Origin of the sequence: Klebsiella quasipneumoniae subsp. quasipneumoniae (assembly GCF_020525925.1) — a bacterium.
Classification (GTDB): domain Bacteria; phylum Pseudomonadota; class Gammaproteobacteria; order Enterobacterales; family Enterobacteriaceae; genus Klebsiella; species Klebsiella quasipneumoniae.
Map to the genome: position 1 here is coordinate 3,508,419 of NZ_CP084876.1, position 114,886 is coordinate 3,623,304.

A 114,886-nucleotide genomic window follows, 5' to 3' on the forward strand; every position below is an offset into this window, starting at 1 on the left:
TGCCGGCATACACCGCCGGCACTTCGACGTTCTGCGCGGCGGTCAAATGCGACAGCAGGTGATAGCGTTGAAAGATAAAACCAAAGTGTTCCCGCCGCAGACGGGCCAGCGCATCGCCATCCAGCTGCGCAATATCGGTTCCCGCCACCCGATAGGTGCCGCTGGTGGGTTTATCAAGGCAGCCAAGGATGTTCATCAGTGTTGATTTACCCGAGCCGGAGGCGCCCACGATCGCCACCATCTCCCCGGCATGGATACTGAGGGTGATCCCCTTGAGGACCTCAACGCTGCCGTCGCCGGAAGGATAGCTGCGACGAATATCACGCAGCTCGAGCAGGGCCGTCATTTTGCCGCCCCGCTCGCGCTCTCGCCGACGATCACCTCATCCCCCTCTTCAAGTCCCTGCACCACCGCGACGTCGGTATCATTGCGCGCGCCAATGACAATCTCACGCTCTTTGACCTCGCCGGTACGCAACAGCCGGACGTGGTAGCGGTTATCACCGACCGCATCGCCCAGGGCGCTCAGCGGGATGGTGATCACGTTCTTTACCTCGGCCAGTTGAATATGCACCTGCGCGGTCATGTCGAGGCGCAGGATCCCCTGCGGGTTCGGGACCTCGAAGCGGGCATAATAGAAGATGGCGTCGTTGACTTTTTCCGGCGTCGGCAGAATGTCCTTCAGCTTGCCTTCATAGCGGGTTAACGGGTCGCCCAGCACGGTAAACCACGCCTTTTGCCCCGGTCTGAGATGGATGACATCCGCTTCGGAGACCTGCGCTTTAACCAGCATGGTGCTGAGGTCCGCCAGGGTCAGAATGTTCGGCGCCTGCTGGGCAGCGATCACCGTCTGTCCCTGCAGGGTGGTAATTTGCGTCACTTCGCCAGCCATCGGCGCCAGGATCCGCGTGTAGTCGAGGTTGGTCTTCGCGGTGTCGAGCGTCGCCTGGTTGCGCTTAATTTGCGCTTCAATGGTGCCGATTTGCGCCTGTTTCACCGCCAGGTCGGTGGCCGCGGTATCGAGGTCCTGTCGCGAGACCAGCTGGCGCTGCGCCAGCTGCTGCTGACGGGCCAGGGTCACCTGCGCCAGCTTACTCTCCGCGCGCGCCTGATTGAGCTGGGCGCGCAGTTCCATCAACGTCGCTTCCACCTCTTTGATCTGGTTTTGCGCCTGCTCAGGATCGATAACCCCCAGCAGTTGGTCCTTTTTGACCTTATCGCCGATATTCACGTGCAGCGTCTTCAGCTGTCCGCTGACCTGGGCGCCGACGTCAACTTTTCGCAAGGCATCCAGCTTGCCGGTAGCCAGCACGCTCTGCTGGAGGTCGCCTTTGCGCACCACCAGTGTCTGGTAGTGCGGCAGCGGCGCGTTGAGGATCCGCCATCCCCAGACAGCCAGACCCAGCACCACGATCGCCAACAGCCACCAGACGGTCCTGCGTTTTCCCTTCAATTTCATATTCCGATTCCTGCTGTTTCCCTGCCGATCCAGGCGGTGATTCTATCGAAACCCGTTGGCAACAGAACATCCATTTTTCGCGCCAATGACGTTTTGTTTAGCTGCCGGAGAGCTTTGCGCCGCCGAGCCCCTCGACGGCGAAGAGATTAATCGGCGCGACCGCGGGCCAGCCACAGTACCCGCGAGAACATTTTTTTCAGCAGCGTCGGCACTGCGTCCACCCCACGGCGGCCGGCTTCCATTGCCACCTCAATCGCCAGGTCCGGCTTGGATGAACGATGAATGGCCTTGGTGATCACCCGCCGCATATTCATGGGCACATTATCCGGGATCTGCGCCACCCGGTGGTAAACGTCATCAAATCCCTGACGATACATAAAGTGTTCCATATCCAGCGCCGGCAGAGTGGTCAGATGGTCGCGCTCCAGCTCGCGATCGTTATTCAGCAGGCCGCGTACGGTCGCGGCATATTTTTTCCCTGCCTCATCGCCGTCCACCAGCACGTGCCACTGGATCCCCATCCGGCGGGCGAATTTGATCAACGGCTTCAGGCCCGACTGGGCGAATTCAATGACTTTCACCCCTTCAGCATCAAAATGATGGCCGCACTGGCGGGCCAGTTCGTTGATAACCCAGGTTTCCGTCTCCCCCTCTACCAGCAGCCAACAGCGGGCGAAGAGCGATGAGGCGCGATTGAAGCGGATATGAAAGGCAATGCGCCGACTCTCTTCGGCATTCATTCCGCCGGGCCCCAACCGCCATGCCGACACCCGCGCCGATTCACGCACCAGCCGGCACACATGCTCGACGGGCGTTAGCGACAGCAGCTCGCCGGAGTTCGTCGTCGTCACCCGCTGCAGCGGCAGCAAATTGAGCAAATGCCAGGCCACCGACAGCATAATAGGATGCAGCCGGGTTTCCGGGTCCTCAATCAACAAGAGCGGCCGCGCATCGCGATCGAGGCGCACCGTCCCTTTCGCCTGCAGCAGGGTGGCGAACAGCCCCAGCAGGATCACCCGATGGCTGCGCCCGCCGGGCTTGTCGATCATCCGGTTGATAATATCCAGATAACGCCAGCTACGCTGTTCATCATGGGAACGCCGCCGCATCAGGCGATGTCGCGTCTGGGCGCTGCTTTGCTCGGCAAAATAATGCTCCAGCAGCTGCACCATGGCCGACAACCCCTCGCGGATCTGACCGTCGGATAAATTTTGCGGGTGGCTGACCAGTTCGCGGGACAGAAAATCCAGCTGGCGGGCGGTGATCTCTATCTGCGGCGAGTGCGGTACCGTTCCGTTATGAATGCGCCGCATAAAGCGCGCGTCGCGCAGACGCAGCACCGGCATCAAACGCACCAGGTGTCTGGCCAGCTCATCGATATCCTCCAGCGCCAGCGCTTCGCCTTCGCCATCGATAAAACTGCGCAGGGTCATCACGCTGTCATCATCGGCGAGTTCGCCTTCCAGGCGGTAGAACACCCGGTGATACCCGTCATCACAGGGCACCCAACAGCGCTGAAGCGGACGGAAACGCCGCACCCGATGGCGTCCCGGCTCCGTTTCGCGGAAGGTCAGAATAATATGCAAATGGTGCTCGCGCCCCTGGATGTCGCCCGCGGGGAACCAAAAGTCATCGCGAACAAAGTGATAAAGATCGAACTCTGGCGACAAAAGCAGGGTCAGCGCATCAAGCAGACTGGACTTCCCCCACGCGTTTTCCCCGATCAGGACGTTATTTTGCTCAAGCATCAACGACAGACGATTGATACCGCGAAAACCGACGATTTCTACGCGCTCAAGAAGCATATCCCCTCCGCTACACCACCACTCTCCTTCAGTAATCAACAGTATAGCGAGGGCGGCGGCAAGATGACACTCCGCTTAGTCACCTCGCGCATCCTATTCAGGAGGTTAAATATATTCATAAAATTACACACTTACCGCCTATTAACCGCTGTTGATTATTCATCAAACAAAATAGTTTTATTTCAGACGTTATGTTCTACACTATTGATAATCTTGGATGGATATAGGAATAGTTAAACTGGCAAACGCAATCCCTTCACCTTGCCCTAAATCAAATAATATCAATATATTTAACTGGCTCTGGGATGACGATTATCTCTAGAATAACTCCGCTTTATTTTTATCGTCGTCCCTTATCACGATAAATAAAGAACGGCACGGTCCGCTCGTGCGCGTATACATTTAAATTGAGGTGGTTATGTTCAGAAAATTAGCAGCCGAATGCTTCGGCACCTTCTAGCTTGTATTTGGCGGCTGCGGTAGCGCCGTCCTTGCCGCAGCATTTCCCGAGCTGGGTATCGGTTTTGCCGGCGTGGCGCTGGCATTTGGTTTAACCGTATTAACCATGGCGTATGCGGTTGGCCATATTTCCGGCGGTCATTTCAACCCGGCGGTGACCTTAGGCCTGTGGGCCGGCGGTCGTTTCCCGGCGAAAGAGGTCATTGGCTATATTATCGCCCAGGTGGTCGGCGGAATTATTGCCGCCGCGGTGCTGTACGTAGTGGCCAGCGGTAAAGCCGGCTTTGATGCCGCCGCCAGCGGTTTTGCCTCCAACGGCTATGGCGAACACTCCCCGGGCGGCTTCTCTATGCTGTCGGCTATCGTTATTGAAATCGTACTGACCTGCGGCTTCCTGCTGGTTATCCATGGCGCTACCGACAAACACGCGCCTGCGGGCTTCGCGCCGATCGCTATCGGCCTGGCGCTGACCCTCATCCATTTGATCAGCATTCCGGTCACCAACACCTCGGTCAACCCGGCGCGCAGCACCGCGGTGGCGATTTTCCAGGGCGGTTGGGCGCTGCAGCAGCTGTGGCTGTTCTGGGTCATGCCGATCGTCGGCGGGATCCTCGGCGGCGTGCTGTACCGCACTCTGCTGGAAAAACGCGATTAATCTTTTCTAAAGCCCGGGTCCCCGGGCTTTTTCTTTCTGGCGACAGCTTTACTCGGCCCGGCTATTTGGATAGTGTCATGAGCGCTATTCTCATCATGCAAGGGTTGCATCGTTCATGTTCTCGGGACTGTTCATCATTCTGTTGCCGCTGGTCGTCGGCTATTTACTGCCTCTTCGTCGCTCCTCCGCGTTAAAACTGATTAACCGGATGCTGAGCTGGATTGTCTATGTGATCCTCTTTTTTATGGGTATCAGCCTGGCGTTTCTCGACAATCTGGCCAGCAATCTGCTGGCGATATTGCATTACGCCGCGGTGAGCGTGGTCATCATTTTACTGTGTAATATTACCGCTCTGCTGTGGCTGGAAAGAAAAATGCCCTGGCGCAGTCTGCATCGTCAGGAGAAATTACCCTCGCGCCTGGCCATGGCCCTGGAATCACTCCAGCTGTGCGGTGTGGTGGTGCTCGGTTTCTTGCTTGGCCTGACCGGCCTGTCTTTTTTACAACACGCCACCGAAGCCAGCGAATATACGCTGATCTTTCTCCTGTTCCTCGTCGGTATTCAATTACGCAATAATGGAATGAGTCTGCGACAAATAGTCCTCAACCGGCGGGGAATGATCGTCGCCGTGGTGGTCACGGCCAGTTCATTACTCGGCGGCATCCTCAACGCCTTTATTCTGGATTTGCCGCTAAAGACCGGTCTGGCGATGGCCAGCGGCTTCGGCTGGTATTCACTCTCCGGTATTTTACTGACCGAATCCTTTGGCCCGGTGATCGGCAGCGCGGCGTTCTTTAACGACCTGTGCCGCGAGCTGCTGGCCATCATGTTAATTCCGGGCCTGATTCGCCGTAGCCGCTCCACGGCGCTGGGGCTGTGCGGCGCCACCTCCATGGACTTCACCTTACCGGTGCTGCAGCGTTCCGGCGGCGTGGAGATCGTCCCTGCCGCCATCGTGCACGGTTTTCTGCTGAGCCTGCTGGTCCCGATCCTGATCGCCTTTTTTGCCGCCTGAGCAGGCGCTGGCGGCAGACTTCCTGCCGCCAATTTTGCGCTAAATCAATCTCCCTTTAAGTTGTATCAGAAATACCTTTTCTCCTCACGCGCTCGGGCATAACCTTAAACATGTATATCAAATATAACTTTAAAGGTGTGACCATGTTTTGTGTGCAATGTGAACAAACCATTCGTACCCCGGCCGGCAACGGCTGCTCATACGCGCAGGGGATGTGCGGTAAAACAGCGGAAACCTCCGATCTACAGGATCTGCTGATTGCGTCACTGCAAGGCCTCTCCGCCTGGGCGCTCAAGGCCCGCGAATATGGCATTATCGACCACGACGTCGATAGCTTTGCGCCGCGCGCTTTTTTCTCTACGCTGACTAACGTTAACTTCGACTCCCCGCGTATCGTTGGCTATGCGCGCCAGGCTATCGCCATGCGTGAAGCGCTTAAAGCGCAGTGCCTGAACATTGATGCCCACGCGACGGTTAACAATCCGATGGCCGCTCTGCAACTGGCTAGCGACGATCTGGGCGACCTGCAGCGTCAGGCGGCGGAATTTACCCCGAACAAAGACAAAGCGGCCATCGGCGACAACATTCTCGGCCTGCGCCTGCTGTGCCTGTACGGCCTGAAAGGCGCTGCGGCTTATATGGAGCACGCGCACGTTCTCGGCCAGTACGACAACGACATCTACGCCCAGTACCATAAAATCATGGCATGGCTGGGTACCTGGCCTGCCGATATGAACGCGCTGCTGGAGTGCTCAATGGAGATCGGCCAGATGAACTTCAAAGTCATGAGCATTCTGGACGCCGGTGAGACCAGCAAATACGGTCATCCGACCCCAACCCAGGTCAACGTTAAAGCGACCGAGGGCAAGTGCATCCTGATCTCCGGCCATGACCTGAAAGATCTCTATAACCTGCTGGAGCAGACCGAAGGCACCGGCGTTAACGTCTATACCCACGGGGAAATGCTGCCGGCGCACGGCTATCCGGAGCTGCGTAAATTCAAACACCTGATTGGGAACTACGGCAGCGGCTGGCAGAACCAGCAGGTGGAGTTCGCCCGCTTCCCGGGCCCCATCGTCATGACCTCTAACTGCATCATCGACCCCACCGTCGGCGCCTACGACGATCGTATCTGGACCCGCAGCATCGTCGGCTGGCCGGGCGTGAACCACCTGGAAGGTGAAGACTTCGCGCCGGTTATCGCCCAGGCGCAGCAGATGGCTGGCTTCCCGTACAGCGAGATCCCGCATCTGATCACCGTCGGCTTTGGCCGTCAGACCCTGCTCGGCGCGGCGGACACACTGATCGATCTGGTCAGCCGGGAAAAACTGCGTCACATTTTCCTCGTCGGCGGCTGCGATGGCGCCCGCGGGGAACGTAACTATTTCACCGATTTTGCCACCAGCGTACCGGACGACTGCCTGATCCTGACCCTGGCCTGCGGTAAATACCGCTTCAATAAACTCGATTTCGGCGATATTGAAGGCCTGCCGCGTCTGGTCGATGCCGGGCAGTGCAACGATGCCTACTCGGCGATTATTCTGGCGGTGACCCTGGCGGAAAAACTGGGCTGCGGCGTCAACGATCTGCCGCTGTCACTGGTGCTCTCCTGGTTCGAGCAGAAAGCGATCGTCATCCTGCTGACGCTGCTGTCTCTCGGCGTGAAAAACATTGTCACCGGCCCGACGGCGCCTGGCTTCTTCACTCCGGATCTGCTGGCTATCCTCAATGAGAAGTTTGGTCTGCGTTCCGTGACCACCGTGGAACAAGATATGCAGCAGCTGCTGAGCGCGTAAGGAGTCCCTGATGACCATGCCAACCTCACAATGCCCGTGGCGAATGCAGGTGCATCACATCCATCAGGAAACGCCGGATGTGTGGACCGTTTCATTGCTCTGCCATGACTATTATCCGTACCGTGCCGGGCAGTACGCCCTGGTCAGCGTGCGTCATTCGGCAGAGACCCTGCGCGCTTACACTATTTCGTCCACGCCGGGCGTCAGCGAATATATTACGTTGACCGTTCGCCGTATTGACGATGGCGCGGGCTCACAGTGGCTCACCCGCGACGTAAAGCGCGGCGACTATATCTGGCTGTCCGACGCGATGGGGGATTTCACCTGCGAGGATAAGGCGGATGATAAGTTCCTGCTGCTGGCCGCTGGCTGCGGCGTCACGCCGATCATGTCGATGCGCCGCTGGCTGGCGAAGTACCGTCCGCAGGCCGACGTGCAGGTGATCTATAGCGTTCGTTCGCCGGAGGATGTGATCTTTGCCGAAGAGTGGCGCAACTATCCGGTTACCCTGGTGGCGGAGCACCACGCGACGCACGGTTTTGTCGCCGGCCGTCTGACCCCGGAACTACTGCAGAGCGTACCGGATATCGCCAGCCGCACCGTGATGACCTGCGGGCCAGCGCCGTATATGGAGAAAGTTGAACAGGACGTTGCCGCCCTGGGTGTTACCCGCTTCTTTAAGGAGAAGTTCTTCACCCCGGTGGCGGAGGCCGCCACCGGGGTGAAATTCACCAAACTGCAGCCGGCGCGAGAATTTTACGCGCCGGTGGGCACCACCCTGCTCGATGCGCTGGAGAGCAATCAGGTGCCGGTGACCGTCGCCTGCCGCGCCGGCGTCTGCGGCTGCTGCAAAACCAGAGTCGTTTCCGGGGAGTATAGCGTCACCAGCACCATGACGCTGACCGACGGCGAAATCGCCGACGGCTATGTGCTGGCCTGCTCCTGTCACCCGCTGGGCGATCTGGTTCTGGCCTGACCTTAAAAGGCCGGATGATGCTATGCTTATCCGGCCTCTGTTTCTGCTTTACGTCGTACGCAGTTGTTCCGCCTTTCGGCGCATGGCTATCGCCAGGCCGACTGACCGGCCAGCGAGTAACGCCCGGCGCCCAAAAGCGCAATCGCCAGCGCGCCAACAAAGAAATAGACCAGATTCTCAATCGCCCACGCGCCCACCGCATCAAGCGCAAACGTCTTGCCGAGACCGACCATCAGCCACGCCACTACCATGGTGAAAGCCAACACCAGCGCCGCTGGGCGCGTCAGGATGCCGACAATCAACAAACAGGGGGCAACCACTTCCCCCACCAGCACACCGTAGGCGATAAACCCCGGCAACCCCTTCGCCACCAGCATCCCGCTAATGCTGTCCACGCCATCCAGCAGCTTGTGCAAACCGTGAAACAGCATTAACCCGCCGACGGCGAGTCGTAACAAGAGTTTACCGGCATCTTCATGCGACAGCGTTCTGTTTACTGTGTTTAACAATCCATTAACCATTTGATGTGCTTCCTGTTTTACACCCCGTGAGACCCCAGAGTATGCCCAATACTTCAGCAATAAAACCAGCGAAAAATTGAGGGAAATCGGCAACGTACGCTGCAGTTTCATCTAAGCTTGAAGGCGTTATCAAAAAAAGGAGATGGAGATCATGAAACAAACCGTGGCCGCATACATTGCCAAAACGCTGGAACAGGCCGGCGTGAAACGTATCTGGGGCGTCACCGGCGATTCCCTCAATGGATTGAGCGATAGCCTGAACCGCATGGGCACCATCGACTGGATGGCCACCCGGCACGAAGAGGTCGCCGCTTTCGCCGCCGGCGCGGAGGCGCAACTGACCGGCGAACTGGCGGTCTGCGCCGGTTCCTGCGGACCGGGTAACCTGCACCTGATCAACGGTCTGTTTGACTGTCACCGCAACCATGTCCCGGTGCTGGCCATTGCCGCCCACATCCCTTCCAGCGAGATTGGCAGCGGCTATTTCCAGGAGACCCATCCCCAGGAGCTGTTCCGCGAATGCAGCCACTACTGCGAGCTGGTCTCCACCCCGGAGCAGATCCCGCAGGTGCTGGCGGTGGCGATGCGTAAGGCGGTGATTAACCGCGGCGTTTCGGTGGTGGTTCTGCCCGGCGACGTGGCGCTGAAAGCCGCCCCGGAGAGCGCCAGCAGCCACTGGTACCATGCGCCGTTGCCGACGGTCTCCCCGGCCGACGAGGAGCTGCGCAAGCTGGCGCAGCTTATCCGCTACTCCAGCAATATCGCGCTCATGTGCGGTAGCGGCTGCGCCGGCGCCCACCAGGAGCTGGTGGAGTTCGCAGCAAAAATTAAAGCCCCCATCGTCCATGCGCTGCGCGGTAAAGAGCATGTGGAGTATGACAACCCGTATGATGTGGGCATGACCGGGCTGATTGGCTTCTCTTCTGGCTTCCACACCATGATGAATGCCGACACCCTGATCCTGCTCGGCACCCAGTTCCCCTATCGCGCCTTCTATCCGACCGACGCCAAAATTATTCAGATCGACATTAACCCCGGCAGCATCGGCGCGCACAGTAAGGTTGATATGGCGCTGGTGGGCGACATCAAATCAACGTTAAAGGCGCTGCTGCCGCTGCTGGAAGAGAAAACCGATCGCCGCTTCCTCGATAAGGCGCTGGAGCACTATCGCGACGCGCGAAAAGGACTCGACGATCTGGCGAAGCCCAGCGAGAAGGCGATCCACCCGCAATATCTGGCGCAGCAGATCAGCCATTTTGCCGATGAAGACGCCATTTTCACCTGCGATGTCGGCACCCCGACCGTCTGGGCGGCACGCTATCTCAAGATGAACGGCAAACGCCGCCTGCTGGGTTCATTCAACCACGGCTCCATGGCCAACGCCATGCCGCAGGCCATTGGCGCCAAGGCCACCGCGCCGGAGCGTCAGGTGGTGGCCATGTGCGGCGACGGCGGGTTTAGCATGCTGATGGGGGATTTTCTGTCGCTGGCGCAGATGAAGCTGCCGGTGAAAATTATCATCTTTAACAACAGCGTGCTGGGTTTCGTGGCGATGGAGATGAAGGCCGGGGGCTATCTCACCGACGGCACAGAGCTGCACGACACCAACTTCGCCCGCATCGCGGAAGCCTGCGGTATTAAAGGTATTCGCGTTGAGAAAGCCGCCGAGGTGGATGAAGCGCTGCAGACCGCCTTCCGCACCGACGGTCCGGTGCTGGTCGACGTCGTGGTCGCCAAAGAGGAGCTGGCGATCCCGCCGCAGATCAAGCTGGAGCAGGCGAAAGGCTTTAGCCTGTATATGCTGCGGGCGATCATCAGCGGGCGCGGCGATGAAGTCATCGAACTGGCGAAAACCAACTGGCTCAGGTAAAACAGAAGCAATACTCTGAACCAGAACAAGGAAAAGCCGTGATCGATCTGCGCAGTGATACCGTTACCCGTCCCGGGCGCGCCATGTTGGAAGCCATGATGGCCGCCCCGGTCGGGGACGATGTGTATGGCGACGACCCTACCGTCAATGAACTTCAGCGCTACGCCGCCGACCTGGCCGGCAAAGAGGCGGCGCTGTATCTGCCCACCGGCACCCAGGCCAACCTCGTCGGCCTGCTCAGCCACTGCCAGCGCGGCGAAGAGTATATCGTCGGCCAGGGGGCGCATAACTATCTGTACGAAGCCGGCGGGGCGGCGGTTCTCGGCAGTATTCAGCCGCAGCCGATTGACGCCGCGGCGGACGGCTCGCTGCCGCTGGATAAAGTCGCAGCGAAAATCAAACCTGACGATATCCATTTTGCCCCGACCCGCCTGCTGAGCCTGGAAAACACCCATAACGGTAAGGTGCTGCCGCGCGACTATCTCCAGGAAGCCTGGGCGTTTACCCGCCAGCGCGATCTGGCGCTGCACGTCGACGGCGCGCGCATCTTTAACGCCGTGGTCGCCTACGGCTGTGAGCTGCGCGATATCGCCCAGTACTGCGACTCCTTCACCATCTGCCTGTCAAAGGGGCTTGGCGCCCCGGTTGGCTCGCTGCTGGTCGGCAGTGAAGCGTATATTCGCCGCGCCGTTCGCTGGCGGAAAATGGTCGGCGGCGGGATGCGCCAGGCGGGCATTCTGGCCGCCGCCGGGCTGTACGCGCTGAAAAATAACGTGCAGCGCCTGCAGGAGGATCATGATAACGCCGCGTGGATGGCGGATCAGCTGCGCGCCATCGGCGCCGACGTCACCCGTCACGATACCAACATGCTGTTCGTTCGCGTCGGTGATGAACAGGCCCGGGCGCTCGGCGAGTTTATGCAGGCGCGCGGCGTGCTGATCAACGCCTCGCCCATCGTCCGTCTGGTCACTCACCTGGATGTCAATCGTCAGCAGTTGAGCGAAGTGGTCGCCCACTGGCAGGCTTTTTTACAACGCTAAGGAGTCAGGCGTGTCGCAATCGGTTTTGGTGCTCGGCGCCAGCGGCTATATTGGTCAGCATTTAGTCCGCGAATTAAGCGCACGGGGTTATCCGGTGCTGGCGGCGGCGCGCCATACCGACCGACTGCAAAAACTCGCTTTGCCCGGCGTCACCTGCCGGTCAGTCGATCTCAATCAGCCGCAGGCTCTGCCTGCGCTGCTCACAGGTATCGATACCCTTTACTATCTGGTACACGGCATGGGCGAAGGCGGCGATTTTATCGCCCATGAGCGTCGGGTGGCGACGCATGTTCGCGATGCCCTGCGCCAGACGCCGGTGCGTCAGATTATCTTTCTCAGCTCGCTGCAGGCTCCAGCGCAGGAGCAGTCCGACCATCTGCGCGCTCGTCAGGTCACCGGCGATCTCCTGCGCGAGTCGGGCGTGCCGGTAACCGAGCTGCGGGCCGGAATTATCGTCGGCGCCGGCTCCGCCGCCTTCGAGGTGATGCGCGACATGGTCTATAACCTGCCGGTGCTGACCCCCCCGCGCTGGGTGCGTTCGCGTACCACCCCTGTCGCGCTGGAAAACCTGCTCGTTGACCTCGTTGAGCTACTGAATCACCCTTCCGACGCGCACCGCGTCTTCGAAGCCGCCGGTCCGGAGGTGTTAAGCTATCAGCAGCAGTTCATTCGCTTTATGGCCGTCAGCGGCAAACACCGCCCGCTCATTCCGATTCCCCTGCCGACGCGCTGGATCTCGGTGTGGTTCCTCAATGTCATCACCTCGGTGCCGCCGACCATCGCCAAAGCGCTAATTCAGGGGTTGAAGCACGATCTGATCGCCGATGACCGGACGCTGCGGACGCTGATCCCGCAAACGCTGATCCCCTTCGATCAGGCGGTTCGCCGCACCCTGAAAGAAGAAGAGCAGCTGGTAAACTCCAGCGACTGGGGCTACGACGCCCAGGCTTTCGCCCGCTGGCGACCGGAGTATGGCTATTATCCGAAACAGGCAGGCTGCACCATCACCACTCAGGCGAGCCGCAAAGCCCTGTGGCAGGTCGTTAACCAAATCGGCGGTAAAGAGGGATATTTTTTCGGCAATCTGCTGTGGAAAACCCGCGGCGCGATGGATCTGCTGGTCGGCCACCGGCTGGCCAAAGGGCGACCGCAGCGCGACTATCTGCAGACCGGCGATACGGTCGACAGCTGGAAGGTGATTATCGTGGAGGAAGAAAAACAGCTCACTCTGCTGTTCGGCATGAAAGCGCCGGGACTGGGCCGGTTAAGCTTTACCATTAACGATAAAGGCGATCGTCGTGAACTGGACGTCCGCGCCTGGTGGCACCCGCACGGTATGCCGGGCCTGGTCTACTGGCTGCTGATGATCCCGGCGCACCTGTTTATTTTCCGCGGTATGGCGCAACGCATCGCCCGGTTGGCCGAACAAATCTCAGGCAGAGTCGAAGGATAAGCATTATTCTTTCATGATTCTCATTGCATAGTCGGGAGAATCACGGAAAAATGCGCACGAAATTCTTTTCTGGGACAGTAGAGTAATATGAAGGTACTGGTTACCGGTGCGACCAGCGGATTAGGCCGCAACGCAGTGGAATATCTGCGCAACAAGGGCATCAGCGTGCGAGCGACCGGGCGCAACGAAGCGATGGGTAAGCTTCTGAGCAAAATGGGGGCGGAATTCATCCCGGCAGATTTAACCGAGCTGGTCTCTTCGCAGGCTAAAGTGATGCTCGCCGGTATCGATACCCTGTGGCACTGCTCAAGTTTCACCTCGCCCTGGGGCACGCAACAGGCTTTCGATCTCGCTAACGTCCGCGCCACCCGCCGCCTCGGCGAATGGTCGGTAGCATGGGGCGTACGCAATTTCGTCCATATCTCTTCGCCCTCGCTCTATTTTGATTATCACCACCATCGCGATATTCAGGAAGATTTCCGCCCGCACCGCTTCGCCAATGAGTTTGCCCGCAGCAAGGCGGCCAGCGAAGAGGTGATCAACCTGCTGGCGCAGGCCAACCCACACACCCGTTTTACCATTTTGCGCCCGCAGAGCCTGTTCGGGCCGCACGATAAAGTCTTTATTCCCCGGCTGGCGCAAATGATGCAGCACTACGGCAGCGTCCTGTTGCCGCGGGGCGGCAGCGCGCTGGTCGATATGACCTATTATGAAAATGCCGTCCACGCGATGTGGCTGGCGAGCCAGCCTGCCTGCGATCATCTTCCCTCCGCCCGCGCGTGGAATATCAGCAATGGCGAACCGCGCACCCTGCGCAGCATCGTGCAGAAACTGATCGATGAGCTGGGCATCAAATGCCGGATCCGTTCAGTTCCCTACCCGATGCTGGATATTATCGCCCGCAGCATGGAGCGTTTTGGCGATAAAACGGCCAAAGAGCCGGCCTTTACCCACTACGGCGTCTCTAAACTTAATTTTGATTTTACGCTCGATATCACGCGCGCGCAGGATGAGCTGGGCTATCAGCCGGTGGTGACGCTGGACGACGGGATTGTGCGTACCGCCGCCTGGTTACGCGACCACGGTAAACTTCACCGCTAACCCTGGCCATATTTCTCTAACAGCGCCTCGGCTATCGCTTCGGTTTGCGCATCCGCTACGCCATCCCAGCGCTGGGGGCGGAAGTGCATCTGGAAGGCGATAATTACCCGTTTCTTCTGCGCGGGAGTCATCTCCGGCGTGACCTGATAGCCGTAGCGCGCCAGCAAATCCAGCACCTCCTCAGGGTCCACTGGCTCACTGGGCGGCCGCCCGTTCAGATAAAAAGCCACCCGCTGCTCGTCCGGCCAGGCGCCAATCCCCTGCTGCGCCAGCTGTTGCCAGGGGAACAACGGCCCCGGATCGTCTTTGCGCTGCGGGGCGATATCGGCATGGGCCACCACGTTCTGCGGCGCGATGTGGTAGCGGGTGATAATATCGCGCGCCAGCGGGATCAGGGCCGCGATCTGTTCCGGGTGAAAGGGGGTAAAGCTTTTACCTCCCGCGGTCTTCTGCCAGCCGCGGTTTTCCAGTTCAATACCGATGGAAGTATCGTTGATGCGCGTGCTGCCGCGCCAGTAGCTTACACCGGCGTGCCAGGCCAGATCCTCTTCCGGCACCAGCTGCCAGATCCGCGGTTTATTATGGTGGCGCGGCGGCTGTTCAGGAATTAAATAGTGGGAGCTGACCTCTTTATCGGTCAGGGTCGCCAGAGAAGTATCAAAGTTGTCTGCCGTATAGTGGATCACCAGCACTTTTATTCGCGGATAGGCCGCCTGCGCCGGATGGCGGATGTCCAGCTGGTATCCATCGCGATCGATAATCCCTTTTTCGCCGGCACAGCCGCTTAGCAGTAACGCCAGCAGCGCGATCAGCGCAATCCGTGTCATTCTTTCATCCTTGCCCGGCAGCGTCTCCGGGTTAATAAGACCATCGATTTCGTCCTTTATTTTTCGCCTGGTACAGCGCGCTGTCCGCCCGGGCGATCAGCGTCTCCATCGGAACCGTGCCGTCGGAGGCGACGACCCCCATACTGACGGTCACCACCGAGGCCACCGCCGAAGCCTCATGGGGGATCGCCGCCTCGCTAATTTTCTGCTGAATGCGCTCGGCAATGGAGGTGGCTCGCGCTAAGGAAACCCCCGGCAGCGCGATGACAAACTCTTCGCCGCCGTAGCGGGCGACCAGATCGCCCTCTGCCCGTACCGCCATTTTAAGCACCTGGGCGACAGTCGATAAGCAATCGTCGCCAGCCTGATGGCCATAGTGGTCGTTGTAACGCTTAAAGTAATCGACGTCGATCATCATCAGCGCCAACGGCGTTTTTTGCTGCCAAATCTCCGCCAGATAGGCATTCAGCGCCCGGCGATTCGCGGTCCCGGTTAATGCATCCTGGTTGGCAATACTTTCCAGCCGCTGAATAAGCCGCATATTTTCCTGATGCGTCTTCCAGGCCTCATCATACCAGCGCTTAAGAATACGCCTGCCATAGAGTAAAATCGCCGTAAAAATGCCCCACAGGATCAAAAAGCGGACCTCAGTGTGAGGGTGGTTCTGTATACCCGCCAGCAAGGCGGTTCCCCATAGCGGAAGCATAAAAGCGATAATGCCGGGCCAATGGTGATACAGCGCGGCGAGGCCGGTGGTCATTAATATCACCAGCAGCGGCCAGGCGAAGGGCAGTGTCCAGAAAAAGATAAAACAGTAATTACTCAGGGACCAGCACAGGCTGAGTGCCAGCTGCAGGCCGGTGATAATACTCAACGTATAGCGCCCCTGCGCCAGGCGCGGCGTGACGGCAATAATGGCTAAAATTACCGAAATAATAATAACCGCGATCAGCGCGACTTCGACATAAGGAATAACCGCCTGGTGCGTTAACAGCTTCTTATCAAAATGAGTAAAGATAAAATTGCGGAAGAAAACCATTAACGCAAAAGCGATATTGACAAAGGCCAGCCAGGGCATACTCATGGATAGCGCATGGCGCTGGACATTATCTCTGGTGGCCCACAGCTCGGTTCGCAGCTGGCGGACGCCCTCTTGCTTATTTGTTAACATCTTATCTCCCTGGTGACCTGCATGACCATGGGCGCAGACCCTGCTTTGCTTTATGATAAACCATGTTTCCGGGAATGTCTGTCAACGCTGCCCCCCTTTCTGCCCCGGCGCCTTAAGCTGATTTTCTGCTAACGTCAGATGAAAAGGGTCTGGTCCTCTCCCTATGTGTATCCGGCAAAAAAAAGCAAGCATTATCAATGCAAAATACGTCATCTTTTCTTTAAAAAAGAGTTAACTAACCGTCATAAAATTGCAGTATTCCACTTGAAAAAAAAATGGTGTTAGTACAATCTGAAACCGCTCATTGGTGAGATAAAACAAGAGCATGATGATAGCAAGATAAACAATGGAGTCTAAAAATATGAAATATGCAGCTTTAGTGGCAGGTGCAGCATTGTTTTTAACGGCGAACGCCTTCTCTGCAGAAATTTTAACGAAAGAAGCCTTCGATAAGGTCCATACGCAATATACTAAAATCGGTACCATTTCTTCTACCGGTCAGACTGCACCCAGCGATGCCCGTGAAGAACTGATTAAAAAGGCCGATGAGAAAGGCGCAGACGTTATCGTGCTCTCTTCCGGTAATACCGATAAAAAACTGCACATCTCCGCTAACATCTATAAGAAGAAGTAATTAATCTTATATTTCAAGAAACATTATCATATTGCCCGGGTAATGTTTCTTGTTTGCCCAAAAAGTCTGTTTATTTTTAAACGGCCCCCAGATTTTCCTGCCTTAATATCATACAGCGATCTTCCCTGTCGATGTCCTGCCCTAAGGCCGTAGTCACATCAAGGTCTTAGCTCTTTGCGTCAAGTACAATCCGCACGCTATACGCTATGCTTTAACGGAAACTGAAAACGTAGTTCGCTTATAAGGAAATCATCATGCGCTACAAACTTCTTGCAGCACTTCTCCCTTGCGCGCTGGCGCTCAGCGCCTGTACGACCGTCACCCCGGCCTATAAAGATAATGGCACCCGCAGCGGCCCCTGTGTCGAAGGCGGCCCTGACGACGTAGCGCAAAAATTCTACGACACCCAGCTCCAGAACCGTACGCAGGATCCGGCGGCGCTGCGCCCCTATCTCAGCGACGGCCTGGCGAAGTTACTCAATGACGCCCGTCAGGATCCGGCCAACAGCAAACTGCTGCAGGCTAACCTGTTCTCGAGCAGCAGCACCCCGGCGGACAGCGCCGTCGTCGCCAGCGCCTCAACCATCCCTAATCGCGATGCGCGCAACATTCCGCTGCGCGTGGAGCTAAAGCAGGGAACCCAGAGCTGGAAAGACGAAGTGCTGATGATCCAGGAAGGCCAGTGCTGGGCCGTCGATGACGTTCGCTATCTCGGCAACAACAGCCACGCGCCGGCCGGGACGTTGCGACAGAGTCTGGAGAAACGTTAGTTCCGGAGTTGAAGCGACGTCGCTGAAACGATAACCCCGGTAAAATGTCGGTATTCGCCCCGAGAATGCCGACATTTACTCCCCCCTCACCCACCAGGCAATATTTTGTGCTAACTTTAAAGCTAAACGTGGTTTAGATTTAACTTTTAACGCATAAATATTGCATAACTATTCTGCCAAAGGTAGTATTTGCGGCCTCAATAGCTATTCGTATCAGACTGCCCAGATGAGTATTAAACTAAACGGCATTAATTGCTTCTACGGCGCGCACCAGGCGCTGTTCGACATCACGCTGGATTGCCCGCAGGGGGAAACGCTGGTGCTGCTCGGCCCCAGCGGTGCCGGGAAGAGCTCGCTGCTGCGCGTACTCAACCTGCTGGAGATGCCGCGTTCCGGTTCATTAGCCATCGCCGGTAACCATTTCGACTTCACCAGAGCGCCGTCCGATAAAGCGATTCGCGAACTGCGGCAGAACGTCGGCATGGTCTTTCAGCAGTACAACCTGTGGCCGCACCTGACGGTACAGCAGAACCTGATCGAGGCCCCCTGTCGCGTACTGGGGTTAAGCAAGGATCAGGCGCTGGCTCGCGCAGAGAAGTTGCTGGAGCGCCTGCGTCTGAAGCCCTACAGCGATCGTTACCCGCTGCATTTATCCGGCGGTCAGCAGCAGCGTGTGGCGATCGCCCGCGCGCTGATGATGGAGCCGCAGGTTCTGCTGTTCGATGAGCCTACCGCGGCGCTCGACCCGGAAATCACCGCCCAGATCGTTAGTATCATCCGCGAGCTGGCTGAAACCGGCATCACCCAGGTTATCGTCACCCATGAAGTTGAAGTGGCGCGCAAGACGGCAAGCCGGGTGGTGTATATGGAAAATGGCCATATCGTCGAGCAAGGGGATGCCTCCTGCTTCACGCATCCGCAAACTGACGCGTTTAAAAACTATCTTTCACACTGATGTTTTTCGGGGAAATGACGATGAAAAAAGTACTGATTGCCGCCCTGCTCGCAGGCATGAGCCTCTCCGCTTCCGCCGCGCAAACCATTCGTTTCGCCACCGAGGCCTCCTACCCTCCGTTTGAGCTGGTGGATGCCAACAACCAGATCGTCGGTTTCGATGTGGATCTGGCTAACGCGCTGTGTAAAGAGATCGACGCCACCTGTACCTTTACCAACCAGGCCTTTGACAGCCTGATCCCGGGCCTGAAATTCCGCCGTTTCGACGCGGTCATGGCCGGGATGGACATCACGCCTGAGCGTGAAAAGCAGGTCCTGTTCTCCACCCCGTATTATGACAACTCGGCGCTGTTCGTCGGTCAGCAGGGCAAGTTCACCAGCATTGACCAGCTGAAGGGCAAAAAAGTGGGCGTACAGAACGGCACCACCCACCAGAAATTTATCACGGATAAACATCCGGAAATCACCACCGTGCCTTACGACAGCTACCAGAATGCGAAGCTGGATCTGCAGAACGGTCGTATTGACGCGGTCTTCGGTGATACCGCCGTGGTCACCGAATGGCTGAAGAGCAATCCGAAGCTGGCGGCCGTGGGCGATAAAGTGACCGACAAAGCCTATTTCGGCACCGGGCTGGGCATTGCCGTGCGTCAGGGCAACACCGACCTGCAGCAGAAATTTAACGCTGCGCTGGAAAAAGTGAAGAAAGACGGCACTTACCAGACCATCTATAACAAATGGTTCCAGAAGTAAGACTGAATGAACGAAATTTTTCCATTAGCAAGCGCCGCCGGGATGACCGTCGGCCTTGCCGTTTGCGCGCTCGCCATCGGCCTCGTCCTGGCGATGCTCTTCGCGGTACTGGAGTCAGTGAAATGGCGCCCGGTAGCCTGGCTTGCAACCGGCATTGTGACCATTCTGCGCGGCCTACCGGAAATTCTGGTGGTGCTGTTTATCTATTTCGGCTCGTCCCAGCTGCTGCTGACGCTCTCTGACGGTTTCACCATCCCGCTCGGGTTCACGCAGATCCCGGTGCAGATGCAGATTGAGAACTTTGACGTCAGTCCGTTCCTCTGCGGGGCGATCGCCCTGTCGCTGCTGTATGCCGCCTACGCCTCGCAAACGCTGCGCGGCGCGCTGAAAGCCGTTCCGCAGGGTCAGTGGGAGTCCGGCCAGGCGCTGGGGCTGTCGAAAGCGGCCATTTTCTTCCGCCTGGTGATGCCGCAGATGTGGCGGCATGCCCTGCCCGGTCTCGGCAACCAGTGGCTGGTGCTGCTGAAGGACACCGCGCTGGTGAGCCTGATCAGCGTCAACGATCTGATGCTGCAGACCAAAAGCATCGCCACCCGCACTCAGGAGCCCTTTAACTGGTATATCATTGCCGCAGCAATCTATCTCGTCATCACCCTGTTGAGTCAATACATTCTTAAGCGGATTGACCAGCGTGCGACGCGCTTCGAACGGAGACCAGGCTGATGCTCGACTACTTACCCGAACTGCTGAAAGGCCTGCATACCAGCCTGACGCTGACCGTGGCGTCGATTATCGTGGCGCTGATCCTGTCGCTGATCTTTACCATTATCCTGACGCTGAAGACGCCGGGGCTGGTGTGGATAGTGCGCGGCTACATCACCCTGTTTACCGGTACGCCGCTGCTGGTGCAGATCTTCCTGATCTACTATGGCCCCGGGCAGTTTCCTTCGCTGCAGGAATATCCATGGCTGTGGCATCTTATCTCCGAGCCGTGGCTGTGCGCCCTGATCGCCCTGTCGCTTAACAGCGCCGCCTATACCACCCAGCTGTTTTACGGCGCCATCCGGGCGATCCCCGACGGGCAATGGCAGTCGTGCAGCGCGCTGGGGATGAGTAAAAAGGATACCCTGGCGATCCTGCTGCCGTACGCCTTTAAACGCGCGCTGTCGTCCTACTCCAACGAAGTGGTGCTGGTGTTCAAAAGTACCTCTCTGGCCTACACCATCACCCTGATGGAAGTGATGGGTCACGGCCAGCTGCTGTACGGACGGACCTACGACGTGATGGTGTTCGGCGCCGCCGGGATTATTTATCTCATCGTCAACGGGTTGCTGACCCTGTTGATGCGCCTGGTGGAGCGCAAAGCGCTAGCTTTCGAACGGCGTAACTAGCGCCTGGCGTATTTGCATAATAAGCGAACAACAAGACGGACAAGTCTAATACCTGTCCGTCTTTTTTTATATCAAATAAAATAGTTAATCATTTTTATTGAATACAAATTCATTTAATGGCATTGTCACCCTATGCCGCAGACACGGCGAATAATCATAAGATTGACAGACGGGAGTTCCACGATGAAAAAGTTAGTTCTGGCTGCACTGCTCACCACGTTCACCTTCGGCGCCGCCGCCGCGGAGAAAATCAGCTTCGGCGTGTCCGCGACCTATCCGCCGTTTGAATCGATGGACGCGAATAACCAGATTGTCGGCTTTGATATCGATCTGGCCCATGCGCTGTGCAAACAAATGCAGGCAGAATGCACCTTTACCAACCACGCGTTTGACAGCCTGATCCCGGCGCTGAAGTTTAAGAAGTATGACGCGGTGATTTCCGGAATGGATATTACGCCGGAACGCAGCAAGCAGGTGGCCTTCACCGACCCGTACTACGCCAACTCCGCGCTGGTGATCGCCAAAAAAGACGCGTTCCACTCGTTCGATGATTTGAAAGGCAAACGGATCGGCATGGAAAACGGCACCACCCACCAGAAATATCTGCAGGATAAACATCCTGAGGTGAAGACCGTCGCCTATGACAGCTACCAGAACGCGATTATCGACCTGAAAAATGGCCGTATCGACGGCGTGTTCGGCGACACGGCGGTGGTCAACGAGTGGCTGAAAACCAACCCACAGCTGGGGGCAGCCACGCCGAAAGTAACCGATCCGCAATACTTCGGCACCGGCCTTGGGATTGCCGTGCGCCCGGATAACAAGGCGCTGCTGGAGAAACTGAACGCCGCGCTGAAGGCGATTAAAGCCGACGGTACCTACCAGAAAATCAGCAACCAGTGGTTCCCGGAGTAACTTTTTTGCCGGGTGGCGCTGCGCTTACCCGGCCGTCCCCGTAGCCGGGTAAGGCGTAGCCGCCACCCGGCAATTTCTCAAAGTGGCACGAAGAACCTGAACCGCGCCCCGCTTACCGACTCCACCAGCCGGATCCCGCCCCCGTGCAGCTCCAGCATCCGTTTCACAATCAGCAGCCCTAACCCACCGCGATCCTCCCGCGACGCCTGGGTAGACAACGCCGACGGCCGCTGGAACAGATCATCACGCAGCGCGGCATCGACGCCCGTTCCGTTGTCTGCCACTTCAACCTGGAGCTGTTGATTCTCCTGCCAGACCGCCAGACGGATCTCCCCGCCGACGGGAGTATGCCGCATCGCGTTATCGAGCAGGTTGGTCACCACCCTCTCAATCATCGACACATCGGCGTTGATCAGCGGCAACGGCCCCGGCACATCAATTTGCAGGTTCACCTCGCGCGTGCGGGCGGTGAGTTCAAACTTCTGCGCCACGTCGGAAATCAGCTCCGCCATCGCGAAACGCTCGCGCTGCGGCTTAATGCTCCCGTGCTCCAGTCGCGCCAGCTCAAACAGCTGCTGTGAAAGATGGCGCACCTTGTTGCCCTGGCGCAGGGCGATGGTGAGATACTGCCTGCGCTCCTCGGCGGTCAGCCTTTCGTCCTTCAGGGTCAGCGTTTCCAGATACCCCAGCAGCGAAGTCAGCGGCGTGCGCAAATCGTGGGAAATATTGGCCACAAATTCGCGGCGCTGGCGGTCGCTGTCTGCCAGTCGATCCCACTGACCGGCTATCTGCCGGGCAAGGTCAATAAAGCGGTTCTCAAGAACCGCTACCTCATTACCGGGCTGTGGCTCCGGCGTGCGGGCCGCCAGGGTTTTGATGGCGCTGATGCTGTCCCGATCGTTCGCCGCCACCTGGGCGGTGAGCTGGCGGACAGGCCGGGTAACCCAGAACCATGCCAGGCCTCCCGCCAGCAGACCAAACAGGGCCACCAGCAGCAGGGTCCACAGAACAATGCTCCACAGCGTTTTTTGCCAGGCGTCGGCCGCCAGCTGATTAAAGGTCTCCCCCTGCAAAATGATATACAGGTAGCCGCGCAGCTGGCCGTCGACGCGCAGCGGGGCGGCGCTGAAGACTTTTCGCCCGTCAAGGCTGCGGGGATCGTCGCCATACACCGGCGACGAACTGCCGGTGAGAAAAACCTGTACCGGCGCCATGTCGATCCGCTGGCGCTGGATATGGCCCGGCGGCGCCGCATCGGCCAGCAGGTCGCCATCCGGCGACAGCAGATAGAGCTCCACGCTGGGATTAAAGGTCATCAGGCGGTCAAACAGCGACTTCAGGGTTTGCCGGTTGACCTCGCCGTGGGCGTCCAGCAGCGGTTCGCGGGCCACAATTTGCTGAGCCAGCCCGGCGGAGAGGCGCTGCACCATGGCGTTGCCATACTGCGCGCTGCTGTGTAACTGAACGGCGCACACCGCCGCCGCGCACAGCATCAGCAGGGAGACCACCACCAGCGCCAGCCGCTGGCTGAGGCTCAGGCGGCGGATCACGGGGCGGCCTCCTGGGTCACCGGGGCGAACTTATAGCCTTTTCCCCAGACGGTCAGAATGATGTCCGGCTCGGCCGGGTCACGTTCGATTTTACTGCGCAGGCGGTTGATATGGGTATTGACCGTGTGCTCATAGCCCTCATGCTGATATCCCCAGACCTGCTCCAGCAGCGCCAGCCGGGAAAACACCTCCCCGGGATGGCGGGCAAAGTAATACAGAAGCTCGAATTCGCGCGGCGTGAGGTCCACCATCTCGCCGCGCAGCCTCACTTCGCGGGACAGCGGATCGATGCTCAGACCATGGCAGGACAGGCGCCCGGCGTCCATCAGCAGGTTCTGCCCCATCGCCTCCTGGCGACGAAACAGCGCTTTAACGCGGGCGATAAGCTCCAGTAACGAAAAGGGTTTCGCCAGATAGTCGTCGGCGCCCATCTCCAGGCCCAGCACACGGTGCATTTCGCTGGTGCGAGCGCTGATGATGATCACCGGCAGATAGCGGGTCATCTGGCGGATGCGCCGGCAGATCTCCAGGCCGTCGACACCGGGCAGCATCAAATCGAGGATCACCGCATCCCAGACCCGCGTTTCCAGTCGGGCGAGGGCCTGGCCGCCATCGGCCTCATGCACAATCTGATAGCCCTCATCCTGCAGATTGAGCCGCAGCAGCGTGGCTATATCCTCATCATCTTCCACCAGCAGAATGGTTTTGGCCATTAGATTCCCCCCACCAATAACAAAACATGCTGCGTCAAGCTTACCCGATTTCGGCGGCGCAAAGCCTTCACATTTTGTTTAAACTTCGCGGACCAGCAGGGTCAGCACTTCGTAGTGGGCGGTATGAGGGAACATATCAAACAGCTGGACCCGCTCGACGCGATAGCCGCTAAGACGGGCAATGTCGGTCGCCATGGTGCGGGCGTTACAGCTGGAATAGATAATGTAGGGCGGCGCCATGCGGCTTAAATAGTCGCACAGTTCAGCGCCAATGCCGCGTCGCGGCGGGTTGACCAGCACCAGCTGCGGGATATCCGCTTCATGCGTGGCGAACCGCGTGGAGTCCAGCGCCTGAAAATGCAGATTGCCGAGCCCCAGCTGCGCGGCAGACTGCCTGGCGCAGGCGATCGCTTCCGGGGCTATCTCTATCCCGGTCAGGCGCATCGCCGGCGTCGCGCAGTGCAGGCCAAAACCGCCGACGCCGCAAAACAGATCCCACATATGCTGGACCGGCAGCGCGCGCACCCAGTCGCGGGCGGTGGCGTACAGCCGGCTGGCTACCGTCGGGTTAGTCTGAAAGAAGCTTTGCGGACGGATCCACAGCGGCACCTCATTAAAGACCTCGCCCAGCGCCTGCTGTTCGGTGAAGAAGATCTCCTGCTCGCCTTCCATGATTGCCATATGCACCGGCTGGATATTCGCCGTGATCACCTTGAGCTGCGGGAACTGTGCCTGCAGCCAGGGCAGCGCGGCGCGCAGCTGGGCCACCTTGGCCTCTGAGCGCAGCACGAAGCGCAGCATCATCTCCCCCTGCTGGCTGGCGGTCAGCAGCAGATATTTCAGCTCCCCGCGCTTGCGCGCGACGTTGTAGGGAGTTAACCCGGCGCGGGCGATAAAGGGCTTCAGGCCGGCAAACACCGGCGCAAACTCGGCGGGATAGAGCGGGCAGTCGGTGAGGTCCACCGGGGTGCCATCGCGGTGCAGCATCCCCAGCAGCGGACGCTCAACGCTGCCGCTGACCACCATTTTGGCCTTGTTACGGAAAGCCGCCTCCGGCCCGCTGACCGGCTCGCCCCAGTCGGCGACGGGGATTGCCGCCAGCAGCGTGCGCAGGTCGGCCATTTTATCGGCGAGCTGTTGCGGAACCGACCGTTCCAGCCATTGACAGGAACGGCAGCGGCCGGCGTCGTAGAGTGCGCAATGCATAATTGACCTTCAAAATTCCAGGGGCGGGGATTGTATCACCGTTATTGCAGGCGGAAAAACCGACGGCAGGTCGCTGGCACAAACAGCAGCGTCAGGACCAGTAGATCCGGCAGTTTTTGCATCACCAGCGAGTGGAAGATCTCCCGTTTGGATTCGCCGGGAATACTGAACAGCTCCGGATACCCGTAGCCCAGCGACGCCGCCCACAGGTAGCCGGCGGCTATCATCTGCGTCAGCAGATAGACCCAGCGCGCCCAGTTGCGCCCTTTCACCAGCGAGAAGGCGCACCAGATTTCGATAAACACCAGCGCCAGGCTGCCGAGGAAGACCAGCGTCAGGTTCCAGGTCTGGACGCTACGGTGTATGAATTCGTTCAGCCCCTGCAGGCCCAACAAATTGAGGATCATCAGCAGATCCAGACCGCGAATCAAAATAATCGCAAAGGCCGCCACCTGCACCAGCGCAGGGACGTTAAGGCGGGCATGCGATGAGCGAGTTTTCGTAAACAATCCCAACGTAATGTCTTCCATGAAAACGGCGCCACAGAGTGGCGCCGACCGGAGGCTGCTGTACCGATTTTAGGTGGTTCAGCCTTGTCTTGCACGCTGGATATCGCGCACTCGCTGCTTTTCTGCGCGGGCCATCAAATACCAGGCGATAAAACCAACAACGCCGACCACGCCGAGGATGAGCGTCGCCAGGGCGTTAATCTCCGGGTTGACCCCCATGCGCACGCTGGAGAAGACCAGCATCGGCAAGGTCGTGGCCCCGGGACCGGAGACAAAGCTGGCGATCACCAGGTCATCCAGCGACAGCGTGAAGGCCAGCAGCCAGCCGGAGATCACCGCTGGCATAATCATCGGCAGCGTGATGACGAAGAAGACCTTCAGCGGCGCGGCGCCCAGATCCATCGCCGCCTCTTCGATCGAGTGGTCCAGCTCACGCAGGCGCGAGGAGATCACCACCGCCACGTAGGCGGTACAGAAGGTGACGTGCGCCAGCCAGATGGTCAGCATCCCGCGATCCGACGGCCAGCCGATGGCATGTCCCAGCGCCACGAACAGCAGCAGCAGCGAGAGCCCGGTGATCACGTCCGGCATGACCAGCGGCGCGGTGATCATAAACGCGAAGCCGTTGGAGCCGCGAAAACGTCCAAAGCGCACCATCACCACCGCGGCGATGGTGCCAAGGATCGCCGCCGCCGTCGCCGCGCAGGCGGCGATAGTCAGGCTGAGCCCCACCGCGCTCATCATCGCGTCATCGTGGAACAGCTCGCTATACCAGCGCGTTGACCACCCGGCCCAGACCGTCACCAGCTTTGAGCTATTGAAGGAGTAGATCACCAGCATCAGCATCGGGGCATAGAGGAAGGTGAACCCGAGCACGAGGATCAGAATGCGCCACGGCGAGCGTACTACCGGCAAGTCGTTCATCCCTGCTCTCCCATCTGTTTTTGCTGGTGCTTATGGAACCACATGATCGGCACGATCAGCAGCAGCAGCATGACAATCGCCACCGCCGAAGCCACCGGCCAGTCACGGTTGTTAAAGAACTCCTGCCACAGCACGCGGCCAATCATAATGCTGTCCGGCCCGCCCAGCAGCTCCGGGATCACGAACTCCCCCACCGCCGGGATAAACACCAGCATGGAGCCAGCGATAATCCCTCCTTTGGTGAGCGGAACGATCACCTGAAAGAAGGTCTTCAGCGGCCGGGCGCCGAGATCCAGCGAGGCCTCCACCAGCGAATAGTCGATGCGGGTCAGCGCGGTGTAGATAGGCAGCACCATAAACGGCAGATAGGCATAGACGATACCGATATATACCGCCAGGTTGGTGTGCAGGATCTCCAGCGGCTGATCGATAACCCCTAGCCACAGCAGGAAGTTATTCAACACCCCGTTGCTTTTCAGCAGTCCCATCCAGGCATAGACGCGGATCAAAAACGACGTCCACGACGGGAGGATCACCAGCAACAGCAGAATATTGCGCGTCGACGGCTTGCTGTGCGCCACCGCCCAGGCCAGCGGATAGCCCAGCAGCAGGCAGCAGAGCGTCGAGATGCCCGCCACCTGCAGCGACTGCAGATAAGCCTCAAAATAGAGCGGATCGTCGGTCAGCTGCAGGAAGTTGGCAAAGTTAAGGGTCAGCGTCAGCTGACCATCCGCCCACTCCATCAGATCGGTGTAGGGAGGGATCGCCCGCGCCATCTCGGCAAGACTTATCTTGAACACGATCAGGAACGGCAGCATAAACAACAGGATCAGCCACAGATAGGGCAGCGCGATCACCAGCTTGCGGCCATGCGCCATCTGCAGGCGCGCCGCCCACAGCGCGAAGCCGCCCGGTTTTTTCGCCCCTGACGGGGATTCAACGGTACTCATCGCCCTCTCCTTACACCGTCAGTACAACGCAGCTGTCCGCATCCCAGCATAAACGCACCTCGTCACCCCAGGTGGGCGTTCCTTTCCGATGGCGGTGCTCATTCTGCAGCTGGGCGCTGATCATCTGCCCGCTTTGCAGGCGCACATGGTAGATGGAGAGATCCCCCAGATAGGCGATATGAATCACCTCGCCGACGGCAAAATTGTAGCCATCCGCCGGCGGCTCATCGCACAGCATGATCTTCTCCGGACGCAGCGCCACCCACACCGGCACGTTGTCCACCACCGAGGCGTCGGGGTCGACCTTCAGCGGATGCACCAGTCCCGGCGAGCGCAGCACCAGGCCATCTTCCAGACGCTCTTTCACCAGCCCTTCAAAGACGTTCACCGAGCCGATGAACTCGGCGCTGTAGCGGGTGGTCGGGTGCTCGTAAATCTCTTCCGGTTCGCCAATCTGCACAAACTTGCCGCGGTTCATGATGGCGATACGGCCCGCCATGGTCATGGCCTCTTCCTGATCGTGAGTCACCATCACGCAGGTCACGCCAACGCGCTCAAGAATATCCACTACTTCCAGCTGCATGCGATCGCGCAGCTTTTTATCCAGCGCCCCCATCGGCTCGTCGAGCAGCAGCAGCTTTGGTCGTTTCGCCAGGCTGCGCGCCAACGCGACGCGCTGGCGCTGACCGCCAGAGAGCTGGTGCGGCTTACGTTTAGCGAACTCCTGCATGTGCACCAGAGCCAGCATCTCCTGCACCCGGGCGGTGATTTCCGCCTTAGGCAGACGATCCTGCTTCAGACCGAAAGCGATATTCTGCTCAACGGTCATATGGGGAAACAGGGCGTAGGACTGGAACATCATATTGATAGGCCGCTGATAGGGCGGTACGCGCGCCAGATCCACGCCGTCGAGCATAATCTGTCCGGCGGTCGGTTGCTCAAAGCCCGCCAGCATGCGCAGCAGGGTCGATTTCCCGCAGCCTGATGCGCCCAGCAGAGCAAAAATTTCGCCTTTATAAATAGTGAGACTGACATCGTCGACAGCGTGCTGGCCATCAAACGACTTGGTTAAGTTACGGATTTCCAGCAGCGGGGTCAGCGCTTTGGGGGCTTTCGCCTGTGGGCGGGGCATTACGTCGTTCAATCGGGTGCTCTCCGGCAAAAAAACGATCACCATATGGTCCGGTGCCATACTTCGTGCTTAACAGTGCAGGTGCACCATCCTGGTGCTTCTGCTCGCCGGGCGCGCTGCCATTTCCCGGCGAGTGCCGTTCTGATACGGCCCGCTTACCGGGCCGTCAGAGTTTATTTACCGCTCTTCACTTTGGTCCACGCGCGGGTGCGCACGCGGTCGATCTTCGGATCCTGCACCTTCAGCGTGAACAGTTTGGCGAACACATCCGCTGGCGGATAAATCGCCGGGTTGTTACGGATAGTCTCGCTGACCAGCGGCGTGGAGGCCTTGTTGCCGTTGGCGTAGAACACCTGGTCGCTGATTTTGGCGATCACATCCGGGCGCATCAGATAGTTAAGGAACTGATAGGCCTCATCTTTATTCTTAGCGTCGGCCGGCATCGCAAAGACGTCAAAGAACGCCAGGGCGCCTTCCTTCGGAATAAAGTAGGAGACGTTGACGCCGTTCTTCGCCTCTTTCGCGCGGTTCGCCGCCTGCCAGACGTCCCCTGCCCAGCCGATCGCCACGCAGATGTCGCCATTGGCGAGGTCGTTAATATATTGCGAAGAGTGGAAGTAGCGAATGTTCGGCCGCAGCTTCAGCAGCAGATCGGTGGCCGGACCGGTGTAATCATTCGCTTTGCTGCTGTTCGGATCCTTGCCAAGGTAGTTCAGCACGGTGGCGAAAATCTCTTCCGGCGCGTCGAGGAAGGAGACGCCGCAGCTTTTCAGTTTTTCTAGGTTCTCCGGCTTCAGCACCAGATCCCAGCTGTCCACCGGCGCATCTTTGCCGAGGACGGCTTTCACTTTATCAACGTTGTAGCCAATGCCCGTCGTCGCCCACAGGTAAGGCATGGCGTATTTATTCTCCGGGTCATGCTTGGCGACCAGCTTCAGCACTTCGGGGTCGAGATTCTTCCAGTTCGGCAGCTTGCTCTTATCCAGCGGCTGGAACACGCCCGCCGCCAGCTGGCGCTCAAGGAAGCTGGCCGATGGCACCACCAGATCGAAACCGGTGCTGCCGGCCATTAATTTACCTTCCAGCACTTCATTGGAATCAAAAACGTCATACACGACTTTAATCCCGGTCTCTTTTTCGAAATTGGCCACGGTGTCCGGCGCAATATAATCAGACCAGTTATAGACATGCAGGGTTTTTTGTTCGGCGGCGAGCGAACCGGCAGAGACGGCCATCAGCGCACCCGTAACCAGACCTGTTAACCATTTTTTACCAAAGGCGGTCATATCTCTTTTCCTTCTCAACGCCCGTTAACTTACGGGCTCAAATATACGCATTTCTACGCATGCAAAAATCATGCATATTTTTTCATTGCCTGAGAAAAGGAGAGCGGATCTCTCCCGGAGTGGTTGCTCGCAACTGGAAGCATCGCCAGAATAACTGTAGCCAGAATAAGAGGCTATAGCCCAGGTAAAAAAACGCCTTTTATCAAATTTTTATGCAATAACGGTCTACGTGATAAGCCAAAACGGCCTGAATGGCGGTGAATAATGCTTTAAAGAAAGGTTAAATGCAGAATAAAAGCGGGTAATACGCAGCCGCTGCGGTAGTGGCTGCGCTAATTTTAGGCAGGTTTAGTGAAGAAAATGGTATTGCACGTTTTCTGCGGCCGGCTCTTCTTCTTCGCCTTTGTACAGCAGCTGATTGGCGCCGGCTTCGAGGATCACCATCGAGATCTGCTCCTCGCTTTGGCGGAAGAACCAGGCGAACTGCTCCATCGTCACCCCGGGGCCGATAGACAGCGACTGGCAGACCACCAGCTTGGGCAAATTATCGTCCTGAATGTCGATAAACGCCTTCACGGTTAACGAACTGGCGTTGATGGCCGAGAGATCCGCCGACAGCGCCAGTAAAGCAGACGGCTTCACCTCCGCCAGGGCGGAAAAGAGCACCACGTTATCCACCAGGTCAATTTTGGCATCAAAAATACCGTCGAAATTCTGCATATGCGGCAGGTGCAATGCCTGACAGGAATCGCACTCAAAAAAGCTGATGCCGATCTCATCCAGCCAGCGACGTAGCGTATCCAGACCTGGAACGACCAGTGAATCCATAGTGCCTGTGACCTCTTACAGTGGAAAAACGACGCCATAGCTTACGCAAAAAAAGCGCCGCATACCATGACAGTCTTGCATCCGGCGGTTAGCCGCCTATTTTCAAACAGAATTCCGGTGTCGCCTGGCGCTCGATCCAGGCGATCATCCTGCTGGCGATGTCCACGCCGGAGGTGGTTTCCACGCCTTCCAGTCCGGGCGAGGCATTCACCTCCATCACCAGCGGCCCGCGGCTGGCGCGTAAAATATCGACACCGGCGACGTCCAGGCCCAGGGTTTGCGTCGCCTTGATGGCAATGGCGCGCTCCTCATCGCTAATCTGCGCCACCGTAGCCATGCCGCCACGGTGCAGGTTAGAGCGAAAATCGCCCTCTTTCGCCCGCCGTTCGATCGCCGCCACCACCTCATTGCCGACCACCAGGCAGCGAATATCGCAGCCTTTCGCCTCGGCAATGTACTCCTGCACCAGGATGTGGGCGTTCAGCCCGCGAAAGGCGTCGATCACGCTCTCCGCCGCCTGGCGGGTCTCCGCCAGCACCACGCCGATCCCCTGGGTGCCCTCCACCAGCTTCACCACCAGCGGCGCGCCGCCGACCATGGCGATCAGATCGCTGGTGTCATCGGGGGAATGAGCGATGCCGGTCAGCGGCAGATCGATGCCCTGGCGCGCCAGCAGCTGCAGCGAGCGCAGCTTATCGCGAGCGCGGGTGATGGCGACCGATTCGTTCAGCGGATAGCTTCCCAGGAGCTCAAACTGACGCAGGGCCGCGGTGCCATAGTAGGTAATCGCCGAGCCAATGCGCGGGATCACCGCATCAAAGTGCGGCAGCTGGCGCCCTTTATAGTGGATCGAAGAGGCCACCGGGCTGACGTTCATATAACAGGAAAGCGGATCGAGGATCTCGACCTGATGCCCGCGCTGTTGCGCCGCTTCGCGCAGGCGTCGACATGAATAAAGCGTTCCATCCCGGGATAATATGGCAATTTTCATCCTGCACCTCTGCAAAAAGACCCGCACTGGCGGGCCTCAGCTATCGAACACACTTCCACCTTTCCTGCCGCCAGCGTCGGATACCGCCTGGCCGGAGCAGCAGTGTACACGTAATCAGCGCGTTGCCCACCCCTGCTTATGCAGATAGTCGAGAATAAACGGACGACTCTCTTTCACGATAGTGCGACGGATATGATCGCTCCAGGTATCGCGGCGGGCGTTGCTGCCGCGCGACAGATAATAGTGCGCCAGCTGTTCGTCATACTCCGCCAGCAGCGCGTTATCCAGCGGCTGATAGCGGTTCTCATGCACCAGCATGGCGGCCGGCATCCGCGGCTTGATGTCCGGGTTATCCGCCGGCCAGCCAAGGCAAAGACCGAACAGCGGCAGGACGTGCTGCGGCAGCTCCAGCAGCTCGGTCACCGCCTCGATGCTGTTGCGCAAGCCGCCGATATAGACGCCACCCAGCCCGAGGGACTCGGCGGCGGTCAGCGCGTTTTGCGCCAGCAGCGCCGTATCGACAACGCCGATCAGCAGCTGTTCCGCCAGCCCCAGCTCCGCCTGCGGGCAGATCTGCAGGTGGCGGTTAAAGTCGGCGCAGAAGACCCAAAACTCCGCCGCCTGGGCGACGTGCTGCTGGCCGCCGGTCAGCGGGACCAGACGTTCACGCAGGGCCGGGTCGGTAATACGGATGATGGAGGTGCACTGTAAAAAACTCGAGGTAGATGCCGCTTGCGCGCTGGCGATAATCGCCGCGCGCTGTTCGTCGCTCACGGGCGCATCGGTGAAGTGGCGGATAGAACGGTGGCTGCGCAGCAGCTCAATGGTCGGCGTCATTTCGTTTTTCTCTGTCAGACAAGGATTCAGGCTCAGGAGAGTGGGTTAACTGCGGGGCCACGATCTGCGCCATCCGCCACATCACGACGATGGCGGCGGGGATCATCAGCACGATCCCGGCAAAGAGCATCACCAGCGCCGCGGTCGGGCTGGCAATGGGCGCAGGCAGCTGGACATACTGGTTAAGCGAGAGCCAGGCGAGGGTTAACAGCCCCATCCCGAGGATCTCAACCAGCAGTATGCTTTTTGGCAACGGGGCAAATTTTCGCATCACGCCTCTCCGGTTGATAAACGCGGCGCGCCAGCCAATGCCACCGCGCCGCCGGGTCAGTATACGGGTTTTGATAGTACGACATTTATCAAACATAGCCGTAAACCATCGAAGCAAAAGGCAGAACCTTCTTTCCCTCACCGGCCAATGCAGGCATCATAAGCGCCATTCGCCATCCGGCTGAGGTTTAAGGAGAGAAGCAATGTTTACCGTTATTTTTGGTCGTCCAGGCTGCCCTTACTGCGTTCGCGCCAAAGAGCTGGCAGAAAAACTGACCAACGAGCGTGATGACTTTAACTACCGTTACGTGGATATTCACGCCGAAGGCATCAGCAAAGCTGATCTGGAAAAAACCGTCGGCAAACCGGTTGAAACCGTACCGCAGATTTTCGTCGACCAGAAACACATCGGCGGTTGCACCGATTTCGAAGCCTGGGCGAAAGAGAACCTTGGCCTGTTTGCCTGAGTAAATTTATTTACTCGATGAATGACTGCGCCAGGTATCAAGCCAGGCGCAGATAAACAAAAAGCACAACGCCCCGAGCGCACACCAGAACACCGCGCTCAGTACCCACGCCATCTCCTGCCAGAACGTCCGGTGCGTGACGAAAAAGAGCCGCATCGTCACCATACAGACCGGCGCCGCCAGTATTGCGCCGAGCAAAGGACGCAGCACCCGCCGTCCGGGAGAGAGACAGCTCGCCGCCGCCCCTGGCAGCAAAAAGAAGAGCAGGCCCAGCTCCGGGTTGCCGCTGGCGCGAAAGGCCCCTTTCATATGTAACAACAACGATAAGCACACCACAATGAACAGAACGAAGCCACAGATAATGCCGGCCCAACTACGCTCAGATTTCACCGTATCCTCCTGATGTTGCCTCTAACTCACGTCCACGTCGCCCAGTCAGATAAAGCATTTCGGCAATCCATGCCAATAACTCCCCTACCAGCCTAAAAACGATTGTCACTAGCCGCCGCATCCAGGAAGGATTAAACTAGCGGGTATATTTTTGCTGGTTATAACAGGGTGCCAGAATAGGTTCGCGACAACGCGAACGCCTGAGCAACCTTAGACCAAATAACCATTTCCTTCAACAACTTACTAGTAAACGAGAAGTTGGCTTTCGTGAATATAAACGTCGCAGATTTGTTAAACGGGAATTACATCCTGTTATTATTCGTTGTACTTGCATTAGGACTATGCCTGGGAAAACTGCGTCTCGGCTCAGTACAACTTGGTAATTCCATTGGCGTTTTAGTCGTTTCTCTATTATTAGGTCAGCAGCATTTCGCGATTAACACCGATGCCCTTAATCTCGGCTTTATGTTGTTTATTTTTTGCGTCGGCGTGGAAGCCGGTCCTAACTTTTTTTCGATTTTTTTCCGCGACGGGAAAAACTATCTGATGCTGGCCCTGGTGATGGTCGGCAGCGCGATGCTGATCGCCATGGTGCTGGGTAAAGTGTTCGGCTGGGATATCGGGCTCACCGCCGGTATGCTGGCGGGGGCGATGACCTCCACCCCGGTGCTGGTGGGCGCGGGGGACACCCTGCGCCATTTCGGCCTGCCCAGCGATCAGCTGGCGCAGTCGCTTGACCACCTGAGCCTCGGCTATGCCCTGACCTACCTGGTTGGTCTGGTGAGCCTGATCGTCGGCGCCCGCTATATGCCCAAGCTGCAGCATCAGGATCTGCAGACCAGCGCCCAGCAAATCGCCCGCGAGCGCGGCCTCGATACCGATTCCAAACGTAAAGTCTACCTGCCAGTGATCCGCGCCTATCGCGTCGGCCCGGAGCTGGTGGCATGGGCGGATGGCAAAAATCTGCGCGAGCTGGGCATTTATCGCCAGACCGGCTGCTATATCGAACGCATCCGCCGCAACGGCATTCTGGCCAACCCGGACGGCGACGCGGTGCTGCAGATGGGCGACGATATTGCGCTGGTGGGCTACCCGGACGCGCACGCCCGCCTCGACCCGAGCTTCCGCAACGGTAAAGAGGTTTTCGACCGCGACCTGCTCGACATGCGCATCGTCACCGAAGAGATTGTGGTCAAAAACCACAACGCCGTCGGCCGCCGCCTGGCGCAGCTCAAGCTTACCGATCACGGCTGCTTCCTGAACCGGGTCATTCGCAGCCAGATCGAGATGCCTATCGACGACAACGTGGTGCTGAACAAAGGCGACGTGCTGCAGGTCAGCGGCGACGCCCGCCGCGTGAAGACCGTAGCCGACCGCATCGGCTTTATCTCCATTCACAGCCAGGTGACCGATCTCCTCGCCTTCTGCGCCTTCTTTATCGTCGGCCTGATGATCGGCATGATCACCTTCCAGTTCAGCTCCTTCAGCTTCGGCATCGGCAACGCCGCCGGCCTGCTGTTCGCCGGCATCATGCTTGGCTTCCTGCGCGCCAACCACCCAACCTTTGGCTATATCCCGCAGGGGGCGCTGAACATGGTGAAAGAGTTTGGTCTGATGGTGTTTATGGCCGGGGTCGGGCTCAGCGCCGGGGCCGGGATCAATAACGGGCTGGGCGCCGTCGGCGGCCAGATGCTGGCGGCCGGGCTTATCGTCAGCCTGGTGCCGGTGGTGATCTGCTTCCTGTTCGGCGCCTACGTGCTGCGCATGAACCGGGCGATGCTGTTCGGCGCCATGATGGGGGCCCGCACCTGCGCCCCGGCGATGGAGATCATCAGCGATACCGCGCGCAGCAACATCCCGGCGCTCGGCTATGCGGGCACCTACGCCATCGCCAACGTGCTGCTCACCCTCGCCGGGACGCTCATCGTGATCATCTGGCCAGGGCTACAATAAATTTTTTGCGAAAAAAGCCGCCACAGGCAGAACTTTTTCTCAGGGCATCAGTCATAAGTAATGCCACTGCTTTTCTTTGATGTCCCCATTTTGTGGAGCCCATCAACCCCGCCACTTCGGTTCAAGGTTGATGGGTTTTTTGTTGCCTGCGTTTAGCCATTCCGGCTGAAACGCCGCCTCAGCGCCCCTCTTCCTGCGCCCTCTCCCCTGCCAGCTGCCCGACCATCATGCGGATCGCCGCCTTCGACAGCGGCGCGCGGTCGGTGACAAAGTGCAGGGTCATCCCTTCAATAAAGGCGTCAAGGCCGCGGGCGGTGTCGGGGGCAAACCACTGCTCCAGCGTCTGCTGGCTGCGCCGCATCCAGTTCTGCATCACCGCCTTCAGCGCTGGCTGGCTGCTGCAGAACGCGTACAGCTGGTACATCAGCTCCATATTGCGCGCCGTGGTCACCTGGGCGCTGAAGATCAGCTCCGCGATGGCATCGCAGGCTTGTTGCCGGTTCGTTACTCCGGCGAAGCTTTGCTGATACTGCGCCGACATCTCGGCGGTAAACAGGTTGAACGCCTCCGCGATCAGCGCCTCGATGCCGCTGAAATAGTAGGTCAGCGACCCCAGCGGCACATTCGCGCAGGTGGCGATTTTACGGTGCGTCACCGCATGGACGCCGTGCGCCGCGATGGTGTCCAGCGTCGCCTGCAGGATGCGCTCGCGGCGCTGCGGATCGTTCGGTCTACGGGCCATGATTTTCCTCTTCCGGTTTATGTACAAATGTACACATGCTTGCTACTGTTGTCTTCACTCTTCTCCTTTAAGGCGTTTACGGATGACGACGCAATCTTCGCGCAGAGCGCTCCAGCTTCGACTGTGGGCGCTGTTTATGTTCTTTTTCATCCCCGGCTTATTAATGGCCTCCTGGGCCACCCGCACGCCGGCGATCCGCGATCTGCTGGCGCTTTCTACCGCAGAGATGGGCGTCGTGCTGTTTGGCCTGTCGGTGGGATCGATGAGCGGTATTCTCTGCTCGGCGTGGCTGGTGAAGCGCTTTGGCACCCGCAAGGTCATCCGCACCACCATGTCCTTCGCCGTACTCGGCATGCTGGTGCTCAGCCTGGCGCTGTGGGTCACCTCCGCCCCGCTGTTCGCCTTCGGTCTGGCCATCTTTGGCGCCAGCTTTGGCTCGGCAGAGGTCGCCATTAACGTCGAGGGCGCGGCGGTTGAGCGGGAGATGAATAAAACGGTGCTGCCGATGATGCACGGCTTCTACAGCTTTGGCACCCTGTTCGGCGCCGGGGTGGGCATGGCGGTGACCGGGTTCGGCCTGCCCGCCGCTCCGCATATCCTGGCGGCCGCGCTGGTGGCCATTCTGCCCATCGCCATTGCCATCCGCGCCATTCCGGAGGGTACCGGTAAAAATGCCGCCGAAGCCGCCCACGGCGAGGCGAAAGGTCTGCCGGTATGGCGCGACGCGCAGTTGCTGCTTATCGGGGTCATCGTCCTGGCGATGGCCTTTGCCGAAGGCTCGGCCAATGACTGGCTGCCGCTGCTGATGGTGGACGGCCACGGCTTTAGCCCCACCTCCGGCTCGCTGATCTATGCCGGCTTCACCCTCGGCATGACGCTGGGCCGCTTTACCGGCGGCTGGTTTATCGATCGCTACAGCCGGGTGACGGTGGTTCGCGGCAGCGCGGTGATGGGCGCCCTGGGTATCGGCCTGATTATCTTCGTCGATAACCCCTGGGTGGCGGGCATCTCGGTGCTGCTGTGGGGCATCGGCGCCTCGCTCGGCTTCCCGCTGACTATTTCCGCCGCCAGCGATACCGGTCCGGATGCCCCTAAGCGCGTCAGCGTGGTGGCGATTACCGGGTATCTTGCTTTCCTCGTCGGGCCGCCGCTGTTGGGCTTCCTCGGCGAGCACTTCGGCCTGCGCAGCGCGATGCTGGTGGTGCTGGGCCTGGTGATGGTGGCGGCGCTGGTCGCCCGCGCGGTGGCTAAGCCACAGTCTGAACCCGTTATGGAGAACAGCTAATGAGCATCAAACTGATTGCGGTGGATATGGACGGCACCTTTTTAAGCGATGCCAAAACTTACAACCGGCCGCGCTTCCTCGCCCAGTACCAGCGAATGCGTGAACAGAATATTCGCTTCGTGGTCGCCAGCGGCAACCAGTACTACCAGCTGATCTCCTTCTTTCCGGAGATCGCCCACCAGATCGCCTTCGTGGCGGAAAACGGCGGCTGGGTAGTGAGCGGCAATGAAGATGTCTTCAACTGCCAGCTGCCGGTTCACCATTTCAACGCCGTGGTCGATCATCTGCAGACGCTGCCGAATATCGAAATCATCGCCTGCGGGAAGCGCAGCGCCTACACCCTCAACCGCTACAACGACGCGCTGAAGACGGTGGCGGCGAAGTATTATCACCGCCTTGAACTGGTGGATGATTTTAACCATCTCGATGACACCATCCTCAAATTTGGTCTCAACGTGCCGGACCGCCTGATCCCGGAAATTCAGCCGAGGCTGCACGCGGCGCTGGGGGACATGGTGACCGCAGTGGCCACCGGCTACGGCAGCATCGACTTAATTATCCCGGGGGTGCACAAAGCCAACGGCCTGCGTATTTTGCAGCAGCGCTGGGGCATCGAGGATCATGAGGTGGTGGCGTTCGGCGACAGCGGCAACGATATCGAAATGCTGCAGCACGCCGGGTTTGGCTTCGCCATGGCCAACGCCCGGGAAGACGTCAAAGCCGTCGCCCGCTATCATGCGCCGCACAACAACGAAGAGGGGGTTCTGCAGATTATCGATAAGGTGTTGGATCGCGAAGCGCCGTTCGCCTGATAAGACCCGGATGCAAGCGCATCCGGGTTGAAAACCGGTTACCCCTGCTGCGAATTGCCGACGCTTTTATCTTTCAGGAAGTAGATCATCAGCCCCAGCCACAGCACCCCGCCCAGCAGGTTAAACAGGCTGAACAGCCCATTGCCGCCCAGCTCGTAAGCATGTTTGCTGAGCTCGATGCCGACGGTGAAGATCAGCATCTGCAGCATTCCCATCGCCGCCGAAACCGTGCCTTTGCTCATCTCGCTGGCGAACAGGGTTAAGCGCACCAGGCCGGCGTTCGCCAGGCCAATCCCGAAGGCGTAGAAGCTCAGGCCGGCGGTCATCCACAGATAGGCGTGGGAAGAGACCACCGTCGCCGCCGCGGAGAGGAGCAGGCCAAACACGATCGGCCAGCCGCCCATGATAATCAGCGAGCGCACGGTACGGCGCGAAGTCAGGCGCGCCAGCACCAGGTTGCCGGCAATCAGCGCGCCGAAAATCGGCACCTGCAGCATGCCATACTCATAGCTGGTGGCTTGTTCGCCGCTGATAATAATGACCGGCGACTGGGCAATCCACGCCAGCAGCGGCAGGCTGACAAAGCCGGTGGCCAGCGCGCCGGCGACGAAGCGCAGGTTTTTCAGCACCAGGCGATAATCGCGGCCCAGCTCTTTGACCGACAGCTTTTCACCCAGCCGCGTCGCGGTCTCCGGCATCGCCCGCTGCAGGCCGACAAACGAGATGGCCGCCAGCACGGCGAACAGCACGAACATCATCTCCCACGGCAGGATATGCACCCAGGCGGCGCCCACCAGCGGCCCCAGCAGCGGAGCAATCAGCGCCACGTTGGCCATCAGGGCAGTGATTTTAATACACACCGCCTCCTCAAAGGACTCCTGGATCGCCGCGTAGCCGACCGCGCCGATAAAGCACAGGCTGATCCCCTGCAGGAAGCGCAGCAGGGTGAACTGCTCAATGGTCTGCGCCAGCAGCGTCGCCAGGCAGGTGACGATAAACCACACCACCCCGGTCAACATCACCGGACGGCGGCCAATACGGTCCGACAGCGGCCCCAGCAGCCACTGTAAAAACATGCCGCCGGCCAGATAGGCGGTCATCGAGGTGGGTACCCACTCGTTGCCCACCTGGAATTCCTGAACCACGGCCAGCATACCCGGCTGGATCATATCGTTGCCGATATAGGTGGAAAACTCGTACAGCACCAGACATAGCGGGAACAGCAGCGCCTGCCTTCCGAGGCGGCGGCCTGAAAGCGAATAATTTTGCATGAAATCTCTTATCTATCAAAAATCGCGCAAAGTGTAATGAAACTCCCGGCGCGGAGATAGTGAATTGTGGGTGACACCGCACAATATTGCGAGTTGCGCGCCACCGTCAGGCTTCTTCTTTGCAATTCACTCGGCGTATATATTCCGTTTATGTTTCAGCAATGTGACAAAGGATATACTGACGCTTTTCAGGGGGTTAGCGCCGCGCCTCAGGAGGCGACATTTCATAACAACCTGATCTTTAAGACAATGCTGCTTTATCTCCGCACCGCTTTTATTTAGGGTAGGCGGCTTATTTGCTATCGGACCAACGAGCCTGGAAGTCTATGCTGGAAAATATTAACTACGCGCTGTTCGCCCTGCTCAACGCGACCCCGGCCTCGCCGCAGTGGGCCATTGAGGTGGCGATTTTCATCGCTAAAGATCTGATTCTGATCGTGCCCCTGCTGGTGGTGACCTTGTGGCTGTGGGGGCCTGCCCAGCGGCAGATGGTTTTTAAGCTGATGCTGGCGCTGACGATCAGCCTGACCGTCTCATGGGCGATCGGCCACCTCTATCCGCACGATCGGCCATTTGTCGCCGGCGTGGGCTATAACTTCCTGCACCATGCGGCGGACGACTCCTTCCCCAGCGACCATGGCACCGTCAGCTTTACCTTTGCCCTGGCCTTCCTGTTCTGGCATCGCCTGTGGTCCGGCGCCCTGCTGATGGCCCTTGCCGCCGCCATCGCCTGGTCCCGCGTCTATCTCGGCGTCCACTGGCCGCTGGACATGGTTGGCGGCCTGCTGGCCGGGATGTGCGGCTGCCTTGGCGCGGCGCTAATCTGGCATACTGTCGGCCCGGCGCTGTACCGTCAGCTGCAGCGCCTCTATCGCCTCTGCTTCTCCCTGCCGATCCGCAAAGGCTGGGTGCGCGGCTAAACGCCGACCGTCGCGGCGGCCACCGCGTGACTAACCCGCAAGCGACAGGTAAAATCCCGCTAACGCCCTGCCTCCGCAGGGCGATTTTAGCGCAGAGGGAATATGGAAACTCGCCGTGACGAACGCATCAGTCAACTCATTCAGGCACTCAAGCGCAGCGATAAGCTGCATCTGAAAGAAGCGGCCTCCCTGCTTGGGGTGTCGGAAATGACCATTCGTCGCGACCTCAACGGCCACAGCGGTCCGGTCGTGCTGCTCGGCGGATACATTGTGCTGGAGCCGCGCAGCGCCACCCATTACCTGCTCAGCGACCAAAAGACCCGGCTGGTCGAGGAGAAACGCCGCGCCGCCCGCCATGCGGCCGCGCTGCTGGAGCCCCATCAGATGGCCTTCTTCGACTGCGGGACCACCACCCCGTGGATCATTGACGCCATTGACGATGCCTTGCCCTTCACCGGCGTCTGCTACTCCCTGAACACCTTTCTGGCCCTGCAGGAAAAGCCCCAGTGCCGCGCGGTCCTGTGTGGTGGAGAATTTCATGCCAGCAACGCGATTTTTATGCCGCTGAGCCTTGAGGATACCCTCAGCCATCTGAGCCCTGACATCGCCTTTTACTCGGCGGCGGGCATTGACTGCGAACAGGGGGCGACCTGCTATAACCTGGAGGAGCTGCCGGTCAAACACTGGGCGATGCGACACGCGCGCTACCACGTGTTGGTGGTCGACCACAGCAAGTTTGGCAAAGTGCGTCCGGCGCGCATGGGGGCGTTAGCGAAGTTTGACGTGATCGCCAGCGATATCTGCCCGGATGATGAGCTGGTGGCGCTGGCGAAGGCACAGCAGATCTCCCTGCTGTATTGAAGCGTCACTATTGAAGCATAACTGACCGCGCCCCGCCGGGCGCGGTCATGGCATCAGGAGAACCAGCTGCCGAACCAGCCGTGCAGTTTCATCAGTACGAAGTCGATCATCCGGCTGAAGAAGCCGCCCTCTTTCACCGGCTCCATGACGATCAGCGGGCGCTGCTCGATGGTTTTATCATTCAGCTTAAAGTCGATAGTCCCGACCACCTGCCCCTTCTCCAGCGGCGCGGTAAGCTGCGGCTGGTTTAAGGTGTAGCTGGCTTTCAGGTTTTTCAGCTGGCCCTTCGGCAGGGTGATAGAGCCCGCTTCGCCGGCCCCCAGTTTCGCTTCGCTGCTGTCGCCAAACCACACGCGCTGGGTGACGAAGGTGGCATCCGGTTTAATCGGCGTCACGGTTTCATAGAAGCGGAAGCCCCAGGTTAGCAGTTTTTCCGACTCGTTAAAGCGAATGCGGTCGGTTTTGGTCCCCAGCACCACGGCAATCAGACGCATATCGCCCTGAGTGGCCGAAGAAACCAGGTTATAGCCGGCCCCGGCGGTGGTCCCGGTTTTCACGCCATCGGCGTTGAGGTTGGTGCTCCACAGCAGGCGGTTACGGTTTGGCTGGCGAATTTTATTAAAGGTAAACTCTTTCTCTTTATGTACCGCGTACTCTTCCGGTACGTCGTGGATCATCGCTTTGGTCAGTAACGCCATATCGCGGGCGGTACTGAACTGCCCCGGCGCATCGAGGCCGTGGACGGTCATAAAGGTGGTGTTGGTCAGCCCCATTTTTTTGGCGTAGCCGTTCATCAGGCTGACGAAAGCGTCCTGGCTGCCCGCCACGTAGTCCGCAATGGCAATGCTGGCGTCGTTACCGGACTGAATGATGACCCCTTTGTTCAGATCTTCTACTGAAACCTGCATGCCGGGCTTGAGGAACATCACCGATGAACCGCGCAGCGCCGGGTTGCCGGTCGCCCAGGCATCGCGCCCGACGGTCACCATATCGGTCAGTTTAATTTTTCCCGCTTTTATCGCCTGCCCCACCACGTAGCTGGTCATGATCTTCGTCAGACTGGCCGGGTCGAGTTTTTCATCGGCATTGCCTTCGCTCAGCACCTTCCCGCTGGCGTAGTCCATCAGGATCCAGGCGCGAGCGTCAATCGAAGGGGCGTCGGGGAGTTGTTCTGCAGCCTGCACCGCAGGTGCGACAAGAAATAACAGCGCGCAACCTGCCGCGAGGCCGCGAAGGGAAAAAGCGTCATGCATCATAAGAGCCACCCAAGTATCCTTTCCAAACAAAATATGCCGCGCCACTCTGACCGCGCCGCAGCAACCGGTGAGTAAAGCGTACAAATGACCTTAAAGAAACAGCGAGTTGGTAAAGTTTTTAAAGTTTACGCAATAACATGCCGCTGTGCTTTAATCAGAACAATTTTTTTGATCGTGATTGCCTAAATATTAACTTTATCCCAACATGATCGCCGATCGCGCTGCAACGGCAGTGAAACAAACTCAGGAGCGAAAATGATTACACTGTGGGGACGTAATAACTCGACCAACGTGAAGAAAGTGCGCTGGGTGCTGGAGGAGCTGGATCTGCCGTATGAGCAAATCCTCGCCGGGCTGGAGTTTGGTCTCAATCGTGACCCGGAATATCTGGCGATGAACCCCAACGGGCTGGTGCCGCTGTTAAAGGACGACGCCACCGGGGTGGTGTTGTGGGAATCAAATACGATTATTCGCTACCTTGCCGCCCAGTATGGCGCTGACCGTCTGTGGCTGGCCGCGCCGGCGCAGCGCGCGCAAGGCGATAAGTGGATGGACTGGTCCAACGGCACGCTCTCTCCCGCCCATCGCCCGGTATTAATGGGTCTGGTGAGGACGCCGCCGGAGCAACGCGACCCGGCGGCCATCGCCGCGGGGATCAGCGCCTGCGAAGCGCTGTTCGCCATGCTGGATGACGAGCTGGCGAAAACGCCGTGGCTCTCCGGCGAGCAGTTCGGCCTTGGCGATATTGCCGTCGCCCCCTTCGTCTACAACCTGCTGTCGATCCTCGACAGCTGGCAACCGCGTCCCCATCTGCAGCGCTGGTATCAGCAGATTAGCCAGCGTCCGGCCTGGCGCGAAGTGGTGCAGATCCCGGTCACCTGAAATTAACTCTCCGGACTCAGCCGCAATAGCTCGCCGTTAGACTCGTCGGTTAACACATACAGATAGCCGTCGGGTCCCACGCGGACGTCGCGGATCCGTTTCCCGCGCGCCTCCAGCAGGCGCTCCTCCTCGCGGACCTGATTGCCGTCCACCGCCAGAACAATCAGCGACGTCTCCTTCAGCGCGCCGATAAACAGCTTATGTTGCCACTGGGGAAAGGTCTGCGCCGCGTAAAAGGCCATCCCGCTCACTCCCGGTGAGACCGGCCAGACATGCAGGGGAGGCTCGGTCCCCGGCACCGTCTTGCCCCTGGCCTCCGGAATGGGCAGGCCGCTGTAGTTAATGCCGTGCGTCGCCAGCGGCCAGCCGTAGTTTTTTCCCGCCTGCGGGATATTAATTTCATCCCCGCCGCGCGGACCATGCTCGTTCAGCCACAGCGCCCCGCTCCACGGATTCATCGCCATACCCTGCGGATTGCGGATGCCGTAGGCCCAGATCTCCGGCCTCACGTCGGCCCGGCCAACAAAGGGGTTATCCGGCGGAACGCCCCCGGTCTCCGTCAGACGGACCACTTTTCCCTGCAGCTTGCCGAGATCCTGAGCGGTGGGACGCTGATTGTTCTCCCCGAGGCCAATAAACAGATGCCCTTTGCCGTCGAATACCAGCCGGCCACCAAAATGATTGCCGACGGAGAGTTTCGGCTGCTGGCGAAACACCACGGTGAAGTTCGTCAGCTGCGTGGCATCCTGGCTCAACTGCCCGTAGCCCACCGCGGTGCCCGCTTTGCCGCTGGCGTCGCTCTCCGCATAGCTTAGCCACACCCGCCGCGACTGCGCGAAATCCGGGGCCAACGCCACGTCCAGTAAGCCTCCCTGGCCGTTGGCCCACACCTGCGGCACGCCGGCTATCGGCGCCGACAGGCCTTTACCCGGCTGCCAGCGCTTGAGCTCGCCGCCGCGCAGAGTAATCAACATGCCCTGGTCGCCGGGGAGAAACGCCAGGCTCCACGGATGGGCCAGCCGGTTCTGCAATACTTCCACCCGCACCGCGGCCTGGCTCAGGGCCGGCAGCGACAGGGCGCTCAATAGCAACAGCAGCGGGATCGGACGCATGGCATTCTCCTTTCGTCAGCTCTGCGCTAAAGGGTAGCCAGCGGGGAGATTTGCGCGGGGATTTTTACATAACCTTTAACAGGGGAAGCGTCCACTTCCCCTGGGTTTCAGCCGATCAGGCATGAGGGATTGGCGACAATTTATTCAATTTATGAATATTTGAAGTCAATCCTGTCAGACAGCGTTCTAGCTTCTCTACGTTAACAGCGATGTACAGCGGACAATCATGATGTCCGCTCATCAGGCATACTGCAGCGGCGGCGACGGACTCGCCGGCCAAACGAAGGGCATCCCTCTCCTCCGGTGAAATGACATTCTGCAGGCGCGGCGCCTGGGCACGCATTTCACGGCAAAGCTCAAACAAGTTTTCACGCAGATGGTCATTTTCGCTGACTGACATGTAGCCTTTGGCCTTTCGCAGCTGCAGATAGGCGTCAATATCGATATTGGCGTTAATGAGCTTCTGCAAAAGGTGGCGGTATAGTCTGTCAACGGTCATCACGGTTCCTCCTCTGTCGTCCTTTACCTCATCCATAATACGGTTATTTTTTGTACAAAATGATGCGCCAGGTCAATTATTCCCAAGCCTTTAACACCCTTTACAATGTAACAACCTTGCCGCATTGTCAGGTATATAACAAAGATTATGTTATACGATCACATTTGATTTCACAAAGAAATTAATTCGCATTCGCCGCCATAAAAAGGCCAAAATAGTGCTGCAATGATCACATTATATCGCTGGAGCTATTGCGCGATGGCCACTCAGGATGCCATAACAAATCATTAATGTAATACGTATAACATTTAATAAAAACAGCGACCGCGGTTCGCTGATGATCTCTCTGCCCCTTTGCAAGGAACTGAACCATGACGCCCGGTAAAAGAAACTACCTTCTGTTGAGTCTTTTCGATTTCCTCTACCTGTTCGCCTGGTCGTCGACCATGGCTTTCTTTGTCATCTGGACCACCCAGCACCTTGGCATCAGCGCCACGAAAACCGGCCTGCTCTATTCGATCAACGCCTTTATCGCCCTGCTGATGCAGCCTTTCTTCGGCTTTATCTCCGACAAGTTCGGCCTGAAAAAACGCCTTATCTGGCTGCTGGTGGCGCTGCTCCTGCCGGTAGGCCCCTTCTTTATCTACGTTTACGCGCCGCTGCTGATGCATAGCTTCTGGATTGGCGCGCTGCTGGGGGGCATCTATCTGGGGATCATCTTTAACTCCGGCTGCGGGGTGATCGACTCTTATATCGATAAGATTTCCCGCCGCTACCAGTTCGAATACGGTCGGGTGCGGATGTGGGGCTCGTTAGGCTGGGCGGCCGCGGCCTGGATCGTCGGTAAATATATCGACAGCAATCCCAATCTGGCCTTCTGGCTCGCCAGCCTCGCCATCGTCATCGCCGCCGTCTGCTTTATGCTGACCAAAATCGAATTAACTGATGCCGATGTGGCGCGAAGCGAATCGCTGAAGGTCTCCCATGCCCTTGAGCTGGCGAAGAACAGCCAGTTCTGGATGCTGCTGATCTTTACCCTGTTCGTCACGCAGATTTATGACACCTACGATCAGCAATTTGCCCAGTACTTCTCGCTGCAATTCCCGACGCCGGAGGAAGGCAACCGCTGGTATGGGATCCTCGCCTCCATTCAGGTGTGCGGCGAAACGCTGTTCTTATGCCTGATGCCGTGGTTTGTTAACCGGACCGGCGCCAAATGGGCGCTGATCATTGCCGGGCTGATCATGTCGGTACGTATTGCTGGCTCGGCGGTGCCTCTCGGCCCGGTGTGGATTGGCGCAGTAAAAATGATGCATGCCCTGGAGAAACCGTTAATTCTGGTGTCGGTCTTTAAATTCATCGCCGCCAACTTCGACCACAAGCTCTCTTCAACAGTCTATTTACTGGTGCTGTTTGTCGCCTCGATCGCCACCGCCATCTACTCGCCGCTGGCAGGCTATCTGTACGATACCATTGGCTTCGCCGACACCTATCTGATCCTCGGCGGCATAGCCGGGCTCTTTACTCTGATCTCTGTCTTCACGCTGCAGGATAAGCGCGAGCCGAAAAAGCCCGGCGTCGCCCCCTCCGGAGCCGTCACCCCGGCGCAATAAGTCTCTGCCCGGCAGCAACGCCGGGCATGAGTCGCCGCCCGCGCGCACGGCGTGCCGGAAGCGTTTCCCGCCCCTCTGCCCCGGGGCGTGCGGGATCCGCTGTAGCGGCAGGGTCGTGAAAGGCAGGGTTGGGTGCGCTTTTTCACCATTAACCGTGACGGAGCTATACTCTTTTTCGCAAAGATCTGTAGAATTCCTGCCCTGACCATTCCAATAATTGAACACTTTTTAAGCTATGAGCAATGTCACGCACCAGCCGAAAATCGGCTTCGTCTCCCTGGGCTGCCCGAAAAACCTCGTGGACTCAGAGCGTATCCTGACCGAACTGCGCACCGAAGGTTATGACGTCGTACCTACCTACGACAACGCCGATATGGTGATCGTTAACACCTGCGGCTTTATCGACAGCGCTGTGCAGGAATCGCTGGAAGCGATCGGCGAAGCGTTGAAAGAGAACGGCAAGGTGATCGTCACCGGCTGTCTCGGCGCAAAAGAGGATCAGATCCGCGAAGTGCACCCGAAGGTGCTGGAGATCACCGGTCCGCACAGCTATGAGCAGGTGCTGGAGCACGTCCACCACTATACGCCAAAGCCGAAGCACAACCCGTTCCTGAGCCTGGTGCCGGAACAGGGTGTTAAGCTGACGCCGCGCCACTACGCCTACTTAAAAATTTCCGAAGGCTGCAACCATCGCTGCACCTTCTGCATTATTCCGTCCATGCGCGGCGATCTGGTGAGCCGTCCGATTGGCGAAGTGCTGGCGGAAGCCAAACGCCTCGCTGACGCTGGCGTGAAAGAGCTGCTGGTGATTTCGCAGGACACCTCCGCCTACGGCGTCGACGTCAAGCACCGCACCGGTTTCCACAACGGTATGCCGGTGAAGACCAGCATGGTCAGCCTGTGCGAAGAGCTGGCGAAGCTCGGCATCTGGGTGCGCCTGCACTATGTCTACCCGTACCCGCACGTCGACGATGTGATCCCGCTGATGGCGGAAGGCAAAATTCTGCCGTACCTCGATATTCCGCTGCAGCACGCCAGCCCGCGTATCCTGAAGCTGATGAAGCGTCCAGGATCCGCGGACCGTCAGCTGGCGCGCATCAAGCAGTGGCGTGAAGTCTGCCCGGATCTGACCCTGCGCTCCACCTTTATCGTGGGCTTCCCGGGCGAAACGGAAGAAGATTTCCAGATGCTGCTCGACTTCCTGAAAGAGGCGCGTCTCGACCGCGTCGGCTGCTTCAAGTACAGCCCGGTTGAAGGCGCCACCGCCAATGAGCTGGCGGACCAGGTGCCGGAAGAGGTGAAAGAGGAGCGCTGGAACCGCTTTATGCAGCTGCAGCAGCAGATCTCTGCCGAGCGTCTGCAGGAAAAAGTGGGCCGCGAAATCCTGGTGCTGGTGGATGAAGTGGATGAAGAAGGCGCCATTGGCCGCAGCATGGCCGACGCCCCGGAAATCGACGGCGCGGTCTACCTGAACGGCGAAACCCGCGTTAAGCCGGGCGACGTGGTGCGGGTGAAAGTCGAGCACGCCGACGAATACGATCTGTGGGGAACCCGGATCTAGTCCAGCTTCCCGGATAGCGGCTTATCGCATTCCCCAGCCTGGGGGGTCCTCCCGTAGGCTCCCCCCCAGGCCCGGCAAGCGCAGCGCCGATTACCTTCCAGCCAACCCTGTTGCGCCGTTATTTTGCCGGGTGGCGGCTACGCCTTACCCGGCCTACGGGGTCCTCTTACAGGCTCATACCTCGTAGGCCGGTAAGCACAGCGCCACCGGGCGATGACAGCAGGCACGGAGCCACTTTTATGCCGGGTGGCGGCTGCGCCTTACCCGGTCCACGGGGTCCTCTCACAGGCTCATACCTCGTAGGCCCGGTAAGCGCAGCGCCACCGGGCGATGACAGCAGGCACGGAGCCACTTTTATGCCGGGTGGCGGCTCCGCCTTACCCGGCCTACGGGGTCCTCTCACAGGCTCATACCTCGTAGGCCGGTAAGCACAGCGCCACCGGGCGATGACAGCAGGCACGGAGCCACTTTTATGCCGGGTGGCGGCTGCGCCTTACCCGGCCTACAGGGTCCTCTCACAGGCTGACACATCGTAGGCCCGGTAAGCGCAGCGCCACCGGGCGATGACAGCAGGCACGGAGCCACTTTTATGCCGGGTGGCGGCTGCGCCTTACCCGGTCCACGGGGTCCTCTCACAGGCTCATACCTCGTAGGCCCGGTAAGCGCAGCGCCACCGGGCGATGACAGCAGGCACGGAGCCACTTTTATGCCGGGTGGCGGCTCCGCCTTACCCGGCCTACGGGGTCCTCTCACAGGCTCATACCTCGTAGGCCCGGTAAGCGCAGCGCCACCGGGCGATGACAGCGGGCACGGAGCCGATTTTGTGCCGGGTGGCGGCTGCGCATGACCCGGCCTGGAGTTCGTGCGACCTGTCGTTAATTTATTCACCATGGTTGCTGAAACTGCCGGTGCTGACGGCCTCAAAATCGCTGAGACGTTCCCGGAAGGTCGGGGCAGCCCGCATGGATGCGGGCTGAGGGCCGTGTTTTGCACGGACGCTGCCTCGGCCCGACCCGAAGCCTGCAGGGAAAAGTCGAAGGGACCACGCAGTGGCGATTTTGCTGGCCGGAGCCCGGGGGTACAGGGGGTGGCGGCGACTGGCCGCCCCCTGTGCGCTCCCTGCGCCATGCCAGGCATAACGCAGAAAATTAACCGGGAGCGCAAGATGCGCTGACGCCACAAATAATATAAAGCACCGCACGGCGGTGCTTTCCCTCACCCTACCCCTTTAACTTCGGATCCAGCGCATCGCGCAGGCCATCTCCCAGCAGATTAAACGCCAGCACGGTCAAGAAAATCGCCACCGCCGGAAACAGCGCCACGTGCGGAGACATCACCATATCCGCCCGCGCCTCGTTGAGCATGGCACCCCACTCCGGCGTGGGCGGCTGCGCGCCGAGGCCGAGAAACGACAGACTGGCCGCCGAAATAATCGATACCCCAATGCGCATGGTGAAATAAACCACGATTGACGACACCGTCCCCGGCAGGATGTGGTGGAAGAGGATGGTGGCATCGCTGGCGCCAATACTGCGCGCCGATTCAATAAAAGTCTGCTGCTTTAATACCAGAGTATTGCCGCGCACCAGCCGGGCGAACGCCGGGATCGAGAAGATCGCCACGGCGATAATCACGTTGGCCATCCCGCTGCCCATGACGGCGACCACCGCGATCGCCAGCAGGATCCCCGGAAAGGCGAACAGCACGTCGCACAGACGCATAATCAGCCGATCCCACCAGCCCTCATAGTAGCCGGCCAGCAGCCCAAGCACCGTGCCGATGGCCGCGCCAATCAGCACCGCCAGCACCCCGGCGGCCAGCGAGATCTGCGCGCCCACCAGCACCCGGCTGAAAATATCGCGCCCCAGCGAGTCGACGCCGAACCAGTGCACCAGCGAAGGCCCCTCGTTAAGCCGGTCATAGTCAAAATAATTTTCCGCATCGTACGGCGCTATCCATGGGGCGACGATGGCCACCGCAATCAGCAACAGCACAAAAATACCGGCGCCCATGGCCACCGGCTGACGCCGAAAGCGCCGCCAGAACTCATGCCAGGGGGTATGGATCTCGCCGGGCCTGATGCCCGGCATGGCGTTCAGCGCCGCCTGCCTTCTCCAGTTAAGCAATCGCACCTTACTTATACCTGATAGCCGGGTTTATGGCCGCGTACAGCACATCAACCACTAAATTGATAAGAATAAACTCCAGCGAAAAGAGCAGCACTTCCGCCTGAATCACCGGGTAATCGCGCATTTCTACCGAATCGACCAGCAGTCGCCCCAGCCCCGGCCAGTTGAAGACCTTCTCCACGACGATCGAGCCGCCGAGCAGAAAGCCGAACTGCAGCCCCATCATGGTGACGACCGGGATCATCGCATTGCGCAGACCATGCTTGAGCACCACCCGCGTTTCGCTCACCCCTTTCGCCCGGGCGGTACGCATATAGTCTTCATGCAGCACATCGACGAACGACGCGCGGGTAAAGCGCGCCATCACCGCCGCCACCGCCGCGCCGAGGGTCAGCGAAGGCAAAATATAGTGCCGCCAGCTGTCGGCCCCCACCGTCGGCAGCCAGCCCAGCTCAACCGAAAACACCTGCATCAGCAGCATACCAAGGGCAAAGGCCGGAAACGAAATGCCGCTCACCGCCAGCGCCATTCCCAGACGGTCGGGCCAGCGATTGCGCCACACCGCCGCCGCGATCCCCGCCGCCATGCCAAACAGCACCGCCCAGCTCATGCTGGCCAGCGTCAGCCACAGGGTGGGCATAAAGCGGCTGGCTATCTCACTGGCAACGGGACGCCGCGAGGCCATGGACATGCCAAAATCGCCGCGCAGCACGTTGGTGATGTAGTGCCAAAACTGGACGTGCAGCGGCTGGTCAAGCCCCAGCTGCTGGCGCACCATCGCCACCACCTGGGCGTCGGCTTCCGGTCCGGCAATCAGCCGCGCCGGATCGCCGGGCAGCATATGGACGAAGAGAAACACCAGCACCGCGACGATTAGCAGGGTGGGGATCAGCCCCAGCAGGCGCTTAATCACATAGTTGAGCATCGTACCTCCACCACCCGCCCCGCGGAAAAACCGCCCTCCTCCCACCCGTGCCGGAGGGCATCATCTCGACCTTCACGGTGTTAAATCTGCCTGTTCGAAGCTGAAGCCGGTGTCCGGCTGGATATAGAAGCCAGTGAGATTCTTGCTGTGGGCAGAGACCAGTTTCTCCACCACCAGCGGCACCCACGGCGACTCTTTCCAGATAATATCCTGCGCCGCTTTATAGAGTTTGGTTTTCTCTTGCGGATCGGTGGTTTTCAGCGCCTCGCTCAGTGCGCTATCCACCTGCGGGTTGCTGTAAAAGGCGGTGTTGAACAGGGTCGGCGGCCAGTTTTGGGAAGCAAACAGCGGCGACAGCGCCCAGTCGGCTTCGCCAGTGGAGGCGGACCAGCCGGTATAGAACATCCGTACCCCGCTCTCTTTCTGCCCTTTACCTTCCACTTCCGCCGCCCGCTGACCGGCGTCCATCGCCGTCACCTGCGCCTTAATGCCCACCTGCGCCAGCTGCTGCTGGGTAAACTGCAGCACTTTCTGTGCGGTGCTGTGGTTATGTGACGACCACAGCGTCGTGTTAAACCCGTTGGGGTAGCCGGCCTCTTTCAGCAGCTGGCGCGCTTTCGCCGGATCGTAAGGCCACGCGGGGTAGCTCTGGGCGTAGGCAATCGACGGCGGCACCACGCCGGTCGCCGGGGTGGCGTAGCCGGCAAACGCCACCTTGACCAGCGCCTGGCGGTTGATGGCGTAGTTGATCGCTTCGCGCACCTTCGGATTATCGAACGGCTTCTGCGTCACGTTCATGCTGATGTAACGCTGCATGATCGACGGACTGGCCACCAGCTCCAGTTTGCTGTTTTTCGCCAGCAGCGGCGCCTGCTCATAGGGGATCGGGAAGGCGAACTGCGCCTCGCCGGTCTGCAGCATCGCCGCCCGGGTATTGTTATCGACCACCGGTCGCCAGGTAATGGAATCCAGCTTCGGCAGCCCCGGCTGCCAGTAGCCATCGAACTTGCTGACCTTCACGAAGTCGGTCTGGTTCCAGGTATCGAGCTTATACGGCCCGGTGCCGACCGGGTGGAAGCCGATGTCTTTGCCATATTTTTTCAGCGCCGCCGGCGAAATCATCGCCGTCGCCGGATGGGCGAGAATATTAATAAACGCCGAGAACGGCTGCTTGAGGGTAATTTTCACCGTGGTTGGATCGACCGCCTCGGTGCTGGCGATATTTTTATACAGGTTATAGCGCTTAAGATGGTTTTCCGGGTTGCTGGCGCGGTCGAGGTTAGCCTTGACCGCCTCGGCGTTAAAGTCGGTGCCATCCTGGAATTTCACCCCGCTGTGCAGCTTGATGGTGTACACCAGGCCATCCGGCGATACGGTGTAGCTCTCGGCAAGGACATTTTGCAGCTTCATCTCTTTATCAAGGCCGAACAGGCCTTGATAAAAGGACTTCGCCACCGCCTGCGACAGGGTATCGTTGGCATCATAGGGGTCGAGCGTCGTGAAGTTAGACCCGACCGCCACCACCACATCTTTGGCGGCAAAAGCGGGGGCGCTCGCCAGGGCCGCCGCGATACTCAGCGCCAGCCACCATTTGCGTGAAACAGGTTGTGTCATCGTGTTCTCCTGAAAAGGTGCGTTATGTGTTGTTATGCTCTGCCCAGCACATCGGCGGCGTCGCGGGCGACGAAGTGGCCCGGCCCAACCTGCTGCAATGGCGGGCTGGCGATCTCTTCGCCCCGCTTATAAATATTGCCCGGAACGTCATCTGACAGCAGGACCCGTTGCGGATGACGGTAGGCCGGGTCGGCCACCGGTACGGCGGCCATGAGCTTACGGGTATAGGGGTGCTGCGGGTTTTCAAACACCGCGCGGCGCGGGCCGATTTCGACAATCCGGCCGCGATACATCACCGCCACGCGGTGGCTGATGCGCTCCACCACCGCCATATCATGGGAAATAAACAGAAACGCGATGCCCATTTCGCGCTGCAGGTCGAGCATCAGATTGATAATCTGCGCCCGAATGGAGACATCCAGGGCCGACACCGACTCATCGGCAATCACCACCTTCGGATTAAGCGCCAGCGCGCGGGCAATGCAGATCCGCTGCCGCTGGCCGCCGGAAAAGGCGTGGGGGTAGCGCCAGGCATGCTCCGGCTGCAGCCCCACGCGCTTAAGCAGCCAGGCGACCCGCTCGCGCGCCGCCTCCCTGTCCAGCAGGCCATGCACCCGCAGCGGCTCCATAATCGAATCGCCGACTGTCTGGCGCGGATCGAGCGAGGCGTAAGGGTCCTGAAAAATAAACTGAATATTGCGCCGCAGGGACTGCAGCTTGCTGCCGGAGAGGGTATCGATCCGCTGACCATCGAAGGTAATGGTGCCCCCCTGGGTCTCAACCAGCCTCAGCAGCGCCCGGCCGGTAGTCGACTTGCCGCAGCCGGACTCCCCCACCAGCGACAGGGTCTCTCCCGGCCAGAGATCAAAACTCACCTTCTCCACCGCATGCACTTCGCGCGTCACGCGATTGAGCAGTCCGCCGCGCACCGGAAAACGGGCCACCAGATCGCGCACCTGCAGAATAGGCTCCCCCGCCACCACCGTGTCTGGCGTGTCTGTCTCCGCCAGCGGCTGCCCCGGTAGCGGGAAGCGGCGCGGCAGATCCTGACCGCGCATCTCCCCCAGCCGGGGGACCGCCGCCAACAGCGACTGCGTATAAGGATGCTGCGGTGAACGGAAAATCTCCTCGACGCTGCCGGTCTCCACCGCCTCGCCGCGATACATGACCAGCACCCGATCGGCGATATCGGCCACCACCCCCATGTCGTGGGTGATAAAGATTACCCCCATCGCCATCTCCTTTTGCAGGACGGTGATAAGTTGCAAAATTTGCGCCTGAATGGTGACATCCAGCGCCGTGGTCGGCTCGTCGGCAATCAGCACCGCCGGCCGACAGGAGAGCGCCATGGCGATCATCACCCGCTGGCGCATGCCGCCGGAGAGCTGGTGCGGATAGCGTGAGAGCATCTCTTCCGCCTGGGGAATACGCACCTGGTCGAGCATCTTTTTCGCCGCGCGCAGCGCCTCTTCGCGCCCCAACCCCTGGTGCAGGCGCAGGGATTCGGCGATCTGCTCGCCGATGGTGAATACCGGGTTCAGCGAGGTCATCGGCTCCTGAAAAATCATCGCCAGATCCGCGCCGCGTACCCGGCGCATTTCGGCCTCCGATTGCTCATTGAGCGCGATCACCTGCCGGTTGCGCCGTCGCAGCCACAGCCCCTCGCTGCTCACCTCGCTGCTGGCGGCGTCAAGCAGACGCATCAGCGCCAGCGCGGTGACCGATTTTCCCGAACCGGACTCCCCGACAATCGCCAGCGTCTCGCCGCGGCGCAGGCTGAAGGAAAGCTGACGCACGGCCTGCACCTCTGGCGCATCCTGCTGGCGGAACGCCACGTTCAGGTTGCGCACCACCAGTACTTCGCAGGTATCCGTTTCGTGAGTTTGCGGCACTCTCCTCTCCCTTGTTCTATTCGCGATAAATGCCAATGGTCGGCGTATCGCCGGCATAGCACCAGGCGCGGTACATGCCTTCGCTGTTAAACGGTAAAACGACGTTGCCTTCGCGATCGACGGCAATCAGCCCGCCGCTGCCGCCGAGGGCCGGCAGCTTCTCCATCACCACCCGCTCGCAGGCGGAATAGAGACTGAGCTGACCGTACTCCATCAGGGCGGCGATATCGTAGGCCGCCAGGGTACGCATAAAGACTTCGCCGGTGCCGGTGCAGGAGACCGCCACGCTGGCGTTGTTGGCGTAGCACCCCGCGCCCGGCAGCGGGCTGTCGCCGACGCGTCCGGGCAGTTTGTTGGTCATGCCGCCGGTGGAGGTCGCCGCCGCCAGATTGCCGGCCAGATCGAGCGCCACCGCCCCGACGGTGCCCATTTTCTGCCGTTCGTCGAGCGGAGCGGCGTGATGGTCAAGGATGATCTCCCCGCCCGCTTTCGCCTCCTGCAGCTGCAGCAGACGCTCGGGGGTGGAAAAGAGATCGTTATCGACGCGCGCCATTCCGTGGGAGAAGGCGAAATTTTCCGCCCCCTCGCCGATCAGCAGCACGTGCGGGCTCTCCTCCAGCACCAGACGCGCCGCCAGCACCGGATTACGTAGATGTTTGACCCCGGCCACCGCCCCCGCCTGCAGGCTGTAGCCGTCCATCACGCAGGCGTCCAGCTCGTGGGTTTGATCGTGGGTAAATACCGAGCCCATCCCGGCGTTAAACAGCGGACACTCCTCCAGCAGACGGACGGCCTCGGTCACGGCATCCAGCGCACTGGCGCCTGCAGCCAACATTTTCTGCCCGCTTTCGACGATAGCCGACAGCGCCGCCACGTACTCCCGCTCCCGCTCCGGCGTCATCTGCGCGCGAGAAATCGCCCCTGCGCCGCCGTGAATTGCTATAACCGCCTTGCCCATTTCGCCAGTCCTTAACGATGAAGTGGATAGCCCCCGCCCTGTCGTACCGCGTCGCGGCACCGGTCACGTCAGGAATAAGGGTATTGATATCATTATATTGCTGAATGCCTTATACAATTTTTGAATATAGAAAGAGCGGCGGTCGATGTAAAGCCTCGTACCCAGGTGGCATACAGCCCGCGCCGCTTTTCTGCCATAATAGGCGTTTTCGCCGTTTTGCCCGCAGGAGTGACCCATGGATTTTACCGCCGGACTGATGCCGCTCGACACAGCCCTCACCCAGATGCTCGATCGTATTACGCCGCTGAGCGCGACGGAAACTGTACCGCTGTTGCAGGCCTTCGCGCGCGTCACCGCCCATGACATTATCTCCCCGCTGGATGTCCCCGGCTTTGATAACGCGGCGATGGATGGCTATGCCGTCCGGTTGAGCGACCTCAACGACGGCGCGGCCCTGCCGGTCGCCGGGAAGGCCTTTGCCGGCCAGCCGTTTCACGACGCCTGGCCCACCGGCACCTGTATCCGCATCATGACCGGCGCGCCGGTGCCTGCGGGCTGCGACGCGGTAGTCATGCAGGAAGAGACCGAACAGACCGACGCCGGCGTGCGCTTTGCCGCGCCGGTGAAAGCCGGGCAGCATATTCGCCGCCGCGGGGAAGATATCGCCCACGGCGCGGTGGTCTTCCCGGCGGGAACGCCGCTGACGGTAGCCGAGCTGCCGGTGCTGGCCTCGCTGGGCATTGCCGACGTCGAGGTGGTGCGCAAGGTTCGCGTCGCGGTCTTCTCGACCGGCGATGAGCTGCAGCTGCCGGGTCAACCGCTTGGCGACGGCCAGATTTACGATACCAACCGCCTGGCGGTGCATCTGATGCTCGAACAGCTGGGCTGCGAGGTCATTAACCTCGGCATTATTCCTGACGATCCGACGCAACTGCGTGAGGCCTTTATCGCCGCCGACCAGCAGGCCGACGTGGTCATCAGCTCCGGTGGCGTCTCGGTGGGCGAAGCCGACTACACCAAAACCATTCTTGAAGAGCTGGGGGAGATCGGCTTCTGGAAGCTGGCGATCAAGCCGGGCAAACCCTTCGCCTTCGGCAAGCTCAGCAGCAGCTGGTTCTGCGGCCTGCCGGGCAACCCGGTTTCCGCCACCGTCACCTTCTGTCAGCTGGTACAGCCGCTGCTGGCGAAGCTCTCCGGTAAGCACGGTCCGCTTCAGGCGACCCGCCTGCGGGTGCGGGCCGCCGCGCGGCTGAAAAAGTCCCCGGGCCGCCTCGATTTTCAGCGCGGTATTCTGCAGCGCAACCCGGACGGCGAGCTGGTGGTGACCACCACCGGTCATCAGGGCTCGCACATTTTCAGCTCTTTCAGCCTCGGCAACTGCTTTATCGTGCTGGAGCGCGAGCGCGGCCACGTTGAAGCGGGCGAATGGGTCGACGTCGAACCGTTCAGCCATCTGTTTGGGGGGCTGTAATGGCCGTGGAGCTGAGCGATGAAGAGATGCTGCGCTATAACCGACAGATTGTTTTGCGCGGTTTTGATTTTGACGGCCAGGAGCGGCTAAAGGCCGCTCGCGTGCTGGTGGTCGGCCTCGGCGGACTTGGCTGCGCCGCCGCGCAGTATCTGGCCGCCGCCGGGGTGGGGCAGCTCACCCTGCTCGATTTCGACACCGTCTCGCTCTCTAATCTGCAACGCCAGACGCTGCACAGCGACGCCGCCATCGGCCAGCCGAAGGTGGACTCCGCCCGCGAGGCGCTGGCGCGCATTAATCCGCACGTTCATCTGGTGCCGCTCAATGCCTTACTGGACGAAGCGGCGCTGGCGGGGCAGATTGCCGGGCACGATCTGGTGCTCGACTGCACCGACAACGTCGCCATTCGTAACCAGCTCAACGCCGGCTGCTTCCGCCACCAAACCCCGCTGGTTTCCGGGGCGGCGATCCGTATGGAGGGGCAGATCAGCGTCTTCACGTATCAGGAGGGCGAACCCTGCTACCGCTGCCTGAGCCGCCTGTTTGGCGAAAACGCCCTCACCTGCGTCGAAGCCGGCGTGATGGCCCCGCTGGTGGGCACTATCGGTTCCCTGCAGGCGATGGAGGCCATTAAGCTGTTGACCGGCTACGGCACGCCCGCCAGCGGGAAAATCGTGATGTACGACGCCATGACCTGCCAGTTTCGTGAAATGAAGCTGATGCGCCACCCGCAGTGCGAGGTATGCGGTACGCGCTAACGTTCAGCCGCCGGCGAGGGTCGTCGCCGGTGAAGTTGTGACCTCTGCCGTTATTCTATCCCCTGGCGATTATCGCCATCCCGCTTGTTGATTTGCGTCAATATAACTTTCATTCGAAAGTGTTTTTATATTCATACGCAAACAAGAGGGTAAGCCATGATCTTCAATATCCAGCGCTATTCCACCCATGACGGCCCAGGGATCCGCACCGTCGTCTTCCTGAAAGGCTGCTCGCTGGGCTGCCGCTGGTGCCAGAACCCGGAGAGCCGCGCCCGCAGCGAAGACCTGCTGTATGACCCGCGCCTGTGCCTGGCTGGCTGCGAGCTGTGCCAGCAGGCGGCGCCGGCGGTTACCACCCGCACCCTCGAGGGTCTGATCATTCACCGGCAACACGTTAACGACAGCCATATCGCCGCGCTGCGCGACTGCTGCCCCACCACCGCGCTCACGGTGTGCGGCGAGGAGAAGAGCGTCGAGGAGATCATGGCGACGGTGCTGCGCGATAAACCCTTTTACGATCGCAGCGGCGGCGGCATCACCCTTTCCGGCGGCGAACCCTTTATGAACCCGGCCCTGGCGCAGGCGCTGTTGGAGGCCAGCCATCAGGCGGGTATCCATACCGCTGTGGAAACCTGCCTGCACGTACCGTGGAAATACATTGAGCCGGCTTTACCCTTCATCGACCTGTTTCTCGCCGACCTGAAGCACGTCGACGAGGCCGTTTTCAGGCAGTGGACCGACGGCAGCGCCCGCCGGGTGCTGGACAACCTGCAGCACCTGGCGCAGGCGGGGAAAAACATCATTATTCGCGTGCCGTTAATCCAGGGATTCAACGCCAGCGAAGCCGACATTACCGCCATCACTGATTTTGCCGCCGACCGCCTGCGGGTCAGCGAAATCCATTTCCTGCCCTACCACACGCTGGGAATGAATAAATACCAGTTACTCAGTCAGCCCTACACCGCACCGGATAAACCGCTGGATGCTCCCGAGCTGCTCGCCTTTGCGCAGGATTATGCGCGGAGCAAGGGGCTAACGGCGATCTTACGAGGATAACCCCTATGACTACCCTGAAACTCAACACCCTCAGCGCCCGTATCCAGGCCCATAAAATGGCGCTGGTGCATATCGTCAAGCCGCCGGTCTGTACCGAACGCGCCCGCCACTATACCGAGATGTATCAGCAGCATCTTGATAAGCCGATCCCGGTGCGCCGCGCCCTGGCCCTCGCTCACCACCTGGCCGAGCGCACCATCTGGATCAAGCACGATGAGCTGATCGTCGGCAACCAGGCCAGCGAAGTGCGCGCCGCGCCGATCTTCCCGGAATACACCGTCAGCTGGATCGAGAAAGAGATCGACGATCTCGCCGACCGCCCCGGCGCCGGCTTCGCGGTCAGCGAAGAGAACAAGCGCGTACTGCACGAAGTGTGCCCGTGGTGGCGCGGCCAGACCGTGCAGGACCGCTGCTACGGCATGTTTACCGATGAGCAGAAAGCGCTCCTCGCCACCGGCATTATTAAGGCCGAGGGCAACATGACCTCCGGCGACGCTCACCTGGCGGTCAACTACCCGCTGCTGCTGGAGAAAGGACTGGACGGCATGCGCGCGAAAGTCGCCGAACGCCGGTCGCGCATCAACCTGACGGTGCTGGAAGACCTGCACGGCGAACAGTTCCTGAAAGCGATTGATATTGTGCTGGCGGCGGTCAGCGACCACAGCAAACGCTTTGCCGCGCTGGCGCGCGAGATGGCGACGGCAGAATCCCGTGACGCACGCCGCGATGAGCTGCTGGCGATTGCCGAAAACTGCAATATCATCGCCCATGAGCCGCCGAAGACCTTCTGGCAGGCGCTGCAGCTGTGCTACTTCATTCAGCTGATCCTGCAGATTGAATCCAATGGCCACTCGGTCTCGTTTGGCCGCATGGACCAGTACCTCTATCCGTACTACCGCCGCGACGTTGAGCTACAGCAATCGTTGGATCGCGAACAGGCCATTGAGCTGCTGCACAGCTGCTGGCTGAAGCTGCTGGAGGTCAACAAGATCCGCTCCGGCTCGCACTCCAAGGCCTCAGCCGGCAGCCCGCTGTATCAGAACGTCACCATCGGCGGCCAGAACCTGGTGGACGGCCAGCCGCAGGACGCGGTCAACCCGCTGTCGTACGCCATTCTGGAATCCTGCGGTCGTCTGCGCTCGACCCAGCCGAACCTCAGCGTGCGCTACCACGCCGGAATGAGCAACGACTTCCTCGACGCCTGCGTCCAGGTGATCCGCTGCGGCTTCGGCATGCCGGCGTTTAATAACGACGAAATCGTGATCCCGGAATTTATCAAGCTGGGAATCGAGCCGCAGGATGCCTACGATTATGCGGCCATCGGCTGCATCGAAACCGCGGTCGGCGGCAAATGGGGTTATCGCTGCACCGGCATGAGCTTCATCAACTTCGCGCGGGTGATGCTGGCGACGCTGGAAGGCGGCCGCGATGCCACCAGCGGCCAGGTGTTCCTGCCGCAGGAGCACGCCCTGTCGAAAGGCAACTTCACTAACTTCGACGAGGTGCTGGCCGACTGGGACAGCCAGATCCGCTACTACACCCGTAAGTCGATTGAGATTGAGTATGTGGTCGATACTATGCTGGAAGAGAACGTCCACGATATTCTCTGTTCGGCGCTGGTGGACGACTGCATCGAACGGGCGAAGAGCATTAAGCAGGGCGGCGCTAAGTATGACTGGGTGTCCGGCCTGCAGGTGGGCATCGCCAACCTCGGCAACAGCCTGGCGGCGGTGAAAAAGCTGGTCTTCGATCAGGGCGTTATCGGCCAGCAGGAACTGGCGAAGGCGCTGGCGGAAGATTTTGACGGCCTGACCCACGAGCAGCTGCGCCAGCGGTTGATCAACGGCGCGCCGAAGTACGGTAACGATGATGACAGCGTGGACGCATTGCTGGCGCGGGCCTACCAGACCTATATCGACGAGCTGAAGCAGTATCACAACCCGCGCTATGGCCGCGGCCCGATCGGCGGCAACTATTACGCCGGCACGTCCTCTATCTCCGCCAACGTTCCGTTCGGCGCGCAGACCATGGCGACGCCGGATGGCCGTAAAGCGCACACTCCGCTGGCGGAAGGGGCCAGCCCGGCCTCCGGAACCGACCATCTGGGGCCGACGGCGGTCATCAGTTCGGTAGGTAAACTGCCCACCGGGGCGATCCTCGGCGGCGTTCTGCTAAACCAGAAGCTGAATCCGTCCACCCTGGAAAACGCGTCCGACAAGCAGAAGCTGATGGTGCTGCTGCGCACCTTCTTCGAGGTGCATAAAGGCTGGCATATCCAGTACAACATTGTCTCGCGCGACACGCTGCTGGAGGCGAAGAAACATCCTGATCAGTACCGCGATTTGGTGGTGCGCGTCGCCGGGTACTCGGCGTTCTTTACCGCTCTGTCGCCGGATACCCAGGACGATATCATCGCCCGTACCGAGCATACGCTGTAGCCCTTCAGGCCCGCTGGCGCGACGCTTAGCGGGCCTCCCCTGTCCTGCTGGCCGGGAAAGGCAAGGCCGCCTCCCGGCATTTTCTGAATGCGTGAACTTTCATTCGAAATAAATTTGTGCTCCCCATCACATTGTAATTAGAATGTTACTGGTCGAAGTTAAGCCAGGAGCATCCCCTTATGACCGTTAAAGTTATCGTCACCGATATGGACGGAACTTTTCTCAATGACGCCAAAACCTACGACCGCTCACGGTTTCTGGCGCAATTCGCCCAGCTGCAGCAGCGCGGCATTGAATTCGTTGTCGCCAGCGGCAACCAGTACTATCAGCTGATCTCCTTCTTCCCGGAGATCCGCGAGCAGATCTCGTTCGTCGCCGAAAACGGCGCGCTGGTCTTTGAGCATGGTAAGCAGCTGTTCCACGGCGAACTGACCCGCCACGAATCGCAGGTGGTGATTGGCGAATTACTCAAAGATCCGCAGCTGAACTTCGTCGCCTGCGGCCTGCACAGCGCCTACGTGAGCGATAACGCCCCGGACGCCTTCGTCGACCTGATGTCAAAGCACTACCACCGTCTGCAGCGGGTAAGCGACTATCACGCCATCGACGATACGCTGTTCAAATTTTCTCTGAACCTGCCGGACAGCGAGATCCCGCAGCTGATCGATAAACTGCACGTCTCGCTCGACGGCATTATGAAGCCGGTCACCAGCGGCTTTGGCTTTGTCGATTTGATTATTCCCGGTCTGCATAAAGCCAACGGCATCAGCCGCCTGCTCAAGCGCTGGAACCTGTCGCCGCAGCAGTGCGTGGCCATCGGCGACAGCGGCAACGACGCCGAAATGCTGAAGCTGGTGAAATACGCTTTCGCCATGGGTAACGCCGCCGACAGCATCAAAGCTATCGCCGGATACGCGACCGACGATAATAATCATGACGGCGCGCTGAACGTCATTCAGGCCGTCCTCGATAACCGCGATCCCTTCAACGCCTGACCGCTCTCCGGGGCTGCGCGCCCCGGCTTGTCCATTTTGTGCGCCGCAGCAAGATTTTAAACTTGCATTAACTCCATTTTAACTTAAATTAACGTTTATAAGATTTAATACTTTCGAATGAAAGATACAGCGAGGTTATTATGGCTGCTCTCCCGACCCACGAAACACTCCCCGCCGACCACAAAGCGGCGATTCGCCAGATGAAGCAGGCGCTGCGGGCGCAAATCGGCGACGTCCAGGCGGTGTTCGATAAGCTCTCAGCGCGCATCAGCGAGCGCCTGCAGGAGATTGAGACGCTGAAAGCCGCAGGCCAGGAGGTCTGGCCAACCATTCCGTTCCGCGATATCGCCGAGGGAACCGTGAGCGATGCCCAGCGCGCGGCCATTAAGCGCCGGGGCTGCGCGGTGATCAAAGGCCACTTTCCGCGCGAACAGGCGCTGGCCTGGGATACCGCGATGCTGGAATATCTGGATCTGAACCATTTCGACGAGGTCTACAAAGGGCCAGGCGACAGCTTCTTCGGTACGCTTGAGGCTTCGCGGCCGGAAATCTATCCCATCTACTGGTCGCCCTCGCAAATGCAGGCCCGCCAGAGCGATGAAATGGCGGCGGCGCAGTCCTTCCTTAACCGCCTGTGGCGCTTTGAGCAGGACGGCAAGCGCTGGTTCGATCCGGACGTCAGCGTCATTTACCCCGACCGCATTCGCCGCCGTCCGCCGGGAACCACCTCGAAAGGGCTGGGCGCGCATACCGATTCCGGTGCGCTGGAGCGCTGGCTACTCCCCGCCTACCAGCAGGTCTTCGCCAACGTCTTTAACGGTCATGTCGACGCTTACGATCCGTGGGACGCCGCGCACCGTACTGAAGTGGAAGAGTACACTGTCGACAACACCACCAAGTGCTCGGTGTTCCGCACTTTCCAGGGCTGGACCGCGCTGTCGGATATGATCCCGGGTCAGGGACTGCTGCACGTGGTGCCGATCCCCGAGGCGATGGCCTATGTGCTGCTGCGCCCGCTGCTTGACGATGTGCCGGAGGATGAGCTGTGCGGCGTCGCGCCGGGCAGAGTGCTGCCGATCTCTGAGCAGTGGCACCCGCTGCTGATCAAAGCCCTCAGTTCGATCCCGGCGCTGAACGCTGGCGATTCCGTCTGGTGGCACTGCGACGTCATTCACTCGGTGGCGCCGGTGGAAAATCAGCAGGGCTGGGGCAATGTGATGTACATTCCGGCGGCGCCGATGTGCGAGAAGAACCTCGCCTACGCGCAGAAAGTGAAAATCGCTCTGGAAAAAGGGGCCTCGCCGGGTGATTTCCCGCGCGAGGACTATGAGGCCAGCTGGCAGGGGCGCTTCACCCTGGAGGATCTGAACATCCACGGCAAACGGGCGCTGGGTATCGCGGTTTAATCGTCATACAGCCCCTGCGGCTCCACGGCGGTATGGCCTTTGCCCGGCCGGATCCGCCGTACCGAATCGCGCACCACCAGCGTGCCGTGCAGCAGCAGCGAACCGTGCGGCGCCTCCGGGCGCAGCAGGCGCTGCTGCAGGAGGTGCACCGCCTCGCTGCCCAGCTCATCCCGCGGCACATGCACCGCGGTCAGCGGCACCTCCTGGATCGCCGCCAGATTAAACCCGTCGATGCTCATCACCGAGACATCCTGCGGCACCCGCAGGCCGCGCTTTTGCAATGCGCTGACCGTGCCGGCGGCCATAAAATCGCCGCCCACCAGGAAAGCGGTGGGCAACGGCCTGCCCTGTAAGCCATCAAGCCAGGTCCCCACCTGCTCTTCGGTCTCTCTGGCGCTAAAGTTGGCGATGCTGATGAGATCCCGGCTGGCGGTAAAGCGCAAATTGCGCGCGCGCCACGCCTCCTGGATCCCCCCCAGCCGCAGCTCCATGGTATAGCGGCGCAGGCACATGACGTTCATCACCACGCGATGCCCCATATCAAACAGATAGCGGGCGGCGCACAGGCCAATCAGACGATGATCGGGGGCAATGGACTGCAGCCGCATCCCTTCATCCCGACAGTTGATCAATACGCAGGGTTTGCCCAGGTCCGCCGCCAGGCCATGAATATGCGGATCGTCGATCCCCAGCAGCACCGCGGCCTGGGTCTCCGCTTCGTTCATGCGGGCAAGAAACAGATTGGCGTCGCTGTCGTTCTCGTCCAGCGCGCAGTAGCGCAGGCGCACTTCATGCGCCGCCAGCGCGTTATTGATGCTCTGGATCACCCGGTAGTAGAAGATATCCGACCGCTCATCGAAGGCGCGCTGTGGGGCAAACACCAGCAGATTATTGAGCAACAGACGTCCGGCGGCCAGTCCCTGCATGACCCCCAGCTCGCGGGCGCACTCCAGCACCGCCCGGCGGGCCTTGTCGCTGGTATTCGCCTTCCCGGCCAGGACGCGCGAAACGGTACTGGCCGACAGCCCGGTGCGGGCGGCGATTTCGGCGACGCGCAGCTTTTTATCCATTTTGTGATCCAGCTCCGATTGGAAAATGAAAGAATTTTCATAATCGCCAAAGCGCTACCTGTAAGCAAATGACAGCGCAAAATTTGAGATCCCGGTCATTTCATGAAAAAACTTGCATAAATAGCGCTTTGCCCGACGTTTTTTCTCCCTTAGCCTGAATTGGTCCAACATCTCCCATACTAGTTATACCAATGGTGTTGAGATAAAAAAATATACTATTCAAATAGTTAACAACACTACGTGACCGCTCACGGATTGAGAACGTCACTTTCCCCCTACTAACGTCATGTGGAGTGTGCTATGAGTCAAGGCCTCAACAATGATATCGCGGTCAGCAAAACGCGCCGGGTGGTAAAAAACCTGCGCTGGTGGGTGCTGGTCCTGTTTTTACTTGGCGTCACCGTCAACTACATCACACGCAACTCGCTGGGGATTATCGCCCCGGAACTGAAAGCGACGCTCGGTATCACCACCGAACAATATTCCTGGATCGTCGGCGCGTTTCAGTTGGCTTACACGATTTTCCAACCGCTCTGTGGCTGGCTTATCGACGTCATCGGCCTGAAGCTCGGGTTTATGATCTGCGCCACCCTGTGGGCGCTGGCCTGCATCGCCCACGCCGGGGCCGGCAGCTGGCTGCACCTGGCTATATTGCGCTTCTTTATGGGCGGGGCCGAGGCGGCCGCCACCCCGGCCAACGCCAAGACCATCGGCGAGTGGTTCCCGAAGTCTGAACGGCCAATCGCCGCCGGCTGGGCTGGCGTCGGGTTCTCCATCGGCGCCATGCTCGCCCCGCCGATCATCTACTTCGCCCATGCCTCCTTCGGCTGGCAGGGGGCGTTTATGTTTACCGGCGCGCTGGCCCTGCTGTGGGTGGTGCTGTGGTGGGCCTTCTATCAGAACCCGGAAAAGCACCCCAATCTCAGCAAAAGCGAGCTCGAGTACATCAAGCAGGATAACGAAGCGCCGCCGGTGAAACAGCCCTTCTTTACCGCACTCAAAACCGTCTCGAAGAATAAACGTTTCTACGGGATCGCCATTCCCGCATTTATGGCCGAGCCCGCCTGGGCGGTGCTGAGCTTCTGGGTACCGCTGTACCTGGCTAAAGAGCACGGCATGGATCTCAAGCAGATTGCCATGTTCGCCTGGCTGCCGTTCCTTGCCGCCGACCTCGGCAGCGTGGTCAGCGGCTACCTCACCCGCCTGTACGTTCGCTGGTTCGGCTGTACGCGAGTCAACTCGGTGATCGCCAGCTCGGTGACCGGCGCGTTTTTGATGATCTCCCTGGCCCTCGTCGCTATCACCCGCGATCCCTATATCACCATCGTCCTGATCTCCATTGGCGGCTTCGGGCATCAGATCATCTCCTGCATGCTCAGCGCGCTGGTGGTGGAGTCGTTCGACAAGGGACAAATGGCGACGGTGAACGGTATGCGCGGATCCGCGGCGTGGATCGCCAGCTTCCTGTTCTCGTTATTAATCGGGGTGACCGCCGACAAAATTGGCTTCAACCCGCTGTTCATCGCCATGGGTTTCTTTGACCTGATTGGCGCCGTTTTCCTGGTGGCATTTATTGCTGAACGTCGCGCCAAGCGCGCCTGAGAGTGGATGTAAGATATGAAGACGTTGAAACACTGGAGTTTGCATCAACAGCTGGAGCATCACGTTGAACTGACGGTCGATGGCCAGCACACCCTGTGCCTGTACGTACTGGAAGAGAATCTATTCCGCGTGCTGCTGAAACGCCAGGGCCAGCTGGCGCTGGATCGCACCTGGAGCATCGCTCCGCAGCAGGATGTACCGTGGGAAGGCCGCGCCCGGGATGACCTCAGCGGTTTTAGTCTCCCGGCCTGGCAGCTGACCCAGGAGGACGATACGCTGACCATCGCCACCCGCCAGCTGCGCGTCACCGTCCACCAGCCGCTGTGGCTGGAGTGGAGCTATCGCGACGATGCCGGGGAATGGCAGCAGCTTGCCAACGACCGTCCCACCAGCGCCTATCTGGCCAATGCCCACGGCGACGGCGTCGCCCACTATCTGAGCCGCCGCAAAGACGAGCGTTTCTATGGCCTGGGCGAAAAGGCCGGCGACCTGCAGCGCACCGGTAAGCGTTATGAAATGCGCAACCTTGATGCCATGGGCTACAACGCCGCCAGCACCGACCCGCTGTATAAACATATTCCGTTCACCATCACGCAACGCAGCGACGTTAGCTATGGCCTGTTTTACGACAACCTGAGCAGCTGCTGGCTGGATTTGGGTAACGAAATCGACAACTATCATACCGCCTATCGCCGCTGGCAGGCGGAAGCTGGCGATATCGATTACTACCTGTTCACCGGTAAACAGGTGCTGGATGTGACCAAAGCCTTCGTCCGTCTGACCGGTAAAACCCTGTTCGGGCCCAAATGGAGCCTCGGCTACAGCGGCTCGACCATGCACTATACCGACGCGCCGGATGCGCAAAATCAGCTGATGAACTTCATCCGCCTGTGCGATGAGCACGCTATTCCGTGCGATTCGTTCCAGCTCTCTTCCGGCTATACCTCGATTAACGGCAAGCGCTACGTCTTTAACTGGAACCACGACAAGGTGCCGCAGCCGAAAGTGATGAGTCAGTCGTTCCACGACGCCGGGCTGAAGCTGGCCGCCAATATCAAACCCTGCCTGCTGCAGGACCATCCGCGCTATGGCGAGGTGGCGGAGCGCGGTCTCTTCGTGCGCGATTCGCAAACCGACGCTCCGGAGCGCTCCAGCTTCTGGGACGATGAAGGATCGCATCTCGACTTTACCAATCCGCAAACCGTGGCCTGGTGGCAGGAAGGGGTCACCAGCCAGCTGCTGGAGATGGGCATTGATTCGACCTGGAACGATAATAACGAGTATGAGGTGTGGGACGGCGAAGCGCGCTGCTACGGCTTTGGCCGCGAAATCGCCATCAAGCATATTCGCCCGGTGATGCCGCTGCTGATGATGCGCGCCTCGATGGAGGCCCAGCAGCGCTTTGCGCCGCAAAAGCGCCCGTATCTCATCTCCCGCTCCGGCTGCGCCGGGATGCAGCGCTACGTCCAGACCTGGAGCGGCGATAACCGCACCAACTGGGATACGCTGCGCTATAACATCCGCATGGGGCTGGGCATGAGCCTTTCCGGGCTGTTTAACGTCGGCCACGACGTCGGCGGTTTCTCCGGCGATAAACCTGAGCCGGAGCTGTTCGTGCGCTGGGTACAAAACGGCGTGATGCACCCGCGCTTTACTATTCATTCGTGGAATGACGACCAGACGGTCAACGAAGCCTGGATGTATCCGGCCGTCACCCCGGCCATTCGTTCCGCTATTGAGCTGCGCTACCGCCTGCTGCCCTATCTGTACACCCTGCTGTGGCAGGCGCATGCTGACGACGAGCCGATGCTGCGCCCGACCTTCCTCGATCATCAGCACGACGCGCAGACCTTCGCCGAATGCGATGACTTCCTGCTGGGCCGCGATCTGCTGGTGGCCAGCGTGGTCGAGCCTGGCGCCCGCCAGCGTGAGGTGTGGCTGCCGGATAATCAGGCCGGATGGTACGATTTCTACAGCCACCAGTGGTTCGCCGGCGGCCAGTGGGTCACCCTCGACGCGCCGCTGGAAACGCTGCCCCTGCTGGTGCGCGCCGGGGCCGGACTGCCGCTCAGCGAGCGCATCCGTCATGTTGCTGCGCAACAGGACGATCGCCGCGAACTGCAGCTGTTCCCGCTGAAAGGCGTCGGGACCACTTCGGGTCTGCTGTTTGAGGATGACGGCGAAAGCTGGGGCTATAAACAGGGCGATGCGCTGTGGCTGGAGTGGGAAATGGCGTGCGACAGCAGCACTATCAACCTGAAGGTCAACGCCCGCGGCAATTATCGCCCGGCGTGGAAAGCGCTGAAGCTGTCATTACCGGCGGGAGAAAAACGCAAACTGCTGGTGAATGGCGTCGAAGGAACGGAGTGGAGGCTCTGAGCATATGCCGGGCGGCGGCTTACGCCTCGCCCGGCCTGGATTTAATAATGTTCCCGGATGGCGCTACGCTAATCCGGGCTACAAACTGGTGGCCTCAAAATCCCCGGTGGCGCTACCGCTTACCGGGGCTACAGCACTGTGCGGTTTGGTAGCCCGGGTAACGGACAGTTTCAGTAACCATGGGTACAAGATAGAGCTCTTAAGCTCACAATGGCACGGACCGTAGGCCGGATAAGGCGCAGCCGCCATCCGGCGCGAAAGTGGCTCTTTACCCGCGGTTATTGCCCGGCGGCGCTACGCTTGCGCGGGCCTACAGATCACATGCCAGGCGTAGCCCGGGTAAGGCGTAGCCGCAACCCGGGTAACGAAGCGGGATTACTCGATACCTTTGCTGCGCAGGTAGTCTTCGTAGTTGCCGCTGAAGTCGATCACCCGTTCCGGGGTAATCTCCAGCACGCGGGTGGCCAGCGAGCTGACGAACTCACGGTCGTGGGAAACGAAGATCAGGGTGCCCTGATACATCTCCAGCGCCATGTTCAGCGATTCGATGGATTCCATATCCAGGTGGTTGGTCGGTTCATCCATTATCAGGATGTTTGGCTTCTGCATCATCAGCTTACCAAACAGCATGCGGCCCTTCTCACCACCGGACAATACTTTCGCCGGCTTCTTGATGTCATCCTGGCTAAACAGCAGTCGGCCAAGGATACTGCGCACCGCCTGCTCGTCGTCGCCTTCCTGTTTCCACTGGCTCATCCACTCGAAGACCGTCAGGTCGTTTTCGAACTCGTACTCATGATCCTGCGCGTAGTAGCCGAGTTGCGCATTTTCAGACCATTTCACGGTGCCGTTGTCCGGCTGCAGTTCACCCACCAGGGTTTTCAGCATCGTGGATTTACCCACGCCGTTGGCGCCCAGAATGGCAATCTTCTCGCCCACTTCCAGCAGCAGATTGACGTTTTTGAACAGCGGACCGTCTTCAAAGCCTTTGGTGAGGGCTTCCACTTCCAGCGCGTTACGGAACAGTTTCTTATCCTGCTCGAAGCGGATAAACGGGTTCTGACGGCTGGAGGCTTTAACCTCTTCCAGCTTGATATTGTCAATCTGACGCGCGCGCGAGGTGGCCTGACGCGATTTAGAGGCGTTGGCGCTGAAGCGGCTAACGAAGGACTGCAGGTCAGCAATCTGCGCTTTTTTCTTGGCGTTGTCCGCCAGCAGACGTTCACGCGCCTGGGTGGCCGCCGTCATGTATTCATCGTAGTTGCCCGGATAGACGCGCAGCTCGCCGTAGTCCAGATCCGCCATGTGGGTGCAAACCATGTTCAGGAAGTGACGGTCGTGCGAGATGATAATCATGGTGCTGTCGCGGTCGTTCAGCGTCTGCTCCAGCCAGCGAATGGTGTCGATGTCCAGGTTGTTGGTCGGTTCATCGAGCAGCAGAATGTCCGGGTTAGAGAACAGCGCCTGCGCCAGCAGGACGCGCAGCTTCCAGCCTGGGGCGACTTCGCTCATCGGGCCGTAATGTTGTTCAACCGGAATGCCCACGCCCAGCAGCAGTTCGCCCGCGCGCGCTTCAGCAGAGTAGCCATCCATTTCGCCATATTTCACTTCCAGGTCGGCCACTTTATAGCCATCTTCTTCGCTCATCTCGGCGAGCGAGTAGATGCGATCGCGCTCCTGCTTCACTTCCCACAGCTCGCCGTGGCCCATGATGACCGTATCCAGCACGGTGAACGCTTCAAAGGCGAACTGATCCTGACGCAGCTTACCGATGCGCTCGTTCGGGTCGAGAGAAACGTTGCCCAGCGTCGGTTCGAGATCGCCGCCGAGGATCTTCATAAAGGTCGATTTACCGCTGCCGTTGGCGCCGATCAGACCATAACGGTTGCCGCCGCCAAATTTAACGGAGATATTTTCGAACAGCGGCTTACTGCCAAACTGCATGGTAACGTTGCTGGATACTAGCACGGGGATATCCTGAAAAAAGAGTATGAGGGGTGTGATACAGCAGACATTATGCCAGTAAATGACGCACTTTTCACGGTCTGCGGTAAATTCCGCCGCGGCGCTTGTGCTAAGGTCTTTGTCAGATGCGCCAGAGACCTGCGCGCAAACCGTTATTCTGTACGTGATGATGAGGAGTCCCATGACCACCAGCCAACCGCGACATCCGGCCTTTTTATCCCTGCAGGGCGGCATTAATTTTCGCGACCTGGGCGGCCAGCGCGCCGCCGACGGACGCCGGGTACGCAGCGGCAAGCTGCTACGCTCCGGTGCGCTAAACCGGCTAACGGCAGAGGATCTCGACCACCTGGATACCCTGCCGCTCAGCCGGGTGCTCGACTACCGCGACCCCGGTGAAGTACAGCGCACGCCGGACAAACTGAGCCCGCTCACCCACTATCTCAACGCGCCGGCCAATCCGCCGATCGGCGAGGTCAACGCGAAGGTCACCGAGCTGAATGCCGCCACCCTTAATGCGCTCAACGGCGAGCAGTTTATGCTGCAACTCTATCGCCAGCTGCCGTTTAACAATCCGGCCTATCGCCAGCTCGCCGCATGGCTGGCGACCCCTTTCGACGGCGCCTTGCTGCAACACTGCGCGGTCGGTAAAGATCGCACCGGCGTCGGCTGCGCGTTAACCCTGTTCGCCGTCGGATGCGACAGCGAGACGGTGATGGAGGAGTATCTCCTTACCCATGGCATGCTGACGCAGGTGGAGGCCTGGATGCTGGAGATGCTCGGCAACGACCTGACGGCCCAGGGGCGCCAGAGCCTGGCGGCCATCCTGACGGTGAAAGAGTCCTATCTCGCCGCCGCGCTGTCGGCTATTCAGCAGCGCTATGGCAATGTCGACGCCTGGCTGGCGGAAGAGTACCAGCTTACCGCCCCGGTCCGCGCGGCGCTGCAGGCCCGGCTGCTGGAAGACTAACCCTCGTCGCCCCGAACGCCAGGGCGCGGCAGCCGAGGCGACAGGGAAAAAAATGTGATTTCGTACACATCTGATTTACCTGTTCAGCGGAATGCACATATAATGCGCTCCCATCTACTGTCTCAATCATTAACAAAGGCCTGTGTGGCGTTGATTTCGCACACGACATTAAAAACTATGAAATTATCTACACTCTTAGCGGCAGCCTTCGCCATCGTAGGCTTTTGCAATACAGCGTCTGCTGTCACCTATCCTTTGCCAACCGATGGCAGCCGTTTGGTTGGTCAGAACCAGGTCATCACCATTCCGGATGATAACAAGCAGCCGCTGGAATACTTCGCGGCGAAATATCAGATGGGGCTTTCCAACATGCTGGAAGCCAACCCGGGGGTGGATACCTATCTGCCGAAGGGCGGTAGCGTCCTGAACATCCCTCAGCAGCTGATCCTGCCGGATACCGTCCATGAAGGGATCATCATCAACAGCGCCGAAATGCGTCTGTACTACTACCCGAAAGGCACCAACACCGTGATTGTTCTGCCGATCGGTATCGGCCAGTTAGGCAAAGACACGCCAATCAACTGGACCACCAAAGTCGAACGTAAGAAGGCTGGCCCGACCTGGACGCCGACCGCCAAGATGCATGCGGAATACGCTGCCGCCGGCAACCCGCTGCCAGCCGTCGTACCGGCCGGTCCGGATAACCCGATGGGCCTGTACGCGCTGTATATCGGCCGTCTGTACGCCATCCACGGTACCAACGCTAACTTCGGTATCGGCCTGCGCGTGAGCCATGGCTGCGTACGTCTGCGCAACGATGACATCAAATTCCTGTTTGAGAACGTGCCGGTCGGCACCCGCGTGCAGTTTATCGATGAGCCGGTAAAAGCCACCACCGAGCCGGACGGCAGCCGTTACATCGAGGTTCACAACCCGCTGTCGACCACCGAAGCGCAGTTCCAGGGCGGCGAGATCGTGCCGATCACCCTGACTCAGCCGGTACAGGCGATCACCAGCCAGTCTGATGTCGATCAGAACGTGGTCGAGCAGGCTATCCAGAACCGCTCCGGTATGCCGGTGCGTCTGAACTAAGTTCTGCATGACAATAAAAACGGCGGGCCTGATGCCCGCCGTTTTTTTTATCGGTGTTGTGCCGGGCTGCGGCTGACGCCTTGCCTGGCGACTGAACCTGACAACACCCTGGCCCTGCTAAGCGCTGCGCCAACCGGGGCCCCCGGTCTAGCCGTTATTCACCAGAATAATCCCGCCATGGTCGTAGCGATAGTGGCAGTGGGCGTACTCCAGCGGCGTGCCGTCTTCCAGATAGATAACCTGCTCCACCTCCAGCACCGGATCGGTGGGCTCGCAGTGAAGATGCTGTTTATCCAGTTCATCCGGCTTCATCGCCCGCACCACGCGGTAAGATCCCATCAGCTTCAGCCCCAGCGTCTCCTGGATATAGCGAAACACCGAGCTTTCCAGATGGCTTTTATTGAGCCCCGGCACCAGCCCCACCGGCATGACCGTCAGATCCAGCGACACCGGTTCCCCGTTGAGCAACCGCAGGCGAACAAAGTCATACACCGGGGCATCGGCGTCGATCAGCAGCGAACTCTGCTCCTTGTCAGTGGGAAAACGCACCTCAAAGCGCACCACTTCGCTTTGTACCTCGCCAAGATGCTCCCAGGTTTTGGTGGCGCCGAAATAGTCGCTGCCTGGCAGCTCCCACTGCGACAGCTGAAGGAAATTTTTCCGCACAAAGGTGCCCTGCCCTTTGCGGGTATAGATCAGCCCTTCGACGATTAACTGGCGCATCGCCTGCTGGATGGTCATCCGGCTGGTGCTGAACTCTGCCGCCAGCGCAAACTGGTCAGGTAACGGCGCGCTGGCAGGATACTGCTGGCTGATGATCCGTTTTTTTATTTCCCGCGCGATTTGCAGATACTTCGCCGTCATTCCCCGGTCCTTATACATTCAGTGAGTGCTGGCGGGCAGGATCCACGGCCTGACCGCCAGAACACCATTACATCACGTCGCCATTGCTGTGGATCACCTGCTTCAGCCACGCATAGCTCTTCTTCGGCACCCGCCGCAGATCCTTGAGGTCATGGTTCTCGCGATTGACGTAGACCACGCCGTAGCGCTTACGCATATCGCCCTGCGAGCTGAGGATGTCGATTAATCCCCAGCCGAGATAGCCGATCACCTGCGCCCCATCCTCAAACATGGCCGCTTTCATGGCGTTGATATGGTCGCGATGGTAGGCGATGCGGTAATCGTCGGCAACCGGATGTTCACCGTCCCACGACTCAATCACCCCGATGCCGTTTTCAATCGGGAACACCGGCAGGCGCCAGTCGTTATAATAGCGGGTGATGATGGTCCGGAAGCCCAGCGGATCGATCTGCCAGTTCCATTCTGTCGCGTTCAGGAACGGGTTATCCTGATTGCCAAACAGCATATAGTTGTTGACCGCCGTTCCCGGCGGGATCGCGTCGCTGTTCAGCGTCCGGCTGGCGTAATAGCTGAACGCCAGATAATCGACCTTCACCGTCGCCATCAGCGCGAGATCCTCCGGACGATAGATATCATCGAACCCTTCGGTGGCGACAAAATGCATCACTTCCGGACTGTAGCCCTCCCCGGCGTAAGCCCGCAGCAGGTTCTGGTTTAAAAACTCGTCCAGCTGCTGGGCGCACAGGATATCGCGTGGTTTGCAGGTCGCCGGATAAACCAGGGCGTGGGCCAGCATCCCGCCCATCAGACACTGCGGCTTCGTCTGATGCAGGTGATCGGTCAGATGGACGTGCGCCATCATCACATGATGCTGGATCAGGTACAGCTCGCGCAGGGTCTTCTCCCCCTGCAGGTAGCCGGAAATCAGAAACGCTTCCGGCGAATGGTACAGATTCTGTTCATTAAAGGTGAGCCAGTATTTCACCTTGTCGCCATAGCAGGCGATCATCTTCTGGCCATAGCGAATAAAGGCGTCCATCACCCGGCGGTCGGTAAATCCGTTGTAGCGCTCCGCCAGCGAGAGCGGCATATCGAAGTGGTACAGACAGATCATCGGCTCGATGCCGCGGGCGATCAGTTCATCAATAAACTGATGGTAGAAGGCGATGCCCTCTTCATTGAACTCGCCGTCTCCTTCAGGGCACACCCGGCTCCAGGCGATCTGAAAACGGTAGCAGTTCATGCCCAGATCCTGCATCAGATCGAAATCTTCCCTAAAGCGATGATAGGAGTCGGTCGCCACCTTCCAGTCGGAAGCGAATTCTGCCGGTTGCCGGATATCGTACACCGACATCCCCTTGCCGCCCTCGTTCCACGCTCCCTCCGTCTGCATGCTGGAGACGGAATTACCCCATAAGAAATCTGCCGGTAGTCTGTTGTTCATCCTGCGCCTCGATATATGACTAGTCATTTAAATTTCATGACTAGTCATATATCGAAAAGCGAACGGATGCGCAAAGCCAGGGATCGTTTTCTGTGAGCCGGGCAAAAAAAGATCGCCCCGGAGGGCGATCCTGTCGAACGACGTGGAGGGCGGCAGACTGCTGCGGAAATCAGGCGCAGAGTTTGAAGAGCCAATAGCCGGTGAGGGCCGCCCACAGCAGCATGGGAATGGAGTAGAGATGGAAACGCCACCAGATCCGCCGATCGCCAGCCATGCGCAGGGCGATGATATTGGCCAGCGAGCCCGGCAGCAGACCAAAGCCCCCCACGTTAACCGCCCAGGCGAGCAGGATCGACGGTGGGACATAGTTGAGCAGGAGAATGGTCGAGGGCACATTGCTGATCACCTGCGACAGGCCGATGGCGGTCAGCCACAGTCCACCGCCGGAGAGCGTCCCGACCCCGCTCAGCACCTGGTGCAGCGCCGGAAGCTGGGTCAGCAGATGGACGTCGATAAACATCACCATAAACACCAGCAGCAGCGACCAGTCAACATGGACGATCACCGCCCGGGCCAGCGCCAGAAAGCCCAGCAGCACCAGCGCCAGTCCCCACAGCGCCTGATCCATCTCCAGCGCCGTCAGGAACACCAGATAGAGCCCCAGACAGCTCCAGACGAGCTTAGGCTGCCACGATGGCGCCATATCGCTGCTCTGGTAGGTAAGCCGCTTTGCCGGGAAACAGAACCAGCACAGCGCCAGCAGGGTCAGCATCATTGCCGCCGCCAGGGGCAGCATCTGGCCGATAAACCCAGGGAAAGAGAGACCGGAGCGTCCCCACAGCAAGATGTTCTGCGGGTTGCCGATCGGCGTCAGCAGCGACCCGGCGTTCACCGCCAGCGCTTCGAAAATAATCAGCCGGTTTACCGGGATGGCGCACCACTTCTTCAGGGTCAGGGTCAGGGGCACCACAATAAACAGCGCGACGTCGTTGGTGAGGAAGGTGGACAGCAGCGCCGCCGCCAGCACCATAAACATAGCCAGCTGACGCTCGGTGACAAAGCGGCGGGCCATTTTACGCCCCAGCACGTCAAAATAGCCGCTCAGTTCAATTCCCTTAGTCAACAGCATCAGGCCGCTGAGGGTGATGATGGTATGCCAGTCAATGGCCGCCGGCCAGCTTGCCGGGACAAACGGCACCATCACGCTGAGCACGCAGGCGATAATCAGCAGCAGATGGAGAAAACGGTCGCGCAGCAGCGACTGGACGAAGGGAAGAGTCATGCTTCCTGAGATCCCTGTGTTTGGGTAAATTTCAGGAACATCGCCAGCGTCTCTTCGCTCACGTGATGCTCCATCCCTTCGGCATCACGACGGGCGATCTCCGGACTGACACCGATCGCCAGCAGGAAGTTCTCCACGATTTGATGGCGCTCGCGGCTCTCCTGGGCCAGCTTCTCACCCTCCGCGGTTAAGAATATGCCGCGCCACGGGATCTGTTCGATAAGGCCGACGCTGGCCAGCCGTTTGAGCATCTTGGCGACGGTGGGCTGCGAGACCCCCAGCCGGGCGGCCATATCCACCTGACGCGCCTCGCCCACCTCGCGGATGAGGTCGGAAATCAGTTCAACATAGTCGTCAATCAGCTCGCGCCGATGCGCTTCCCGCACCTGGCGGAACCCTTCAACGTGCTCTTCAACATTTACTAACTGCGTCACTTTTTTTGTTATTGGCTTACCTGCGCGACGGTTCATTGTGCTTCCTCATTCGTGTGACGCGTCAAGCATCATATAAAAAGATCCACATTGTAATGGATTGCGCCAAGAGCACAAAAATTTAACGTTTTAGCCATAGCTATAAAATATAGCCTGTGCTATATCTGTATATAATGCAAACATCCATCAGGGAATGATGGAGCGAACAGGCAGGAGGAGAGCAGATGAACGAATTCAAGAGGTGCTTAAACGTGTTCAGCCATTCACCCTTTAAAGTACGCTTAATGCTGCTCGGTATGCTGTGCGAGATGATCAACGGTAAACCGCAGCAGGACAAACCCCATCGCTAAGGCGGCGTCGCGGTACGCCGCTTCATTTTTCCGTCATCATCTGCCGCTAAACTGACCGGTTTATCCCGTTTCCCCCACCTTTTTTCAAGTTTTGTAAGCGTCCTCGCAAAACAATCTGTTATGTCTGGTTGACCTTACCATTTACAAGCCCTATCTTTGCACAGCCCTGCCACATTCGCGGCTCGCAGAGACCCTCTTCACGCACTGTCCAGCAGGTTTTACCCCTTGAAGCCAGGGGATGCGCATGGCCTCTTTTTGATTGTTTACTATGAATGTCACCACCCTGAAAGATACGCTGGTCGCCCGCCGACTGGCACTGAACCCATGGACAGGATTCTACTTTTTACAATCGCTGTTGATTAACCTGGCGCTGGGCTATGAATTTAGCCTGCTCTATACCGTGGCATTTACCTGCGTGTTACATCTTCTGTGGCGTGCCTTTCCGCGCGTGCAGAAAGGAGTGGTCGGCGCTTATTCTCTGCTGGCGGCCCTCTACTACCCGTTTGGCCAGGCTTACGGCGCCCCCAACTTCAATACCTTGCTGGCGCTGCACGCCACCAACGTGGAAGAGTCCACGGAAATCCTCACCATCTTCCCGTGGTACAACTATCTGCTGGCGGTATTTATCTTCGCGCTGGGGATCATCGCGGTCCGCCGCAGGATCGTCGAGCAGACTCGCTGGGGAAAAATGGAGACCCTGGGCCTGCTGTTCAGCATCGGGATCTTCTTTCTTCAGCCGGTGCAAAATCTCGCCTGGGGCGGTGTATTCAAGGTGATCGATACTGGTTACCCGGCCTTCCGTTTTGTCAAAGACGTGGTGGTGAATAATAACGAGGTGCTGGACGAGCAGGCGCGGATGGCGCAGCTGGCCGGCATGAAAGATAGCTGGCACGTGCTGGCGGTGAAGCCGAAGTACCATCTCTATGTGGTGGTGATCGGTGAAAGCGCCCGCCGCGACGCCCTCGGCGCCTTCGGCGGCCACTGGGACAACACGCCGTTTGCCAGCTCGGTGAACGGGTATCTGTTTAACAACTACGTCGCCGCCAGCGGCTCGACGCAAAAATCCCTCGGCCTGACCCTTAACCGGGTGGTCGATGGCAAACCGCAGTTTCAGGATAACTTTGTCACCCTCGCCAACCGCGCCGGTTTCCAGACCTGGTGGTTCTCCAACCAGGGGCAGATCGGCGAGTACGACACCGCTATCGCCAGTATCGCCAAACGGGCGGATGAAGTGCAGTTCCTGAAAAACGGCGATTTCGAAGCCAATAAAAACACCCAGGACGAGCAGTTACTGAAGCTGACCGAGCAGGTGCTCTCCACCCAGCGTACCCAGCCGCAGCTGATTGTTCTGCATCTGATGGGCTCGCACCCGCAGGCCTGCGACCGGACCAAAGGCAAATATACGGTTTTCGTCCAGTCGAAAGAGACCTCCTGCTATCTCTACAGCATGACGCAAACCGATACCCTGCTGGCTAAGCTCTACAGCCAGTTGCAAAATTCCGGCGACACCTTTTCCCTGACCTACTTTTCCGATCATGGTCTGGCGTTCAAGGAGCGAGGCAAAGAGGTGCAGTATCTGGCGCACGACGATAAGTTCCAGCAGAACTTCCAGGTGCCGTTTATGGTGCTCTCCAGCGATGACAAAGCGCATAAAGTCATTAAGGCGCAGCGCTCGGCAAATGATTTCCTCAGCTTCTTCTCGCAATGGACCGGCATCAAGGCGGCGGAAATCGCCCCGCGCTATCGGTTTATCTCTGAGCAGAAGGCCGGCCCGGTGTATATCACCAACTTCCAGCTGCAGAAGGTGGACTATTCACACCTCGGCAGCGATGAGTTCACCATCAACTAAAACGACGCGGTCAGCGCCGGCCAACCGGCCGGGCTGGCGGTCAGCAGGCAAAAAAAATCCGCCCCAGGAGGCGGATTTTTTATATCACCGGAGTGATTAGAAGCGGTAACCCACGCCAGCGATCCAGGTGCCGACGTCAACGTTACGAATACGAGACTGCTCGTAGGAGAAGTCCAGAGCAACGTTTTCGATCGGGTTGAACTGCAGACCAGCACCGTAGGAGAAACCGTAGTCGCTCATATCGGATTTATTAGGGAAGTTGTTGTTCTGGAATTTACCGTAACCAACACCCACTACGCCGTAGATGCTTGCCCAGTCGTTCAGACGGTAAGCCGGACCAGCGGTGATGCCGTAGTACTGACCTTTGTTGTAAGTACCGTTGCTGTTATTATCCTTTTCGGTGTAGGTGAAGGAACCGATAACGCCCAGCGGGTTGTTATCTTGCTCGTAACGGTATTTCAGGTTGAAACCGCCAGCTTTGTTCGCTTTACCCTGCATGTCGCTCTGCGCGTAACCGCCGGTTACGGTAGAAGTTGCAGCAAATGCAGTGGTACCTACGGATGCAGCCAGAACAACGGCCAGTGCTGAAAGACGTGCAATTTTATTCATAACCACCTCAAATGTGTTTCTAATAAGTCCTAAGCCTTAAATATATCAAAAACTTTTGGGAAACTCTTTGGAGTTTACATTGTCTAACATACTTTTTCATGTAACCAAAAGTTTCCATATTTCTATAACAATATGGAAAACAAGAGTTTTTGGCGTTAACTTACAGTTTAACGCTCATTAAGAAATTCGCAAGCATCCAGATTAATCCTAATCACCTGGTGAATTTCTCAGCAACTTTCGCCATTGTACTGTTTTTGCCCCTGTTTTTTTCAACAATAGCTCAACCGCCAGCAGCTAATTCCAGTACACTGGAACTTTTACCCCTTTTGACAAAAATTGACAGGAGAAAGGATGCCCGGTCCATCCCGAAAAGCGGCGGCATGGTTGCCGATAGTGGTGATTTTAATCGCTATGACCTCGATTCAGAGCGGCGCATCGCTCGCCAAATCGCTGTTCCCGGTGGTCGGCGCCCCGGGAGTTACCGCCCTGCGCCTGGCGCTCGGGACGCTGATCCTGGTGGTGGTGTTCAAGCCCTGGCGGCTACGTTTCTCTCCGGCGCAGCGCGTGCCGCTGCTGCTGTACGGCCTGGCGCTCGGGGCGATGAACTATCTGTTTTATTTATCCCTGCAGCGTATTCCGCTCGGCGTGGCGGTGGCCCTCGAGTTTACCGGCCCGCTGGCGGTGGCGCTTTTCGGCTCGCGCCGCCCGCTGGATTTTGTCTGGGTGGCGCTGGCGATCCTCGGGCTGTGGTATCTCCTGCCGCTGGGGCAGAACGTGGCGCAGGTGGATTTAACCGGCGCGCTGTTCGCTCTCGGCGCCGGGGCCTGTTGGGCGGTCTATATTCTGACCGGCCAGCGCGCGGGTGAGGAGCATGGTCCAGCCACGGTGGCGATGGGGTCGCTTATCGCCTCGCTGGTCTTTGTCCCGTTAGGTATGGCGCAAGCCACCGATACGCTGTGGCAATGGTCGCTGCTGCCCCTGGGGCTGGGGATTGCCATTCTCTCCACCGCACTCCCCTACTCTCTGGAGATGATGGCCCTGACGCGCCTGCCGACGCGCACCTTCGGTACGCTGATGAGCCTCGAGCCGGCGCTAGCCGCCCTGTCCGGTATGATCTTCCTTGGCGAAACCCTGAACCTCTCCCAGACCCTGGCGCTGGGCGCCATTATCATCGCCTCAATGGGCGCCACGCTGACCATGCAGCGGCAGAGCAAAATCAAGCAAGTCGATATCAATTAACATTCTGTTACGGCGGCGGCCCGCGCCAGCTGCGGGCCTGCCAGCCTTCGCTAACCTTCTGATTGGACTTGTTTTTTCAAATAGCCAACCACTTTGCGCTATCGGAGTGATATGGCCTGCCGATGCCTCAAACTTTAAAACCCTTGCTATACTTAGTCCCGAAGTTACCTGGGACAACGCTCCACATCATTCAGTTTTGAAGTGTGACGAGCATCAATATCAAGAGGATATGAAACGATGAGTACCGCTAAACTGGTTAAATCAAAAGCATCTAATCTGGTCTATACCCGCAACGATGTCGCTGACAGCGAAAAGAAAGCGACCATTGAGCTGTTGAATCGCCAGGTGATCCAGTTCATTGACCTGTCCCTTATCACCAAGCAGGCACACTGGAATATGCGCGGTGCGAACTTTATCGCCGTGCACGAAATGCTGGACGGTTTCCGTACTGCGCTCACTGAGCATCTGGATACCATGGCGGAGCGCGCCGTGCAGCTGGGCGGCGTCGCCCTGGGCACCACTCAGGTGATCAACAGCAAAACCCCGCTGCAGAGCTACCCACTGGATATCCATCATGTTCAGGATCACCTGAAAGCGCTGGCTGACCGCTACGCGGTAGTGGCTAACGATGTGCGCAAAGCGATCGGCGAAGCTAAAGACGAAGATACCGCAGATATCTTCACCGCCGCTTCCCGCGACCTGGATAAATTCCTGTGGTTTATTGAAGCGAATATCGAGTAAGGCTTTGCCGTCGGCCGCAGCGCGGTCGACGGCGCCTTTGCTTTCCCCACCCAGCCCTTGTTGTTTTTCCCTCCTCCGTTTTCCCTCACCCGCTGGCCCTGCACCATTTCAGGGCGTCAAATTGATGAAAATGCGCACAAAAGTAAAACAATTGTAATAATCACCTCACACAATCGTTACGGCGAGATTGTTTTCCCATCAGGGTTTGCGCTAAAAATGGGCTCGTTATTCAGCGACCTCAGAATGCACCAAAATAACGCCCCGTTATGGTGCACTCTTTGCCTGAAACGATCGATATTGTGCAACGGCTACCGCTTCGTTTGTTGAAAAACAACAGCTTGTAAAAGTGGCACGATTTTTTCATTAGGCTAGTCGTTCTCGCAGGGGATCGTCCCGTGGATATAAAAGGAAATGCTATGAAGTCTGTATTTAAAGTTTCACTGGCTGCACTGACCCTGGCTTTTGCGGTTTCTTCCCATGCCGCCAATAAGACCCTGGTTGTCGCCACCGATACGGCGTTCGTCCCGTTCGAATTTAAGCAAGGCGATAAGTATGTGGGTTTTGACGTTGACCTGTGGGCGGCCATCGCCAAAGAGCTGAAGCTCGACTACACCCTGAAGCCAATGGACTTCAGCGGCATTATCCCGGCGCTGCAAACCAAAAATATCGATCTGGCGCTGGCGGGGATCACCATTACCGACGAGCGTAAAAAAGCCATCGACTTCTCTGACGGCTACTACAAGAGCGGCCTGCTGGTGATGGTCAACGCCAATAATAACGACATCAAAGATGTGAAAGATCTGAACGGCAAAGTGGTCGCGGTGAAGAGCGGCACCGGCTCCGTTGACTACGCGAAAGCCAATATCAAAACCAAAGATCTGCGTCAGTTCCCGAATATCGATAACGCCTACATGGAGCTGGGTACCGGCCGCGCGGATGCCGTTCTGCACGATACGCCGAACATCCTCTACTTCATCAAAACCGCGGGCAACGGCAAATTCAAAGCGGTAGGTGAATCACTGGAAGCGCAAAACTACGGTATCGCCTTCCCGAAAGGCAGCGACGAGCTGCGTGAGAAAGTGAACGGTGCGCTGAAAACGCTGCGCGAGAACGGCACCTACAACGAAATTTATAAAAAATGGTTCGGCACTGAACCAAAATAATAAAAACGTACATCGCCGGGCGCAGTCCCGGCGACTTCACAACGGTCTTCCGGCACAGACGTTGCGGGAGACAGTATTTTGGCGGAGGCTTTCCTCTGCTCTCGACACGGTAACAGGAACGTATTATGCAGTTTGACTGGAGTGCCATCTGGCCTGCCATTCCGATTTTGTTGGAAGGCGCCAAAATGACGCTGTGGATTTCCGTCCTCGGCCTGGCCGGCGGCCTGATCATCGGTCTGGTGGCCGGTTTCGCCCGCTGCTTCGGCGGCTGGATCGCCAACCACATCGCGCTGGTGTTTATTGAAATCATTCGCGGCACCCCGATTGTGGTGCAGGTTATGTTCATCTACTTTGCGCTGCCGATGGCCTTTAGCGATCTGCGCATTGACCCCTTCTCCGCGGCGGTAGTGACCATCATGATTAACTCGGGCGCCTATATCGCGGAAATTACCCGCGGCGCGGTGCTCTCCATTCATAAAGGCTTCCGCGAAGCGGGCCTGGCGCTGGGCCTGTCGCGTCGCGAAACCATTCGCCACGTGATCCTGCCGCTGGCGCTGCGCCGCATGCTGCCGCCGCTGGGCAACCAGTGGATCATCAGCATCAAGGACACCTCGCTGTTTATCGTCATCGGCGTCGCCGAACTGACCCGTCAGGGACAGGAGATCATCGCCGGCAACTTCCGCGCGCTGGAAATCTGGAGCGCCGTTGCCGTGATCTACCTGATCATCACCCTGGTCCTGAGCTTTATTCTGCGTCGTCTTGAAAGAAGGATGAAAATCCTGTGATTGAATTTAAAAACGTCTCCAAGCACTTTGGCCCGACCCAGGTGCTGCACGATATCTCTCTGAAAATCAATCAGGGTGAAGTGGTGGTCATTATCGGCCCGTCCGGCTCCGGTAAATCGACGATGCTGCGCTGCATCAATAAACTGGAAGAGATCACCAGCGGCGATCTGATTGTCGATGGCCTGAAGGTCAACGATCCGAAGGTGGACGAACGTCTGATTCGTCAGGAAGCCGGGATGGTGTTCCAGCAGTTTTACCTGTTCCCGCACCTCACGGCGCTGGAAAACGTGATGTTTGGCCCGCTGCGGGTACGCGGCGCCAGCAAGCAGGCCGCGGAGAAGCTGGCGAAAGATCTGCTGGCGAAAGTCGGTCTGGCAGAGCGCGCGCATCACTATCCGTCTGAACTCTCCGGCGGCCAGCAGCAGCGTGTGGCCATCGCCCGCGCGCTGGCGGTGAAGCCGAAGATGATGCTGTTTGATGAGCCCACCTCCGCGCTCGACCCGGAACTGCGTCATGAAGTGCTCAAGGTGATGCAGGATCTGGCGGAAGAGGGCATGACGATGGTGATTGTGACCCACGAAATCGGCTTTGCCGAAAAAGTGGCCTCGCGACTGATCTTTATCGACAAGGGACGAATTGCCGAAGACGGCAACCCACAGGAGCTGGTGAACAACCCGCCAAGCCCGCGTCTGCGGGAATTCCTGCAGCACGTCGCCTGACCCACAACGGCTCTCTCCGTCGCGGAGAGAGCCGCTTTCCAGATTCCTCTTCCCTCCCCTTCCGCCATCGGCTTCTATACTTACCCGTTTACGTTGCAACGGAGGTGCCCATGCCGTGGATCCTGCTTTTGCTCGCTGCGCTGTTTACTCCCCCGCTTTCCGCCGCCGCCCTGCCCGGCGTGCCGACCGCTAATGCCGATAAAACCAGCGCCAGCGAACCCGATGTAGAACAGAAAAGAGCGGCCTATGCCGCGCTGGCCGACGTGCTGGCCAACGACTCCGCCCGCCAGGAGCTCATTGACCAGCTGCGTAAAGCGGCCGCCACGCCGCCGCCCGACAGCACCCCGACGCTGACGCCGCCGGCGGTGAAAGAAGAGACCACGGTGCTGGAGAACGTCACGCAGATCAGCCGGGAATATGGCGATGAGTTCTCATCGCGCTTCTCCCAGCTGTGGCGCAATATTACCGGCTCGCCGCATAAGCCCTTTAATCCGCAAACCTTTACCAGCGCCGCCTGGCATTTTTTACTGCTGGCCGGGCTGGTGTTTGCCTTCTGGTGGCTGGTACGCCTCGCGGCGCTGCCGCTGTATCGTAAAATGGGCGAATGGGGACGGCATAAAAACCGCGATCGCGGAAACTGGCTCCAGCTGCCGTTGACCATCGCCGGGGCGTTTATCATCGATCTGCTGCTGCTGGCGCTGACCCTGTTTATCGGTCAGCTGTTGAGCGATCGCCTGAATGGCGACAACCCTACTATCGCCTTCCAGCAGAGCCTTTTCCTCAACGCCTTCGCGCTGATCGAATTCTTTAAAGCCATCCTGCGGCTCATTTTCTGCCCGCGCATACCGGCGCTCAGGCCCTTTAACCTCAGCGACGAGGCCGCCTCCTACTGGAGCCTGCGCCTGAGCGCCCTCAGCAGCCTGATCGGCTACGGCCTGATCGTCGCGGTGCCGATTATCTCCAACCAGGTGAATGTTCAGGTCGGCGCGCTGGCTAACGTCGTCATCATGCTGTGCATTACGCTGTGGGCGCTGTATCTGATTTTCCATAACAAAGCGGTGATTACGCAGGGGCTGATCCATCTGGCTGACCGCTCGCTCTCCTTCTTTAGCCTGTTTATCCGCGCCTTCGCCCTGATCTGGCACTGGCTGGCCTGCGCCTACTTTGTGGTGCTCTTTTTCTTTTCCCTGTTCGACCCAGGCAACAGCCTGAAATTTATGATGGGCGCCACCCTGCGCAGCCTGGCGATCATCGGCGGCGCGGCGCTGGTGTCCGGCATTCTGTCGCGCTGGATAGCCAAAACCATCACCCTCTCCCCTGCCACTCAGCGCAACTATCCTGAGCTGCAAAAGCGGCTGAACGGCTGGATCTCCGCGTCGCTGAAGGCAGCGCGTATTCTTACCGTCTGCGTCGCCATCATGCTGCTCCTGAGCGCCTGGGGGCTGTTTGACTTCCGCGAATGGCTGCACAACGATGCCGGGCAAAAAACGGTGGATGTGCTGATCCGTATCGCCCTTATCCTCTTCTTCTCCGCTATCGGCTGGACGGTGCTGGCCAGCCTGATCGAAAACCGGCTGGCTTCGGATATCCATGGCCGCCCGCTGCCCAGCGCGCGGGCCAGGACGCTGCTGACGCTGTTTCGCAACGCGCTGGCGGTGGTGATCAGCACCATCACGGTGATGATTTTGCTCTCGGAGATTGGGGTCAATATCGCGCCGCTGCTGGCCGGCGCCGGGGCGTTGGGGCTGGCCATCTCGTTTGGCGCGCAAACCCTGGTCAAAGACATTATCACCGGCATTTTTATCCAGTTTGAGAACGGGATGAATACCGGCGACCTGGTCACCATCGGTCCTTTGACCGGCACGGTGGAACGGATGTCGATTCGCTCAGTGGGGGTGCGCCAGGATACCGGCGCTTATCACATTATCCCCTGGTCCTCGATCACCACCTTTGCCAACTTCGTGCGCGGCATTGGCTCGGTGGTGGCCAACTATGACGTCGACCGCCATGAGGATCTGGATAAAGCCAGTCAGGCGCTGAAGGCGGCGGTGGACGATTTGCTGGCCCAGGAGGAGATCCGCGGCCTGATCATTGGCGAACCGTCGTTCGCCGGGCTGGTGGGGCTGAGCAATACCGCCTTTACGCTGCGCGTCAGCTTCACCACCCTGCCGCTGAAGCAGTGGACGGTGCGTTTTGCCCTCGACACCCAGGTGAAAAAGCACTTCGACCGCGCCGGGGTTCGCGCCCCGGTACAAACCTGGCAGCAGCTGCCGATGCCGGGCGCCGACAGCCCGGCCGCGGAGTAGTTAGAACGGACGGCGGCGTTTGGCGTCGTCCATAAAGCTCCAGGCGATAAAGCGGCTCTGCTTTTGCCCCTGGGCCATCTCTTTTTTCACCACTTTCACTGCCCCGACCTCGGTCAGCAGGCGGTAGAGCGGCGGCAGATTGTCGCCGCGCGACACCAGCGAGGTAAACCATTTCACCTGGCGGGCGAAGGCCTGACTTTCGCGGATCATCTGCGAGATAAAGGCCACTTCGCCCCCTTCGCACCACAGCTCCTGCTGCTGACCGCCAAAGTTAAGCCCGCTGTCGGCGCCGAGTCCGAGATTGCGGCGCTTGCGCTCACCGCCCGCCCGGGCGCTCTCTGCGGAGTCATGGAACGGCGGATTACACAGCGTGGCGTCATAGGTCTCGTTTTTGTGGATCACGCCGTGGAAGATAGCCTGGCTCTCTTTTTGCCGACGCAGACGGATCTGCCGGGTCAATCCCGGGTTGCCATTGACAATCGCCTGCGCGCTGGCGAAGGCTTCCGGGCTGATTTCGCTGCCGGTAAAGCGCCAGCCGTACTCGTGAACGCCGATCAGGGGATAAATGAGGTTGGCGCCGGTGCCAATATCGAGGATCGTGGCTTGCTTCGGCACTTCGCCGCTGTCCCCGGCCAGCAGATCCGCCAGATGATGAATATAATCGGCCCGCCCGGGCACCGGCGGACAGAGAAAACCATCAGGAATGTCCCAGTGTTTGACCGCGTAGAAATGCGCCAGCAGCGCTTTATTCAACGCCTTTACCGCCTGCGGATTGGCAAAATCAATGGTCTGCTCACCCAGCGGATTGAGCGTAATGTATCCCTGCAGGTCAGGATGCGCCTGGCAGAGCGCGGGCAGGTCGTAGCGTTGATGGTGGCGGTTACGCGGGTGTAACCCCGGTTTCTGGGCTTTCATGACAATCTCCTTTGAACAGCCGCGTAAGATACCCGTTGACGGCCGCTCGGTAAATAAGGGAGTCTGGATATCTCCTTTATCCGTGACAGGTGCAGCATGTACTTTTATCAACCTTCGCAGGGCCACGGCCTGCCGCATGACCCGCTCAACGCAATAATCGGGCCTCGCCCGATAGGCTGGATCGCCTCGCAGGACGCCGAGGGCCAGCGTAATCTGGCGCCATACAGCTTTTTTAACTGTTTTAACTATCGCCCGCCGATCATTGGTTTCGCCAGCAGCGGCTGGAAAGACAGCGTGCGAAATATCGTCGAAACGAAGGAGTTCGTCTGGAACCTGGCGACGCGCCCGCTGGCCGCCGCGATGAACGAAACCTCCGCCTCGATCCCGCACCATGAGGATGAATTCGTGCGCGCCGGACTCACCGCCGCCGCCAGCCGCCTGGTCAAGGCCCCCCGGGTGGCGGAGAGCCCGGTGAACTTTGAGTGCCGCCTGTCGCAATGTATTCAGCTCACCACCGCCGACGGCAACCTTGTCGATACATGGCTGGTGCTCGGCGAAGTGGTCGCCGTGCATATCGATGAATCACTGCTGGAGAACGGCATCTATCAAACCGCCCGCGCTCAGCCGATCCTGCGTGCCGGGGGGCCGAGCGCCTATTACAGTATTGATGACAGCCTGCGTTTTGACATGATCCGCCCGGATGCCCGCTAAATAATATCCCTGGCGCGGGGACCGCTACCCTGCGCCGGTTGCGGGCTAAACGCCTTGTTTTTGCATAAAAAATTCCCTACCGCGCGGTCTGGAAAGGCCTACACTTAAGCTATGTCCCATGCTGTTTATGAGGATATGCTGATGAAAATCACCTCGCTGCTGTTTGCCGCTGCGCTTGCCGCTCAGGCCGACGCGGCCTCTTCCCTGCCGCCGCCCCCCGTACTGCCCTATGACGGGCCGCTGCGTCCTGTCGGCACCGTCTCCGCCTCCGGCGCCCGCACCCTTGACGACCTGGTGGCCGCCCTCGCGGATAAGGCCCACCGTCGTGGGGCGATAGCCTGGCGGGTCAATGCCGCCAGCAGCGGTAACCGGCTGTACGGTTCAGCTATAATTTATCAATAACCCTTTTAAAGGAGGCAGACAATGGCATCAGGTTGGGCAGGCGACGGCGCCGTACAGGATCAGATCGACAGCACCATTGACGATGCGGTGGCTCGCGCCCGCCGCGAGCTTCCGCACGGCGAAAGCAACAAATTTTGTGATGAATGCGGAGAGCCGATTCCGGAGGCGCGCCGACAGGCGATACCCGGGGTGAGATACTGCGTGAAGTGCCAGCAGGAGAAAGATTTACATAACAATACATTTTCAGGATATAATCGCCGTGGTTCCAAGGATAGCCAGCTACGCTGACTTTCCTTTACCGTTCATGACAGCCTTTCGCATTATCTTTTCGCGCACACTTTTTGGCGATAAATGTCGCAATATGTGCCCTTAAGCGTGCCGGTCTCCCTCGCTCCGCCATCAGACAAAAAGAATGAGAAATAATTTATTAATAATCAGTAAATTATTAATCATTCAAAAAATTAGATGAAGACTGTGAATTTCCTTCGATTTTATCTCCCGCAAAAAAGCTTGATACTTATCACATCGACGGAACATCGTCCCCTGAACAGAACAACCTGCGAGAGATTAACTATGAAAAACATCAAATATGCTGCCGCTGCCATCGCTCTGACCGCCCTTTCCTTCGGCGCCTTTGCCGCCGAGCCGGTTACCCCCGCTCAGGCTGAAAGCATGAATAAGATCGGCGTGGTGTCTGCGCAAGGCGCAACCACGTTAGATGGTCTGGAAGCGAAACTGGCTGCTAAAGCCGAAGCCGCTGGCGCAACCGGCTATAGCATCACTTCCGCTAACACCAACAACAAACTGAGCGGTACCGCGGTTATCTATAAATAATCGCAGCTCAACCCTGTAAGCCACTGAATTAACCCTGAAAAGACCTTTAATACCCTTGCCTTGCCCGTCCGAGCCACCGGACGGGCTTTTTTTTATTCTGCCGAGCCAATCACCAGCAGTCGTTGACGCGGCTGAGCCCCTGCTCCAGGGTTGAGACCTCCCCGCAGGCCAGCAGACAGCAGGCCAGCTGGATCTTCAGCGAGTGGGGTACCGGTTCGACGCCGGCGACGCAGCGTTCGATCCAGCGCGCGGTCACTTCGGGATCTTTCGAGGCCGGCAGAATGACTTCCTCCGCCGCTGCCTCGGTCTGACGGTCGCACAGCGCCCGCACGCCCTGGTCATCGATCAGGCTGATCTGCGGGCAGCGCTGCGGGTTGGCATACACTTCGCCTTCGGTACCGTGCATCAGCAACGCGCGGCCACCGGTCTCGCGAAAGAAGCCCGCCACCCTGGGAACATATTCCGGATGCGATACGCTGGAGAGACGTAACGCCTCCCCTTCGCCAAACGGCGTGGCCAGTTTGGCCAACGTATGGGCGCTGTTGCGCACGCCCATCCGCCAGCGCATCGCCAGCTGTTTCTCCAGCGGCGGGCAGAAGGCCCCCACCGGGATATATACCGGTTCATGCCCCTCCAGCTGCGCCTGAGCCTGGCCGGCATGCCGGGTAGCCGGAATGTCCAGCAGGGTAAAAATGGTCTCGGTCAGCACCCGGGTCGGATCGTGACTGACGCCGTGAACCACGACCGGAAACCCCAGCTTGTGCAGGAGCATCGCCAGCAGCGGCGTCAGGTTCGCCTGCTTGCGCGCGCCGTTGTAGCTGGGGATAACGATCGGCATCGGCTTGCCTGCCGGCGGGGTCAGGCGCAGAGTATGCTGCTGCATCGCGGCGTAAAAGCCTTTCATCTCCGCTTCGCCTTCGCCTTTGATGCGCAGGGCGATTAATATTCCCCCCAGCTCCAGCTCCGGCACCTCGCCGTTCAGCATCCGCGCGTAGAGCCCACGGGCGGTCTCTTCATCCAGGTCGCGGGCATGATTCTTACCGCGGCCCACCTCTTTTATAATTTTGCTGTACTCCATGGCTCCCCCTGTTGCGTCACGCGCCGGCGTCAACGACGTTTACGGCCTGTCTGTTTTGCTGTCTGTTTTGCTTTACGTTTTACTATAACCTCCGGGACGCCCGGCTGCTCTATGGGAAAAACAGGCAACGCGTTCAGTAGACGCGCGCCGTAGTTTTTGGTCAACAGACGCTTATCGTAAATCACCACCTCTCCCCAGCAGTGATGGCTACGGATCAGACGCCCCACCTGCTGAATAAGATTAAAGGAGGCGCTGGGCAAACTCTGTACCTCGAAGGGATAACGATTGAGGCTTTTCAGCCATTCGCCTTCGGTGATCACTACCGGGCTGTCGATGGGCGGAAAGGCGATTTTATGGATATGCACCTGGCTTAACAGATCGCCTTTTAAATCGAGACCTTCGGCGAAGGACTGCAGGCCCACCAGCACGCTGCGCTCGCCGCTTTCCACCCGTTTGCGATGCAGCTCCACCAGCCGGTAGCGCGGCTGGTCGCCCTGCACCAGCAGCATCAGGCGCAGATCGGTCACATGCTCCAGGAAGCGATTCATCGCTCGCCCGCTGGCGAACAGCACCAGCATCCCGAGATGTTTCTTGCTCTCCACCTGCTGGCGAAAATAGGCCGCCATCTCGGCGATGTGCTGCTCTTCGTTATCCATCAGCGGTTCATAGCGCATTTGAGGAATAATAATTTTCCCCTGCTCTACGTGGTTGAACGGCGAATCCAGTGCCACGAAGCGGTCGCCCGCTTTCTCCTTCAGGCCGCTCATCTCCTGCAGGCGCGAGAAGCTGTTTAGAGAGCGCAGCGTCGCTGACGTCACCACGATATGCGGCACGCTGCGCCACAGCAGTCGTTCAAGCTGATCGCTGACGCGGATGCCGACGCAGTGGAACCAGACGTGGATCTGGCCGTCGCGCACCACCCGCGTCGCCCATTTGGTCACCGGCGCGCCAGAGGACTGCGCCAGCGACGCCAGACGCCACAGCTTGCTTTGGCTTTCAAACATGCCGAGGGCGCGGTTCATCTGCAGCAGCACCCGATGCAGGCGCACCACGTCATGGCTGCCGGTCTTTTCGCTGAGATCGTTAAGGAACAGCTCCGCCAGCCCGCGCAGCGTCTCGGTGAGCTTCGCCAGCCGCTGGCAGATCTCCATCACCTCCTGCGGCAGTTCGCCCATCGGGAAGCGATGCTCCGCGTCCTGACCGGCGGGCATATAGAGATTGAGAATATTATTCAACGACGCAATCAGCTCGAACAGCTCTTCGCAATGGCCGGCGAGCCGCTCCGCATTGGCCAGCGGCGGCGTGGTTTTCGGGCGGAACTGCTCCATGCAGGTAGCCACCAGCTTGCAGAACAGATCCAGCTGCAGGCGAAACCAGGGGGCGGTGATCTCGGCGCTCATCTCCAGCGCGTCGCGGGCGACGTCCGGCAGATGATGGCCTTCATCGAGGACCAGCAGCAGGTTTTTCGGCTCCGGCAGCACCGCCTCGCTCTCCATCGCCGCCATCACCAGCGCATGGTTGGCCACCACCACTTCCGCCTCCTGAATTTCCCGCCGCGCCACAAAGAACGGACACTCCCGATAGTAGTGGCAGTTGCGGTTCAGGCAGCTGGCCTTATCGGTGCTCAGCCGGCTCCACAGCCCATCGTCGATGGCTTTGTCGGTATGGTCGCGCAGCCCGTCCCAGCGGTAGCTGTCGAGATCCTGCTTCAGCGTCGCGCACAGCTTCTGCTCGGCCTGGTTGTTCGGGGTGAGATCGTCGTCGAGGAAGGCCAGCAGATCCTGCTGCGTCGGCTCGGTGCTGGCCAGCGCCGTCAGATTGCGCGGGCAGACGTAGCGTCCGCGACCGAAGGCGGCGGTGAAGCGCAGGTCGGGGATAATCTTGCGCAGCAGCGGCAGGTCTTTACTGTAAATTTGATCCTGCAGGGCGACGTTGGCGGTGCTGACCACCAGCGTTTTTTGTTTCTCACGGGCGATGGCAATGCCGGGGATCAGATATGACAGCGTTTTACCAACGCCGGTCGGCGCTTCGATAGCCAGATGCCGGCCCTCATCCCCGGCGAGGGTTTTCGCCACATCAGCGATCATCTGCCGCTGCGGGGGGCGGGGAATAAAGTCCGGGATCTGTTCCTGAAGCGCCTTATACCAGGCGGCGATTTGCGCTTTCAGCGCAGCGGTCAAAGCCATGAGAAAACCTGAATACTGTATAAACAGCCACTATTGTGCCATTTTTGCCCGCCCGGAGGTATTGCTTTCTGCTCAGTGTGGAAGCGTGCTCGACAAATAGTGTAATGGAAAGAAAAAGGCCCGCCGCCGCGTAGCGGACAGACGGGCCTGAGCCGTACTTAACCGCATTCTCGCGGTCCGGGCATCAGCCTGTTATTCGCCAGCCGGTTTACGCGGGCGACGGCGGCGCGGCGGTTTGCCGTCCTGAGTGCGCGCTTTCGGCGCCTCGCCGTCCTGACGACGCGGGGCGCTGCTCTGGCTGCGCGGCTGTCCGCTGCGCCCCTGGCCCTGGCCGCCGCGTCCCTGACCCTGACCACGACCGCCGCCGCGCTGCTGGCGACCGTTCTGGATAGGTTCGGCTTTAATAGACGGATCCGGCTCATAGCCGGCAATCGCGATGCGCGGGATCTCTTTCTTCAGCAGGCGCTCGATATCGCGCAGCAGCTTGTGCTCATCCACGCACACCAGCGACAAGGCTTCGCCGGTGGCCGCGGCGCGACCGGTACGGCCGATACGGTGGACATAATCTTCCGGCACGTTCGGCAGCTCGTAGTTCACCACGTGCGGCAGCTCTTCGATATCCAGACCGCGGGCGGCGATATCGGTCGCCACCAGCACGCGAATGCCGCCGGATTTAAAGTCGGCCAGCGCGCGGGTACGCGCCCCCTGGCTCTTGTTGCCATGGATCGCCGCGCTGCGGATGCCGTCTTTGTTGAGCTGCTCCGCGAGGTGGTTGGCGCCATGCTTAGTGCGGGTAAAGACCAGCACCTGCTGCCAGTTGCCTTCGCCGATAAGCTGCGACAGCAGCTCGCGCTTACGGTTTTTGTCAACAAAATGGACGTGCTGGGTGATCTGCTCGGAGGCCGTGTTGCGACGCGCCACTTCCACTTCCAGCGGGTTGTGCAGCAATTTCTCAGCCAGGCCTTTGATCTCGTCGGAGAAGGTCGCCGAGAACAGCAGGTTCTGCCGACGCGGCGGCAGTTTAGCCAGTACGCGGCGGATGTCATGGATAAAGCCCATATCCAGCATGCGGTCCGCTTCATCCAGTACGAGGATTTCCACTTTATCGAGGCTGACGGCGTTCTGGTGTTCCAGGTCCAGCAGACGGCCCGGGGTGGCGACGAGGATATCGACGCCGCCGCGCAGCTTCATCATCTGCGGGTTGATGCTCACGCCGCCGAACACCACCAGCGAGCGAACATTCAGATATTTGCTGTAATCCCGCACGTTCTCGCCCACCTGCGCCGCCAGCTCGCGGGTCGGGGTCAGGATCAGCGCGCGCACCGGGCGACGACCCTTCGCGTGCGGCTCGTTCTGGATCAGGCGCTGCAGCAGCGGCAGAGTAAAGCCCGCCGTTTTACCGGTGCCGGTCTGGGCGCTGGCCATCAGGTCGCGGCCCTGCAGTACCGCCGGGATCGCCTGCTGCTGGATAGGGGTCGGCTCAACGTAGCCCTGCTCAGCGACAGCGCGCAGGATATCGGGATTCAGGCCAAGGGAATCAAAAGACATAACAACTCCGAACCGCCCCGGCCCGGTGAAGGGCGTAGTTTTCAGGGAGATTATTGCGATAAGAGATGGCAAAAACCACAATGCCATGAAGGGGCGCAGTCTAGCAGATTTTGTGACAGGCCGCATAAAATCTGCAAAAGAATGCCGCGCCTGGCTGGCGGGGGAAAGAAGGCCGCTGAGGGCGCTCAGCGGCCAGGCGGGTCGCCGCAGCGCGGTTAACGCAGACGATACTTAATTTTTTCAACGATCTTCGCGGTGGAGATGCCGTAGCGATCGTGGAGGGTCGGCAGCGCGCCGGCTAACAGGAACGCGTCAGGCAGCCCTACGGTATCCAGCTCGCAGCGAACCCCATTGCGCATCAGCAGGGCGGCCACCGCCTCTCCTAACCCGCCGACCGCGGTGTGGTTTTCGGCGGTGACCACCAGGCGACCCGGCTTCGACGCCTGTTCAATAATCGCTTGTTCATCCAGCGGTTTGATGGTCGGCACGTGCAGGACCGCCACGCTGATATTATCGTCCCGCAGCTTTTCAACCGCCTCCAGCGCGCGCATGGTCATTAGCCCGGAGGAGATAATCAACACGTCGTTGCCGTCCTCCAGCAGCTTCGCTTTGCCCAGTTCGAACTGATAGTCGTATTTATCCAGCACCAGCGGCACCTTCCCGCGAAGCAGGCGCATATAAACCGGGCCATGATGATCGGCAATGGCCGGTACCGCCTGCTCAATCTCCAGCGAATCGCAGGGATCGACGATGACCATTCCAGGGATACCACGCATGATCGCCAGATCTTCGGTGGCCTGATGACTGGGGCCATAGCCGGTCGTCAGGCCCGGTAGCGCCGCGCAAATCTTGACGTTCAGATGCTCTTCAGCGATCACCTGATGAATAAAATCATAGGCGCGACGGGTCGCAAAGGCGGCATAGGTGGTGGCGAAGGGAATAAATCCCTCCTTCGCCATGCCTCCCGCCGCCGCCATCAGCAGTTGCTCCGCCATTCCCATCTGGAAAAAGCGATCCGGGAAGGCCTGGGCGAAAATATGCAGGTCAGTATATTTTGACAGGTCCGCGGTCATACCGACGATCGCCGGGCGCTGCGCCGCGAGTTTCGACAGCGCGACGCCGAAGGGCGCAGAGACGGTGGCCTGGCCTTCATCGGCAATCGAAGCGATCATCGCCGACGTTTTTAAACGGGGTTTACTCTGGCTCATTACAGCACTCCTTCCGGTTTGTTAGCGTCCAGCACCGCAATCGCTTTTTGCCATTCGTCGGCATCGACGCGAATAAAATGGTTCTTATCGCGGGTTTCGAGGAACGGCACCCCTTTGCCCATCAGCGTGTCGCATAAAATGACCCGCGGCTGGTTGCCGGAATAACTTTTCGCGTTGTCAAAGGCGGCCATCACCGCCGACAGATCGTTACCGTCCACGCGCTGCACGTACCAGCCGAAGGCGGCCCATTTATCCTGCAGCGGCTCAAAGCCGAGGATTTTGCGTGAATCGCCGTCGGCCTGCTGTTTGTTGACGTCGACAAGGTTAATCAGGTTGGTCAGGCCATAGTGAGCCGCCGACATCGCCGCTTCCCAGGTCGAACCTTCATCCAGCTCCCCATCGGACATCGAGTTATAGACCCAGGCCTTGCTCTGTTTCTGCCGCAGGCCGAGCGCCATGCCGACGGCGATAGACAGCCCCTGCCCCAGCGAGCCGCCGGACATCTCCATCCCCGGGGTGTAGGTCGCCATGCCGGACATCGGCAGGCGGCTGTCGTCGGAGCCGTAGGTTTCCAGTTCCGCTTCCGGAATAATGCCCGCCTCCAGCAACGCGGCATAATAAGCGATAGCGTAATGGCCATGAGAAAGCAGGAAGCGATCGCGCCCCTCCCACTCAGGATCTTCCGGGCGATAGGTCATGGCGTAACTGAAGGCGGTAGCCAGCACATCGGCATACCCCAGCGCCTGGCCAATATAGCCCTGCCCCTGAACTTCCCCCATTTGCAGGGCATAGCGGCGGATACGCCACGCCGCCGCGGCGACTTTTTGTGATTCGGTGATGTTCATCTCTGTGCCTCGCTTAGTGAATTAACATGCCGCCGTTAACGTCCAGGGTGATACCGGTGGAGTAGGAAGAGAGGTCGCTGCCGAGGAACAGCGCGGCGCGGGCGATGTCCACCGCGTCGCCGAGGCGGTTCATCGGAATGCCGGCAAGAATATTGGCCGTCATGTCGTCCGTCAGCTTGCCGGCGGTAATGTCGGTCTGAATTAGCCCCGGGGTGATGCAGTTAACGCGGACGTTGTCCGGGCCAAGCTCGCGCGCCATCGCCCGCGCAAGGCCGAGCACGCCGGCTTTTGCCGCGCTGTAGTGCGGACCGCCGAAGATACCGCCGCCGCGCTGGGCGGAAACGGACGAGATGCAGACGATGCTGCCGGATTTTTGCGACCGCATCGTGGGGATCACCGCCTGTGACATCAGCAGCGTGCCGCGCAGGCTGACATCGAGCACCGCGTCATAGTTGGCGCGCTTGATGTCCATTAGCTTCAGCGGCTGGGTGATCCCGGCGTTATTGACCAGCACATCGACCCGGCCGTATTTCGCCAGAATCTGTTCGATGGCCGCCTGCACCTGCACTTCGTCGGCGACGTTCGCCGCCAGGCCGAGATGGCCTTCGCCCAGCGCCGCCGCGGCGGTTTTACTGGCTTCGCCATTGAGGTCGATAATGACCACTTTCGCGCCGTTTTCGGCGAATAATTTCGCGGCCGCAAAACCCAAACCGCGTGCGGAGGCCGCGCCAGTAATAATGGCGACTTTATCTTTTAATAACATAGTTTCACTCCATGACATTACGTCATATTAATTAACAGGATCTATTTTCGTTATTGTGGCTCATCGAGGAAAAGAATCACCACCAAACCGATTGCGGCGCAGATACCAAAATAGGTAAAGACAGAATTAAAGCTCCCCGTTTTATCCAGTAAGAAACCAGCCACCATCGGCGCCACAAATCCGCCGAGGTTGCCGCCGCTATTAATAATGGAAGAGACGATCGGATAGGTTTTGCTGTCCGAAACGGCCATACCGTAGGCGGTAAAAGCCGGCCAGCCGATATTCAAACAGAAACCGACAAAGAATAAACCAATACAGACCGCCAGGCTGCTTGCCGGTATATTCAGCATAATTAACATCATGACTACGGTTGATACCGCTGTGAATATCATGGTTGGTTTACGCCGGCGGCCTAATAATTTATCCGAAATCCATCCTCCGCCAATCGCGCCAATAAAGCCGCCGATGCACGGCATACTGGCCACGAAGCCCATACTCATCACATCGAAACCGCGCTCTTTCACTAAATACAGCGGGATCCAGGTTAATAATCCATATAACACGCTGACCATCATAAAATATGCGAGGCAGTCTCCGAGAATATTTTTTGAGGTAAATAATCCCTTCGCCGTATCCACAGGCGGCATTTTTTTCACCCGGATAATTTTATCCAGCCAGGTGAAGCGATCGGCGATTAATATATTTTCACGTACACCGTCATTATGATGGCTGTCCCGCCCGGCATTAATCTCTGCCAGTTCGCTTTGAGATACGAATCCGCTTTCCGCGGGCTTTGACTTCACCAACAGGTACCACGCTATCGCTGCTACGATCCCGGGAATAGCAAAGGAGAAAAAGACCCACCGCCAGCCCCAGGTCACCGCAATCCACACCGCCAGCGGCGGCACGATAATCGGGGCAAACATGGTCGCCGCGATGTAAACGCCGGTTGCCGTGGCTTTCTCTTTCGGCGGAAACCAGTTGTTTATCGTCGACGCCAGCCCCACCGGGCAGGGACCTTCGCTTAGTCCCAAGCCCAGCCGCACCAGCTTCAGGCCAAATACGGAGCTCACCGTGCCCATCAGCCAGGTAAAAGCGGAGAAGCCGAAAATAGATAGCGAAACCAGCCCTCGAGTGCCGCGTCTGGCGATGAAAAAGCCGGCCGGGATCTGGCTGACCGCATAGCCGAGGAAAAACATACTGGCAATCGCTCCGGCCTCAAAATTATTGATATGAAATTCATCAATGATAAACGGCAGTACCGCGCCGATATTCGTTCTGTCGGCGTAATTGATGGCATACACCAGGAAAATCATCGTCAAAACCACAAAACGATATTTTGTTTTCCTGGCGTCAGTACAGACCAGCGTATCTATACGTGACATAGGGTTTCCTCATCTTATACCTCATCCACTTCGCCGTAGGTTGCCGCCTGGGTTCGCCGCGTTTCACGCGCCCTGGCGCAACAAGAGAGACATGTCTTTTCGCACAGCGAAACAGGTGGTTAGGTGTTTTATTATTGCGACCCAAGCGCATCGCAGTTTGTGATCAGGCCTGTGAGGGGAATATAACAACCCAAAAATGAAAAGGTATTCAAAAAAGCTCAATTATGATTGAGAAAAATTGAGTTAGTGACTCCCCGCAAATTTTAGCGTTTACTGAGAGGGGCGATTTTAACGAGATAAATTGTTAAGCCCATCACAAATTAAAAGATTATTTTCGCTTTTCCCTATGCTGTTCATCACGGCTGCGCCACGCTGTTCGCCATTTTCTTTTATTCGCGCCCCGCGCAGGATGCCGCCATGAGTCAACCGCTGCCCAATAAAAATCTGCCGATGCCCTCTTTACGCAATATCCAGGCTTTTATTGAAGTCGCCGCAACCGGCAGCCTCAACCTGGCCGCAGAGAACCTCAACATTACCGCCTCGGCGGTCAGCCACCAGATAGCCAGTCTGGAGCACTTGCTGGGAAAAAAACTGTTCTCCCGCAGCAGCAAAGGCGTGATGTTAACCGCAGTGGGAGAAAAATATCTCAAAGAGGTCTCCGGAGCGCTGAATATGATTGGCCAGGCCACCAGCCAGGTGATCAACGATATTCATCAGGATTATTTACGTATTCACTCAGCGCCGAGCTTCGGCCTGCTGTGGCTGATGCCGCGGCTGGATAAATTCCGTCAGGCGTGGCCGGAGCTAAAAATTAGCCTGACCTGCTCTTACGAAAGCATTCAGTTCTCCCGGGATAATATTGATATCGATATTCGCCACGGGCTGTCGCAGTGGCCGACGCTGCTGGTCAGGACCATTAAAAATGAGTGCGTCCTTCCCTACAGCGCCTCCTCTTATTTAGCCCGCCATGCGGTTCGCGCCCCGGAAGATCTGCTGGCCTGCGATCTGATCCATTCCGACAGCACCTTAATTAACTGGAGCAACTGGCTGTCGTGGCACAAGGTCCGCGGCTGGCACAAAAACTTTATCTTTAATTTCGACCGGTCGTACATGAGCATCGAGGCGGCCCGAATGGGGATGGGGGTGATCCTGGAAAGCAATCTGCTGGCCGGCGGCCACGTGCGTCAGGGGCAGCTGACGCCGGTGTTTGCCGACGAGCGGAGTATGCCGGTCGGCGCGCACCACTTCGTCCTTCCCCACGCCAATGAACAGAAGGAAAAGGTCCAGCGCTTCTTCGCCTGGGTCGCCGGGGAGCTACAGGAAGACGGTTTTCATATTTAGTCCTGGCAGGTGGACAAACCGCCAGTCGGCGCCTAAAGTTAATCAATCGATTGATTAATTTTTTCAGAGCGCGATGACCAGTAAAGGCGAACAGGCAAAAAGCCAGCTTATCGCGGCCGCTATCGCCCAGTTTGGCGAGTACGGCCAGCATGCCACCACCCGCGATATCGCCGCCCAGGCCGGGCAGAATATCGCCGCTATCACCTACTATTTTGGCTCGAAAGACGACCTGTATCTCGCCTGCGGCCAGTGGATCGCCGATTTTATCGGAGACAATTTTCGCCCGCACGCCGAAGCGGCGGAGGCCCTGCTCGCCGGAGAGTCGCCGGATCGCCAGGCGATCCGCGCCCTCATCCTCAGCGCCTGCCATAACATGATCCTGCTGCTGACCCAGGATGATACGGTCAACTTGAGCAAATTTATTTCCCGGGAACAGCTGGCGCCCACCGCCGCGTACCATCTGATCCACCAGCAGGTGATCGCCCCCCTGCACCACTATCTCACCCGGCTGATCGCCGCCTGGACGGGTCGCGATGCCGGTGATACGCAAATGATCCTCCATACCCACGCCCTGCTGGGCGAGGTGCTCGCTTTCCGTCTCGGGCGTGAAACCATCCTGCTGCGCACCGGCTGGACGCAGTTTGACGCGCAAAAAACCGAACAGATTTTTGAGGTCATTACCTGTCATATCGATTTCATTCTGCATGGGTTATCGCAAAGGAGTTTGGGCTGATGAAAAAACCCGTCGTCGTCATTCTGCTGATCGTGATTCTTCTCGCCGCGCTGGGCGGCGGCTGGTGGTGGTACCAGAGCAGCCGGCAGCAGCCGCTGACTCTGTATGGCAATGTCGATATCCGCACCGTCAATATGAGCTTCCGCGTCGGCGGCAGACTGGCCTCGCTGACCGTCGACGAAGGCGACAGCATCCGCGCCGGGCAAACCCTCGGCGAGCTTGACCGTGCCCCCTATGAAAACGCCCTGCTGCAGGCGCAGGCCAACGTCTCCACCGCCCAGGCGCAGTATGACCTAATGATGGCCGGCTACCGCTCGGAAGAGATTGCCCAGGCCGCGGCGGCAGTGAATCAGGCGCAGGCCGCTTACGACTACGCGCAAAACTTTTATCAGCGCCAGCTGGGTTTACGCGCCAGCAGCGCCATTTCCGCCAACGATCTGGAGAACGCCCGCTCCTCGCGCGACCAGGCGCAGGCAACGCTGAAGTCAGCGCAGGATAAACTGCGTCAATACCGCGCCGGCAATCGTCCGCAGGAGATAGCCCAGGCCAAAGCCAGCCTCGAACAGGCGCAGGCGGCGCTGGCCCAGGCTAAACTGGACCTGCACGATACCGTGCTGACCGCCCCTTCCGACGGCACGCTGATGACCCGCGCCGTCGAGCCCGGCACTATGCTCAACGCCGGCGGCACCGTGCTAACCCTCTCCCTGACCCATCCAGTATGGGTCCGCGCCTACGTTGACGAGAAAAACCTCGGCCAGGCGCAGCCGGGACAAGCAGTGCTGCTCTATACCGACAGCCGGCCGGATAAGCCCTATCACGGCAAAATCGGCTTTGTCTCGCCGAGCGCTGAGTTCACGCCGAAGACTGTCGAGACGCCGGATCTGCGCACCGATCTGGTCTACCGTCTGCGCATCGTGGTAACCGACGCCGACGGCGCGCTGCGCCAGGGGATGCCGGTGACCGTCTCCTTTGACAACGGGAACGGACATGAGTGAGGCCGTCATCGCCTTAAACGGCCTGAGCCGCCGTTTCCCCGGGATGGACAGGCCAGCGGTGGCCCCGCTGACCTGTACGATCCGCGCCGGCTACGTCACGGGGCTGGTGGGCCCCGACGGCGCAGGGAAAACCACCCTCATGCGGATGCTCGCCGGGTTGCTTAAGCCTGATGAGGGCAGCGCCAGGGTGATTGGCTTTGATCCGCTAAAAGACGACAGCGCTCTGCACGCGGTGCTCGGCTATATGCCGCAGAAGTTCGGCCTGTATGAAGATCTGACGGTGATGGAAAACCTCACCCTGTACGCCGATCTACGCAGCGTTACCGGCGAGGCGCGGAAGAAAATTTTCGACCGCCTGCTGGAATTCACCGCCCTTGGCCCGTTCACCGGGCGGCTGGCGGGCAAGCTCTCCGGCGGCATGAAGCAAAAGCTGGGGCTCGCCTGTACCCTGGTGGGTGACCCGAAGGTGCTGCTGCTGGATGAGCCCGGCGTCGGCGTCGATCCGATCTCTCGCCGCGAGCTATGGCAGATGGTGCACGAGCTGGCCGGCGACGGCATGCTGATCCTGTGGAGCACCTCTTATCTCGATGAAGCCGAGCAGTGTCGTGATGTGCTGCTGATGAACGAAGGCAAACTGCTCTATCAAGGGGAGCCGACGGCCCTGACGCAAACCATGGCCGGGCGCAGCTTTCTGGTCTCCAGCCCGCAGGAGAACAACCGCCGCCTGCTGCAGCGGGCGCTGAAGCTGCCGCAGGTTAGCGACGGCGTGATTCAGGGCAAATCGGTGCGTCTGATCCTGAAAAAGGAGGCGCGCATCGATGAGGTTCAGCAACATGACGATATGCCATCGCTGCAGGTGACCGACACCGCGCCGCGCTTTGAAGACGCCTTTATCGACCTGCTCGGCGGCGCCGGGACCGCCGAATCGCCGCTGGGGGCGATTATCCATCGCGTTGACGGCAGCAAAGACGAAACGGTGATTGAGGCGCAGTCGCTGACTAAAAAATTTGGCGATTTCGCCGCCACCGACCACGTCGATTTCCAGGTCAAGCGCGGCGAGATCTTCGGCCTGCTCGGCCCCAACGGCGCAGGGAAATCCACCACCTTCAAAATGATGTGCGGCCTGCTGGTGCCCACCTCCGGCAAAGCGCTGGTGCTGGGGATGGATCTCAAGGTCAGCTCCGGCAAGGCGCGTCAGCATCTGGGCTATATGGCGCAAAAATTTTCGCTGTACGGCAACCTCAGCGTCGAGCAGAACCTGCGCTTTTTCTCCGGGGTCTACGGCCTGCGCGGCCGGGCGCAAAATGACAAAATTGCCCGCATGAGCGATGCCTTCGGTCTGAACAGCATCGCCCGCCACGCCGCCGACGAGCTGCCGCTCGGCTATAAGCAGCGGCTGGCGCTGGCCTGCTCCTTGATGCATGAGCCCGACATTCTTTTTCTCGACGAACCCACCTCCGGGGTCGATCCCCTCACCCGTCGCGAGTTCTGGCTGCATATCAACAGCATGGTGGATAAAGGGGTGACGGTGATGGTCACCACTCACTTTATGGATGAAGCGGAGTATTGCGACCGCATTGGGCTGGTCTATCACGGCAAGCTTATCGCCAGCGGCACCCCGGACGCGCTGAAGGCCCAGGCGGCGGATGACAACCAGACGGACCCGACCATGGAGCAGGCGTTTATTACCCTGATTAACCGTTGGGATAAGGAGAATGGCCATGAGCAGTAATCTCCTCTCCTGGCGGCGGGTCCGCGCCCTGTGCGTCAAAGAGACCCGGCAGATCGTCCGCGATCCCAGCAGCTGGCTGATTGCGGTGGTGATCCCTCTGCTGCTGCTGTTTATCTTCGGCTACGGCATTAACCTCGACTCCAGCAAGCTGCGGGTGGGGGTTCTGCTGGAGCAGCAGAGCGAAGAGGCGCTGGACTTCGTGCATACCATGACCGGATCGCCCTATATCGACGCCACCGTCAGTGACAATCGCCAGCGGCTAATTGAGCTGATGCAGGCCGGTCGCATCCGCGCGATGGTGGTTATTCCGGTGGACTTCGACCGCCAGATGGCCCGCCCCGGCGCCACTGCGCCGCTCCAGCTCATCACCGACGGCAGCGAGCCCAATACCGCTAACTTCGCCCAGGGCTACGTGGAGGGTATCTGGCAGATCTGGCAGCAGCAGCGGGCGGAAGACCGCGGCGAGACCTTTGAACCGCTGATCGACGTGCAGATGCGCTACTGGTTTAACCCGGCGGCCATCAGCCAGCACTTTATTATCCCCGGGGCGATCACCATTATCATGACCGTGGTCGGCGCCATATTGACCTCGCTGGTGGTGGCCCGCGAATGGGAGCGCGGCACCATGGAGGCGCTGCTGTCGACGGAGATCACCCGCGCTGAACTGCTGCTGTGCAAGCTCATCCCCTACTACTTCCTCGGCATGCTGGCGATGCTGCTGTGTATGCTGGTGTCGGTGTTTATTCTCGGCGTCCCCTATCGCGGTTCGCTGCCGATCCTGTTTGTCATCACCAGTCTGTTTTTGCTCAGCACCCTGGGGATGGGACTGCTGATCTCGACGATCACCCGCAACCAGTTTAACGCCGCGCAGGTGGCGCTGAACGCCGCCTTTTTACCGTCGATAATGCTGTCCGGGTTTATTTTCCAGATAGACAGCATGCCGGCGGTGATCCGCGCGGTGACCTATGTGATCCCGGCGCGCTATTTCGTCAACACCCTGCAAAGCCTGTTTCTGGCGGGCAATATTCCGGTGGTGCTGCTGGTGAATGTGCTGTTTTTGATTGCTTCGGCGGTGATGTTTATCGGCCTGACGTGGCTGAAAACCAAACGGCGTCTGGATTAGGTTTTGCCCGGTGGCGCTGCGCTGACCGGGCCTACGGTTTAACCAACATCGATTATACAGTTCGCCGATCCCGTGGGCCGGGCGAGCGCAGTGCCGCCCGGCGTTGTTGAATGGGCCAAAGGAGCTAATATGTTTCACCGTTTATGGACATTGATCCGCAAAGAGCTGCAGTCGCTGCTGCGCGAACCGCAGACGCGGGCGATTTTAATCATGCCCGTGCTGATTCAGGTGCTGCTGTTTCCCTTTGCCGCGACGCTGGAGGTGACCAACGCCACCATCGCCATCTATAACGAGGACAGCGGTCGCCACGCGGTGGAACTCACTCAGCGCTTTGCCCGCGCCAAAGCCTTTACCCACGTCCTGCTGCTGAAAAGCCCGCAGGCGATCCAGCCGACCATCGATGAACAAAAAGCCCTGCTGGTGGTGCGCTTCCCGGCGGATTTCTCACGCGACCTCGACAACTATCAAACCGCCCCGCTGCAGCTCCTGCTCGACGGGCGCAACTCCAACAGCGCGCAAATCGCCGCCAACTATCTGCAGCAGGTCGTGAAAAATTACCAGCAGGAACTGCTGGAGGACAAAGCGAAGCCGAACAATAGCGAACTGGTGGTGCGCAACTGGTATAACCCGAATCTCGACTACAAGTGGTTCGTGGTGCCGTCGCTCATCGCCATGATCACCACCATCGGGGTGATGATCGTCACCTCGCTGTCGGTGGCCCGCGAGCGCGAGCAGGGCACCCTCGATCAGCTGCTGGTCTCGCCTCTCGCCACCTGGCAAATCTTTGTCGGTAAAGCGGTGCCGGCGCTGATCGTCGCCACCCTGCAGGCGACTATCGTGCTGGCGATTGGTATCTGGGCCTATCAGATCCCGTTTGCCGGCTCGCTGCTGCTGTTCTATTTCACCATGGTGATTTACGGTCTATCGCTGGTGGGCTTTGGCTTATTAATCTCATCGCTGTGCGCCACGCAGCAGCAGGCGTTTATCGGCGTGTTCGTCTTTATGATGCCGGCGATTCTTCTCTCCGGCTACGTTTCACCGGTGGAAAACATGCCGCAGTGGCTGCAGGATCTGACGTGGATAAACCCGATCCGCCACTTTACCGATATCACCAAGCAAATTTATCTGAAGGATGCGAGTCTGGAGATTGTGTGGGGAAGTTTGTGGCCGCTACTGGTCATAGCGGCCACCACCGGCTCAGCGGCGTATGCGATGTTCCGAAGAAAGATTGCGTAATTTTTTATCTTTCGCCAGCAGCGAGACCAGCGCCGGGCCTGCCAGTATCACCAGCCCGGCGAGGGCCAGCAGCAGGTTGTTGTGCAGCACGCGCGACAGCAGCCACAGCGCTATCATGGCGGCGCCGAAGTACCAGGTGGTGGTGAGCTCCTCAAGGAAGTCTCCCACATCGCGCCAGCGCGCCTCGTGATGACGCTGCAGAAACAGCATCGCCAGCAGCGTGACGCTGTAGAGGACGCACAGCCCTAATCCGACGCGCACCAGCGCGCCGCTCATCCATCCCATCACCAGCACTGCCACGACCAGTAGATGCAACATAATCTGCCAGCAACTAAGACCTGTTGCGACGCGTACACGTTGTTGCCACTTCATGGCTTCTCTCCTGAAGGATTTTTCTCTGCTACTCAGAGTACCGCACTTTACGGAAAATTCCGTAACACCGCATCTTTTTGTGACGTCTACTACACTATTTTATTCAGGAAAGTGACATTTACTGGAGAATTATGGCTGAGCCAACGTCGGGATTTTCGTTGAACGTGCTGACAATTAACACCCATAAAGGCTTTACGGCGTTTAATCGGCGTTTTATTTTGCCCGAGCTGCGCGAAGCCGTTCGCAGCGTCAGCGCTGACATAGTTTGCCTGCAGGAAGTGATGGGCGCTCACGAAGTTCACCCGTTGCATATCGAAAACTGGCCAGATACGACCCATTACGAATTTCTCGCCGACACCATGTGGAGCGACTACGCCTATGGGCGCAACGCGGTCTATCCGGAAGGTCACCATGGCAATGCCGTGCTGTCGCGCTTCCCGATTGAATACTATGAGAATCGCGATATCTCGGTCGGCAACGGGGAGAAACGCGGCCTGCTGTACTGCCGCATCGTGCCGCCTCAGAGCGGCGTCACGATTCACGTCATTTGCGTCCATCTCGGACTGCGTGCCGACCAGCGGCAGGCGCAGCTGGGGATGTTGACGGAATGGGTCAACACCCTGCCCGCCGGCGAGCCGGTGGTAGTGGCCGGTGATTTTAACGACTGGCGTCAGCAGGCTAACCAGCCGTTAAAAGCCCAGGCGGGGCTGGAAGAGATTTTTACCCGCGCCCGCGGACGCCCGGCGCGCACCTTTCCGGTCAGTTTTCCGCTGCTGCGCCTCGATCGCATTTACGTCAAGAACGCCCACGCCAGCCGCCCGAAGGCGCTGGCCCTCAAACAGTGGCGGCATCTGTCCGATCATGCACCCCTTAGCGTGGAGATTCATTTGTGAAATGTCGTTGGCAGGAAGGCAACCGCATTACGCTACTGGAGAACGGCGACCAGTACTATCCGGCGCTGTTTGCGGCCATCGGTCGCGCCAGCCGGCGGGTGATCCTCGAATCCTTTATCTGGTTTGAAGATGAGGTCGGCCGACAGCTGCACGCGGTTCTGCTGAAGGCCGCCCGCCGCGGCATCCAGGTGGAAGTGCTGCTTGACGGCTACGGCTCGCCGGATCTTAGCGATGAGTTTGTCGGCGAACTGACCGCCGCCGGGGTGATTTTCCGCTATTACGACCCGCGCCCTAAGCTGATGGGAATGCGCACTAACCTGTTCCGTCGCATGCACCGTAAAATCGTGGTGATCGACGACACCACCGCCTTTGTCGGCGGTATCAACTACTCCGCTGAACATATGAGCGACTATGGCCCGGAGGCGAAGCAGGATTACACGGTGCAGGTCGAGGGGCCGGTGGTGCTGGATATTCTGCAGTTCGAACTGGAGAATCTGCCCAACAGCGAAACCGCCCGCCGCTGGTGGCGCCGTCGTCGCCATCAGCCGGAGATCAACCAGACCCCCGGCGAGGCGCAGGCGCTGTTCGTCTGGCGCGATAATCAGGATCACCGCGACGATATCGAACGCCACTACCTGAAGATGCTGACCAGCGCCCGCCGGGAGGTGATAATCGCGAACGCCTATTTTTTCCCCGGCTACCGTCTGCTGCATGCGATGCGCAATGCCGCGCGGCGCGGGGTGCGGGTGAAGCTGATCGTCCAGGGCGAACCGGATATTCCAATTGTGAAATTTGGCGCCCACCTGCTCTATCACTACCTCGTCAAAGGCGGCGTGCAGATCTACGAATATCGCCGCCGTCCGCTGCATGGCAAAGTCGCCCTGGCGGACGACCACTGGGCCACCGTCGGGTCGAGCAACCTGGATCCGCTCAGCCTGTCGCTGAATCTGGAAGCCAATCTGATCATCCACGACCGGGTGTTTAACCAGACGCTGCGCGATAACCTTAACGGGCTTATCGCCCGGGATTGCCAGCGGATCGATAAAGCAATGCTGCCGAAACGCAACTGGTGGCGGCTGGGGGTGAGCGTGATGGCCTTCCACTTTCTGCGCCACTTTCCGGCGTGGGTCGGCTGGCTGCCGGCCCATACTCCGCGGCTGGCCAGGGTTAGCCCGCCGGTGCAGCCGGAGATTGAAACGCAGGATCGCGTCGAGTCACCTACCAGGGATAATCCACTATGAGCAAATCGCACCCGCGCTGGCGGATGGCAAAAAGAGTGCTGACCGTGCTCTTTTTTATCGCCGTGATCGTCCTGCTGGTGATTTACGCGCAGAAGGTCGACTGGCAGGAAGTGTGGAAGGTGATCCGCGGCTACGATCGGCTGGCCTTGTTCAGCGCCATTGCGCTGGTCATCGTCAGCTATCTGATCTACGGCTGCTACGATCTGCTTGGCCGCGCCTGGTGCGGACACAAGCTGGCGAAACGCCAGGTAATGCTGGTGTCGTTTATCTGCTATGCCTTCAACCTGACCCTCAGCACCTGGGTCGGCGGCATCGGCATGCGCTACCGGCTGTACTCTCGGCTGGGGCTGAACAATAGCACCATCACCCGTATTTTTTCCTTAAGCATCACCACCAACTGGCTGGGCTATATCCTGCTCGGTGGGGTGATCTTTACGGCGGATCTGGTGAAGCTGCCGTCGCACTGGTACATCAGCCAGACCACCCTGCGGATTATCGGCGGAGCGATGCTATTTCTCACGCTGTGCTATCTCTTCGGCTGCGCGTTCGCCAAACGCCGTCACCTGACGATCAAAGGCCAGCGGCTGGTGCTGCCCTCCTGGCGATTCGCGCTGCTGCAGATGGGGGTCTCGGCGGCGAACTGGATGGCGATGGGGGCGATCATCTGGCTGCTGTTGGGCAGCGAGATTAACTATTTCCTGGTATTGGGAGTGCTGCTGGTGAGCAGTATCGCCGGGGTGATTATCCACATCCCGGCCGGGATTGGCGTGCTGGAGGCGGTGTTTATCGCCATGCTCTCCGGGGAAGAGATTTCGAAGGGGGCGATCATCGCCGCCCTCCTCGCCTGGCGCGCGCTCTATTATTTCCTGCCGCTGCTGCTGGCGACGGTGGCCTATCTGCTGCTGGAGAGTCGGGCGAAAAAGCTGCGGCAAAAGAACCAGCGCAAGCTGGCCCGCGAGTGAAATCGCCCGGCGGCGCTGCGCTTGCACGGGCCTACGGGGTGTGAGCCTGTGAGGGGGGTCCTCCAGGCCGGGTAAGGCGCAGCCGCCACCCGGAAACATCACGGGTACCGCGCCTGGCGTCTCGCCCGGCGGCGCTGCGCTTGCATGGGCCTACGGGGTGTGAGCCTGTGAGAGGGTCCTCCAGGCCGGGTAAGGCGCAGCCGTTACCCGGAAACATCACGGGTACCGCGCCTGGCGTCTCGCCCGGCGGCGCTGCGCTTGCATGGGCCTGAACGCCAGCCGGACTGTTTCCGGGAGAGGGGAAGCACTGCCGTGGGGTTGTTTATGTTATCGGTGGCTTCAGCGTAGTTTGCGCTCCCGGCTAGTCTTCTGCGCTATGTCTCTTACGGCGCAGGGAGCGCACAGGGGGCGGCCAGTCGCCGCCGCCCCCTGTACCCCCGGGCTCCGGCCAGCAAAATCGCCACTGCGTGGTCCCTTCGACTTATCCCTGCAGGCTTCGGGTCGGGCCGAGGCAGCATCCATGCAAAACACGGCCCTCAGCCCGCATCCATGCGGGCTGCCCCGGCCTTCCGGGAACGTCTCAGCGATTTTGAGGCCGTCAGCACCGGCAGTTTCAGTCGCACAAGTGGGTAAATCAACGACAGGTCGCACGAACCCTGTAGGCCGGGTAAGGCGCAGCCGCCACCCGGCAAAAAAACGGCGCAAGAGGGTTGCCTGGAAGGTAATCAATGCTTGCCCGGCGGCGTTACGCTTGCCGGGCGTTCTGAGATGCAACCCCTTGGTATAAAGAGGTTAGCGGCGATTGCCCATAATACGCAGCAGCATCAGGAACAGGTTGATGAAATCCAGATACAGCGTTAAGGCGCCGAGGATCGAGTATTTACGCAGCGTGGCGCTGTCGCGGGTATCAATCTGCTCGCCGATATTTTTCAGCTTCTGGGTGTCGTAGGCGGTCAAGCCGACAAACAGCACCACCCCAATGTAGGTCACGGCCCACATCAGCGCCTCGCTCTTCAGCCACAGGTTGACCAGCGACGCCAGTACGATGCCAATCAGCCCCATAAACAGCATGCTGCCGAAGCCGCTCAGATCGCGTTTAGTGGTGTAGCCGTAAAGGCTCATCGCCCCGAACATCCCGCCAGTGACCACAAAGGTGCTGGCGATGGAGGAGTAGGTATAGGCGATAAAAATGCTCGACAGCGTCAGCCCGGTGAGCGCCGAATAGAGCATAAACAGGGTGGTCGCCATCCCGGCGCTCAGCCGCTGTACCATCCCCGACAGCACAAACACCAGCGCCAGCTGGGCGATGATCAGCCCGAAGAAGGTGATTTTGCTCGAAAAGACGAACATCATCACCGCCGGGGTGTTAGCCGCAAACCACGCGATAAACGCCGTCAGCAGCAGGCCAACCGTCATCCAGCCGTACACCTGCGCCATATAAGTCTGCAAGCCGCTGCGGCCCTGCACTATTGAATCGGAACGCGGATATCTGTCCATGACTCTCTCCTGATTAACAAAGTTTCACTCTGTAAGCGTATCACACTACCAGCGCTCTGCCGCCTGGCGATCGCTGTCGCGGGCGTCGACCCAGCGCTCGCCCTCCGGCGTCGCCTCGCGTTTCCAGAACGGCGCGCGGGTTTTCAGGTAGTCCATCATAAACTCGCCGGCGGCGAAGGCGCTGCCGCGGTGGGCGCTGGTGACGCCGACAAACACAATCTCTTCCCCCGGCCACATTTCGCCGATGCGATGGATAATGGTCACCCGGCCCAGCGGCCAGCGCTCGCGCGCCTGGTCGACGATTTCCGCCAGCGATTTCTCGGTCATCCCCGGATAGTGCTCGAGGGTCAGCGCTTTCACGCTATCGCCGAGGTTGTGATTGCGCACTTTGCCGGTGAAGGTGACCACCGCGCCGTCTTCATCGCGTTCGGCCAGCCAGGGATACTCCTCGCCGACGCTAAAGCGCGCCGGGCTAACGACGATACGAGTTTGCGTCATGTCAGCCTCCGGTGACCGGCGGGAAGAACGCCACTTCATCCCCGCTGGCGACAGGATGGTCAAAGGCGGTCAGCGTCTGGTTAACCGCCGCCAGCAGTTTGCCCTCCTCCAGGGCCAGCGCCCAGCGATCGCCGCGAGCGGCAAGCTGCTGACGCACAGCCTCAACGGTGGCCAGGTCGCTGGCGTCGAGAGTCAGCGAATCAGTACCCACCAGCTCGCGCACCTGGGCAAAAAACAGAACCTTAATCATGGCGTTCGTCCACCTTAAAATCGCCGGATTTGCCGCCGCTTTTCGCCAGCAGACGCACCGGGCCAATCACCATATCCTTCTGCACCGCTTTGCACATATCGTAAATGGTCAGCGCGGCAACCGAGGCGGCGGTAAGGGCTTCCATCTCGACGCCGGTTTTGCCGGTCAGGCGGCAGAGCGATTCGATGCGCACCCGGTTATGTTCCGGCTGCGCCTGCAGATTGACTTCCACTTTGCTGAGCATCAGCGGATGGCACAGCGGGATCAGCTCCCAGGTGCGCTTGGCCGCCTGGATCCCGGCGATACGCGCGGTGGCGAAAACGTCGCCTTTATGGTGGCTGCCGTCGATAATCATCGCCAGGGTCGTCGCCTGCATCTCGACATAAGCCTCAGCGCGCGCTTCGCGCACCGTTTCCGCTTTGCCGGAGACATCCACCATATGGGCTTCGCCCGCGGCGTTAATATGGGTCAGTTGTGACATAAATTATTTCTTCAGGTGAGGAATAAAATTACAAGGACGGGTGCGGGCATCCAGCTGCGGGGCAATAATGTTGTCCCACGCGGTGCGGCAGGCTTTCGTCGAGCCCGGCATGGCGAAGATCAGCGTGTGGTTGGCGACGCCGGCCACCGCCCGGGACTGCAGCGTCGAGGTGCCGATCTCTTCGAACGACAGCATGCGGAACACTTCGCCAAAACCTTCCACCTCACGGTCAAACAGCGGCAGCAGCGCTTCCGGCGCCTGGTCCCCTTCGGTGAATCCGGTCCCGCCGGTGATCAGCACCACCTTCACCTCATCGCTGGCGATCCACGCCGATACCTGGGCGCGGATGGCGTAGCGGTTCTCTTTGACTATCGCCTTATCGACGACATGGTGCCCCGCCTCCTGCGCCGCCTCACGCAGCCAGTGGCCGGAAGTGTCGTCCTCTTCGCCGCGACGACTGGAAACGGTAAGAATAGCAATACGGGTCGGAATAAACTCAGCGCTAGCCTGGCTCATCTGAATGCTCCTTTCGAAAACGATTATCCGCCAATATAGGACAGGTTCTGCGTAATGCCGGTGTTGCCCTGATGCAGGAAATGGGTCTGCTTTTTGTGGGTTAAGGCTTCGGCGATCCGCGCTTCCAGCGCCGCCTGCTGCCGATCATCGGCCATCAGGTCGCGCAGGTCGACGCCGCCTTCGCCAAACAGGCACAGGTGCAGTTTGCCGACGGAGGAGACGCGCAGACGGTTGCAGGTGGCGCAGAAGTCTTTTTCGTACGGCATGATGAGGCCGATCTCGCCGGCGTAGTCCGGATGACAAAAGACCTGCGCCGGACCATCGCTGCGCTGGCGGATCTGGTGGATCCAGCCGCGGCGCAGCAGCTCGTCGCGCAGCACCATGCCGGAGAGATGGTGACGGCGGAACAGGTCGCTGCCCTCGCCGGTTTCCATCAGCTCAATAAACCGCAGCTGAATTCGACGCGGCTGGATCCACGCGAGGAAGGTATCAAGCTGGTGATGGTTAACATCGCGCATCAGCACGGTATTCACCTTCACCTTGTCAAAGCCCGCGGCGAAAGCGGCGTCAATCCCGTCCATCACCTGGTGGAATTTGTCCTGGCCCGTGATGGCATGGAACTGGCGGGCGTCGAGGCTATCGACGCTGACGTTGATCGCCGTCAGCCCGGCATCGCGCCAGCGTTCGACATCGCGCGCCAGGCGGTAACCGTTGGTGGTGACGGCAATCTGACGGATCGCCGGGTTTTCACGCACGGCGGCGATGATCTCGGTGAAGTCACGGCGCAGGGAGGGTTCCCCACCGGTGAGGCGAACTTTTTCAGTGCCCAGCGCGGAGAAAGCGCGCGTAACCCGGCGCACTTCGTCTACGCTGAGAAAGCCGTTGTTATTGACGGCGCCGGGCTTGTAGCCATCCGGCAGGCAGTAGGTGCAACGGAAATTGCACACATCGGTAATCGACAGACGCAGGTAATAAAACTTACGCGCGAATGCATCGGTAAGCTGTGAGGCCATATACACCTTTCCAAATACGGGAGACGCGGTCATTTCTTCCCACGCCCTGGCGACAACCGGGGGCGTCGCGGCCAAACCGCCATATCTTTTGACACAGGCGAAGAGGCTAGAGTGTTAACAGGTTATGCCGATAGTAGCGCGTTCCAGGCGGTTTCGCCATTTGCGATTTCGCTATATATTCTTGTATATATCGCTACCTTCGTGCATTTTCGTTACAGAATAGCCATAAATCATCTTTTTGCCTTGATATCGGTCAGTTTGTCGGGCTCCTCCCATCGTCTTTTAGGGGTAGATCGGGTAGTGTGTGGCCGTTTATGTGAAATAAGGAATTTCTATGCGCAATCGTACATTCGCTGACCTGGATCGGGTGGTGGCGCTCGGCGGCGGGCATGGTCTGGGTCGGGTGATGTCTTCCCTCTCCTCGCTGGGCTCACGGCTGACCGGCATTGTGACCACCACCGACAACGGGGGATCCACCGGGCGGATCCGCCGCTCGGAAGGCGGCATTGCCTGGGGCGATATGCGCAACTGCATCAATCAGTTAATCGCCGAGCCGAGCGTGGCGTCGGCGATGTTTGAGTACCGTTTTAGCGGCAATGGCGAGCTTTCCGGCCATAACCTGGGAAATCTGATGTTAAAGGCGCTGGATCACCTCAGCGTGCGGCCGTTAGAAGCGATCAATTTGATCAGAAACCTGCTCAAAGTGGACGCTTTTCTTATTCCGATGTCGGAACAACCGGTGGATTTAATGGCGCTCGATCATGAAGGCCATGAAGTATACGGTGAAGTGAATATCGATCAGCTGGATAGCGTGCCGCAGGAGTTGATGCTCACCCCGCCGGTACCGGCCACCCGCGAGGCGGTAGAGGCCATCGCCGAAGCCGATCTGATCCTCATCGGCCCGGGCAGTTTCTATACCAGCCTGCTGCCGATCCTGCTGCTTGACGAGATGGCCCAGGCGCTGCGCCGCACTCCGGCGCCGATGGTGTTTATTGATAACCTCGGCAAAGAGCACAGCCCGGCCGCGAGGCTCTCGCTGGCGGAGCGCATCGCGATTATGGAGCGCTACGTTGGCAAGCGGGTGGTGGATGCAGTCATCGCCGGCCCAAAAGCCGATATCAGCGGCATCGACGACCGGCTGGTGATCCAGACGCCGCTGGAAGCCAGCGACGTGCCCTATCGCCATGACCGGGCGCTGCTTCGCGGGGCGCTGGAGAAAGCGCTCCAGCTGCCGGGCTGATCCTGCGC

General features: G+C 59.1%; 106 protein-coding genes, 2 pseudogenes and 1 riboswitch (1 of these 109 running past the window's edge). Of the genes and pseudogenes, 56 read left to right on the forward strand and 52 right to left on the reverse strand.

The window, feature by feature from the left end; translation table 11 throughout:
• The 3 genes from macB to LGM20_RS16980 all read right to left on the reverse strand — a co-directional run.
• Positions 1-346 carry the start of a macrolide ABC transporter ATP-binding protein/permease MacB gene (gene macB, locus LGM20_RS16970; RefSeq protein ID WP_044521907.1) on the reverse strand. It extends 1,595 nt beyond the left edge of the window, so only the first 346 of its 1,941 coding nucleotides appear in the window; its start codon is at positions 344-346; the stop codon falls past the left edge of the window.
• Positions 343-1,458, reverse strand: coding sequence for a macrolide transporter subunit MacA (macA, locus tag LGM20_RS16975; RefSeq protein ID WP_023289004.1), 1,116 nt, complete (start codon positions 1,456-1,458; stop codon positions 343-345). Before macA ends, macB begins: the two co-directional genes overlap by 4 nt.
• Before the next feature lie 146 nt (positions 1,459-1,604).
• Positions 1,605-3,263, reverse strand: coding sequence for an ATP-dependent endonuclease (locus tag LGM20_RS16980; protein ID WP_044521905.1), 1,659 nt, complete (start codon positions 3,261-3,263; stop codon positions 1,605-1,607).
• A 418-nt stretch (positions 3,264-3,681) separates the two neighbouring features.
• On the opposite strand from LGM20_RS16980, the pseudogene aqpZ reads away from it, so the two are divergent.
• The 4 genes and pseudogenes from aqpZ to hcr all read left to right on the forward strand — a co-directional run bounded on the left by aqpZ (position 3,682) and on the right by hcr (position 8,164).
• A pseudogene (aqpZ, locus tag LGM20_RS16985) lies at positions 3,682-4,377 on the forward strand (aquaporin Z).
• A 115-nt stretch (positions 4,378-4,492) separates the two neighbouring features.
• On the forward strand, positions 4,493-5,392 hold the full coding sequence (locus LGM20_RS16990) for a LysO family transporter (RefSeq protein WP_044521904.1): 900 nt from the start codon (positions 4,493-4,495) through the stop codon (positions 5,390-5,392).
• Positions 5,393-5,535: 143 nt separating this feature from the next.
• Positions 5,536-7,188, forward strand: a complete 1,653-nt coding sequence (gene hcp, locus LGM20_RS16995) for a hydroxylamine reductase (RefSeq protein WP_023289000.1) — start codon at positions 5,536-5,538, stop codon at positions 7,186-7,188.
• 10 nt (positions 7,189-7,198) lie between these two features.
• A complete protein-coding gene (gene hcr / locus LGM20_RS17000; protein WP_044521900.1) occupies positions 7,199-8,164 on the forward strand; it encodes an NADH oxidoreductase in 966 nt (321 codons plus the stop codon).
• Between the two features lie 86 nt (positions 8,165-8,250).
• Here hcr and LGM20_RS17005 read toward each other — a convergent pair whose 3' ends face one another.
• The gene (locus tag LGM20_RS17005; protein ID WP_044521899.1) at positions 8,251-8,685 is read right to left on the reverse strand and encodes a DoxX family protein; all 435 of its coding nucleotides are present in this window, start codon (positions 8,683-8,685) and stop codon (positions 8,251-8,253) included.
• A gap of 151 nt (positions 8,686-8,836) precedes the next feature.
• Between LGM20_RS17005 and poxB the strand changes: the two genes are divergently transcribed.
• The 4 genes from poxB to LGM20_RS17025 all read left to right on the forward strand — a co-directional run bounded on the left by poxB (position 8,837) and on the right by LGM20_RS17025 (position 14,149).
• On the forward strand, positions 8,837-10,555 hold the full coding sequence (poxB, locus tag LGM20_RS17010) for a ubiquinone-dependent pyruvate dehydrogenase (RefSeq protein WP_023288997.1): 1,719 nt from the start codon (positions 8,837-8,839) through the stop codon (positions 10,553-10,555).
• 38 nt (positions 10,556-10,593) lie between these two features.
• On the forward strand, positions 10,594-11,595 hold the full coding sequence (gene ltaE / locus LGM20_RS17015; protein ID WP_044521896.1) for a low-specificity L-threonine aldolase: 1,002 nt from the start codon (positions 10,594-10,596) through the stop codon (positions 11,593-11,595).
• Positions 11,596-11,605: 10 nt separating this feature from the next.
• Positions 11,606-13,048 carry an SDR family oxidoreductase gene (locus tag LGM20_RS17020; protein ID WP_044521895.1) on the forward strand — a complete coding sequence of 481 codons (1,443 nt, stop codon included), beginning with the start codon at positions 11,606-11,608 and terminating at the stop codon, positions 13,046-13,048.
• An 87-nt stretch (positions 13,049-13,135) separates the two neighbouring features.
• Positions 13,136-14,149: an NAD-dependent epimerase/dehydratase family protein gene (locus LGM20_RS17025; RefSeq protein ID WP_002896399.1), complete on the forward strand. Its 1,014-nt coding sequence runs from the start codon at positions 13,136-13,138 to the stop codon at positions 14,147-14,149.
• On the opposite strand, the gene LGM20_RS17030 is transcribed toward LGM20_RS17025, so the two are convergent.
• Both LGM20_RS17030 and LGM20_RS17035 read right to left on the reverse strand, forming a co-directional pair.
• Positions 14,146-14,976: an N-acetylmuramoyl-L-alanine amidase gene (locus LGM20_RS17030; RefSeq protein ID WP_044521894.1), complete on the reverse strand. Its 831-nt coding sequence runs from the start codon at positions 14,974-14,976 to the stop codon at positions 14,146-14,148. The two genes, LGM20_RS17025 and LGM20_RS17030, sit on opposite strands and share 4 nt — an antisense overlap.
• A gap of 31 nt (positions 14,977-15,007) precedes the next feature.
• A complete protein-coding gene (locus tag LGM20_RS17035) occupies positions 15,008-16,147 on the reverse strand; it encodes a GGDEF domain-containing protein (protein WP_044521893.1) in 1,140 nt (379 codons plus the stop codon).
• Between the two features lie 361 nt (positions 16,148-16,508).
• On the opposite strand from LGM20_RS17035, the gene yahO reads away from it, so the two are divergent.
• The 7 genes from yahO (at position 16,509) to artJ (ending at position 21,564) form a co-directional block, all read left to right on the forward strand.
• Positions 16,509-16,781, forward strand: coding sequence for a DUF1471 family periplasmic protein YahO (gene yahO / locus LGM20_RS17040; protein WP_023288992.1), 273 nt, complete (start codon positions 16,509-16,511; stop codon positions 16,779-16,781).
• A 254-nt stretch (positions 16,782-17,035) separates the two neighbouring features.
• Positions 17,036-17,551, forward strand: a complete 516-nt coding sequence (locus LGM20_RS17045; RefSeq protein ID WP_023288991.1) for a lipoprotein — start codon at positions 17,036-17,038, stop codon at positions 17,549-17,551.
• 226 nt (positions 17,552-17,777) lie between these two features.
• A complete protein-coding gene (gene artP, locus LGM20_RS17050; protein WP_032455249.1) occupies positions 17,778-18,506 on the forward strand; it encodes an arginine ABC transporter ATP-binding protein ArtP in 729 nt (242 codons plus the stop codon).
• 20 nt (positions 18,507-18,526) lie between these two features.
• On the forward strand, positions 18,527-19,258 hold the full coding sequence (artI, locus tag LGM20_RS17055; RefSeq protein ID WP_002896390.1) for an arginine ABC transporter substrate-binding protein ArtI: 732 nt from the start codon (positions 18,527-18,529) through the stop codon (positions 19,256-19,258).
• Positions 19,259-19,264: 6 nt separating this feature from the next.
• Positions 19,265-19,981, forward strand: coding sequence for an arginine ABC transporter permease ArtQ (gene artQ / locus LGM20_RS17060; RefSeq protein ID WP_023288989.1), 717 nt, complete (start codon positions 19,265-19,267; stop codon positions 19,979-19,981).
• On the forward strand, positions 19,981-20,649 hold the full coding sequence (gene artM, locus LGM20_RS17065; protein WP_004201338.1) for an arginine ABC transporter permease ArtM: 669 nt from the start codon (positions 19,981-19,983) through the stop codon (positions 20,647-20,649). Before artQ ends, artM begins: the two co-directional genes overlap by 1 nt.
• A gap of 183 nt (positions 20,650-20,832) precedes the next feature.
• On the forward strand, positions 20,833-21,564 hold the full coding sequence (artJ, locus tag LGM20_RS17070) for an arginine ABC transporter substrate-binding protein ArtJ (RefSeq protein ID WP_004201336.1): 732 nt from the start codon (positions 20,833-20,835) through the stop codon (positions 21,562-21,564).
• A gap of 77 nt (positions 21,565-21,641) precedes the next feature.
• On the opposite strand, the gene LGM20_RS17075 is transcribed toward artJ, so the two are convergent.
• From LGM20_RS17075 to LGM20_RS17130, 12 genes are all read right to left on the reverse strand, one after another.
• Entirely contained in the window at positions 21,642-23,114 is a 1,473-nt protein-coding gene (locus LGM20_RS17075) for a sensor histidine kinase (RefSeq protein WP_044521891.1), read from the reverse strand.
• Positions 23,111-23,827, reverse strand: a complete 717-nt coding sequence (locus LGM20_RS17080; RefSeq protein WP_023288987.1) for a response regulator transcription factor — start codon at positions 23,825-23,827, stop codon at positions 23,111-23,113. The genes LGM20_RS17075 and LGM20_RS17080 overlap by 4 nt, the downstream gene beginning before the upstream one ends.
• 78 nt (positions 23,828-23,905) lie before the next feature.
• Positions 23,906-25,033, reverse strand: a complete 1,128-nt coding sequence (gene rlmC, locus LGM20_RS17085; protein ID WP_023288986.1) for a 23S rRNA (uracil(747)-C(5))-methyltransferase RlmC — start codon at positions 25,031-25,033, stop codon at positions 23,906-23,908.
• Positions 25,034-25,074: 41 nt separating this feature from the next.
• Positions 25,075-25,563 carry a YbjO family protein gene (locus tag LGM20_RS17090; protein WP_023288985.1) on the reverse strand — a complete coding sequence of 163 codons (489 nt, stop codon included), beginning with the start codon at positions 25,561-25,563 and terminating at the stop codon, positions 25,075-25,077.
• A gap of 57 nt (positions 25,564-25,620) precedes the next feature.
• Complete coding sequence (gene potI, locus LGM20_RS17095; protein ID WP_023288984.1) at positions 25,621-26,466, reverse strand: putrescine ABC transporter permease PotI; 846 nt, start codon at positions 26,464-26,466, stop codon at positions 25,621-25,623.
• Positions 26,463-27,416, reverse strand: coding sequence for a putrescine ABC transporter permease PotH (gene potH / locus LGM20_RS17100; protein WP_004201331.1), 954 nt, complete (start codon positions 27,414-27,416; stop codon positions 26,463-26,465). Before potH ends, potI begins: the two co-directional genes overlap by 4 nt.
• Positions 27,417-27,426: 10 nt before the next feature.
• On the reverse strand, positions 27,427-28,560 hold the full coding sequence (gene potG / locus LGM20_RS17105; protein WP_044521950.1) for a putrescine ABC transporter ATP-binding subunit PotG: 1,134 nt from the start codon (positions 28,558-28,560) through the stop codon (positions 27,427-27,429).
• A 161-nt stretch (positions 28,561-28,721) separates the two neighbouring features.
• Positions 28,722-29,834, reverse strand: coding sequence for a spermidine/putrescine ABC transporter substrate-binding protein PotF (gene potF, locus LGM20_RS17110; RefSeq protein WP_023288982.1), 1,113 nt, complete (start codon positions 29,832-29,834; stop codon positions 28,722-28,724).
• Between the two features lie 348 nt (positions 29,835-30,182).
• Positions 30,183-30,662 (reverse strand): type III secretion system chaperone family protein, encoded by a 480-nt coding sequence (locus LGM20_RS17115; RefSeq protein ID WP_002896365.1) that lies wholly within the window; start codon positions 30,660-30,662, stop codon positions 30,183-30,185.
• Positions 30,663-30,750: 88 nt separating this feature from the next.
• The gene (gene rimK / locus LGM20_RS17120) at positions 30,751-31,653 is read right to left on the reverse strand and encodes a 30S ribosomal protein S6--L-glutamate ligase (protein ID WP_032455245.1); all 903 of its coding nucleotides are present in this window, start codon (positions 31,651-31,653) and stop codon (positions 30,751-30,753) included.
• A gap of 114 nt (positions 31,654-31,767) precedes the next feature.
• Complete coding sequence (gene nfsA / locus LGM20_RS17125) at positions 31,768-32,490, reverse strand: nitroreductase NfsA (protein ID WP_032455244.1); 723 nt, start codon at positions 32,488-32,490, stop codon at positions 31,768-31,770.
• Positions 32,474-32,761, reverse strand: a complete 288-nt coding sequence (locus LGM20_RS17130; RefSeq protein WP_004201326.1) for a YbjC family protein — start codon at positions 32,759-32,761, stop codon at positions 32,474-32,476. The genes nfsA and LGM20_RS17130 overlap by 17 nt, the downstream gene beginning before the upstream one ends.
• Before the next feature lie 202 nt (positions 32,762-32,963).
• Between LGM20_RS17130 and LGM20_RS17135 the strand changes: the two genes are divergently transcribed.
• Positions 32,964-33,227: a GrxA family glutaredoxin gene (locus LGM20_RS17135; RefSeq protein WP_002896352.1), complete on the forward strand. Its 264-nt coding sequence runs from the start codon at positions 32,964-32,966 to the stop codon at positions 33,225-33,227.
• A 6-nt stretch (positions 33,228-33,233) separates the two neighbouring features.
• Here the strand turns inward: LGM20_RS17135 and ybjM are convergent, their stop codons facing one another.
• Positions 33,234-33,617, reverse strand: a complete 384-nt coding sequence (gene ybjM, locus LGM20_RS17140) for an inner membrane protein YbjM (RefSeq protein WP_002896351.1) — start codon at positions 33,615-33,617, stop codon at positions 33,234-33,236.
• Positions 33,618-33,884: 267 nt separating this feature from the next.
• On the opposite strand from ybjM, the gene LGM20_RS17145 reads away from it, so the two are divergent.
• Positions 33,885-35,570, forward strand: coding sequence for an aspartate:alanine antiporter (locus LGM20_RS17145; protein ID WP_004179131.1), 1,686 nt, complete (start codon positions 33,885-33,887; stop codon positions 35,568-35,570).
• Positions 35,571-35,748: 178 nt separating this feature from the next.
• Here the strand turns inward: LGM20_RS17145 and LGM20_RS17150 are convergent, their stop codons facing one another.
• A complete protein-coding gene (locus LGM20_RS17150) occupies positions 35,749-36,312 on the reverse strand; it encodes a TetR/AcrR family transcriptional regulator (protein WP_044521890.1) in 564 nt (187 codons plus the stop codon).
• An 82-nt stretch (positions 36,313-36,394) separates the two neighbouring features.
• Between LGM20_RS17150 and LGM20_RS17155 the strand changes: the two genes are divergently transcribed.
• Positions 36,395-37,597 (forward strand): MFS transporter, encoded by a 1,203-nt coding sequence (locus tag LGM20_RS17155; protein ID WP_044521889.1) that lies wholly within the window; start codon positions 36,395-36,397, stop codon positions 37,595-37,597.
• Entirely contained in the window at positions 37,597-38,409 is an 813-nt protein-coding gene (locus LGM20_RS17160) for a Cof-type HAD-IIB family hydrolase (protein ID WP_023288977.1), read from the forward strand. The genes LGM20_RS17155 and LGM20_RS17160 overlap by 1 nt, the downstream gene beginning before the upstream one ends.
• A gap of 38 nt (positions 38,410-38,447) precedes the next feature.
• Here the strand turns inward: LGM20_RS17160 and kdeA are convergent, their stop codons facing one another.
• Positions 38,448-39,680 (reverse strand): multidrug efflux MFS transporter KdeA, encoded by a 1,233-nt coding sequence (gene kdeA, locus LGM20_RS17165; RefSeq protein WP_004201293.1) that lies wholly within the window; start codon positions 39,678-39,680, stop codon positions 38,448-38,450.
• 326 nt (positions 39,681-40,006) lie between these two features.
• Here kdeA and ybjG point away from each other — a divergent pair, with 326 nt between their 5' ends.
• Both ybjG and deoR read left to right on the forward strand, forming a co-directional pair.
• On the forward strand, positions 40,007-40,600 hold the full coding sequence (ybjG, locus tag LGM20_RS17170) for an undecaprenyl-diphosphate phosphatase (RefSeq protein WP_023288976.1): 594 nt from the start codon (positions 40,007-40,009) through the stop codon (positions 40,598-40,600).
• Between the two features lie 102 nt (positions 40,601-40,702).
• Entirely contained in the window at positions 40,703-41,461 is a 759-nt protein-coding gene (deoR, locus tag LGM20_RS17175; protein WP_023288975.1) for a DNA-binding transcriptional repressor DeoR, read from the forward strand.
• Positions 41,462-41,514: 53 nt separating this feature from the next.
• Here the strand turns inward: deoR and dacC are convergent, their stop codons facing one another.
• A complete protein-coding gene (gene dacC, locus LGM20_RS17180; RefSeq protein ID WP_004201290.1) occupies positions 41,515-42,717 on the reverse strand; it encodes a serine-type D-Ala-D-Ala carboxypeptidase in 1,203 nt (400 codons plus the stop codon).
• A 255-nt stretch (positions 42,718-42,972) separates the two neighbouring features.
• Here dacC and LGM20_RS17185 point away from each other — a divergent pair, with 255 nt between their 5' ends.
• Positions 42,973-43,599: a glutathione S-transferase family protein gene (locus LGM20_RS17185; RefSeq protein WP_044521882.1), complete on the forward strand. Its 627-nt coding sequence runs from the start codon at positions 42,973-42,975 to the stop codon at positions 43,597-43,599.
• Between the two features lie 2 nt (positions 43,600-43,601).
• On the opposite strand, the gene LGM20_RS17190 is transcribed toward LGM20_RS17185, so the two are convergent.
• Positions 43,602-44,711, reverse strand: coding sequence for a PQQ-dependent sugar dehydrogenase (locus LGM20_RS17190; protein ID WP_044521879.1), 1,110 nt, complete (start codon positions 44,709-44,711; stop codon positions 43,602-43,604).
• Between the two features lie 115 nt (positions 44,712-44,826).
• Complete coding sequence (gene bssR, locus LGM20_RS17195; RefSeq protein ID WP_023288972.1) at positions 44,827-45,210, reverse strand: biofilm formation regulator BssR; 384 nt, start codon at positions 45,208-45,210, stop codon at positions 44,827-44,829.
• A gap of 371 nt (positions 45,211-45,581) precedes the next feature.
• Here bssR and LGM20_RS17200 point away from each other — a divergent pair, with 371 nt between their 5' ends.
• Together LGM20_RS17200 and rimO are read left to right on the forward strand one after the other, a co-directional pair.
• Positions 45,582-46,823: an oligosaccharide MFS transporter gene (locus LGM20_RS17200; protein ID WP_044521877.1), complete on the forward strand. Its 1,242-nt coding sequence runs from the start codon at positions 45,582-45,584 to the stop codon at positions 46,821-46,823.
• Between the two features lie 235 nt (positions 46,824-47,058).
• The gene (gene rimO, locus LGM20_RS17205; protein ID WP_044521875.1) at positions 47,059-48,384 is read left to right on the forward strand and encodes a 30S ribosomal protein S12 methylthiotransferase RimO; all 1,326 of its coding nucleotides are present in this window, start codon (positions 47,059-47,061) and stop codon (positions 48,382-48,384) included.
• Positions 48,385-49,604: 1,220 nt separating this feature from the next.
• Here the strand turns inward: rimO and gsiD are convergent.
• The 5 genes from gsiD to iaaA form a co-directional block, all read right to left on the reverse strand.
• Positions 49,605-50,516, reverse strand: coding sequence for a glutathione ABC transporter permease GsiD (gsiD, locus tag LGM20_RS17210; protein WP_023288969.1), 912 nt, complete (start codon positions 50,514-50,516; stop codon positions 49,605-49,607).
• Between the two features lies 1 nt (position 50,517).
• On the reverse strand, positions 50,518-51,438 hold the full coding sequence (gene gsiC, locus LGM20_RS17215; RefSeq protein ID WP_004886274.1) for a glutathione ABC transporter permease GsiC: 921 nt from the start codon (positions 51,436-51,438) through the stop codon (positions 50,518-50,520).
• Positions 51,439-51,510: 72 nt separating this feature from the next.
• Complete coding sequence (gene gsiB, locus LGM20_RS17220; protein WP_044521865.1) at positions 51,511-53,052, reverse strand: glutathione ABC transporter substrate-binding protein GsiB; 1,542 nt, start codon at positions 53,050-53,052, stop codon at positions 51,511-51,513.
• 32 nt (positions 53,053-53,084) lie between these two features.
• On the reverse strand, positions 53,085-54,944 hold the full coding sequence (gene gsiA, locus LGM20_RS17225; RefSeq protein WP_044521863.1) for a glutathione ABC transporter ATP-binding protein GsiA: 1,860 nt from the start codon (positions 54,942-54,944) through the stop codon (positions 53,085-53,087).
• A 16-nt stretch (positions 54,945-54,960) separates the two neighbouring features.
• Positions 54,961-55,902: a beta-aspartyl-peptidase gene (iaaA, locus tag LGM20_RS17230; protein ID WP_023288966.1), complete on the reverse strand. Its 942-nt coding sequence runs from the start codon at positions 55,900-55,902 to the stop codon at positions 54,961-54,963.
• A 235-nt stretch (positions 55,903-56,137) separates the two neighbouring features.
• Between iaaA and moeA the strand changes: the two genes are divergently transcribed.
• The 6 genes from moeA to LGM20_RS17260 all read left to right on the forward strand — a co-directional run bounded on the left by moeA (position 56,138) and on the right by LGM20_RS17260 (position 64,023).
• On the forward strand, positions 56,138-57,373 hold the full coding sequence (gene moeA, locus LGM20_RS17235; RefSeq protein WP_044521861.1) for a molybdopterin molybdotransferase MoeA: 1,236 nt from the start codon (positions 56,138-56,140) through the stop codon (positions 57,371-57,373).
• A complete protein-coding gene (gene moeB, locus LGM20_RS17240) occupies positions 57,373-58,128 on the forward strand; it encodes a molybdopterin-synthase adenylyltransferase MoeB (RefSeq protein WP_023288964.1) in 756 nt (251 codons plus the stop codon). Before moeA ends, moeB begins: the two co-directional genes overlap by 1 nt.
• Positions 58,129-58,284: 156 nt before the next feature.
• A complete protein-coding gene (locus LGM20_RS17245; protein WP_044521858.1) occupies positions 58,285-59,184 on the forward strand; it encodes a glycyl-radical enzyme activating protein in 900 nt (299 codons plus the stop codon).
• Between the two features lie 5 nt (positions 59,185-59,189).
• On the forward strand, positions 59,190-61,622 hold the full coding sequence (locus tag LGM20_RS17250) for a formate C-acetyltransferase/glycerol dehydratase family glycyl radical enzyme (RefSeq protein ID WP_044521856.1): 2,433 nt from the start codon (positions 59,190-59,192) through the stop codon (positions 61,620-61,622).
• A gap of 179 nt (positions 61,623-61,801) precedes the next feature.
• Positions 61,802-62,617 (forward strand): Cof-type HAD-IIB family hydrolase, encoded by an 816-nt coding sequence (locus LGM20_RS17255; protein WP_044521854.1) that lies wholly within the window; start codon positions 61,802-61,804, stop codon positions 62,615-62,617.
• Between the two features lie 140 nt (positions 62,618-62,757).
• Entirely contained in the window at positions 62,758-64,023 is a 1,266-nt protein-coding gene (locus tag LGM20_RS17260) for a DUF1479 domain-containing protein (protein ID WP_044521849.1), read from the forward strand.
• Here the strand turns inward: LGM20_RS17260 and LGM20_RS17265 are convergent.
• Positions 64,020-65,093, reverse strand: a complete 1,074-nt coding sequence (locus tag LGM20_RS17265; protein WP_044521848.1) for a LacI family DNA-binding transcriptional regulator — start codon at positions 65,091-65,093, stop codon at positions 64,020-64,022. The genes LGM20_RS17260 and LGM20_RS17265 overlap by 4 nt on opposite strands.
• A gap of 300 nt (positions 65,094-65,393) precedes the next feature.
• Between LGM20_RS17265 and LGM20_RS17270 the strand changes: the two genes are divergently transcribed.
• Together LGM20_RS17270 and LGM20_RS17275 are read left to right on the forward strand one after the other, a co-directional pair.
• Positions 65,394-66,695: an MFS transporter gene (locus LGM20_RS17270; protein ID WP_004886240.1), complete on the forward strand. Its 1,302-nt coding sequence runs from the start codon at positions 65,394-65,396 to the stop codon at positions 66,693-66,695.
• A gap of 15 nt (positions 66,696-66,710) precedes the next feature.
• Positions 66,711-69,074 carry a glycoside hydrolase family 31 protein gene (locus tag LGM20_RS17275; RefSeq protein WP_044521846.1) on the forward strand — a complete coding sequence of 788 codons (2,364 nt, stop codon included), beginning with the start codon at positions 66,711-66,713 and terminating at the stop codon, positions 69,072-69,074.
• A 375-nt stretch (positions 69,075-69,449) separates the two neighbouring features.
• Here LGM20_RS17275 and LGM20_RS17280 read toward each other — a convergent pair whose 3' ends face one another.
• A complete protein-coding gene (locus tag LGM20_RS17280) occupies positions 69,450-71,042 on the reverse strand; it encodes an ABC-F family ATPase (RefSeq protein WP_044521844.1) in 1,593 nt (530 codons plus the stop codon).
• Positions 71,043-71,090: 48 nt separating this feature from the next.
• Here LGM20_RS17280 and LGM20_RS17285 point away from each other — a divergent pair.
• Both LGM20_RS17285 and ldtB read left to right on the forward strand, forming a co-directional pair.
• Positions 71,091-72,006: pseudogene (locus LGM20_RS17285) on the forward strand (tyrosine-protein phosphatase).
• A 177-nt stretch (positions 72,007-72,183) separates the two neighbouring features.
• Positions 72,184-73,098, forward strand: a complete 915-nt coding sequence (gene ldtB / locus LGM20_RS17290) for a L,D-transpeptidase (RefSeq protein WP_032428696.1) — start codon at positions 72,184-72,186, stop codon at positions 73,096-73,098.
• Positions 73,099-73,245: 147 nt separating this feature from the next.
• On the opposite strand, the gene LGM20_RS17295 is transcribed toward ldtB, so the two are convergent.
• The 4 genes from LGM20_RS17295 to mntR all read right to left on the reverse strand — a co-directional run bounded on the left by LGM20_RS17295 (position 73,246) and on the right by mntR (position 77,158).
• Positions 73,246-73,962, reverse strand: a complete 717-nt coding sequence (locus LGM20_RS17295) for a GntR family transcriptional regulator (RefSeq protein ID WP_044521840.1) — start codon at positions 73,960-73,962, stop codon at positions 73,246-73,248.
• Between the two features lie 67 nt (positions 73,963-74,029).
• Complete coding sequence (locus LGM20_RS17300; protein ID WP_044521837.1) at positions 74,030-75,406, reverse strand: glycoside hydrolase family 1 protein; 1,377 nt, start codon at positions 75,404-75,406, stop codon at positions 74,030-74,032.
• A gap of 169 nt (positions 75,407-75,575) precedes the next feature.
• Positions 75,576-76,688 carry an anion transporter gene (locus LGM20_RS17305; protein ID WP_032455222.1) on the reverse strand — a complete coding sequence of 371 codons (1,113 nt, stop codon included), beginning with the start codon at positions 76,686-76,688 and terminating at the stop codon, positions 75,576-75,578.
• Entirely contained in the window at positions 76,685-77,158 is a 474-nt protein-coding gene (gene mntR, locus LGM20_RS17310; protein ID WP_004886216.1) for a manganese-binding transcriptional regulator MntR, read from the reverse strand. Before mntR ends, LGM20_RS17305 begins: the two co-directional genes overlap by 4 nt.
• 185 nt (positions 77,159-77,343) lie before the next feature.
• On the opposite strand from mntR, the gene mntS reads away from it, so the two are divergent.
• A complete protein-coding gene (mntS, locus tag LGM20_RS17315) occupies positions 77,344-77,469 on the forward strand; it encodes a manganase accumulation protein MntS (RefSeq protein WP_023288948.1) in 126 nt (41 codons plus the stop codon).
• A 268-nt stretch (positions 77,470-77,737) separates the two neighbouring features.
• Positions 77,738-79,318 carry a phosphoethanolamine transferase gene (locus LGM20_RS17320; protein ID WP_023288947.1) on the forward strand — a complete coding sequence of 527 codons (1,581 nt, stop codon included), beginning with the start codon at positions 77,738-77,740 and terminating at the stop codon, positions 79,316-79,318.
• Between the two features lie 96 nt (positions 79,319-79,414).
• On the opposite strand, the gene ompX is transcribed toward LGM20_RS17320, so the two are convergent.
• Positions 79,415-79,927, reverse strand: coding sequence for an outer membrane protein OmpX (gene ompX, locus LGM20_RS17325; protein ID WP_004886207.1), 513 nt, complete (start codon positions 79,925-79,927; stop codon positions 79,415-79,417).
• 351 nt (positions 79,928-80,278) lie between these two features.
• On the opposite strand from ompX, the gene rhtA reads away from it, so the two are divergent.
• The 6 genes from rhtA (at position 80,279) to ybiO (ending at position 86,880) form a co-directional block, all read left to right on the forward strand.
• Entirely contained in the window at positions 80,279-81,166 is an 888-nt protein-coding gene (gene rhtA, locus LGM20_RS17330) for a threonine/homoserine exporter RhtA (protein ID WP_023288946.1), read from the forward strand.
• A 237-nt stretch (positions 81,167-81,403) separates the two neighbouring features.
• Complete coding sequence (gene dps, locus LGM20_RS17335) at positions 81,404-81,907, forward strand: DNA starvation/stationary phase protection protein Dps (protein WP_004886200.1); 504 nt, start codon at positions 81,404-81,406, stop codon at positions 81,905-81,907.
• A gap of 416 nt (positions 81,908-82,323) precedes the next feature.
• Positions 82,324-83,070 (forward strand): glutamine ABC transporter substrate-binding protein GlnH, encoded by a 747-nt coding sequence (gene glnH, locus LGM20_RS17340; RefSeq protein WP_004886198.1) that lies wholly within the window; start codon positions 82,324-82,326, stop codon positions 83,068-83,070.
• Between the two features lie 125 nt (positions 83,071-83,195).
• Entirely contained in the window at positions 83,196-83,855 is a 660-nt protein-coding gene (glnP, locus tag LGM20_RS17345; protein ID WP_002895837.1) for a glutamine ABC transporter permease GlnP, read from the forward strand.
• On the forward strand, positions 83,852-84,574 hold the full coding sequence (gene glnQ, locus LGM20_RS17350; protein ID WP_004212183.1) for a glutamine ABC transporter ATP-binding protein GlnQ: 723 nt from the start codon (positions 83,852-83,854) through the stop codon (positions 84,572-84,574). Before glnP ends, glnQ begins: the two co-directional genes overlap by 4 nt.
• A 110-nt stretch (positions 84,575-84,684) precedes the next feature.
• Positions 84,685-86,880 (forward strand): mechanosensitive channel protein, encoded by a 2,196-nt coding sequence (gene ybiO / locus LGM20_RS17355; RefSeq protein ID WP_044521827.1) that lies wholly within the window; start codon positions 84,685-84,687, stop codon positions 86,878-86,880.
• On the opposite strand, the gene rlmF is transcribed toward ybiO, so the two are convergent.
• Positions 86,881-87,795, reverse strand: coding sequence for a 23S rRNA (adenine(1618)-N(6))-methyltransferase RlmF (rlmF, locus tag LGM20_RS17360; RefSeq protein WP_044521825.1), 915 nt, complete (start codon positions 87,793-87,795; stop codon positions 86,881-86,883). It lies immediately after the preceding gene.
• A 96-nt stretch (positions 87,796-87,891) separates the two neighbouring features.
• On the opposite strand from rlmF, the gene LGM20_RS17365 reads away from it, so the two are divergent.
• The 4 genes from LGM20_RS17365 (at position 87,892) to ybiJ (ending at position 89,742) form a co-directional block, all read left to right on the forward strand.
• A complete protein-coding gene (locus LGM20_RS17365) occupies positions 87,892-88,506 on the forward strand; it encodes a flavin reductase family protein (protein ID WP_023288943.1) in 615 nt (204 codons plus the stop codon).
• 141 nt (positions 88,507-88,647) lie between these two features.
• On the forward strand, positions 88,648-88,908 hold the full coding sequence (locus tag LGM20_RS17370; RefSeq protein ID WP_032455234.1) for a YdgH/BhsA/McbA family protein: 261 nt from the start codon (positions 88,648-88,650) through the stop codon (positions 88,906-88,908).
• Positions 88,909-88,929: 21 nt separating this feature from the next.
• Positions 88,930-89,196, forward strand: coding sequence for a DksA/TraR family C4-type zinc finger protein (locus LGM20_RS17375; protein ID WP_023288941.1), 267 nt, complete (start codon positions 88,930-88,932; stop codon positions 89,194-89,196).
• 285 nt (positions 89,197-89,481) lie between these two features.
• Positions 89,482-89,742, forward strand: coding sequence for a DUF1471 family protein YbiJ (gene ybiJ, locus LGM20_RS17380; RefSeq protein ID WP_004176772.1), 261 nt, complete (start codon positions 89,482-89,484; stop codon positions 89,740-89,742).
• A gap of 109 nt (positions 89,743-89,851) precedes the next feature.
• On the opposite strand, the gene ybiB is transcribed toward ybiJ, so the two are convergent.
• The 8 genes from ybiB to LGM20_RS17420 all read right to left on the reverse strand — a co-directional run bounded on the left by ybiB (position 89,852) and on the right by LGM20_RS17420 (position 99,181).
• Positions 89,852-90,820 (reverse strand): DNA-binding protein YbiB, encoded by a 969-nt coding sequence (gene ybiB, locus LGM20_RS17385; RefSeq protein WP_044521822.1) that lies wholly within the window; start codon positions 90,818-90,820, stop codon positions 89,852-89,854.
• A gap of 29 nt (positions 90,821-90,849) precedes the next feature.
• Complete coding sequence (gene dinG / locus LGM20_RS17390; RefSeq protein WP_044521819.1) at positions 90,850-93,006, reverse strand: ATP-dependent DNA helicase DinG; 2,157 nt, start codon at positions 93,004-93,006, stop codon at positions 90,850-90,852.
• A gap of 192 nt (positions 93,007-93,198) precedes the next feature.
• The gene (rhlE, locus tag LGM20_RS17395) at positions 93,199-94,554 is read right to left on the reverse strand and encodes an ATP-dependent RNA helicase RhlE (RefSeq protein ID WP_044521817.1); all 1,356 of its coding nucleotides are present in this window, start codon (positions 94,552-94,554) and stop codon (positions 93,199-93,201) included.
• Between the two features lie 215 nt (positions 94,555-94,769).
• The gene (locus tag LGM20_RS17400; RefSeq protein WP_044521816.1) at positions 94,770-95,762 is read right to left on the reverse strand and encodes a transketolase family protein; all 993 of its coding nucleotides are present in this window, start codon (positions 95,760-95,762) and stop codon (positions 94,770-94,772) included.
• The gene (locus LGM20_RS17405) at positions 95,762-96,607 is read right to left on the reverse strand and encodes a transketolase (protein ID WP_023288936.1); all 846 of its coding nucleotides are present in this window, start codon (positions 96,605-96,607) and stop codon (positions 95,762-95,764) included. The genes LGM20_RS17400 and LGM20_RS17405 overlap by 1 nt, the downstream gene beginning before the upstream one ends.
• 13 nt (positions 96,608-96,620) lie before the next feature.
• Positions 96,621-97,370, reverse strand: a complete 750-nt coding sequence (locus tag LGM20_RS17410; protein ID WP_044521813.1) for an SDR family NAD(P)-dependent oxidoreductase — start codon at positions 97,368-97,370, stop codon at positions 96,621-96,623.
• Between the two features lie 50 nt (positions 97,371-97,420).
• Positions 97,421-98,755: an MFS transporter gene (locus LGM20_RS17415; RefSeq protein WP_044521812.1), complete on the reverse strand. Its 1,335-nt coding sequence runs from the start codon at positions 98,753-98,755 to the stop codon at positions 97,421-97,423.
• A gap of 288 nt (positions 98,756-99,043) precedes the next feature.
• Positions 99,044-99,181: a hypothetical protein gene (locus tag LGM20_RS17420; RefSeq protein WP_032428692.1), complete on the reverse strand. Its 138-nt coding sequence runs from the start codon at positions 99,179-99,181 to the stop codon at positions 99,044-99,046.
• Here LGM20_RS17420 and LGM20_RS17425 point away from each other — a divergent pair.
• The 6 genes from LGM20_RS17425 to LGM20_RS17450 all read left to right on the forward strand — a co-directional run bounded on the left by LGM20_RS17425 (position 99,173) and on the right by LGM20_RS17450 (position 105,915).
• Complete coding sequence (locus LGM20_RS17425) at positions 99,173-100,096, forward strand: LysR substrate-binding domain-containing protein (protein WP_044521808.1); 924 nt, start codon at positions 99,173-99,175, stop codon at positions 100,094-100,096. The two genes, LGM20_RS17420 and LGM20_RS17425, sit on opposite strands and share 9 nt — an antisense overlap.
• A gap of 73 nt (positions 100,097-100,169) precedes the next feature.
• Positions 100,170-100,829 carry a transcriptional regulator CecR gene (gene cecR / locus LGM20_RS17430; protein ID WP_023288932.1) on the forward strand — a complete coding sequence of 220 codons (660 nt, stop codon included), beginning with the start codon at positions 100,170-100,172 and terminating at the stop codon, positions 100,827-100,829.
• Positions 100,829-101,824, forward strand: a complete 996-nt coding sequence (hlyD, locus tag LGM20_RS17435) for a secretion protein HlyD (RefSeq protein ID WP_023288931.1) — start codon at positions 100,829-100,831, stop codon at positions 101,822-101,824. Before cecR ends, hlyD begins: the two co-directional genes overlap by 1 nt.
• On the forward strand, positions 101,817-103,556 hold the full coding sequence (locus LGM20_RS17440) for an ATP-binding cassette domain-containing protein (RefSeq protein ID WP_023288930.1): 1,740 nt from the start codon (positions 101,817-101,819) through the stop codon (positions 103,554-103,556). Before hlyD ends, LGM20_RS17440 begins: the two co-directional genes overlap by 8 nt.
• Positions 103,546-104,679 (forward strand): ABC transporter permease, encoded by a 1,134-nt coding sequence (locus LGM20_RS17445; RefSeq protein WP_023288929.1) that lies wholly within the window; start codon positions 103,546-103,548, stop codon positions 104,677-104,679. Before LGM20_RS17440 ends, LGM20_RS17445 begins: the two co-directional genes overlap by 11 nt.
• A 129-nt stretch (positions 104,680-104,808) precedes the next feature.
• Complete coding sequence (locus LGM20_RS17450) at positions 104,809-105,915, forward strand: ABC transporter permease (RefSeq protein WP_044521804.1); 1,107 nt, start codon at positions 104,809-104,811, stop codon at positions 105,913-105,915.
• On the opposite strand, the gene LGM20_RS17455 is transcribed toward LGM20_RS17450, so the two are convergent.
• Complete coding sequence (locus tag LGM20_RS17455; protein ID WP_044521803.1) at positions 105,877-106,287, reverse strand: YbhQ family protein; 411 nt, start codon at positions 106,285-106,287, stop codon at positions 105,877-105,879. The two genes, LGM20_RS17450 and LGM20_RS17455, sit on opposite strands and share 39 nt — an antisense overlap.
• Before the next feature lie 131 nt (positions 106,288-106,418).
• Here LGM20_RS17455 and LGM20_RS17460 point away from each other — a divergent pair, with 131 nt between their 5' ends.
• Genes LGM20_RS17460 through LGM20_RS17470 form a run of 3 tightly spaced genes read left to right on the forward strand, consistent with a single transcriptional unit; the run spans position 106,419 to position 109,383 of the window.
• Positions 106,419-107,180 carry an endonuclease/exonuclease/phosphatase family protein gene (locus LGM20_RS17460; RefSeq protein WP_023288927.1) on the forward strand — a complete coding sequence of 254 codons (762 nt, stop codon included), beginning with the start codon at positions 106,419-106,421 and terminating at the stop codon, positions 107,178-107,180.
• Complete coding sequence (gene clsB / locus LGM20_RS17465) at positions 107,177-108,421, forward strand: cardiolipin synthase ClsB (protein ID WP_023288926.1); 1,245 nt, start codon at positions 107,177-107,179, stop codon at positions 108,419-108,421. The genes LGM20_RS17460 and clsB overlap by 4 nt, the downstream gene beginning before the upstream one ends.
• Positions 108,418-109,383, forward strand: coding sequence for a lysylphosphatidylglycerol synthase domain-containing protein (locus LGM20_RS17470; RefSeq protein WP_023288925.1), 966 nt, complete (start codon positions 108,418-108,420; stop codon positions 109,381-109,383). The genes clsB and LGM20_RS17470 overlap by 4 nt, the downstream gene beginning before the upstream one ends.
• Positions 109,384-110,175: 792 nt before the next feature.
• Here the strand turns inward: LGM20_RS17470 and LGM20_RS17475 are convergent.
• The 6 genes from LGM20_RS17475 to moaA all read right to left on the reverse strand — a co-directional run bounded on the left by LGM20_RS17475 (position 110,176) and on the right by moaA (position 113,638).
• Entirely contained in the window at positions 110,176-110,880 is a 705-nt protein-coding gene (locus LGM20_RS17475) for a Bax inhibitor-1/YccA family protein (RefSeq protein WP_032455204.1), read from the reverse strand.
• A 45-nt stretch (positions 110,881-110,925) separates the two neighbouring features.
• Positions 110,926-111,378, reverse strand: a complete 453-nt coding sequence (gene moaE / locus LGM20_RS17480; protein WP_023288923.1) for a molybdopterin synthase catalytic subunit MoaE — start codon at positions 111,376-111,378, stop codon at positions 110,926-110,928.
• A gap of 1 nt (position 111,379) precedes the next feature.
• Entirely contained in the window at positions 111,380-111,628 is a 249-nt protein-coding gene (gene moaD, locus LGM20_RS17485; protein ID WP_023288922.1) for a molybdopterin synthase sulfur carrier subunit, read from the reverse strand.
• Entirely contained in the window at positions 111,621-112,109 is a 489-nt protein-coding gene (gene moaC / locus LGM20_RS17490; protein WP_004886142.1) for a cyclic pyranopterin monophosphate synthase MoaC, read from the reverse strand. The genes moaD and moaC overlap by 8 nt, the downstream gene beginning before the upstream one ends.
• A 3-nt stretch (positions 112,110-112,112) precedes the next feature.
• Entirely contained in the window at positions 112,113-112,625 is a 513-nt protein-coding gene (gene moaB / locus LGM20_RS17495; protein WP_044521795.1) for a molybdenum cofactor biosynthesis protein B, read from the reverse strand.
• Positions 112,626-112,648: 23 nt separating this feature from the next.
• Positions 112,649-113,638, reverse strand: coding sequence for a GTP 3',8-cyclase MoaA (moaA, locus tag LGM20_RS17500; RefSeq protein ID WP_017900173.1), 990 nt, complete (start codon positions 113,636-113,638; stop codon positions 112,649-112,651).
• A riboswitch (molybdenum cofactor riboswitch) is annotated at positions 113,626-113,764 on the reverse strand. Its footprint overlaps the gene before it by 13 nt.
• 208 nt (positions 113,765-113,972) lie before the next feature.
• Here moaA and yvcK point away from each other — a divergent pair.
• Complete coding sequence (gene yvcK / locus LGM20_RS17505; protein WP_023288920.1) at positions 113,973-114,878, forward strand: uridine diphosphate-N-acetylglucosamine-binding protein YvcK; 906 nt, start codon at positions 113,973-113,975, stop codon at positions 114,876-114,878.
• Positions 114,879-114,886 lie beyond the last annotated feature (8 nt).

Bases quoted from the DNA above. Each gene is read 5' to 3' on its own strand.
- macA (WP_023289004.1), bottom strand. From the start codon at position 1,458: ATGAAATTGAAGGGAAAACGCAGGACCGTCTGGTGGCTGTTGGCGATC.
- LGM20_RS16980 (WP_044521905.1), bottom strand. From the start codon at position 3,263: ATGCTTCTTGAGCGCGTAGAAATCGTCGGTTTTCGCGGTATCAATCGT.
- LGM20_RS16990 (WP_044521904.1), top strand. From the start codon at position 4,493: ATGTTCTCGGGACTGTTCATCATTCTGTTGCCGCTGGTCGTCGGCTAT.
- hcp (WP_023289000.1), top strand. From the start codon at position 5,536: ATGTTTTGTGTGCAATGTGAACAAACCATTCGTACCCCGGCCGGCAAC.
- hcr (WP_044521900.1), top strand. From the start codon at position 7,199: ATGACCATGCCAACCTCACAATGCCCGTGGCGAATGCAGGTGCATCAC.
- LGM20_RS17005 (WP_044521899.1), bottom strand. From the start codon at position 8,685: ATGGTTAATGGATTGTTAAACACAGTAAACAGAACGCTGTCGCATGAA.
- poxB (WP_023288997.1), top strand. From the start codon at position 8,837: ATGAAACAAACCGTGGCCGCATACATTGCCAAAACGCTGGAACAGGCC.
- LGM20_RS17025 (WP_002896399.1), top strand. From the start codon at position 13,136: ATGAAGGTACTGGTTACCGGTGCGACCAGCGGATTAGGCCGCAACGCA.
- LGM20_RS17030 (WP_044521894.1), bottom strand. From the start codon at position 14,976: ATGACACGGATTGCGCTGATCGCGCTGCTGGCGTTACTGCTAAGCGGC.
- LGM20_RS17035 (WP_044521893.1), bottom strand. From the start codon at position 16,147: ATGTTAACAAATAAGCAAGAGGGCGTCCGCCAGCTGCGAACCGAGCTG.
- yahO (WP_023288992.1), top strand. From the start codon at position 16,509: ATGAAATATGCAGCTTTAGTGGCAGGTGCAGCATTGTTTTTAACGGCG.
- LGM20_RS17045 (WP_023288991.1), top strand. From the start codon at position 17,036: ATGCGCTACAAACTTCTTGCAGCACTTCTCCCTTGCGCGCTGGCGCTC.
- artP (WP_032455249.1), top strand. From the start codon at position 17,778: ATGAGTATTAAACTAAACGGCATTAATTGCTTCTACGGCGCGCACCAG.
- artI (WP_002896390.1), top strand. From the start codon at position 18,527: ATGAAAAAAGTACTGATTGCCGCCCTGCTCGCAGGCATGAGCCTCTCC.
- artQ (WP_023288989.1), top strand. From the start codon at position 19,265: ATGAACGAAATTTTTCCATTAGCAAGCGCCGCCGGGATGACCGTCGGC.
- artM (WP_004201338.1), top strand. From the start codon at position 19,981: ATGCTCGACTACTTACCCGAACTGCTGAAAGGCCTGCATACCAGCCTG.
- artJ (WP_004201336.1), top strand. From the start codon at position 20,833: ATGAAAAAGTTAGTTCTGGCTGCACTGCTCACCACGTTCACCTTCGGC.
- LGM20_RS17080 (WP_023288987.1), bottom strand. From the start codon at position 23,827: ATGGCCAAAACCATTCTGCTGGTGGAAGATGATGAGGATATAGCCACG.
- rlmC (WP_023288986.1), bottom strand. From the start codon at position 25,033: ATGCATTGCGCACTCTACGACGCCGGCCGCTGCCGTTCCTGTCAATGG.
- LGM20_RS17090 (WP_023288985.1), bottom strand. From the start codon at position 25,563: ATGGAAGACATTACGTTGGGATTGTTTACGAAAACTCGCTCATCGCAT.
- potI (WP_023288984.1), bottom strand. From the start codon at position 26,466: ATGAACGACTTGCCGGTAGTACGCTCGCCGTGGCGCATTCTGATCCTC.
- potH (WP_004201331.1), bottom strand. From the start codon at position 27,416: ATGAGTACCGTTGAATCCCCGTCAGGGGCGAAAAAACCGGGCGGCTTC.
- potF (WP_023288982.1), bottom strand. From the start codon at position 29,834: ATGACCGCCTTTGGTAAAAAATGGTTAACAGGTCTGGTTACGGGTGCG.
- LGM20_RS17115 (WP_002896365.1), bottom strand. From the start codon at position 30,662: ATGGATTCACTGGTCGTTCCAGGTCTGGATACGCTACGTCGCTGGCTG.
- rimK (WP_032455245.1), bottom strand. From the start codon at position 31,653: ATGAAAATTGCCATATTATCCCGGGATGGAACGCTTTATTCATGTCGA.
- nfsA (WP_032455244.1), bottom strand. From the start codon at position 32,490: ATGACGCCGACCATTGAGCTGCTGCGCAGCCACCGTTCTATCCGCCAC.
- LGM20_RS17130 (WP_004201326.1), bottom strand. From the start codon at position 32,761: ATGCGAAAATTTGCCCCGTTGCCAAAAAGCATACTGCTGGTTGAGATC.
- LGM20_RS17135 (WP_002896352.1), top strand. From the start codon at position 32,964: ATGTTTACCGTTATTTTTGGTCGTCCAGGCTGCCCTTACTGCGTTCGC.
- LGM20_RS17150 (WP_044521890.1), bottom strand. From the start codon at position 36,312: ATGGCCCGTAGACCGAACGATCCGCAGCGCCGCGAGCGCATCCTGCAG.
- LGM20_RS17155 (WP_044521889.1), top strand. From the start codon at position 36,395: ATGACGACGCAATCTTCGCGCAGAGCGCTCCAGCTTCGACTGTGGGCG.
- LGM20_RS17160 (WP_023288977.1), top strand. From the start codon at position 37,597: ATGAGCATCAAACTGATTGCGGTGGATATGGACGGCACCTTTTTAAGC.
- kdeA (WP_004201293.1), bottom strand. From the start codon at position 39,680: ATGCAAAATTATTCGCTTTCAGGCCGCCGCCTCGGAAGGCAGGCGCTG.
- ybjG (WP_023288976.1), top strand. From the start codon at position 40,007: ATGCTGGAAAATATTAACTACGCGCTGTTCGCCCTGCTCAACGCGACC.
- deoR (WP_023288975.1), top strand. From the start codon at position 40,703: ATGGAAACTCGCCGTGACGAACGCATCAGTCAACTCATTCAGGCACTC.
- dacC (WP_004201290.1), bottom strand. From the start codon at position 42,717: ATGATGCATGACGCTTTTTCCCTTCGCGGCCTCGCGGCAGGTTGCGCG.
- LGM20_RS17185 (WP_044521882.1), top strand. From the start codon at position 42,973: ATGATTACACTGTGGGGACGTAATAACTCGACCAACGTGAAGAAAGTG.
- LGM20_RS17190 (WP_044521879.1), bottom strand. From the start codon at position 44,711: ATGCGTCCGATCCCGCTGCTGTTGCTATTGAGCGCCCTGTCGCTGCCG.
- bssR (WP_023288972.1), bottom strand. From the start codon at position 45,210: ATGACCGTTGACAGACTATACCGCCACCTTTTGCAGAAGCTCATTAAC.
- LGM20_RS17200 (WP_044521877.1), top strand. From the start codon at position 45,582: ATGACGCCCGGTAAAAGAAACTACCTTCTGTTGAGTCTTTTCGATTTC.
- rimO (WP_044521875.1), top strand. From the start codon at position 47,059: ATGAGCAATGTCACGCACCAGCCGAAAATCGGCTTCGTCTCCCTGGGC.
- gsiC (WP_004886274.1), bottom strand. From the start codon at position 51,438: ATGCTCAACTATGTGATTAAGCGCCTGCTGGGGCTGATCCCCACCCTG.
- gsiB (WP_044521865.1), bottom strand. From the start codon at position 53,052: ATGACACAACCTGTTTCACGCAAATGGTGGCTGGCGCTGAGTATCGCG.
- iaaA (WP_023288966.1), bottom strand. From the start codon at position 55,902: ATGGGCAAGGCGGTTATAGCAATTCACGGCGGCGCAGGGGCGATTTCT.
- moeA (WP_044521861.1), top strand. From the start codon at position 56,138: ATGGATTTTACCGCCGGACTGATGCCGCTCGACACAGCCCTCACCCAG.
- moeB (WP_023288964.1), top strand. From the start codon at position 57,373: ATGGCCGTGGAGCTGAGCGATGAAGAGATGCTGCGCTATAACCGACAG.
- LGM20_RS17245 (WP_044521858.1), top strand. From the start codon at position 58,285: ATGATCTTCAATATCCAGCGCTATTCCACCCATGACGGCCCAGGGATC.
- LGM20_RS17250 (WP_044521856.1), top strand. From the start codon at position 59,190: ATGACTACCCTGAAACTCAACACCCTCAGCGCCCGTATCCAGGCCCAT.
- LGM20_RS17255 (WP_044521854.1), top strand. From the start codon at position 61,802: ATGACCGTTAAAGTTATCGTCACCGATATGGACGGAACTTTTCTCAAT.
- LGM20_RS17260 (WP_044521849.1), top strand. From the start codon at position 62,758: ATGGCTGCTCTCCCGACCCACGAAACACTCCCCGCCGACCACAAAGCG.
- LGM20_RS17265 (WP_044521848.1), bottom strand. From the start codon at position 65,093: ATGGATAAAAAGCTGCGCGTCGCCGAAATCGCCGCCCGCACCGGGCTG.
- LGM20_RS17270 (WP_004886240.1), top strand. From the start codon at position 65,394: ATGAGTCAAGGCCTCAACAATGATATCGCGGTCAGCAAAACGCGCCGG.
- LGM20_RS17275 (WP_044521846.1), top strand. From the start codon at position 66,711: ATGAAGACGTTGAAACACTGGAGTTTGCATCAACAGCTGGAGCATCAC.
- ldtB (WP_032428696.1), top strand. From the start codon at position 72,184: ATGAAATTATCTACACTCTTAGCGGCAGCCTTCGCCATCGTAGGCTTT.
- LGM20_RS17295 (WP_044521840.1), bottom strand. From the start codon at position 73,962: ATGACGGCGAAGTATCTGCAAATCGCGCGGGAAATAAAAAAACGGATC.
- LGM20_RS17300 (WP_044521837.1), bottom strand. From the start codon at position 75,406: ATGAACAACAGACTACCGGCAGATTTCTTATGGGGTAATTCCGTCTCC.
- LGM20_RS17305 (WP_032455222.1), bottom strand. From the start codon at position 76,688: ATGACTCTTCCCTTCGTCCAGTCGCTGCTGCGCGACCGTTTTCTCCAT.
- mntR (WP_004886216.1), bottom strand. From the start codon at position 77,158: ATGAACCGTCGCGCAGGTAAGCCAATAACAAAAAAAGTGACGCAGTTA.
- mntS (WP_023288948.1), top strand. From the start codon at position 77,344: ATGAACGAATTCAAGAGGTGCTTAAACGTGTTCAGCCATTCACCCTTT.
- LGM20_RS17320 (WP_023288947.1), top strand. From the start codon at position 77,738: ATGAATGTCACCACCCTGAAAGATACGCTGGTCGCCCGCCGACTGGCA.
- ompX (WP_004886207.1), bottom strand. From the start codon at position 79,927: ATGAATAAAATTGCACGTCTTTCAGCACTGGCCGTTGTTCTGGCTGCA.
- rhtA (WP_023288946.1), top strand. From the start codon at position 80,279: ATGCCCGGTCCATCCCGAAAAGCGGCGGCATGGTTGCCGATAGTGGTG.
- dps (WP_004886200.1), top strand. From the start codon at position 81,404: ATGAGTACCGCTAAACTGGTTAAATCAAAAGCATCTAATCTGGTCTAT.
- glnH (WP_004886198.1), top strand. From the start codon at position 82,324: ATGAAGTCTGTATTTAAAGTTTCACTGGCTGCACTGACCCTGGCTTTT.
- glnP (WP_002895837.1), top strand. From the start codon at position 83,196: ATGCAGTTTGACTGGAGTGCCATCTGGCCTGCCATTCCGATTTTGTTG.
- ybiO (WP_044521827.1), top strand. From the start codon at position 84,685: ATGCCGTGGATCCTGCTTTTGCTCGCTGCGCTGTTTACTCCCCCGCTT.
- rlmF (WP_044521825.1), bottom strand. From the start codon at position 87,795: ATGAAAGCCCAGAAACCGGGGTTACACCCGCGTAACCGCCACCATCAA.
- LGM20_RS17365 (WP_023288943.1), top strand. From the start codon at position 87,892: ATGTACTTTTATCAACCTTCGCAGGGCCACGGCCTGCCGCATGACCCG.
- LGM20_RS17370 (WP_032455234.1), top strand. From the start codon at position 88,648: ATGAAAATCACCTCGCTGCTGTTTGCCGCTGCGCTTGCCGCTCAGGCC.
- LGM20_RS17375 (WP_023288941.1), top strand. From the start codon at position 88,930: ATGGCATCAGGTTGGGCAGGCGACGGCGCCGTACAGGATCAGATCGAC.
- ybiJ (WP_004176772.1), top strand. From the start codon at position 89,482: ATGAAAAACATCAAATATGCTGCCGCTGCCATCGCTCTGACCGCCCTT.
- ybiB (WP_044521822.1), bottom strand. From the start codon at position 90,820: ATGGAGTACAGCAAAATTATAAAAGAGGTGGGCCGCGGTAAGAATCAT.
- dinG (WP_044521819.1), bottom strand. From the start codon at position 93,006: ATGGCTTTGACCGCTGCGCTGAAAGCGCAAATCGCCGCCTGGTATAAG.
- rhlE (WP_044521817.1), bottom strand. From the start codon at position 94,554: ATGTCTTTTGATTCCCTTGGCCTGAATCCCGATATCCTGCGCGCTGTC.
- LGM20_RS17400 (WP_044521816.1), bottom strand. From the start codon at position 95,762: ATGAGCCAGAGTAAACCCCGTTTAAAAACGTCGGCGATGATCGCTTCG.
- LGM20_RS17405 (WP_023288936.1), bottom strand. From the start codon at position 96,607: ATGAACATCACCGAATCACAAAAAGTCGCCGCGGCGGCGTGGCGTATC.
- LGM20_RS17410 (WP_044521813.1), bottom strand. From the start codon at position 97,370: ATGTTATTAAAAGATAAAGTCGCCATTATTACTGGCGCGGCCTCCGCA.
- LGM20_RS17415 (WP_044521812.1), bottom strand. From the start codon at position 98,755: ATGTCACGTATAGATACGCTGGTCTGTACTGACGCCAGGAAAACAAAA.
- LGM20_RS17425 (WP_044521808.1), top strand. From the start codon at position 99,173: ATGAGTCAACCGCTGCCCAATAAAAATCTGCCGATGCCCTCTTTACGC.
- cecR (WP_023288932.1), top strand. From the start codon at position 100,170: ATGACCAGTAAAGGCGAACAGGCAAAAAGCCAGCTTATCGCGGCCGCT.
- hlyD (WP_023288931.1), top strand. From the start codon at position 100,829: ATGAAAAAACCCGTCGTCGTCATTCTGCTGATCGTGATTCTTCTCGCC.
- LGM20_RS17440 (WP_023288930.1), top strand. From the start codon at position 101,817: ATGAGTGAGGCCGTCATCGCCTTAAACGGCCTGAGCCGCCGTTTCCCC.
- LGM20_RS17445 (WP_023288929.1), top strand. From the start codon at position 103,546: ATGAGCAGTAATCTCCTCTCCTGGCGGCGGGTCCGCGCCCTGTGCGTC.
- LGM20_RS17450 (WP_044521804.1), top strand. From the start codon at position 104,809: ATGTTTCACCGTTTATGGACATTGATCCGCAAAGAGCTGCAGTCGCTG.
- LGM20_RS17455 (WP_044521803.1), bottom strand. From the start codon at position 106,287: ATGAAGTGGCAACAACGTGTACGCGTCGCAACAGGTCTTAGTTGCTGG.
- LGM20_RS17460 (WP_023288927.1), top strand. From the start codon at position 106,419: ATGGCTGAGCCAACGTCGGGATTTTCGTTGAACGTGCTGACAATTAAC.
- LGM20_RS17470 (WP_023288925.1), top strand. From the start codon at position 108,418: ATGAGCAAATCGCACCCGCGCTGGCGGATGGCAAAAAGAGTGCTGACC.
- LGM20_RS17475 (WP_032455204.1), bottom strand. From the start codon at position 110,880: ATGGACAGATATCCGCGTTCCGATTCAATAGTGCAGGGCCGCAGCGGC.
- moaE (WP_023288923.1), bottom strand. From the start codon at position 111,378: ATGACGCAAACTCGTATCGTCGTTAGCCCGGCGCGCTTTAGCGTCGGC.
- moaD (WP_023288922.1), bottom strand. From the start codon at position 111,628: ATGATTAAGGTTCTGTTTTTTGCCCAGGTGCGCGAGCTGGTGGGTACT.
- moaC (WP_004886142.1), bottom strand. From the start codon at position 112,109: ATGTCACAACTGACCCATATTAACGCCGCGGGCGAAGCCCATATGGTG.
- moaB (WP_044521795.1), bottom strand. From the start codon at position 112,625: ATGAGCCAGGCTAGCGCTGAGTTTATTCCGACCCGTATTGCTATTCTT.
- moaA (WP_017900173.1), bottom strand. From the start codon at position 113,638: ATGGCCTCACAGCTTACCGATGCATTCGCGCGTAAGTTTTATTACCTG.
- yvcK (WP_023288920.1), top strand. From the start codon at position 113,973: ATGCGCAATCGTACATTCGCTGACCTGGATCGGGTGGTGGCGCTCGGC.